At 64.3% G+C, this 110,706-nt stretch carries 117 protein-coding genes and 3 tRNA genes (1 of these 120 running past the window's edge); 59 read left to right on the top strand and 61 right to left on the bottom strand.

All coding sequences use genetic code 11. The features are described from left to right. Positions 1-70: 70 nt before the first annotated feature. From ACSU1L_RS12070 to ACSU1L_RS12060, 3 genes are read left to right on the top strand one after another with little or no spacing between them, the layout of a single operon-like run. Entirely contained in the window at positions 71-502 is a 432-nt protein-coding gene (locus ACSU1L_RS12070; RefSeq protein ID WP_438254981.1) for an Lrp/AsnC family transcriptional regulator, read from the top strand. 25 nt (positions 503-527) lie between these two features. Beyond that, a complete protein-coding gene (locus ACSU1L_RS12065; protein WP_439255960.1) occupies positions 528-1,148 on the top strand; it encodes a DUF4166 domain-containing protein in 621 nt (206 codons plus the stop codon). Next, entirely contained in the window at positions 1,145-2,119 is a 975-nt protein-coding gene (locus ACSU1L_RS12060) for an epimerase (RefSeq protein WP_439255959.1), read from the top strand. Before ACSU1L_RS12065 ends, ACSU1L_RS12060 begins: the two co-directional genes overlap by 4 nt. Here the strand turns inward: ACSU1L_RS12060 and ACSU1L_RS12055 are convergent. Further along, entirely contained in the window at positions 2,116-2,490 is a 375-nt protein-coding gene (locus ACSU1L_RS12055; protein ID WP_439255958.1) for a PLD nuclease N-terminal domain-containing protein, read from the bottom strand. The genes ACSU1L_RS12060 and ACSU1L_RS12055 overlap by 4 nt on opposite strands. Positions 2,491-2,571: 81 nt before the next feature. On the opposite strand from ACSU1L_RS12055, the gene ACSU1L_RS12050 reads away from it, so the two are divergent. Both ACSU1L_RS12050 and ACSU1L_RS12045 read left to right on the top strand, forming a co-directional pair. Further along, entirely contained in the window at positions 2,572-3,174 is a 603-nt protein-coding gene (locus tag ACSU1L_RS12050) for a GNAT family N-acetyltransferase (protein WP_439255957.1), read from the top strand. Positions 3,175-3,257: 83 nt separating this feature from the next. After that, the gene (locus ACSU1L_RS12045; protein ID WP_439255956.1) at positions 3,258-3,869 is read left to right on the top strand and encodes a flavodoxin family protein; all 612 of its coding nucleotides are present in this window, start codon (positions 3,258-3,260) and stop codon (positions 3,867-3,869) included. Positions 3,870-3,889: 20 nt separating this feature from the next. Here the strand turns inward: ACSU1L_RS12045 and ACSU1L_RS12040 are convergent, their stop codons facing one another. Together ACSU1L_RS12040 and ACSU1L_RS12035 are read right to left on the bottom strand one after the other, a co-directional pair. Beyond that, positions 3,890-4,096 carry a hypothetical protein gene (locus ACSU1L_RS12040; protein WP_438254972.1) on the bottom strand — a complete coding sequence of 69 codons (207 nt, stop codon included), beginning with the start codon at positions 4,094-4,096 and terminating at the stop codon, positions 3,890-3,892. A gap of 67 nt (positions 4,097-4,163) precedes the next feature. After that, positions 4,164-4,577: a hypothetical protein gene (locus tag ACSU1L_RS12035; protein ID WP_439255955.1), complete on the bottom strand. Its 414-nt coding sequence runs from the start codon at positions 4,575-4,577 to the stop codon at positions 4,164-4,166. A gap of 76 nt (positions 4,578-4,653) precedes the next feature. Between ACSU1L_RS12035 and ACSU1L_RS12030 the strand changes: the two genes are divergently transcribed. The 4 genes from ACSU1L_RS12030 to ACSU1L_RS12015 all read left to right on the top strand — a co-directional run bounded on the left by ACSU1L_RS12030 (position 4,654) and on the right by ACSU1L_RS12015 (position 8,591). After that, complete coding sequence (locus tag ACSU1L_RS12030) at positions 4,654-5,853, top strand: sensor histidine kinase (protein WP_439255954.1); 1,200 nt, start codon at positions 4,654-4,656, stop codon at positions 5,851-5,853. Then, positions 5,850-6,467, top strand: coding sequence for a response regulator (locus ACSU1L_RS12025; RefSeq protein ID WP_439255953.1), 618 nt, complete (start codon positions 5,850-5,852; stop codon positions 6,465-6,467). The genes ACSU1L_RS12030 and ACSU1L_RS12025 overlap by 4 nt, the downstream gene beginning before the upstream one ends. A 132-nt stretch (positions 6,468-6,599) precedes the next feature. Beyond that, entirely contained in the window at positions 6,600-7,286 is a 687-nt protein-coding gene (locus ACSU1L_RS12020) for a DUF4822 domain-containing protein (protein WP_439255952.1), read from the top strand. Between the two features lie 33 nt (positions 7,287-7,319). Beyond that, positions 7,320-8,591 (top strand): ankyrin repeat domain-containing protein, encoded by a 1,272-nt coding sequence (locus ACSU1L_RS12015; protein ID WP_439255951.1) that lies wholly within the window; start codon positions 7,320-7,322, stop codon positions 8,589-8,591. A gap of 42 nt (positions 8,592-8,633) precedes the next feature. Here the strand turns inward: ACSU1L_RS12015 and ACSU1L_RS12010 are convergent, their stop codons facing one another. From ACSU1L_RS12010 to ACSU1L_RS12000, 3 genes are all read right to left on the bottom strand, one after another. Next, the gene (locus ACSU1L_RS12010; protein WP_439255950.1) at positions 8,634-9,842 is read right to left on the bottom strand and encodes a threonine/serine ThrE exporter family protein; all 1,209 of its coding nucleotides are present in this window, start codon (positions 9,840-9,842) and stop codon (positions 8,634-8,636) included. A 137-nt stretch (positions 9,843-9,979) separates the two neighbouring features. Then, positions 9,980-12,154, bottom strand: coding sequence for a YhgE/Pip domain-containing protein (locus tag ACSU1L_RS12005; RefSeq protein ID WP_439255949.1), 2,175 nt, complete (start codon positions 12,152-12,154; stop codon positions 9,980-9,982). Then, positions 12,151-14,322, bottom strand: coding sequence for a YhgE/Pip domain-containing protein (locus ACSU1L_RS12000; protein WP_439255948.1), 2,172 nt, complete (start codon positions 14,320-14,322; stop codon positions 12,151-12,153). The genes ACSU1L_RS12005 and ACSU1L_RS12000 overlap by 4 nt, the downstream gene beginning before the upstream one ends. Positions 14,323-14,540: 218 nt before the next feature. On the opposite strand from ACSU1L_RS12000, the gene ACSU1L_RS11995 reads away from it, so the two are divergent. Further along, the gene (locus ACSU1L_RS11995) at positions 14,541-15,506 is read left to right on the top strand and encodes a hypothetical protein (RefSeq protein ID WP_439255947.1); all 966 of its coding nucleotides are present in this window, start codon (positions 14,541-14,543) and stop codon (positions 15,504-15,506) included. A 101-nt stretch (positions 15,507-15,607) separates the two neighbouring features. On the opposite strand, the gene ACSU1L_RS11990 is transcribed toward ACSU1L_RS11995, so the two are convergent. The 3 genes from ACSU1L_RS11990 to ACSU1L_RS11980 all read right to left on the bottom strand — a co-directional run bounded on the left by ACSU1L_RS11990 (position 15,608) and on the right by ACSU1L_RS11980 (position 18,995). Next, positions 15,608-16,690, bottom strand: a complete 1,083-nt coding sequence (locus ACSU1L_RS11990) for a linear amide C-N hydrolase (RefSeq protein WP_439255946.1) — start codon at positions 16,688-16,690, stop codon at positions 15,608-15,610. Between the two features lie 119 nt (positions 16,691-16,809). After that, the gene (locus ACSU1L_RS11985; RefSeq protein ID WP_438254957.1) at positions 16,810-17,520 is read right to left on the bottom strand and encodes a hypothetical protein; all 711 of its coding nucleotides are present in this window, start codon (positions 17,518-17,520) and stop codon (positions 16,810-16,812) included. A 74-nt stretch (positions 17,521-17,594) separates the two neighbouring features. Further along, positions 17,595-18,995 carry a glutamate decarboxylase gene (locus ACSU1L_RS11980; protein WP_439255945.1) on the bottom strand — a complete coding sequence of 467 codons (1,401 nt, stop codon included), beginning with the start codon at positions 18,993-18,995 and terminating at the stop codon, positions 17,595-17,597. A gap of 329 nt (positions 18,996-19,324) precedes the next feature. Between ACSU1L_RS11980 and ACSU1L_RS11975 the strand changes: the two genes are divergently transcribed. Next, a complete protein-coding gene (locus ACSU1L_RS11975) occupies positions 19,325-20,536 on the top strand; it encodes a carbamoyl-phosphate synthase large subunit (protein WP_439255944.1) in 1,212 nt (403 codons plus the stop codon). A 51-nt stretch (positions 20,537-20,587) separates the two neighbouring features. Here ACSU1L_RS11975 and ACSU1L_RS11970 read toward each other — a convergent pair whose 3' ends face one another. Both ACSU1L_RS11970 and ACSU1L_RS11965 read right to left on the bottom strand, forming a co-directional pair. Beyond that, positions 20,588-21,811, bottom strand: a complete 1,224-nt coding sequence (locus tag ACSU1L_RS11970; RefSeq protein ID WP_439255943.1) for an alpha/beta fold hydrolase — start codon at positions 21,809-21,811, stop codon at positions 20,588-20,590. A gap of 1 nt (position 21,812) precedes the next feature. After that, positions 21,813-22,841 (bottom strand): FUSC family protein, encoded by a 1,029-nt coding sequence (locus ACSU1L_RS11965; RefSeq protein ID WP_439255942.1) that lies wholly within the window; start codon positions 22,839-22,841, stop codon positions 21,813-21,815. Positions 22,842-23,098: 257 nt separating this feature from the next. On the opposite strand from ACSU1L_RS11965, the gene ACSU1L_RS11960 reads away from it, so the two are divergent. Next, the gene (locus tag ACSU1L_RS11960) at positions 23,099-24,097 is read left to right on the top strand and encodes a magnesium and cobalt transport protein CorA (protein WP_439255941.1); all 999 of its coding nucleotides are present in this window, start codon (positions 23,099-23,101) and stop codon (positions 24,095-24,097) included. A 168-nt stretch (positions 24,098-24,265) separates the two neighbouring features. Here ACSU1L_RS11960 and nrdF read toward each other — a convergent pair whose 3' ends face one another. From nrdF to nrdH, 4 genes are all read right to left on the bottom strand, one after another. After that, positions 24,266-25,246 carry a class 1b ribonucleoside-diphosphate reductase subunit beta gene (gene nrdF / locus ACSU1L_RS11955; RefSeq protein WP_438254947.1) on the bottom strand — a complete coding sequence of 327 codons (981 nt, stop codon included), beginning with the start codon at positions 25,244-25,246 and terminating at the stop codon, positions 24,266-24,268. A gap of 41 nt (positions 25,247-25,287) precedes the next feature. Then, a complete protein-coding gene (nrdE, locus tag ACSU1L_RS11950) occupies positions 25,288-27,474 on the bottom strand; it encodes a class 1b ribonucleoside-diphosphate reductase subunit alpha (protein ID WP_439255940.1) in 2,187 nt (728 codons plus the stop codon). After that, positions 27,432-27,890 (bottom strand): class Ib ribonucleoside-diphosphate reductase assembly flavoprotein NrdI, encoded by a 459-nt coding sequence (gene nrdI, locus ACSU1L_RS11945; RefSeq protein WP_438254945.1) that lies wholly within the window; start codon positions 27,888-27,890, stop codon positions 27,432-27,434. Before nrdI ends, nrdE begins: the two co-directional genes overlap by 43 nt. Positions 27,891-27,952: 62 nt before the next feature. Next, positions 27,953-28,186, bottom strand: coding sequence for a glutaredoxin-like protein NrdH (nrdH, locus tag ACSU1L_RS11940; RefSeq protein WP_438254944.1), 234 nt, complete (start codon positions 28,184-28,186; stop codon positions 27,953-27,955). A gap of 365 nt (positions 28,187-28,551) precedes the next feature. Between nrdH and ACSU1L_RS11935 the strand changes: the two genes are divergently transcribed. From ACSU1L_RS11935 to ACSU1L_RS11920, 4 genes are read left to right on the top strand one after another with little or no spacing between them, the layout of a single operon-like run. Further along, on the top strand, positions 28,552-29,763 hold the full coding sequence (locus ACSU1L_RS11935; protein WP_439255939.1) for an MFS transporter: 1,212 nt from the start codon (positions 28,552-28,554) through the stop codon (positions 29,761-29,763). Further along, positions 29,760-30,659: a sugar kinase gene (locus ACSU1L_RS11930; RefSeq protein WP_439255938.1), complete on the top strand. Its 900-nt coding sequence runs from the start codon at positions 29,760-29,762 to the stop codon at positions 30,657-30,659. The genes ACSU1L_RS11935 and ACSU1L_RS11930 overlap by 4 nt, the downstream gene beginning before the upstream one ends. Positions 30,660-30,663: 4 nt before the next feature. After that, positions 30,664-31,422: an alpha/beta fold hydrolase gene (locus ACSU1L_RS11925; protein ID WP_439255937.1), complete on the top strand. Its 759-nt coding sequence runs from the start codon at positions 30,664-30,666 to the stop codon at positions 31,420-31,422. 29 nt (positions 31,423-31,451) lie between these two features. Beyond that, entirely contained in the window at positions 31,452-32,612 is a 1,161-nt protein-coding gene (locus ACSU1L_RS11920) for an acyl-CoA dehydrogenase family protein (RefSeq protein WP_439255936.1), read from the top strand. A 1-nt stretch (position 32,613) separates the two neighbouring features. Here ACSU1L_RS11920 and ACSU1L_RS11915 read toward each other — a convergent pair whose 3' ends face one another. Beyond that, positions 32,614-32,886 carry a metal-sensitive transcriptional regulator gene (locus ACSU1L_RS11915; protein WP_438254938.1) on the bottom strand — a complete coding sequence of 91 codons (273 nt, stop codon included), beginning with the start codon at positions 32,884-32,886 and terminating at the stop codon, positions 32,614-32,616. A gap of 79 nt (positions 32,887-32,965) precedes the next feature. Between ACSU1L_RS11915 and ACSU1L_RS11910 the strand changes: the two genes are divergently transcribed. Then, positions 32,966-34,243, top strand: coding sequence for a DUF445 domain-containing protein (locus ACSU1L_RS11910; RefSeq protein ID WP_439255935.1), 1,278 nt, complete (start codon positions 32,966-32,968; stop codon positions 34,241-34,243). A gap of 1 nt (position 34,244) precedes the next feature. Further along, positions 34,245-35,147, top strand: coding sequence for an arginase family protein (locus ACSU1L_RS11905; protein WP_439255934.1), 903 nt, complete (start codon positions 34,245-34,247; stop codon positions 35,145-35,147). A gap of 109 nt (positions 35,148-35,256) precedes the next feature. Here ACSU1L_RS11905 and hutI read toward each other — a convergent pair whose 3' ends face one another. From hutI to hutH, 3 genes are all read right to left on the bottom strand, one after another. Further along, positions 35,257-36,426, bottom strand: a complete 1,170-nt coding sequence (hutI, locus tag ACSU1L_RS11900; protein ID WP_439255933.1) for an imidazolonepropionase — start codon at positions 36,424-36,426, stop codon at positions 35,257-35,259. Between the two features lie 110 nt (positions 36,427-36,536). Beyond that, the gene (hutU, locus tag ACSU1L_RS11895) at positions 36,537-38,201 is read right to left on the bottom strand and encodes a urocanate hydratase (RefSeq protein WP_439255932.1); all 1,665 of its coding nucleotides are present in this window, start codon (positions 38,199-38,201) and stop codon (positions 36,537-36,539) included. Further along, complete coding sequence (hutH, locus tag ACSU1L_RS11890) at positions 38,194-39,750, bottom strand: histidine ammonia-lyase (RefSeq protein ID WP_439255931.1); 1,557 nt, start codon at positions 39,748-39,750, stop codon at positions 38,194-38,196. Before hutH ends, hutU begins: the two co-directional genes overlap by 8 nt. 52 nt (positions 39,751-39,802) lie before the next feature. Between hutH and ACSU1L_RS11885 the strand changes: the two genes are divergently transcribed. Beyond that, positions 39,803-40,579: an IclR family transcriptional regulator gene (locus tag ACSU1L_RS11885; RefSeq protein ID WP_439255930.1), complete on the top strand. Its 777-nt coding sequence runs from the start codon at positions 39,803-39,805 to the stop codon at positions 40,577-40,579. A gap of 139 nt (positions 40,580-40,718) precedes the next feature. On the opposite strand, the gene ACSU1L_RS11880 is transcribed toward ACSU1L_RS11885, so the two are convergent. After that, positions 40,719-40,853 carry a hypothetical protein gene (locus tag ACSU1L_RS11880; protein WP_438254930.1) on the bottom strand — a complete coding sequence of 45 codons (135 nt, stop codon included), beginning with the start codon at positions 40,851-40,853 and terminating at the stop codon, positions 40,719-40,721. A 145-nt stretch (positions 40,854-40,998) separates the two neighbouring features. Here ACSU1L_RS11880 and ACSU1L_RS11875 point away from each other — a divergent pair, with 145 nt between their 5' ends. The 3 genes from ACSU1L_RS11875 to ACSU1L_RS11865 are packed head-to-tail and all read left to right on the top strand — an operon-like array spanning position 40,999 to position 42,829. Continuing rightward, a complete protein-coding gene (locus tag ACSU1L_RS11875) occupies positions 40,999-41,919 on the top strand; it encodes an AEC family transporter (RefSeq protein ID WP_439255929.1) in 921 nt (306 codons plus the stop codon). A gap of 27 nt (positions 41,920-41,946) precedes the next feature. Further along, a complete protein-coding gene (locus ACSU1L_RS11870; protein WP_439255928.1) occupies positions 41,947-42,477 on the top strand; it encodes a metallophosphoesterase in 531 nt (176 codons plus the stop codon). After that, a complete protein-coding gene (locus ACSU1L_RS11865) occupies positions 42,443-42,829 on the top strand; it encodes a hypothetical protein (protein ID WP_439255927.1) in 387 nt (128 codons plus the stop codon). Before ACSU1L_RS11870 ends, ACSU1L_RS11865 begins: the two co-directional genes overlap by 35 nt. Before the next feature lie 62 nt (positions 42,830-42,891). On the opposite strand, the gene ACSU1L_RS11860 is transcribed toward ACSU1L_RS11865, so the two are convergent. The 4 genes from ACSU1L_RS11860 to galU form a co-directional block, all read right to left on the bottom strand. Next, positions 42,892-42,964, bottom strand: a tRNA-Ala gene (locus ACSU1L_RS11860). A 54-nt stretch (positions 42,965-43,018) separates the two neighbouring features. Further along, positions 43,019-43,870, bottom strand: coding sequence for a hypothetical protein (locus tag ACSU1L_RS11855; protein WP_438254926.1), 852 nt, complete (start codon positions 43,868-43,870; stop codon positions 43,019-43,021). Between the two features lie 75 nt (positions 43,871-43,945). Further along, positions 43,946-44,575, bottom strand: coding sequence for a GNAT family N-acetyltransferase (locus ACSU1L_RS11850; RefSeq protein ID WP_438254925.1), 630 nt, complete (start codon positions 44,573-44,575; stop codon positions 43,946-43,948). 21 nt (positions 44,576-44,596) lie between these two features. Then, positions 44,597-45,484 carry a UTP--glucose-1-phosphate uridylyltransferase GalU gene (galU, locus tag ACSU1L_RS11845; RefSeq protein ID WP_438254923.1) on the bottom strand — a complete coding sequence of 296 codons (888 nt, stop codon included), beginning with the start codon at positions 45,482-45,484 and terminating at the stop codon, positions 44,597-44,599. Positions 45,485-45,535: 51 nt separating this feature from the next. Here galU and ACSU1L_RS11840 point away from each other — a divergent pair, with 51 nt between their 5' ends. From ACSU1L_RS11840 to mscL, 3 genes are read left to right on the top strand one after another with little or no spacing between them, the layout of a single operon-like run. Then, positions 45,536-46,132 (top strand): 5-formyltetrahydrofolate cyclo-ligase, encoded by a 597-nt coding sequence (locus tag ACSU1L_RS11840; RefSeq protein WP_439255926.1) that lies wholly within the window; start codon positions 45,536-45,538, stop codon positions 46,130-46,132. A 16-nt stretch (positions 46,133-46,148) separates the two neighbouring features. After that, complete coding sequence (locus tag ACSU1L_RS11835) at positions 46,149-46,421, top strand: FmdB family zinc ribbon protein (RefSeq protein WP_438254921.1); 273 nt, start codon at positions 46,149-46,151, stop codon at positions 46,419-46,421. A 26-nt stretch (positions 46,422-46,447) separates the two neighbouring features. Beyond that, a complete protein-coding gene (gene mscL / locus ACSU1L_RS11830) occupies positions 46,448-46,855 on the top strand; it encodes a large conductance mechanosensitive channel protein MscL (RefSeq protein WP_438255232.1) in 408 nt (135 codons plus the stop codon). 70 nt (positions 46,856-46,925) lie between these two features. Here the strand turns inward: mscL and ACSU1L_RS11825 are convergent, their stop codons facing one another. Both ACSU1L_RS11825 and ACSU1L_RS11820 read right to left on the bottom strand, forming a co-directional pair. Continuing rightward, positions 46,926-47,126 (bottom strand): hypothetical protein, encoded by a 201-nt coding sequence (locus ACSU1L_RS11825; protein ID WP_438254920.1) that lies wholly within the window; start codon positions 47,124-47,126, stop codon positions 46,926-46,928. After that, complete coding sequence (locus ACSU1L_RS11820) at positions 47,119-50,784, bottom strand: AAA family ATPase (protein ID WP_439256077.1); 3,666 nt, start codon at positions 50,782-50,784, stop codon at positions 47,119-47,121. Before ACSU1L_RS11820 ends, ACSU1L_RS11825 begins: the two co-directional genes overlap by 8 nt. A gap of 196 nt (positions 50,785-50,980) precedes the next feature. Between ACSU1L_RS11820 and ACSU1L_RS11815 the strand changes: the two genes are divergently transcribed. From ACSU1L_RS11815 to ACSU1L_RS11805, 3 genes are all read left to right on the top strand, one after another. Continuing rightward, entirely contained in the window at positions 50,981-51,493 is a 513-nt protein-coding gene (locus tag ACSU1L_RS11815; protein WP_438254918.1) for a methylated-DNA--[protein]-cysteine S-methyltransferase, read from the top strand. A gap of 74 nt (positions 51,494-51,567) precedes the next feature. Beyond that, a complete protein-coding gene (locus ACSU1L_RS11810) occupies positions 51,568-52,425 on the top strand; it encodes a LuxR C-terminal-related transcriptional regulator (RefSeq protein WP_439255925.1) in 858 nt (285 codons plus the stop codon). Positions 52,426-52,507: 82 nt separating this feature from the next. Beyond that, the gene (locus ACSU1L_RS11805; RefSeq protein WP_439255924.1) at positions 52,508-52,846 is read left to right on the top strand and encodes a histone-like nucleoid-structuring protein Lsr2; all 339 of its coding nucleotides are present in this window, start codon (positions 52,508-52,510) and stop codon (positions 52,844-52,846) included. Here ACSU1L_RS11805 and ACSU1L_RS11800 read toward each other — a convergent pair whose 3' ends face one another. Beyond that, positions 52,847-53,425 carry a MarR family winged helix-turn-helix transcriptional regulator gene (locus ACSU1L_RS11800; protein ID WP_439256076.1) on the bottom strand — a complete coding sequence of 193 codons (579 nt, stop codon included), beginning with the start codon at positions 53,423-53,425 and terminating at the stop codon, positions 52,847-52,849. 153 nt (positions 53,426-53,578) lie between these two features. On the opposite strand from ACSU1L_RS11800, the gene ACSU1L_RS11795 reads away from it, so the two are divergent. Then, positions 53,579-55,762, top strand: coding sequence for an MMPL family transporter (locus tag ACSU1L_RS11795; protein WP_439255923.1), 2,184 nt, complete (start codon positions 53,579-53,581; stop codon positions 55,760-55,762). 2 nt (positions 55,763-55,764) lie between these two features. Here ACSU1L_RS11795 and ACSU1L_RS11790 read toward each other — a convergent pair whose 3' ends face one another. Beyond that, a complete protein-coding gene (locus ACSU1L_RS11790; protein ID WP_439255922.1) occupies positions 55,765-56,145 on the bottom strand; it encodes a hypothetical protein in 381 nt (126 codons plus the stop codon). A gap of 112 nt (positions 56,146-56,257) precedes the next feature. Between ACSU1L_RS11790 and ACSU1L_RS11785 the strand changes: the two genes are divergently transcribed. Together ACSU1L_RS11785 and ACSU1L_RS11780 are read left to right on the top strand one after the other, a co-directional pair. Next, positions 56,258-56,467: a hypothetical protein gene (locus tag ACSU1L_RS11785; protein WP_438254913.1), complete on the top strand. Its 210-nt coding sequence runs from the start codon at positions 56,258-56,260 to the stop codon at positions 56,465-56,467. Beyond that, positions 56,464-56,700 carry a hypothetical protein gene (locus tag ACSU1L_RS11780; RefSeq protein ID WP_438254912.1) on the top strand — a complete coding sequence of 79 codons (237 nt, stop codon included), beginning with the start codon at positions 56,464-56,466 and terminating at the stop codon, positions 56,698-56,700. The genes ACSU1L_RS11785 and ACSU1L_RS11780 overlap by 4 nt, the downstream gene beginning before the upstream one ends. Here ACSU1L_RS11780 and ACSU1L_RS11775 read toward each other — a convergent pair. Further along, positions 56,690-57,007, bottom strand: a complete 318-nt coding sequence (locus ACSU1L_RS11775; RefSeq protein ID WP_438254910.1) for a DUF7882 family protein — start codon at positions 57,005-57,007, stop codon at positions 56,690-56,692. The genes ACSU1L_RS11780 and ACSU1L_RS11775 overlap by 11 nt on opposite strands. Positions 57,008-57,101: 94 nt before the next feature. Next, positions 57,102-58,100, bottom strand: coding sequence for a YihY/virulence factor BrkB family protein (locus ACSU1L_RS11770; RefSeq protein ID WP_439255921.1), 999 nt, complete (start codon positions 58,098-58,100; stop codon positions 57,102-57,104). Between the two features lie 171 nt (positions 58,101-58,271). Between ACSU1L_RS11770 and ACSU1L_RS11765 the strand changes: the two genes are divergently transcribed. Beyond that, positions 58,272-58,496, top strand: coding sequence for a hypothetical protein (locus ACSU1L_RS11765; protein ID WP_439255920.1), 225 nt, complete (start codon positions 58,272-58,274; stop codon positions 58,494-58,496). A gap of 19 nt (positions 58,497-58,515) precedes the next feature. Here ACSU1L_RS11765 and ACSU1L_RS11760 read toward each other — a convergent pair whose 3' ends face one another. The 5 genes from ACSU1L_RS11760 to ACSU1L_RS11740 all read right to left on the bottom strand — a co-directional run bounded on the left by ACSU1L_RS11760 (position 58,516) and on the right by ACSU1L_RS11740 (position 61,686). Then, positions 58,516-58,725: a hypothetical protein gene (locus tag ACSU1L_RS11760; RefSeq protein WP_439255919.1), complete on the bottom strand. Its 210-nt coding sequence runs from the start codon at positions 58,723-58,725 to the stop codon at positions 58,516-58,518. Between the two features lie 258 nt (positions 58,726-58,983). Next, positions 58,984-59,058, bottom strand: a tRNA-Arg gene (locus ACSU1L_RS11755). 46 nt (positions 59,059-59,104) lie between these two features. Beyond that, a complete protein-coding gene (locus tag ACSU1L_RS11750) occupies positions 59,105-59,602 on the bottom strand; it encodes an HNH endonuclease (RefSeq protein WP_439256075.1) in 498 nt (165 codons plus the stop codon). 328 nt (positions 59,603-59,930) lie between these two features. Then, positions 59,931-60,812 carry a M23 family metallopeptidase gene (locus ACSU1L_RS11745; protein WP_438254903.1) on the bottom strand — a complete coding sequence of 294 codons (882 nt, stop codon included), beginning with the start codon at positions 60,810-60,812 and terminating at the stop codon, positions 59,931-59,933. Between the two features lie 172 nt (positions 60,813-60,984). Further along, complete coding sequence (locus ACSU1L_RS11740) at positions 60,985-61,686, bottom strand: iron dependent repressor, metal binding and dimerization domain protein (RefSeq protein WP_438254902.1); 702 nt, start codon at positions 61,684-61,686, stop codon at positions 60,985-60,987. A gap of 103 nt (positions 61,687-61,789) precedes the next feature. Here ACSU1L_RS11740 and serC point away from each other — a divergent pair, with 103 nt between their 5' ends. Then, positions 61,790-62,902 carry a phosphoserine transaminase gene (gene serC, locus ACSU1L_RS11735; protein WP_439255918.1) on the top strand — a complete coding sequence of 371 codons (1,113 nt, stop codon included), beginning with the start codon at positions 61,790-61,792 and terminating at the stop codon, positions 62,900-62,902. Positions 62,903-62,923: 21 nt separating this feature from the next. Here serC and ACSU1L_RS11730 read toward each other — a convergent pair whose 3' ends face one another. Both ACSU1L_RS11730 and ACSU1L_RS11725 read right to left on the bottom strand, forming a co-directional pair. Next, the gene (locus tag ACSU1L_RS11730; protein ID WP_439255917.1) at positions 62,924-63,499 is read right to left on the bottom strand and encodes a DUF3027 domain-containing protein; all 576 of its coding nucleotides are present in this window, start codon (positions 63,497-63,499) and stop codon (positions 62,924-62,926) included. Continuing rightward, a complete protein-coding gene (locus ACSU1L_RS11725; protein WP_438254898.1) occupies positions 63,483-63,863 on the bottom strand; it encodes a cold-shock protein in 381 nt (126 codons plus the stop codon). The genes ACSU1L_RS11730 and ACSU1L_RS11725 overlap by 17 nt, the downstream gene beginning before the upstream one ends. A gap of 94 nt (positions 63,864-63,957) precedes the next feature. On the opposite strand from ACSU1L_RS11725, the gene ACSU1L_RS11720 reads away from it, so the two are divergent. The 3 genes from ACSU1L_RS11720 to ACSU1L_RS11710 are packed head-to-tail and all read left to right on the top strand — an operon-like array spanning position 63,958 to position 67,625. After that, complete coding sequence (locus ACSU1L_RS11720; RefSeq protein WP_438254897.1) at positions 63,958-64,233, top strand: multidrug ABC transporter ATPase; 276 nt, start codon at positions 63,958-63,960, stop codon at positions 64,231-64,233. 2 nt (positions 64,234-64,235) lie between these two features. Continuing rightward, complete coding sequence (locus tag ACSU1L_RS11715) at positions 64,236-65,954, top strand: helicase-associated domain-containing protein (RefSeq protein ID WP_439255916.1); 1,719 nt, start codon at positions 64,236-64,238, stop codon at positions 65,952-65,954. A gap of 27 nt (positions 65,955-65,981) precedes the next feature. Continuing rightward, complete coding sequence (locus tag ACSU1L_RS11710) at positions 65,982-67,625, top strand: DNA repair helicase XPB (protein ID WP_438254893.1); 1,644 nt, start codon at positions 65,982-65,984, stop codon at positions 67,623-67,625. A gap of 154 nt (positions 67,626-67,779) precedes the next feature. Here the strand turns inward: ACSU1L_RS11710 and ACSU1L_RS11705 are convergent, their stop codons facing one another. Beyond that, on the bottom strand, positions 67,780-67,986 hold the full coding sequence (locus ACSU1L_RS11705; RefSeq protein ID WP_439255915.1) for a hypothetical protein: 207 nt from the start codon (positions 67,984-67,986) through the stop codon (positions 67,780-67,782). Between the two features lie 130 nt (positions 67,987-68,116). Here ACSU1L_RS11705 and ACSU1L_RS11700 point away from each other — a divergent pair, with 130 nt between their 5' ends. From ACSU1L_RS11700 to ACSU1L_RS11680, 5 genes are all read left to right on the top strand, one after another. After that, the gene (locus tag ACSU1L_RS11700) at positions 68,117-69,265 is read left to right on the top strand and encodes a sensor histidine kinase (RefSeq protein WP_438254892.1); all 1,149 of its coding nucleotides are present in this window, start codon (positions 68,117-68,119) and stop codon (positions 69,263-69,265) included. Then, positions 69,253-69,948, top strand: coding sequence for a response regulator (locus ACSU1L_RS11695; RefSeq protein WP_439255914.1), 696 nt, complete (start codon positions 69,253-69,255; stop codon positions 69,946-69,948). Before ACSU1L_RS11700 ends, ACSU1L_RS11695 begins: the two co-directional genes overlap by 13 nt. An 18-nt stretch (positions 69,949-69,966) precedes the next feature. Beyond that, positions 69,967-70,653: a response regulator transcription factor gene (locus tag ACSU1L_RS11690; RefSeq protein WP_438254889.1), complete on the top strand. Its 687-nt coding sequence runs from the start codon at positions 69,967-69,969 to the stop codon at positions 70,651-70,653. 18 nt (positions 70,654-70,671) lie between these two features. Further along, entirely contained in the window at positions 70,672-72,384 is a 1,713-nt protein-coding gene (locus ACSU1L_RS11685) for a sensor histidine kinase (RefSeq protein ID WP_438254887.1), read from the top strand. 126 nt (positions 72,385-72,510) lie between these two features. Further along, entirely contained in the window at positions 72,511-72,798 is a 288-nt protein-coding gene (locus ACSU1L_RS11680; protein WP_438254886.1) for a WXG100 family type VII secretion target, read from the top strand. Between the two features lie 99 nt (positions 72,799-72,897). Here ACSU1L_RS11680 and groL read toward each other — a convergent pair whose 3' ends face one another. The 4 genes from groL to ACSU1L_RS11660 all read right to left on the bottom strand — a co-directional run bounded on the left by groL (position 72,898) and on the right by ACSU1L_RS11660 (position 76,520). Further along, positions 72,898-74,517, bottom strand: coding sequence for a chaperonin GroEL (gene groL / locus ACSU1L_RS11675; RefSeq protein WP_438254885.1), 1,620 nt, complete (start codon positions 74,515-74,517; stop codon positions 72,898-72,900). A gap of 109 nt (positions 74,518-74,626) precedes the next feature. Next, positions 74,627-75,202, bottom strand: a complete 576-nt coding sequence (locus ACSU1L_RS11670) for a LytR C-terminal domain-containing protein (RefSeq protein WP_439255913.1) — start codon at positions 75,200-75,202, stop codon at positions 74,627-74,629. 58 nt (positions 75,203-75,260) lie between these two features. Beyond that, on the bottom strand, positions 75,261-75,518 hold the full coding sequence (locus tag ACSU1L_RS11665; RefSeq protein WP_438254883.1) for a DUF3263 domain-containing protein: 258 nt from the start codon (positions 75,516-75,518) through the stop codon (positions 75,261-75,263). A gap of 9 nt (positions 75,519-75,527) precedes the next feature. Beyond that, the gene (locus ACSU1L_RS11660; protein WP_439255912.1) at positions 75,528-76,520 is read right to left on the bottom strand and encodes a DUF2332 family protein; all 993 of its coding nucleotides are present in this window, start codon (positions 76,518-76,520) and stop codon (positions 75,528-75,530) included. Positions 76,521-76,595: 75 nt separating this feature from the next. Here ACSU1L_RS11660 and msrB point away from each other — a divergent pair, with 75 nt between their 5' ends. Together msrB and ACSU1L_RS11650 are read left to right on the top strand one after the other, a co-directional pair. Continuing rightward, on the top strand, positions 76,596-77,006 hold the full coding sequence (msrB, locus tag ACSU1L_RS11655) for a peptide-methionine (R)-S-oxide reductase MsrB (protein WP_439255911.1): 411 nt from the start codon (positions 76,596-76,598) through the stop codon (positions 77,004-77,006). Continuing rightward, positions 77,003-77,560, top strand: coding sequence for a nitroreductase family protein (locus ACSU1L_RS11650; RefSeq protein WP_439255910.1), 558 nt, complete (start codon positions 77,003-77,005; stop codon positions 77,558-77,560). Before msrB ends, ACSU1L_RS11650 begins: the two co-directional genes overlap by 4 nt. Before the next feature lie 24 nt (positions 77,561-77,584). Here ACSU1L_RS11650 and ACSU1L_RS11645 read toward each other — a convergent pair whose 3' ends face one another. Then, positions 77,585-78,526, bottom strand: a complete 942-nt coding sequence (locus ACSU1L_RS11645) for a DMT family transporter (protein WP_439255909.1) — start codon at positions 78,524-78,526, stop codon at positions 77,585-77,587. Positions 78,527-78,582: 56 nt separating this feature from the next. Between ACSU1L_RS11645 and ACSU1L_RS11640 the strand changes: the two genes are divergently transcribed. Further along, positions 78,583-79,239: an SOS response-associated peptidase family protein gene (locus ACSU1L_RS11640; protein ID WP_439255908.1), complete on the top strand. Its 657-nt coding sequence runs from the start codon at positions 78,583-78,585 to the stop codon at positions 79,237-79,239. An 11-nt stretch (positions 79,240-79,250) separates the two neighbouring features. Here ACSU1L_RS11640 and ACSU1L_RS11635 read toward each other — a convergent pair whose 3' ends face one another. After that, positions 79,251-79,973, bottom strand: coding sequence for a tyrosine-protein phosphatase (locus tag ACSU1L_RS11635; protein ID WP_439255907.1), 723 nt, complete (start codon positions 79,971-79,973; stop codon positions 79,251-79,253). A gap of 61 nt (positions 79,974-80,034) precedes the next feature. Between ACSU1L_RS11635 and ACSU1L_RS11630 the strand changes: the two genes are divergently transcribed. Further along, on the top strand, positions 80,035-80,334 hold the full coding sequence (locus ACSU1L_RS11630; RefSeq protein WP_439255906.1) for a hypothetical protein: 300 nt from the start codon (positions 80,035-80,037) through the stop codon (positions 80,332-80,334). A gap of 1 nt (position 80,335) precedes the next feature. On the opposite strand, the gene ACSU1L_RS11625 is transcribed toward ACSU1L_RS11630, so the two are convergent. Together ACSU1L_RS11625 and ACSU1L_RS11620 are read right to left on the bottom strand one after the other, a co-directional pair. Beyond that, the gene (locus ACSU1L_RS11625; protein ID WP_439255905.1) at positions 80,336-80,902 is read right to left on the bottom strand and encodes a hypothetical protein; all 567 of its coding nucleotides are present in this window, start codon (positions 80,900-80,902) and stop codon (positions 80,336-80,338) included. 141 nt (positions 80,903-81,043) lie between these two features. Next, a tRNA-Thr gene (locus tag ACSU1L_RS11620) sits at positions 81,044-81,119 on the bottom strand. A gap of 96 nt (positions 81,120-81,215) precedes the next feature. On the opposite strand from ACSU1L_RS11620, the gene ACSU1L_RS11615 reads away from it, so the two are divergent. Further along, positions 81,216-81,926: an AAA family ATPase gene (locus ACSU1L_RS11615; RefSeq protein ID WP_439255904.1), complete on the top strand. Its 711-nt coding sequence runs from the start codon at positions 81,216-81,218 to the stop codon at positions 81,924-81,926. A 28-nt stretch (positions 81,927-81,954) separates the two neighbouring features. On the opposite strand, the gene ACSU1L_RS11610 is transcribed toward ACSU1L_RS11615, so the two are convergent. After that, the gene (locus ACSU1L_RS11610) at positions 81,955-82,911 is read right to left on the bottom strand and encodes a thioredoxin domain-containing protein (RefSeq protein ID WP_439255903.1); all 957 of its coding nucleotides are present in this window, start codon (positions 82,909-82,911) and stop codon (positions 81,955-81,957) included. 214 nt (positions 82,912-83,125) lie between these two features. Here ACSU1L_RS11610 and ACSU1L_RS11605 point away from each other — a divergent pair, with 214 nt between their 5' ends. Together ACSU1L_RS11605 and ACSU1L_RS11600 are read left to right on the top strand one after the other, a co-directional pair. Further along, complete coding sequence (locus ACSU1L_RS11605; protein WP_438254869.1) at positions 83,126-84,232, top strand: ABC transporter ATP-binding protein; 1,107 nt, start codon at positions 83,126-83,128, stop codon at positions 84,230-84,232. A 67-nt stretch (positions 84,233-84,299) separates the two neighbouring features. Continuing rightward, complete coding sequence (locus ACSU1L_RS11600; protein ID WP_438254868.1) at positions 84,300-85,601, top strand: DUF4032 domain-containing protein; 1,302 nt, start codon at positions 84,300-84,302, stop codon at positions 85,599-85,601. A 103-nt stretch (positions 85,602-85,704) separates the two neighbouring features. Here ACSU1L_RS11600 and ACSU1L_RS11595 read toward each other — a convergent pair whose 3' ends face one another. The 5 genes from ACSU1L_RS11595 to ACSU1L_RS11575 form a co-directional block, all read right to left on the bottom strand. Continuing rightward, on the bottom strand, positions 85,705-86,343 hold the full coding sequence (locus ACSU1L_RS11595; protein WP_439255902.1) for an NAD(P)-dependent oxidoreductase: 639 nt from the start codon (positions 86,341-86,343) through the stop codon (positions 85,705-85,707). Positions 86,344-86,394: 51 nt separating this feature from the next. Continuing rightward, positions 86,395-87,423, bottom strand: coding sequence for a 23S rRNA (guanosine(2251)-2'-O)-methyltransferase RlmB (gene rlmB, locus ACSU1L_RS11590; RefSeq protein WP_438255456.1), 1,029 nt, complete (start codon positions 87,421-87,423; stop codon positions 86,395-86,397). Then, positions 87,416-88,819 carry a cysteine--tRNA ligase gene (cysS, locus tag ACSU1L_RS11585; protein WP_439255901.1) on the bottom strand — a complete coding sequence of 468 codons (1,404 nt, stop codon included), beginning with the start codon at positions 88,817-88,819 and terminating at the stop codon, positions 87,416-87,418. The genes rlmB and cysS overlap by 8 nt, the downstream gene beginning before the upstream one ends. A gap of 35 nt (positions 88,820-88,854) precedes the next feature. After that, positions 88,855-90,054 (bottom strand): 2-C-methyl-D-erythritol 4-phosphate cytidylyltransferase, encoded by a 1,200-nt coding sequence (ispD, locus tag ACSU1L_RS11580; protein WP_439255900.1) that lies wholly within the window; start codon positions 90,052-90,054, stop codon positions 88,855-88,857. Positions 90,055-90,175: 121 nt separating this feature from the next. After that, complete coding sequence (locus ACSU1L_RS11575; RefSeq protein ID WP_438255459.1) at positions 90,176-90,658, bottom strand: CarD family transcriptional regulator; 483 nt, start codon at positions 90,656-90,658, stop codon at positions 90,176-90,178. 135 nt (positions 90,659-90,793) lie between these two features. Between ACSU1L_RS11575 and ACSU1L_RS11570 the strand changes: the two genes are divergently transcribed. Further along, entirely contained in the window at positions 90,794-91,270 is a 477-nt protein-coding gene (locus tag ACSU1L_RS11570; RefSeq protein WP_438255460.1) for a DNA modification methylase, read from the top strand. Positions 91,271-91,334: 64 nt separating this feature from the next. Here ACSU1L_RS11570 and ACSU1L_RS11565 read toward each other — a convergent pair whose 3' ends face one another. Both ACSU1L_RS11565 and ACSU1L_RS11560 read right to left on the bottom strand, forming a co-directional pair. After that, entirely contained in the window at positions 91,335-92,018 is a 684-nt protein-coding gene (locus ACSU1L_RS11565; RefSeq protein ID WP_438255461.1) for a response regulator, read from the bottom strand. Further along, a complete protein-coding gene (locus tag ACSU1L_RS11560; RefSeq protein WP_438255462.1) occupies positions 92,015-93,241 on the bottom strand; it encodes a sensor histidine kinase in 1,227 nt (408 codons plus the stop codon). The genes ACSU1L_RS11565 and ACSU1L_RS11560 overlap by 4 nt, the downstream gene beginning before the upstream one ends. Positions 93,242-93,430: 189 nt before the next feature. Between ACSU1L_RS11560 and phoU the strand changes: the two genes are divergently transcribed. Further along, positions 93,431-94,144 carry a phosphate signaling complex protein PhoU gene (phoU, locus tag ACSU1L_RS11555; protein WP_438255463.1) on the top strand — a complete coding sequence of 238 codons (714 nt, stop codon included), beginning with the start codon at positions 93,431-93,433 and terminating at the stop codon, positions 94,142-94,144. Positions 94,145-94,216: 72 nt separating this feature from the next. Here the strand turns inward: phoU and ACSU1L_RS11550 are convergent, their stop codons facing one another. Continuing rightward, the gene (locus ACSU1L_RS11550) at positions 94,217-94,966 is read right to left on the bottom strand and encodes a phosphoglyceromutase (protein ID WP_438255464.1); all 750 of its coding nucleotides are present in this window, start codon (positions 94,964-94,966) and stop codon (positions 94,217-94,219) included. A gap of 47 nt (positions 94,967-95,013) precedes the next feature. Here ACSU1L_RS11550 and ACSU1L_RS11545 point away from each other — a divergent pair, with 47 nt between their 5' ends. Then, entirely contained in the window at positions 95,014-95,841 is an 828-nt protein-coding gene (locus ACSU1L_RS11545; protein WP_439255899.1) for a class I SAM-dependent methyltransferase, read from the top strand. Between the two features lie 42 nt (positions 95,842-95,883). Here the strand turns inward: ACSU1L_RS11545 and ACSU1L_RS11540 are convergent, their stop codons facing one another. From ACSU1L_RS11540 to ACSU1L_RS11525, 4 genes are all read right to left on the bottom strand, one after another. Beyond that, positions 95,884-96,822, bottom strand: a complete 939-nt coding sequence (locus tag ACSU1L_RS11540) for a hypothetical protein (RefSeq protein ID WP_439255898.1) — start codon at positions 96,820-96,822, stop codon at positions 95,884-95,886. 24 nt (positions 96,823-96,846) lie between these two features. Then, positions 96,847-97,983, bottom strand: coding sequence for a CAF17-like 4Fe-4S cluster assembly/insertion protein YgfZ (gene ygfZ / locus ACSU1L_RS11535; RefSeq protein ID WP_439255897.1), 1,137 nt, complete (start codon positions 97,981-97,983; stop codon positions 96,847-96,849). Further along, positions 97,980-98,582: an FABP family protein gene (locus ACSU1L_RS11530; protein ID WP_439255896.1), complete on the bottom strand. Its 603-nt coding sequence runs from the start codon at positions 98,580-98,582 to the stop codon at positions 97,980-97,982. Before ACSU1L_RS11530 ends, ygfZ begins: the two co-directional genes overlap by 4 nt. Positions 98,583-98,751: 169 nt before the next feature. After that, positions 98,752-99,042: a hypothetical protein gene (locus tag ACSU1L_RS11525; RefSeq protein ID WP_438255469.1), complete on the bottom strand. Its 291-nt coding sequence runs from the start codon at positions 99,040-99,042 to the stop codon at positions 98,752-98,754. Positions 99,043-99,173: 131 nt separating this feature from the next. Here ACSU1L_RS11525 and ACSU1L_RS11520 point away from each other — a divergent pair, with 131 nt between their 5' ends. From ACSU1L_RS11520 to ACSU1L_RS11485, 8 genes are all read left to right on the top strand, one after another. Next, a complete protein-coding gene (locus ACSU1L_RS11520; protein ID WP_438255470.1) occupies positions 99,174-99,860 on the top strand; it encodes a winged helix-turn-helix transcriptional regulator in 687 nt (228 codons plus the stop codon). A 52-nt stretch (positions 99,861-99,912) separates the two neighbouring features. Next, positions 99,913-102,078: an RNA degradosome polyphosphate kinase gene (locus ACSU1L_RS11515; RefSeq protein WP_439255895.1), complete on the top strand. Its 2,166-nt coding sequence runs from the start codon at positions 99,913-99,915 to the stop codon at positions 102,076-102,078. Continuing rightward, positions 102,075-103,052, top strand: coding sequence for an NUDIX hydrolase (locus ACSU1L_RS11510; RefSeq protein ID WP_439255894.1), 978 nt, complete (start codon positions 102,075-102,077; stop codon positions 103,050-103,052). Before ACSU1L_RS11515 ends, ACSU1L_RS11510 begins: the two co-directional genes overlap by 4 nt. Before the next feature lie 118 nt (positions 103,053-103,170). Continuing rightward, positions 103,171-104,283, top strand: coding sequence for a phosphate ABC transporter substrate-binding protein PstS (locus tag ACSU1L_RS11505; protein ID WP_438255473.1), 1,113 nt, complete (start codon positions 103,171-103,173; stop codon positions 104,281-104,283). A gap of 116 nt (positions 104,284-104,399) precedes the next feature. Next, the gene (gene pstC / locus ACSU1L_RS11500) at positions 104,400-105,371 is read left to right on the top strand and encodes a phosphate ABC transporter permease subunit PstC (protein WP_438255474.1); all 972 of its coding nucleotides are present in this window, start codon (positions 104,400-104,402) and stop codon (positions 105,369-105,371) included. A 1-nt stretch (position 105,372) separates the two neighbouring features. Beyond that, positions 105,373-106,473: a phosphate ABC transporter permease PstA gene (gene pstA, locus ACSU1L_RS11495; protein WP_439255893.1), complete on the top strand. Its 1,101-nt coding sequence runs from the start codon at positions 105,373-105,375 to the stop codon at positions 106,471-106,473. 33 nt (positions 106,474-106,506) lie between these two features. Beyond that, positions 106,507-107,286, top strand: a complete 780-nt coding sequence (pstB, locus tag ACSU1L_RS11490) for a phosphate ABC transporter ATP-binding protein PstB (RefSeq protein ID WP_439255892.1) — start codon at positions 106,507-106,509, stop codon at positions 107,284-107,286. Positions 107,287-107,512: 226 nt separating this feature from the next. Continuing rightward, positions 107,513-108,418: a type IV toxin-antitoxin system AbiEi family antitoxin domain-containing protein gene (locus ACSU1L_RS11485; RefSeq protein ID WP_439255891.1), complete on the top strand. Its 906-nt coding sequence runs from the start codon at positions 107,513-107,515 to the stop codon at positions 108,416-108,418. Between the two features lie 198 nt (positions 108,419-108,616). Here ACSU1L_RS11485 and ACSU1L_RS11480 read toward each other — a convergent pair whose 3' ends face one another. Continuing rightward, entirely contained in the window at positions 108,617-110,314 is a 1,698-nt protein-coding gene (locus tag ACSU1L_RS11480; RefSeq protein WP_439255890.1) for a long-chain-fatty-acid--CoA ligase, read from the bottom strand. A gap of 31 nt (positions 110,315-110,345) precedes the next feature. Next, positions 110,346-110,706: the end of an aminodeoxychorismate lyase gene (locus ACSU1L_RS11475; RefSeq protein WP_439255889.1), read on the bottom strand. The gene runs 524 nt beyond the window's last position; the window shows 361 of its 885 coding nt (coding positions 525-885); its start codon lies off the right edge, out of view — the gene reads right to left on this strand; it ends in the stop codon at positions 110,346-110,348.

Raw genomic sequence — 110,706 nt, 5'->3', positions numbered from 1 at the left:
CAATGCGCACATTGCCGAGCGGATCATCAGAACATGCGCATTCTGGTCAGTATCGCTTTACGATGTGTACATGAAACACCTCGATGACCTCGACCGCCGGCTGCTGGCGGCACTGCGCCAGGATGGTCGGGCATCCAGTGCGGCCCTGGCGCGAATGCTGGATGTCTCACGCGCGACCGTGTCGGCCCGCATCGACCGGCTGCAGGAGAACGGCACGATCATCGGCTTCACAGCGCGTGTGCGCGATGAAGCCGATCCGCTGACGATCCACGCCATTGCGCTCATCGAGGTCGAGGGGCGCACCACCGACACGGTCATTCGGCGCCTGCGCGGCATCCCCGAGATCATCGCCCTGCACAGCACCAACGGCGGGTGGGATTTGGTCGCCCAGCTGCGCATGGAAACCCTCGGTGACTTCGACCGGTTGCTCGGGCTGATCCGCTCGATCGAGGGCGTGCAGAACTCGCAGACGAGCCTGCTGCTGTCCAGTGTGCTGCGCTGAGCACTCCGGCGGATAGGCTCAGAGCGTGCGCCACGTCTCGCAATCGCCCTACGCCGAGATACTCGGCGATCGCCTGGATCAGCTACATCCGCACCTGCGTGAATACTTCTCGTCGCTGCCCGAGGGACACATCGGTATCGGCGAAGGCACCTTCAGCCGAGTCGGCACACCGCGACGGTGGCTGTGGCCGCTGCTGCGCCCGCTGCACGAGCGCAGTGTGATCTACGCCGGGTGGCAGCTGAGCGTTCCCTTCCGCGTCACCAACCGCTTAATCGACGGCCGCGTGGTCAGCGAGCGAGAATTTCTCCTCCCCGGTCAGGGGTGGACGATGCGTGACGCGGTATCGGTGAATCCGCATGGACGACTCGTTGACGAGCTCGGCGAATCCGGCGTCGTGGCGGCGAGCTTCGCGGTCGACGTGCGCGATGGTGCACTGCGGATGCGCAGCCACACGGTCGGCATCCGGTGGGGATCGCTGCGGGTCAGGCTTCCGCGGTTCCTCTCCCCCGTCGTCGATCTCACCGAGAGCTTCGACGAGGTGATCGGCCGGCAGCGCATCCTGGTCACGATGGAGCTTCCCCTCGTGGGCCGTATCTACGAGTACGCCGGCGACTTCAGCTATCGCATCGAGGAGGAGAAGCCGTGAGCGCAGGCGAAGTGGCGACCGGCCGCGTGGTGATCGGCGGGTCGTCCGGGTTCATGGGACAGCACCTGCAGCAGAAATACCGGGCAGAGGGGCGTGAGGTCGTCACGATCTCGCGTTCGAGTGCGGATCTGCGCTGGGGCGACCAGAACGGCATCGACCAGGCAGTCGATGGCGCGACTCTCGTGATCGGGCTTGCCGGAAAAAGCGTGAACTGCCGGTACACGCCAGAGAATCGGGCTGAAATCTTCCGCTCCCGCCTCGACACGACGGCATCGCTCAGCGCCGCGATCACCAGGGCGTCAGCACCGCCGGCGTTGTGGGTGAATTCATCCACCGCGACGATCTACCGGCATGCCGAAGACCGCCCGATGACCGAATCAGATGGAGAGATCGGCACCGGATTCTCGGTCGAGGTCGCCCGGGCATGGGAGCGGGCGCTGTTCGCCGATGACCTGCCGCAGACTCGTCGGGTTGCCCTGCGCAGCACCATCGTGCTCGGGCACGGCGGTGTGCTCGGACCGCTGAAGAACCTGGCACGGATCGGGCTCGGTGGTGCACAGCACGACGGCTGGTGGCCGGTTTCGAAGTCTCGACGCGCGGCGGGGACGGGTCATTTTCCCGGAGCTAAACGCGGCGCGCAGCGGTTCAGTTGGGTGCACATCGACGACATCGACCGCATCATCGACTTCGTCGAGCAGCATCCGGAAATCGATGGTCCGGTGAATGCTGCCGCACCCTTCCCCGTTGATAACACCACGTTCATGGCGACGGTGCGGCGGGTTCTCGGTGCGAAGTTCGGCCCGCCGATGCCGCGATGGATGCTGGAGCTCGGTGCCATCGGCATCCGCACGGAGACGGAGCTCATTCTCAAGAGCCGGTGGGTGCTTCCAGAGAAACTGTCCGCGGCCGGGTTCGAGTTCGCGTATCCGACGATGGAACCAGCAGTGCGGGAGTCTTTCGAGCGCGCTTAGTCTGCGTCGCCCTGCTCGCGGCGCTTCTCGATCGCCTGGCGCAGGCGCCACTCCTCGATCTCACGGTCGAGGTCTTCGATCTGCTGTTCAGTGGTTCGAGCGGCGGATGTCTGCGTCCACGTCTGCTGGATCGGCGGTTGCGCCGTCGTGCGCGGTGCGCGTTGGGGCATCTTCGGCAGTGAGACACCGCCCTCGCCGGGCTCGCGCCCGAGGGCGAACCAGAGAACGCTGCCGACCAGCGGCAGCAGGATGACGATGATCAGCCACACCATCTTCGGCAGGTACTTCACCTGCGAGTCATCACGAGTGATGATGCTGATCAACGCACCGACCATTAGCGCGAAGGTGAGAATCATGAGAATGAACGGCATGGCTTTAGGGTAGCGAGTCGGCCGAGACGTTGCTCGCGCTCGTCCGGCGCGATGGCAGACCAGCCGCTGATTTAATGAGGTATGGCTTTTCGCACCGACCCTGCACCGCTCACGCTGACCGGCTCGCTGGTCGAGCTGCGTCCCCTCGACCGGGCGCATCACGATGGGCTGGTGGATGCCGTCCGCGAGGACGACCTCTGGCAGACCGCCTGGTACACCTCAGTCCCCTCGCCGGACGGCGTCGCAGCGGAGATCGAACGCCGGCTCGGCCTCTCCGAGAAGGGCGAGATGGTGCCGTTCACCGCGTTTGATGCGGCCGGACGCGTGATCGGGATGACGACGTACTACGACATGGCGGCGGATGTTCCCCGGTTGCACATCGGGTACACCTGGAACCGTCCTTCCGCGCACGGCACCGGCACCAATGCCGAGTCGAAGCTTTTGCTGCTGACGCATGCCTTCGAGACGCTCGGCGTGTTCCGGGCGGGGTTCACAACACAATGGGTGAACTTCCAGTCGCGTGCAGCCATCGAACGGCTCGGTGCGAAGCAGGACGGCGTGATGCGCGCGATCTCGCGTTACCGAAACGGCGCGCTGCGCGACAGCGTGGAGTTCTCGATCCTGGAACCGGAGTGGCCGGCGGTCAAGGCGAACCTCGAAGCGCGGCTCGCAAAGCGGCGCTGAGACTGATCAGAGCGACGCTAGCGAGTTCTGCCCCGCGGCGAAACCCCCTCCTGGGTGGGACGAACGGTGGCTAGCCTGCGGTCATGGATACTCAATTGACCGCACTGATGATCAACTGCACGCTCAAGCCGTCGCCCGCCGATTCCAGCTCGGACGTTCTCGGCGGACAGATCCTCGCCTCGCTTGCTGCGCACGGCGTCTCTCCCGCCAGCATCCGCGCGGTGGATCATCTGATCCTCCCCGGTGTGCAGACGGATATGGGCGAGCGAGACCAGTGGCCATCGCTACGCGAGCAGATCCTGCGCGCAGACATTCTTGTTTTCGTCACCCCGACCTGGCTCGGACAGCACTCCAGTGTCGCTCAGCGCGTGCTGGAGAGGCTCGACGCCGAACTCAGCGAAACCGACGAAGAAGGTCGGCCGACCATGTTCAACAAGGTCGCGATCGCCGGGATCGTCGGAAATGAGGACGGGGCTCATCACATCGCAGCGGTCCTGTTCCAGGCGCTGAACGACGTCGGATTCACCGTGGCAGCACAGGGATCGGTGTATTGGAACGGGGAGGCGATGCAGGCTGTGGACTACAAGGATCTCGACGAGGTGCCGGAGAAGGTCGCACAAACGACCGCTACTGCGACGGCGAACGCCGTGCACATCGCTGAACTGTTGCGTGAGCGCAGCTACTCAGCAGCCTGACCGCTCACGCCGTGCGGCGCTCACTGAGCGCCGGGACCGCCATCCCAGTTGTTGGCGCGACGCGTGGCACTGCCGGGCTGCCGCATGATCCAGGCGAGCGACAGGCAGAACGCCACGAGGCCCGCGCAGAAGACAAGCGCCTCGAAGCCAGCGACCTCGAAGGACTTACCCATCAGGATGATTCCGCCGAGGAATAGGACGACGTAGACGATAAAGCTGAAGATCACGATTGCCTCCTGTTGTGACTGCCTTCTCCAGGATACCCGGCGCCGCGACGGTCGCAGACGCCCCGCATCACGAGCATCTGCGTCGGGCTCGAATCGGCGGCGAGGAGGTGCCCCACAGCGCCCATACGACAAGCACCGGCTGGAGCAGCAAGCGTGCGAATCGTCGACGATCAGTGTCCAGCAGAGGCGCGGATCGACCGGTGCGCCACTGGTGCACGTTCCCCGGGAACACAGCGACGAAGAAAGCGGCGACCGCCCATCCGATACGTTTGCGCTCCTTCGGAAGCGCGACAAGTGCCACAGAGAGCATCACCTCGACGGCGCCGGATGCGACCACGATCGCGTCCTTGTCCAGGTGAGACAACCGTGTCGCCCAGTCCGGCACGGTGATGCGGAAACCGCGCCGCCCCCAGCTCAGGTGACCGAGCCCCGCGGCGGCGAGCAGAACGGCGAGGGCCCAACGAGAGACGGTACGCGGCATCCTGTGCTCCTGTCGAACGTGACGTGCTCAGCGTACCGGCCGCGGGTGCAGGAGAGCTGTCTCGTAGTCTGATCTCATGGAAGCTTCGCGCCGTCAGCGCTTGAGCGCGATGGATCGCGTCGTCGATATCGGATTCGCCATCCTGCTCGTCGTATGCGGGATGCGGTATTTCAGCAGGCATCCGCTTGAGGGCGTCGGCTTTGCCGCGCTTATCCTCGCGATCGGAGCGGGTGTGAGCTACGCGATCGCGGTGATCGGCCGCCGCAGCCTCGATTCTGCTGCGCATGCTGCGGGACTGGACGCGGTCGGATCTAGACAGGCGATAGGACTCCTCATCGCTACGGGTTTCTGGCTGCCTCTCGCCGTGCTCGCTCCGTCCTTCGGATGGTGCGGTTTCGCGCTCTTCTTCGCGGTGCACAGAGTGATTCGCGGCCGCCTCGCGATCATCATCTCCGCTGCCATCGTCGTGGCCGTGAGCGTGGGGCTCTTCCTCATGTCGAATGGGGACGACCTCGGGTTGGTACTGGGTCCGTTCTTCGGCGGCGTCGTGCTCACCTACGCTTACACCGCGCTCGATCGTGCGCTGGACGCGCAACGAACGCTCATCGCGGAACTGGTCGATACACGTGAACAACTTGCACGTTCTGAGCGAGATGCCGGAGCGCTGGCGGAACGTGAACGCGTGGCCAGCGAACTGCACGACACAGTGGTGCAGCGAACAGCGACGGCTCTTCTCATGCTCGAATCAGATGACCTGCGTGGTGAGCAATCCACTGCAGTCGGGAAAGCGCGTGAAGCGCTGCGCGACGGCCTCATGCAAACACGGCAGCTTCTTCACGGGCTCGCTGACCCGCGGGAGAGCGGCGTCTCCCTCGCGATCGCGCTTCAGGCGCAGGCACGGGCCGCGGGCGCAGAGTTCGTCGTCGTCGGGGACGAGCGCGCGGTCTCCGATACGATTTCTCACGCACTCCAGCGCGTCGTTCAGGAAGCTCTGGTCAACGCTCACAAGCACGCTCAGGCAACGTGGACACGCGTCACCCTCACCTTCTTCGACTCAGAGATCGGTGTGGACGTGGCCGATGACGGGATCGGGCTCGCCGCCGCTGCACACGACTCGACGATGATCGATTCCGGTTCCGGTGGCTTCGGCATTCGAGCGATGACGTGGCGCGTCGAGAACCTGGGCGGAATGCTGACCGTCGAGTCATACGCGGGCGAAGGAGCGACCGTGTCCGCGATCGTGCCGGATGCCGCGCAGGAAGAGAGCAGATCATGATCCGGATTCTGCTGCTGGATGACCACCCTGTCCTGCGGCACGGCGTGAGGTCATTGCTGGACACTCAGAACGATTTCGAGGTCGTCGCCGATGTGGGCTCTGCTGCGGAGGCAACCGCGGCAGCTCAGGGAATCGATGTCGCGCTCGTCGATCTCGACCTCGGCGACGATGTCCCAGACGGAATCGAAGCGATCCGCGAGATCCGCCGGGCGAGCCCGACCACGAGCGTGCTGGTGTTCACTGCCTACGACTCCGACGCAGATATCGTGCGAGCGCTGGATGCCGGGGCTGCGGGTTACCTCGTCAAGGACAGCAGACCCGCGGAACTGTTTCAAGCGATCCGCGCGGCCGCGGATAGAAAGATTCGCCCGCACGGCGCGATCAGCGCACAGGCTCTCGAACGCATTGATCGACCGGGGGCGCTCACGCTGCGCGAGCTCGAAGTTCTCACCCTGGCTGCCGACGGACTCTCCAACCGTGACCTGGCGCGAGCGCTGCACGTCAGCGAGGCGACGATCAAGACTCACCTGCATCACGCCTTCACCAAACTTGGCGCGGATAATCGTCAGGCAGCGATTGCCATCGCGGTCAAACGCGGGTTCATCCGAATCTGAAGCATTCAGGTTCCTATCAGGCAGGTTCAACTGATCGATTGATGTGCCGGTTTTCTCGAATTCCTAACGTGGAATGTGTTCGCTTCGACTACTTGAGTCGGAGTTTCACACTCACTTCAGGGAGAAGAAGACTTGACGAAGAATCGCATCGTGCCGACACGCCGCACCATGATCACCGCGTCGGTGGTCACCGCTGTAGCTATCAGCCTCGCCCCGACCGCAAGCGCATTCGCCGCTGAAACCACGGCCGCCCCCGTCTCAAGTATTTCTGCTGCGGTTGCCACGCCGTCAGATGTACTGGCAGGCACACCGTGGGAGACCACAGGCGCTGTGGACCAGGACGAAAACAACGTCCCGCTGACAGACGAGAACGTCGCCAACTTCGTCGGCTGGGCCTACTACAACACCGACGGCACATTCACGATGTACAACCTGGACGACACCCCGAAGATGCAGGGTGACTGGACCGTATCGGCCGACGGCTCAGAACGTATCCTCCTCGCGAAGGACACCAACGGCGACGTGCTCTTCGAGCGCGCAGTGCCAATCACCGAACTCACCCCCGAAGAGTTCACCTACCGCGTCATCCCCGACGAGGCCAACCCCGAGGTCTACTACGACATCATCCACACTCCCACTGACCACGCCGAGCCCGCAGCCACCGCCCCGGATGACAGCGAAGCCGCGTCTGACGACGAAGATCTGGCCGAGACGGGCAATGCGGGCCCGATCGTTGCACTCGCTGCCGGATTGGTCGCACTGGTCGGCGGTGTCGCAATCTACGTAACCCGCCGGATGCGCCCGAGCAACCAAGCCTGACCCGCCTGCCCACCTCTCCGAAAGGTCACCATCATGAGACCGCGATCGATTTTTCTCGCCGCCGCTCTGTCTACGGCTCTCCTCCTCGCAGGATGCACCGCGACAGAGCAGGCGCCGAGCACAAGCACGACACCCCATCCGGAGGCGTCCGCAGAGGCTCTCGAACAGGAGGAACTGAACATGAACCTGATCGCGGCGGCCTGGGCCAACGATCTCGAGACATCCGCGCAGCTCATCGCAGCGGGCGCCGATGTCAATGCCAAGGATTCAACCACTCAAAGCGCGTACCTGATCGCCACGAGCGAGGGGTACCTTCCGCTACTGGAGCTCACTCTCCAGAACGGAGCCGACGTCGCAAGCCTTGATTCCTGGCACGGCACCGGCCTCATCAGAGCGAGCGAACGGGGCCATGCCGACGTCGTGGGACGCTTGATACAGGCGGGGATCGACACTGACCATGTCAACAATCTCGGTTGGGTGGCGCTGCACGAGGCGCTGGTCTTCGCGAAGCCCGAACAAGTCGAAGCCTACGTAGACACCGTGCGCGTGCTCGTGGCAGGAGGAGCCGACGTGACTATTTCATCTGAACGCGACGGGATGAGCCCCGCGCAGCTCGCCGAAAAGCACTCTCTGACGCCTCAGTCCGAGTTGCTGCGCGCTGCTGCTGCCGACGACGCTGCCACGGCCGGTGACGGTGACGGTGACGGTGACGGTGAAGCCGACCAGCGGCTTCTCACGGCCGCGCAGGCAGGCGATGCTGATGCGGCAGCGCTCGCGCTGCGCGCCGGAGCAAATCTGGAGACACGAAATGATCTCGAACAGACTCCCCTTCTCCTGGCATCCACTTATGATCACGTCGAGGTTGCTCGTCTGCTCGTCGCCCTCGGCGCCGACGTTGATGCCCTCGATCATCAGCACGACACCCCTTGGCTCGTCACAGGAGTAACAGGCAGCGTCGCGATGCTCGAAGCCCTTCTTCCCGCGGATCCGGACATGTCGATTCCCAATCGGTTCGGGGGCCTCTCCCCGATCCCGGCTGGCGAACGCGGGCATGCGGATTACATCAAACGGGTCGTGAGCACAGGCGTGGACCTGGACCATGTGAACAACCTCGGCTGGACGGCGCTCTTGGAAACGGTCATCTTCGGAGACGGCTCCACGCGTTACCAGGACATCGTCGCCACGCTCATCGACGCTGGCGCAGATGTCACCATCGCAGACAAGAACGGTGTCACGCCTCTCGAGCACGCTCAGTCTCGCGGATTCGGAGAAATCGCGGCCGCATTAGAGAAGGCTTCTCGCTGACGGGCACAGGGCTCGCCCTGGCAGCACCGCTGGTACCGCCGCTCAGCGTATGCGACCGCCATGCCACGCGCGTGCGACAGCACCGGTGTCGCGGCTGATACCCGTGCCGATGACCATGCCGATCGCAATCGCGAAGATACCGCCGATGGTCTGCAGTAGGGCGTTTCCGCCACCGGCAGTTCCCACCACTGTCTCGGTCAGACCGATGAAGCCCAGAGTGCCGGGCACCATCATCCAATAGGCGCACGTGAGCATCACCGCGGGTTGCGGAGCGCGAGGAATATGCGAGGCGAGATAGATGGCAGGCACCGCGATGAGAGCCCCCACGAGCCCGGACAGCGTTGCGCCGAGGAGCAGGTGTCCGAGCAGCTGTCCGGCGTAAGCAACGCTCAATGCGAACAGAATCCAGATCAGGGAGCCTTTGGGCGCAACGGAATAGAGATAGTAGCCAACCGCCACGAACACGATGCCCACCCACGGAGCCCAGGCACCGAGACGATCTCCCGTGGCAGTGTGCGGGGTCGCGATGCCCGTGACGACAATGCCCATGTAGAGCCCGAAGGCCAGCAGCGAGAGAGTCGCGAAACCGTAGAGCAGACGGCTCGCGCCGGCGATGATCTGACCGTTCGTGAGTTCGACAGTGGCGATCGTGAGGGTCAGCCCCGGAAGCATGCTGGCGATGGCAGGCGTGACGAGGCTGAGCATGCTCTGACTCGCCAGCTCCGGAGCGATCAGTCCGGCGATCGCCGTTGCGATGAAAGCAGCCACGACCGGGAGCACGAGCGCGAGCGTGCGCACCCGTGAACCCAGCAGCACGAGCAGCCCGACGAGCAGCCCGAGCGCCGCATATATGGGCAACGCCGGCAGCGTGGGGCTCAGCACGAGGCCGAATCCGACGGTCAGTAGGACGTGACCGCTCAAGGATGCCCAGAAGCCGAATCGTGGCGGAGTTCTGATGATCTGCGCTACCTCTTCCGACACGGCCGCTGGCGCGAGTTGGGTTTCGGCCGCCCGGTGCATGAGTCGTTCGATTGCATCGACCTGGTCGAGGCGCAACGCGGGCTGATCGGCGTCGAACACCGATGTGTTCGCCGGCACGGTCAGCGGATCCTCGATCAACACGAGGGTAGGAAGGGTGATGATGCGCAGTTCAGAATTTCCATAAGTGCCGGCCAATGAGCGAAGTGATGCTGCCACCTCATTGGTGGGCTGCGACCCGGCCAGCAGCATGCGTCCGAGCATGCCGAGCATGTCGACCAGCTGCGCACCATGCGCATTGGTCGGTGGTGCGGAGTCCTCCTTCTTGAGGACAGACAGCGCACGTTGCAGGCGCGTTCGGCGAAGGTTCAGAACTATCCTCCCGGTCGTGGATGGTGACGACTTCGATCTCACATGAGTTTCGTCGACTGCAGCATGCCCTCCATCTTCGCGTTGATGCCGATGAGCGGCTTGCGCAGCGCCAAGCCCAGAAGCAGCATCGGCACGATGAACGCGAGCAGCAGACCCAGTGAGATCCAGTAGTCCGCGTGGTAGATGCCGGCAAGCGCGGCCCGGAAGGCGTCGATGGCATGCGTGGCTGGCAGGAACGGACTGATGTTCTGGAACCATTGCGGTAGCAGGACGAGCGGATACGCACCTCCGGCACCTGCAACCTGGATGACCAGCAGAAAGACGGCTAGCGCCTTTCCTGCATCGCTGAACGACACCACGAGCGTATAGATGATGAAGGTGAAGACGAGCGAGGTCACCCAGCCGAGCAGGAGGAACAAGAACGGATGCACGGGTTGCAGCCCTACGATCAGAATGTTCCCGAGGAACACCAGGGTGCTCTGAGCCAACCCGAGCAGCGCGAAAAGACCGTAGCGACCGAGGAACCGCTGATGAAGCTTCAGCTCGGGCCCGCCGTCGAAGGGCCGTGCGGGCGGGTTGACGCGCAAGGTCACGCAGATCAGCAACGCGCCGACCCAGAGCGAAAGGGTCGAGTACAGCGGTGCCATCCCGGCCCCGAAGCTCACCACCGGGAACAGCGGAATCCGATCGAGTCCGATGGGCTGGGACAGCGCAGTGGCCAGCACTGACGGGTTCGAGCCGATGATCTTGCTGATCTCACCGAAGTCGCCGGAGTCGACTGCTGTGGACAGCAGGCCAGCGACCCGCTCAACCTCCACTGCGGTATCACCCAAGGTTGTGGCGAGTTCGCCATTCTGAGCTACGGCATTGTCGAGCATGCTGGTGACGCCGTTTGCTGTGTTGCCGAGGCCCGCGACGCTGCCGGCGACGCCCCCGAGCCCGATACTGACCGCGTTGAGTGTTGTTGCGAGCTCATCAAGCGTTGGCTTGAGGTTGTTCGTGAACACGGCCCCGGCGTTATCGAGTGAAGCCTGCGCAGCCACGATCCGTCCATCGATATCGGCACGGAACCCCTGCACATCGTTGTTGCCCTGAGCCACGCCGTCCGCCGTCTCCTGAAGGCGAGATTGCAGAGCCTGCTCCCCGGCGATCGCAGCGTCAAGATCTGCCACGACGGCATCGAGCGCGGGGCGCTCTTCGTCGGACAGCGTCGGCGCTACGTCGTTGATGAGTCGCTCTCGCAGCTGCACATGCCGATCGATGAGGTCGCCAATGTCGGTGACCATCACCCCGATCAGCTCGACGCTGGACGCGGCATCGGAATCGAGGCCAGAGAACACTCGATCGACTTCGCCGGAGAAACGGCCGAGCTGAGCCGAGCTGGCTTCGAAGGCCGCAGTCAGCACATCGGACGCGTGAATGACCGCAGCATCCGCATCCTGCGCGGCGGCGAGACCTTCCTGGATCTTTCCCGTCGCGGTAGAGAACTCGGATTCGACGGCTCCGAACAGGCTGGAGCTACTACTGACCAGCGGGATGCTCGCTTGGAGGATCCCCGTGAACATCGTGGCAGTGCCCGATGCTGCACGCAGCTGCGCTGCCACGTCGCTGATGTGCGCCTCGATGCGAACGAATGTTGCCTGAGAGTCACTACTGCCCAGGTTCTTCGCGATCGACGAAACGAGGCTCAAAGCGATGTCGCTGAGCTCGTTCATGAACTCGGAGTTGATCTTCGCAGAAAGGTCGTCGGCGCCTTCGCTGGTGATGAGGGGTGCCAACGGATTCGATTTGTCGTTGGTGTAGTAATTGATCTTGGTCTGCTGGGAACCGGCCGTATAGAAGGTGAGCATGCGCTCGCTGAAGTCTTCCGGCAACACCATCGCGGCGTAGTACTCACCGGACTCTGTGCCGGCGATCGCATCTTCCTTGGTTGTGATGACCCAGTCGAGCTGGTCGTTCGCACGAAGCGCTGACTCGACCAAGCTCGCGATGTTCAGGTGGATCGGGATCAGCGGGCTGGTGTAGCCCTTGTCCACGCTCGCCACAGCGACCTTGAGGTTCTTGGTGTTGTTGAAAGGCTCCCAGCTGCCGATCACGTTGAACCAGGTGAACGCGGAGGGAATGACAACGAGTCCGCACAACACAATGACCGCCATCACATTGCTTGTCACGCGACGCAGGTCCGATCGGAACTGCTGCACGATTCCCCTCATCGCTTGGACTCCAGTTCCGCCAGCTCTTCACGCAATTTCTCTTCGGGCATGTCCCCCACCTCCGCGGAAAGGCGCAGGCTGTAGCGGATGTACTCCAGTGCGACCAACGCGACGAAAACTATGATGAGCCACAGAATCCACAGACCCACGAATTCGATCTTCGTGCTCGGGAAGACTATTGCGCACACGGCCAGCACCAACACACCGATCAGCCCAACGACGACGATCCCGCTACGGAACCCTCGGTATGACCGCGCGAACGGCAGGGCACGTTTCTTGAGGCTCTCCTTGTATCTGGCGCGATTGGCCAGGGCACGCAGCACGTGATTGAGCCGGTAGCCGCGGCCGGTAGGAGCACCGTCCTCGCTGGTGAACAGCTCCGTTTCGCGGACCTGGCTCGTGAACAGCCGCGTGACGTTGGCGACGTGTCGTCGAAGCACCAGCCCGAGGAAGAAGGACAGTACAACGAAAATTGCCAGCATCCCGAGGTAGCGCCAATAAGCGAACCCAGCGAAACCGCTGATCACCTCACGCATTGCGTCGATCCCGTATGTGAAAGGGAAGAAGGGGTACAGCGATTGGAAGAACTCCGGCATGAGCTGGATCGGATAGATTCCAGAAGCTCCCGGGATCTGCATGATCACGAGAACGACAGCGAGCCCCTTGCCGACGTACCCGAATGTCACAGACAGTGCGTAGATGACGCTGAGATAGGCCAGTCCGATCAGTATCGGCGTGACGACGAATGCGAACACGTTGACGTGTTGCACCCCGATTATCAGGTTGCCGATGCTGAGGACGATCGCCTGCATCACAGCGATGCACGCGAACAATGACCAGCGACCGAGGTACTTCTGACGTTCCGTGACGTCGGCGATATCTTCATCGTCAACATCAAGCTTCAAGATCACGACGAGCACGAAAGCGCCGATCCACAGCGACAGGTTGATGAACAGAGCTCCCATCAGTGATCCGTATGCCGGGGTCGGGAAGATGGTGTGCTGATCCACTTGCACGGGCGTCGCCATGAACTCAGCAATCTGCTCGGCATTCAGATGAGTGAGGGCCTCAAGATCTTGGAAGAGGGCCACCCCTCCCAGCGTCTGCAGATCAGAGACCGCGACGCCCATATCCGCTTCCACTGCAGCGAGGTTGCCATCGAGACTGCTCAGCGCGCTCGATGTCTGCTCGAGCTGGTGGTCAAGGCCTCCCAGCAGAACCGACGACTCCCCCAGAATGACACGCTGCGCGTCCACCGCCGCTAAGAGCGCACTGCTCGCCGCGCTCACGCGTCCGACGGCGCCCAAAGCACCTGAGGCTGCCTCGCCCACTTCTGCGGAGCCGATCACATGACCAGTTGTCGCCTCTCCGGCGAGTTGAAGCAACTCCGTCTGGGCGCGTTCCGCGAGTGCGCTGACGTCGGTGAGCGTCGTCTGAGCATCTGCGAGGGCAACGTCGATGTCGCCCAAGACCACTTCGCTGCTTTGCAATCCCGCCCGTGCATCGGTGATATCACCGGCGAGCACGCTCAGGCTGGCACGAGTCTGCCCAATGGCCTCCGCTACTCGCTGCAAGTCGCTGACGACTTGGGCCTCGGCGGCCAGCAGGTCATCTTCGGCTGCGACGCCACCCTTCTGGATCGCCGTCGCGACAGCATCCGCGACCTGTTGGGTGAACGAGTCAGTGATCTGCGTCTGCAACGTTGTTGCCCCGGTGTCCGTGATCTCCGGCGTGACTCCGTTCTCTTTCTCGTTGACGTAGTAGAGCAACTTGGGTTTGGTGAAATCCCCCGAAGTTATGCTCAGCAGATCCTTCGAGAAGTTCTCTGGAACGACGAACATGGCAAAGCTCTCGCCGCTGCGCACGGATTCCATGCCGGCGTCCTCTGAGAGGAAATGCCAGCCGAGATCGTCGTTGTCTTTGAGCTTTGCGACGAGCTGATCGCCGACATTCACCTCGCCCGTGAGCGAGTTGGATGCCCCAGCATCGAGGTTGACGACCGCGATGCTCAAGTTCTTCGTGTTGTCGAACGGGTTCCAGAACGCCGTGATGTTGAACCATGCATACAACGCGGGCGTGATGAGGGCACCACCGATGATCACAAGTGCCAGCGGCACACGAACGAGCCGTTTGATATCCCGTTTCAGAACCCGCCAGACATTGCGCATTCGTTCGCCCCTCACGACACCTGATCAGTCCTACACCGTCGGACGCGACGCCTCCGACGGTCAATCCATAGCTCCGATGTGCCCTACCCTAGCGGCAGGCGAGCGCCGCGATGCGCACCCCTCAGAAATGTGCGAGATGCCGGCCTGGTCGGTGTTGCGCGTGCCCGGTGGATAGACTGAGGCCCGATTGCGACCGCCCGGCAGTGAGAGGCCCTCCGTTGTCACACACCACAATGCACATCCTCGGCATCAGCCTTGCCGTGCTTTCCGCCGCAGCGTTGTCGTTCGGAAACCTCTGGCAGGCCAGGGGCATCGCGGTCGCCACCGCAAGCAAAGGCGACGGCAAGCTCTTCATCACGATGGTCAAGACGCCGATCTGGTTGCTGGGCACCGCGTTCTACGGGATCGCAATACTGCTGCAGGTGGCCAGCCTCGCCTTCGCTCCCCTGATGCTCGTGCAGCCCGTCGGCGTGCTGGCTCTCGTATTCGCGGTCTTCCTCGGCGCGAAGATGTCCGGCAAGATGCCCACTCGCGGGATCTACCGATCGATTCTGCTGTGTTTGGTCGGCGTCATCGCATACGTGATCATCGCAGCGCAGGTGAGCAAGCAGAAGGCGATCACGGACGCGGAGCTCATCGGGGTGCTGGTCGCGCTCTGCACCGGTCTCGTCCTCGCGGCCGCCGCCTGGCTGCTCAGCCGCGGCAGATCGAAGCTCGCCCCCATCGTCTACGTCCTCTTCGGCGGGCTCTTCTCGGCGTTCGTCGCAGCGCTCGGCAAAACGGTGCTCCTGCGCGTGCAGGGACTGTTCGCCGGGCATCCGTTCACGCTTGACTCCGAAGGCATCCTGACCCTCGCGTGCGTGCTCGGCATCGGTGTGGCCTCGGCTCTCTCGATCTACTTCGTCCAGACGGCGTACACGTGCAATCCGTCGGATGTGGTCGTCGCCGGCACAACGGTAATCGACCCTGCGATCTCAGTGTTCATCGGAATCGTCATCTTGCACGAGGCTGCGGGCGCATCTGTCTGGTCGCTGCTCGCGATCGGCGGTGCAGGTATCGTCGCCACGATCGGCGTCTTCAAGCTTGCCCAGGCCGAAAAGCTCGAAGAGGCTTCTGATGCGGACGTCTCCCAGACGCGAGATGCTGACGACGCAGACGCGCCCAGCGACCTTCCCGAACGGTGACCACGGAACCCCTGCGGCCGCTCATCAGCCTGTGAACACGAAAGGGGACCGGCCCTTCTCGGACCGGCCCCCTCTCTTCGTATGCTCGCTGGCAGAGAGCGTCAGCTGGCCTTCGCCAACTTCAGAGCCTTGAAGCCCTTGGCAAGCTGAGCGAACTCATCCTGCTTGCGCGCGACGAACTCAAGCGCCTCACGCCCGGTGTCCACAAGGCCGAGACCGAGGTCGTCGACTGCCTCGAACTTGTGGCTGCAGTCCCCCGCGAGACCGCCTTCGAGCGAGAGCTTTCCGATCAGATCCAGCTTGAGGATCTCCGTTCCCTCGTTGAAGCTCATCTTCTCGAAGTCGAGCCACACGATGTTGGGGCGCGTCGTCGATTCGAATGCATAGCGCTTGTTAGTCATATCCGCGACAACCTGCCAGATCGTCTGCGATGCATCCGGTTTCCCGGGCTCCGGAGTCCGGAACGGCTGCGCAGCATTGCGGATGATGCTGAACATCGCCGCCATCGCCTGCAGCTCGGTCTTCGGCTGCACCTGGTGCTCGATGTAATAGGAGGCACGAGCGAAGCGGTCCGACGCAAGCGTCGACCCGGGAAGCGGCTTGTCGCCGCCGAGGCCATCGATCTCCTTGACCAGCTCGAGCTGCTTGTCGAAGGTCGGAGAGTTTGTCATGACCTTGTAGTCACGGTTGTGGTAAACCGTCGCCGACCCCTGGGTGTACTCGATGATCGCGGAGTCACCGGTGGCATCGTTGATCGCGAGGTGCAACGTCGGGACGAGATGTCCAGTCGGATCGAACAGCTGCGCGATGCGTACATCGCTGCTCTTCGTCCATTCAACGGCTTCGGCGACCGTGGCGAAGTTGTCGAGGTAGTACTGCAGCCAGATCGACTGGCTGAGCTGAACATCAGAGTCCTCGGGCTTGCCGTAATTCGACTCCGCGAGCCACAGGATGTGTCCTGCGAGGCCCTCTTCGTTCATGCCATCAGTAGCGATCAGGTCGAACGCCGTCGCGATGACGCTGCCGTACTTCGCCTTCCATGTGAGCTTGCCGTTAGCGCCATCCTTGCGTTCGATACCGCGGGGCATTTTCCACAGGTTGGTAAGCAAATCCATGTGGAAATCCATGTTTCGGCCGACGATTACCGCGCCGTTTGCGTCGGGCCAGAGTACTCGTGTGCACATTGGGTTGGTTCCCTTTCTTTGCATGCACTCCTGGAGTGCGTTACACCGGTATCGAGGTGATCCGATGAGAATAGGTGCTCAGCATCCTCCAACGGATACGGAGAGAACGAGCCGAACTTTCATCGCTTCGCCGGCTTCTTGAGCGGCACCGTCGCAGAATCGAATCGCACGGTGTTCCAGGGCATCTTCGGCAGCGCGATGACGGAAGCTCCGACAAAGCAGAGCGCGCCGATGAACGTGCCCCAGTTGGCGACGTTCGCGTCTTTACTGCCGCCGTCGTCCGTCACGAAGGCGCCGATCGCGGAGACGCCGAACGCGATGCATCCCGCCATGTTGACGTGGGCTGCCCACCAGGCGGGCTTGGTCAGGCCCCACAGCGTGTCTTGCTCGCGATAAAAGGCTATATAGACGAAGAAAGCGCTGATGAGGAAGGCTGCCGAGCCACCGGCATCGGGATTCCACACGAAGTGCTTCTCCACGGCGACGGATTTCGCGGTGAGTGCCGTCGTCGTACTCACATTGAAAAGGATCGTGCCGAAACTCTGCGTCGCCGCAGCCAACCACTCGGCACGGAACGCTTTCGCCTGACCTTTATGGACACGGACCGTCGCGTCACCACTGAGAACCAGCTGGAAAAGTCCGGCTGTGGTGAAGAACCACGCGCCGATGAAACAGACCCAGTTGGTGAATGCGACGTCACCGAATCCCCAGATCGAGGCCGCCGATCCGAGAGCGAACAGCGAGCCTCCAATAATGAAGTACACGCTCTGCTTTGTGAGACTCGGCGTGAGAAAGGGCGCGCGGAGGTCGGCGCTCGGCTTCGATGTCATCGCGGATTCCGTTCGGTTACAGTCGGCTGAGTTCGGTGGTGGGTGCCGCCATTCAGCGGCACCCACCTCAACGGTCAGTGCGCGAAGCTCTGCTTCTTCGCTTCACGCGGGAGCGGCGTGGACAGGCCCTCCAGGTACGAGACCTCTTCCTTGATCGCGGTGAGCAACGTGCCCGCAAGATCCTTGCTCAGGTCGGAACGCACGACGATGCGCTGCACGATCATGTCGCTCATGTTGTCCGGCATCGGGTACGCGGGGACGAGCCAACCACGCATGCGGAGTCGATCGGCGAGGTCATACAGGTCCCAGTTGCGGTCTTCCGCAGTGAGCCGCCATGCGAACACGGGGATGGTGTCCCCCTTGCTGACGAGTTCGAAGTTCTCCATCTTGGCGATCTCTGACGACAAGTAGGTCGCCACGTCGATCGAGCCCTGCTGGATCGCCGTGTAGCCCTCGCGGCCCAAACGCAGGAACTGGTAGTACTGGAGCAGCACCTGCGAGCCGGGGCGCGAGAAGTTCAACGCGAGCGTCGGCATGTCGCCGCCGAGGTAGCTGACGTGGAAGATGAGGCTCTCCGGGCAGACCGCCTTGTTTCGCCAGACAACCCAACCGACGCCCGGGTAGACGAGACCGTACTTGTGACCCGAAGTGCTGATCGAGTTGACGCGGTCGATCCGGAAGTCCCACTCAAGGTCCGGCTGGCAGAACGGTGCGATCATTGCACCGGAGGCACCGTCCACGTGGATCTTCACGTCGACGCCCGTGTTCGCTTGAATCTCATCGAGCTTCGCAGCGATCTCCTTGACCGGCTCATAAAGCCCCGTGTAGGTCTGACCGAGGATGGCGACGACACCGATGGTGTTCTCATCGACATACTTCTCCAGCTCGAAGCCGTCCAGCACGAGGTGCTCCTCGCTCACCGGAACGTAACGAGCCTCGACATCCCAGTAGTTGCAGAACTTCTCCCACACGACCTGCACACCGGACGAGAGCACGAGGTTCGGCTTCTCCGTTGACTTGCCTTCCGCCTTGCGACTCTCCTGCCACAGACGCTTCAGCGCGAGACCGCCGAGCATGCAGGCCTCAGAGGAACCGATCGTGGAGGTACCGATGGTGTCGTCTGCGTCCGGCACGCTCCACAGGTCGGCGAGAATCCTCCAGCAGCGGTCTTCGATCTCCGCAGTTGCGGGGTATTCGTCCTTGTCGATCATGTTCTTATCGGCAGCTTCGAGGTGCAGCTTCTGCGCGTTCTCATCCATCCAGGTGGAGACGAACGTGGCGAGGTTGAGCCTGGAGTTGCCGTCGAGCATGGCGGTGTCGTGCACGATCTGGTATGCGGTGTCCGAAGCCATCATGCCTTCGGGCATCTTGAACTTCGGAAGCGTCGAGGCTTCGCCCGGGCGGGTGAAAACTGGGGCAAGCTCAAGCGCTGCATCGGAGCTCTGCTCGGACGCGATACGGAAACGTTCTGACATGGATCGTCCTCTCGGATGTGAAAGATGGAAATACAGTCGTCCGCACTTGGTGCGGATCAGCGCGATCGGCATCCGCCTCAGAAACGGACTCGTTCGACTACTCGGCAGCCGCAACGAAGCCTGATCCGGTTCGCTGCACCCGCATGGAAAATGGGCGACAATACGCGCCGCTTCTCGTTTCACCCCCCTGTGCAACCTCAGTTACCGGTCACCATAGCAGTGCCGCACGACCAAGGGATATCGCGTCGGCCGGGCGTGTACGTCGGCGGCTCGCCGATCCGATAGTCTCAGCGTGAAATGTTCATGCTGCCCCTTTGAGAGGACGCTCGATGCGCATCCTGGTCACCAGTTCACGTAATACGTTCGCCTTAGATCTCATCCGAAAGCTCGGCAGCGCCGGCAATTATGTTGTCGCCGCTGACACTTTCGCAGGCGCGATGGGAAGCCACTCCCGGTTCCTCGCCGCACACGAGGTGACGGCGTCACCACGGTTCGAGACTGATCAGTTCATCGCGGATGTGAACCGGATCGTCGCCGCGCACCAGATCGACACGATCATTCCCACCTTCGAGGAAGCCTTCTACCTCGCAGCCCGGGTCGCGGACCTCTCCGAAGGCGTCCGCCTCTTCACCGGCAGCTTCAGTGCGCTCGCGCAGCTTCACGACAAGGGCAGTTTCCAGCGCCTCGTGGAGCGGGCGGGAGTGCCCATTCCCGAAACAGTCGTCGTCTCCGATGAGGAAGAGCTCCACGAGGCGATCGCCCGCTTCCCCCAGTTCTTCGCGCGCGCCGTCTACTCGCGAGGCGGTGTGGGACTGCTGACGAACACCGGCCCCCTCGCGGGGAAAATGGCCGTCGAAGACTGCCACCCGACCCCCGAGCAGCCCTGGCTGGTCCAGCCGTTCACAGACGGGCCCATGATCTGCACGTACAGCGTGATCGTGAACGGTCGGGTCACCGCGCAGTGCACGTACAGTGCGCCGGAACAGTGGGCGCACAGCACAGGCATCGCGTTCCTGGCCGAAGACAGCACGAAGACGCTCGAGTACACGCAGAAACTCGTTGACGAGCTCGACCCGACCTTCACCGGCCAGCTCTCATTCGACTTCGTCAACCACCATGGCGAGCTCTACGCGATCGAGTGCAACCCGCGTCCGACGAACGGCGTGATTCTTCTTGAGACCGCAGAGTTCCTGAAGGCATTCAGCGGCGAGGTCGACGAGCCCATTCTCGTTCACCCGGGCGTGGAGCGCCAGGTCCGTCTCGCGGTGTTCGCCGACTCGTTCGCGGAACCGGTCAAGCACCTGAAGACTTCGCTGCACGACCTGCTGCACGTGCACGACATCGGGCACGGATGGCACGACTCCCTCGCAATGATGTGGGGACCGGCTGCGCTCGTCCACGGCGCCAAGCTCGCCGACGGACATCGTGAGGAACTGCTCAAGGCGATGGGCGCGGACATCGTGTGGAACGGTGAGCCGATCGCTGGCATGACCGACGAAGACGCCGCGGCGCTGATGAACGTACACGCGCAGCGCGTCTGACGCTCGCGAAAGCACAGGCCAACGGTTACGGTAACCCGTTGGCCTGTGCGCCTAGCTCTTGCCGCCAATCACCGCCGCGAGCACACCGGGTGCGCGTGCGGCAATGCCCTTGCGAGGCAAGCGGTCCAGTTGTGCAACGATTCCAGGCAATCCATTCTGTTTGCCACGGACAAGCCAGTCGAGCGCGTTCAAGAGTGCAACGGGATGGGTGTCCAGCGCGCTGTGCCCGTTCTCGATCGGCACGGTGATCGTCTGGGGTGCCGCCACCACTACACGCGCTGCGATCGCGGGGGGTGTGCGCAGGTCCCGGGAACCGGTCAACACCACCAGCGGCCAGTCGAAGCGTTGCACGCCGGTGATCAGGTCGAACGGCTCCCTCTCGAACGCAGGGAACTGCGAAGCGAGCGGGGCGTATGTCAGCGCCGGATCGAGCGGCAGCCCGTCGCTCTGTCCCCCATAACCAAGTTCGCGAAAGCCGATCGTTCCGGCAAGATCGAACTCGTAGATACCGGGGAAGCGGATGAGCGAAGAATCCCGCGTGGCGTATGACTCCAGCATCCGCCATGCCCAGCTGCGCTGCCAGCGCAGCCGATGACGAAGCAACGGGATCAAGAGCGCGTCTCCGCCCAGCTCATATGCGGCACGCGCTACGTCCAGCAGTATGCGCTGACTGATCCCGGCCTCGGCAAGGCGCCGAACGAGACGCGCTGATTCGCCGTGCGCATCCCACAGCACCCCGCGTACGGCGGCTCGTTCGATGTCGATGTCACCTGCGGACTGGAGAGCTGAGTCAAGAAGCATCCCTGCGACGCGATCAGGGTACGCGACTCCGAAGCTCGAGGCGAGGTAGCTGCCGTATGACGATCCGACGATGTGCGCCTGTTGAACCTTTTCGTGATCGAGAACTGCCGCGATATCACCGAGCACGTCAGTAATCTGCATGCTCGAGCGAGGGAGGTCTCTTCCGGACACGTCTTTCCGTGACAGCCCTATCCCGCGGTGCTCCACCATGATCAGGTCGAGCCCCCGCCGGGATGCCAGGCTACGCAGTGCCCGATAGGGCAAGACCGATCCCAGCCCCGGTCCGCCCGGGATCACGACCGCGGGCGGCCGCTGTCCGACCGGCCCGGTGCGGACATAGGCGAGGTCGAATGCCGGCGCGTCAGCGGTGGCGGGACGGCGCACGAACCGCACGCCCGACGTGCGTTTGGCGATCGCCAGCAGCACTCGATCCAGCGGTCCTCTCTGCTGCGCGGCTTCAGCTGAGCGTGTCATCTCACTGGCGTTCCGAGGATCTGAGACCGGCGCGGCCATATCCGAGGAAGTTCACCAGCAGCGCGGCAACCACCGAGAGTCCGGCGCCCACGATGGTGAAACCGAACCGTTCCGCATCGAGCAACAAGGTGCTTACGTCCGACGTGTCCATAAGTACGACGGTGACTGTGAGGAAGAATGCGTATTGCCAGTACGGCTTCTTCAGGAGCATGAACAACAAGCACAGCCAGAGCGCCGGTATCGCCAGGTAGATCAGCACCCCATCGGGTACACCGAGAAGCGAAATCAGCGAGACCACCACGAACCCGGCGAGTGTGCCCAGCACCCGGCCCCACGTCTTCGCGCGCGAATAGAGCTGCTGCGGATCAGCGAGCACGTAAAGCGTGAGTGTGATCCAGACCCAATGCGTCTTGACATCGGTGGTGGTCCCGATAATCATCACCGCCGCAGAGAACAGTCCGAGAATCGCACCGTAGATCAGTGGAATACGGAGATTGTGCACTTCCAACGGCTTCAGCGCGCGCTTGCCTACGGCCAGGTGCAGAACCAGAATCGTCCAGAACCCGACGGCGATCATGACGACGATCACGCCGATAATGTACGTGGCATCGATGACGGCGGGATTGTTGAAGAGCGCCGGAGGCTTGAGCATGAAATAGGGCGTGAGTATCGGCAGCTGCAGCACGATTTTGCCAACGCCTCGACTGGCCGCGAAGCCATATGCCAGCCCCAGCAGTAGCAAGATCAGGGCGAGCGCCCATGTCTGTCCGTGCAGCAGGACCGAGACCACGCCGAGTACCGCCAGGGAGGCCACGATCGCCGCCCCACCCCGTGGGCCACCGCTGATCCACCCGAAGGACGCTGCGAGAACCCCGTAGAACGCGACCTCGCTGATGCCGGGCACCCAGTTCGAGGCGATCAGCACGGGCGCGGCGATGATCACCAGACCGACGAGCAGCTTCAGAGCGAGGCCGACGATGCGCCTTCGACCTGCCGCTGCGGGCGAGGCCTCCACTGTGGAACCTTGCATGCTCACTCCCTCTGCGCTTGCACCGAGGTTACCGTGCCGAGCTCGCCCACCGCACCCGCCGCGCTCGGATAGGCTCAGCGTGACGCGCCGGACGACCTGCGGGCAACGGAGCGCCGCAGAGAATTCACGTCTTGAGGGGGGCACCCGTGCGAAGAGTGTGGCCGAATGACTTCGGGTTCGGAGGGCTTTTTCATCGTCAGCCAGTTGAACAGAGTTCTGACACCGCCTATCTGAGCGGCAAACTGGCCAGATATGTCGTGGATGGTCTTCCCGCGCCCGTTCCCGAGGGGGTGTCGGTGGCAGAGGCCACCGCGTTCGCTCGTGACAACTCAGGTCATATGGCGATGTTCCTGTACGCGAATCCCCGTGCTGATCAGGTCAACGAACTCGCAGAAGCGTGGGATCTTCACCCGGTGCTGATCGAGGATCTCATCAATGCGGGACAAAGACCCAAGCTCGAGCGCTACGGCGAAACACTCTTCCTCGTCGCGCGGGCAGCGAGATATGTTGACAAGACCGAGGAAGTGGACTTCGGGGAGTTTCACGTCCTCTTGCGTCCGGGTGCGGTTGCAGTGATCTGTCAGGATGACCGGTGGATCAGCGCCCCAGCGACCGCCACCGTTGACGAGGACAACGTCGACTTCGGCGATCGGGAACGTGCCTTGCTCGCCGATCAGACACTACTCAGAATGGGGCCGATCGCAGTCGTTTATATGCTCCTCGACACGATCGTCAACGGGTACGGACCGGTCCTTCGCGGCATTGCGCACGATAAAGAAGAGATCGAACGACAGGTATTCAGCGGCGATATCTCCGTTGCCGAGCGCATCTATCGGCTGAGCCGGGAAGTAATAGAGATTCAACAGGCAATCACCTCGATGACGGATGCCGTCGACATGCTGCGATCGGGTACGGATAAGCAGGCAATCTCACAAGAGTTGCTCATGCGCTTGGATGCGGTAGCCGATGATCTCACGCAAGCAGCCGCGAAGACGGCGATGCTTCGAGATGCGCTCACACAGATCCTGAGTGTGAATGCGACGCTGGTGAACCAGCGGCAGAACGAAGACATGAAGAGGATCTCCGGGTGGGCCGCGATTCTCTTCGCACCATCCTTGATCGGTGGGGTCTATGGCATGAACTTTGAGATCATGCCCGAACTGAGCTGGGGGCTCGGGTATCTCTTCGCTCTGGGGCTGATGCTCGCGCTCGCCGTTATGCTCTACCTCGTCTTCAAACGCAGTAAATGGATCTGAGGAGTCGAATGTCGCGTGGAGTACGCGTGAACTCGCCAACCTGGCGGCAACGACGGCAAACATCATCCGGCACTTTCACCCACAGAATCTGAAAAAGCCCGAACCCGCGAGATTTCGCGGATCCGGGCCTCTGACCAGGCTTTTCAGCCGGGGCTCTTCAAGAAACTTCTAGAAGTCCCAGTCGTCGTCTTCTGTCGCCTCGGCCTTGCCGATGACGTACGACGAACCCGATCCGCTGAAAAAGTCGTGGTTCTCATCCGAGTTCGGAGACAGCGCCGACAGGATCGCCGGGTTTACGTTCGTCACCTCGGAGGGGAACATTGCCTCATAGCCGAGATTCATCAGAGCCTTATTGGCGTTGTAGTTCAGGAACTTCTTCACGTCCTCGGTCAAGCCGACGCCGTCATAGAGATCCTGTGTGTACTGCACCTCGTTCTCGTAGAGCTCGTAGAGCAGGTTGAAGGTGTAATCCTTCAACTCGTCGCGACGCTCCTGGGTCTCCTTCTCGAGGCCCTTTTGATACTTGTAGCCGATGTAGTACCCGTGCACAGCCTCGTCGCGGATGATGAGGCGGATGAGGTCGGCCGTGTTCGTCAGCTTCGCCTTGGAAGACCAGTAGATCGGCAGGTAGAAACCCGAGTAGAACAGGAACGACTCGAGAAGCGTCGAGGCGATCTTGCGCTTGAGCGGGTCATCGCCCCGGTAGTAGTCGGTGATGATCTGAGCCTTCTTCTGAAGGTTCTGATTCTCCACCGACCAACGGAATGCCTCGTCGATCTCCTTCGTCGAGCACAGCGTCGAGAAGATCGACGAGTAGCTCTTCGCGTGCACCGACTCCATGAAGGCGATGTTGGTGTAAACGGCTTCCTCATGCGGGGTAATCGCATCCGGGATCAGCGATACCGCGCCGACCGTGCCCTGGATCGTATCGAGCAGGGTCAGTCCGGTGAAGACGCGCATCGTCATCAGCTGTTCCTCGGGTGTCAGCGTGTTCCACGACTGGATGTCGTTCGACAGCGGCACCTTTTCGGGCAGCCAGAAGTTGTTCACCAGGCGGTTCCAGACCTCGAGGTCCTTGTCGTCCTCAATGCGGTTCCAGTTGATCGCCTGCACGTGGTCGACCAGCGCGAGCTTCGGTGAGGGGGTCATCGTCTATCTCTCAATCTCAGAAAAATACCTGGTCAGAAGCATCACAACATGCAGCTGACGCACTCGTCCATGTTCGTACCCTCGAGCGCCATCTGGCGAAGACGGATGTAGTAGATCGTCTTGATGCCCTTGCGCCATGCGTAGATCTGCGCCTTGTTGATGTCGCGCGTGGTGGCGGTGTCCTTGAAGAACAGGGTCAGCGACAGACCCTGGTCGACGTGCTGAGTGGCGGCGGCGTAGGTGTCGATGACCTTCTCGTAGCCGATCTCATAGGCGTCCTGGTAGTACTCCAGGTTGTCGTTCGTCATGAACGGCGCCGGGTAGTAGACGCGTCCGAGCTTGCCTTCCTTGCGGATCTCGACCTTGGATGCGATCGGGTGGATCGACGACGTCGAGTTGTTGATGTACGAGATCGAGCCGGTCGGCGGAACAGCCTGCAGGTTCTGGTTGTAGATACCGTGCTTCTGGATGGAATCCTTCAGCCCAGCCCAGTCTTCCTGCGTCGGGATGTGCTGGCCTGCAAAGAGCTCCTTGACCTTCTCGGTCTCAGGCTCCCAGGCACGCTCGGTGTACTTGTCGAAGAACTCACCCGACGCGTATGTCGAGTCTTCGAACCCGTCAAAGGCCACACCGCGCTCCTTCGCGAGCAGGTTCGACGCGCGCAGCGCGTGGAACAGCACCGTGTAGAAGTAGATGTTCGTGAAGTCGATGCCCTCTTCGGAGCCGTAGTGCACGTGCTCGCGAGCCAGGTAACCGTGCAGGTTCATCTGGCCGAGGCCGATGGCGTGCGAGCGGTCGTTGCCGTCTTCGATGGAGCGCACCGAGGAGATGTGGCTCTGGTTACTCACCGCGGTCAGGCCGCGAATTGCCGTCTCGACCGTCTTGCCCAGGTCACCGGCATCCATCGCCAGCGCGATGTTCATCGAGCCGAGGTTGCACGAGATGTCCTTGCCGATCTGGTCGTACGAGAGGTCCTCGTTGTACGTGGTCGGCGTGTTCACCTGCAGGATCTCACTGCACAGGTTCGACATGTTGATGCGGCCCTTGATCGGGTTCGCGTCGTTCACCGTGTCCTCGAACATGATGTACGGGTAGCCCGACTCGAACTGGATCTCGGCGATGGTCTGGAAGAACTCGCGCGCGTTGATCTTCGTCTTCTTGATACGCGGGTCGTTGACCATCTCGCGGTACTTCTCGGTGACCGAGATGTCGCCGAACGGCACGCCGTAGACCTTCTCGACGTCGTACGGCGAGAACAGGTACATGTCCTCGCCGTTCTTGGCGAGCTCGAACGTGATGTCGGGAACGACAACGCCCAGAGACAGCGTCTTGATGCGAATCTTCTCGTCAGCGTTCTCACGCTTGGTGTCGAGGAAGCGCATGATGTCGGGGTGATGCGCGTTGAGGTAGACGGCACCTGCACCCTGACGGGCGCCGAGCTGGTTGGCGTAGCTGAAGCTGTCTTCGAGAAGCTTCATGACGGGGATGATGCCCGAGGACTGGTTCTCGATCTGCTTGATCGGCGCACCGGCCTCGCGGATGTTCGACAGGAGCAACGCCACGCCGCCGCCGCGCTTGGACAGCTGCAACGACGAGTTGATGCCTCGGGAGATCGACTCCATGTTGTCTTCGATGCGCAGCAGGAAGCAACTAACGAGCTCGCCGCGCTGCGCCTTGCCCGAGTTCAGGAACGTCGGGGTCGCCGGCTGGAAGCGGCCGGAGATGATCTCTTCGACGAGGTCGAGTGCGACCTGCTCATCGCCGTCGGCAAGGCCGAGAGCGGTCATCACGACGCGGTCTTCGAAACGCTCAAGGTAGCGCTTGCCGTCGAAGGTCTTCAGCGTGTAGCTCGTGTAGTACTTAAAGGCACCCAGGAAGGTCTCGAAACGGAACTTCTTCCCATAGGCGAAGTCGTTGAGCTTCTGGATGAACTCCATCGAGTACTTCTCGATGAGAGCACCCTCGTAGTACTCCTTCTCAACGAGATAGTCCAGGCGCTCCTTGAGCGAGTGGAAGAACACCGTGTTCTGGTTCACGTGCTGCAGGAAGTACTCCTGCGCGGCCCGCTTGTCGGCATCGAACTGGATCTTGCCGTTCGCGTCGTACAGGTTCAGCATCGCGTTGAGCGAGTGATAGTCAAGACCCTCGAAAGCAGGGTTGGCCTTGAACGCCACCTGGTCGTTCGTCACTGCACGCTCTGCATGCTCGTCGATTGCAATGCCCACCATCGCTCCAATCCGTCGCTCACGCGATCAACATCATCCTGTGTGCCGAATACTTCGAGCCGATACAAGTGCGGCACCTGGCACTTGCGGCTGATGATCTCTCCAGCGAGGCAGAATGCATCGCCAAAGTTGGTATTTCCCGCGGCGATCACTCCGCGAATGTGACGCCGGTTTCGCTCGTCGTTGAGGAATCGGATCACTTGTTTGGGCACTGCGCCCTTTTCCACGTCGCGTCCCTGTCCCCCGCCATACGTGGGCGTGACAAGGACGAACGGTTCATCGATGAGCAGGGGATCTTCGTTGCGATACAGCGGAATGCGCTCCGCTCGCAGACCAAGCTTCTCGACGAACCGGGCAGTGTTGCCGGACACGCTGGAGAAATAGACAAGGAGTGGCGCAGCCGTTGCGACGACTGTCATGACTCACCCCGTTTCTTTCGATCCTGAGCTTGTTCTGTGGCCCTGCTCGCGACCAGAAGCGCTTACGCCAAGCGAGAAGCGAGCTCGCTGATCTTGTCGGGACGGAAGCCCGACCAGTGGTCCTCGTCCGTGACGACGACAGGTGCCTGCATGTAACCCAAAGCCTTGACCTGCTCGAGCGCCGCAGCATCTTCAGAGAGGTCGTGAATCTCGTACTCGAGGCCCTGTGCATCCAGCGCGCGATAGGTCGCATTGCACTGAACGCAAGACGGCTTGGTGTAGACCGTGATCGACATTTCTTTCCCCTCAAATCTAGGTTTTCCGGCAGACCCCCGCCGGGACTTCAATACTACATATAGGTACGGACATTGAGAGCGACCACAAGGTCTAGTAGTTACATCCGTGTAGTTTTCCACCGCTCTCCACTGGTACAACACAGGTTGTCCACCGTTTCATCCACAGATCGCCATCTATTTTTCAGCCCCGCGAAGCGCATGATCTCGCGGCTCCCGGGCCCCGGTCTCGGATCCATCCACAGGGGGCACCTTACGAGCGGGTTCAGACATTCAATGTTCTGTGGAAAAGTCCTCTCCGGCGTGTCGCGGCGTGTTGTTCCGAGTCGCGCTCGAGGGTGTTCATCGGCCGCGAGTATCGTTGCCTCGTGGCGGGATATCGGGACCTTCTTCGCACCCCTGGCGTGGGGCGCATGATCATTGCTCAGCTGACGGCGCGCTTCCCCAGCGGAATGACATCGCTGGCGATCCTGCTGCACGTCGAACAGCAGACTGGATCGTACGGCGCAGCCGGCCTGGTACTTGCTGCGACCTCAGTCGGCCAGGCAGCAGCCGGGCCCGTCACCAGCCGGTGGATGGGCGTGTGGGGCATGCGCCGCGTGCTCACCCTCACCGCCGCCGTATGCACCCTCGCCGTGCTGGCCCTGGGATTGCTGCCGCTGAGCCTGCCCGGATACATGGTCTGCGGCCTGATCGCCGGCCTGTCCACCCCGCCGGTCCAGTCCGCAGTGCGCACGATCTACCCCAAGCTCGTCAACTCATCCCAGCTGACGCCGCTGTTCTCACTCGATGCCTCTCTGCAGGAGATCATCTGGATCATCGCCCCGGTCGTCATCACACTGGTCTCCACCCAGATCGGTACGACCACCGGGCTCATGCTGGTGGCAATCATCCTCGTGCTGGGCTGCGGCTGGTTCATCTCTTCACCGGAAGTCGGACGCGTACGTATCCCGCGCAGTCGCCGCGCATTCGGTCGCGTGCTGCTGCGCCCACCGGTGGCATTGGCGACCGTCCTCGGATTCCTCGTCGTCGGCGCATGTTCCGCGGTCGAGGTGGGCGTCGTCGCCACGTTCGACCACGGCAACCTCAACGCCGGCCTGGTGCTGGCGGTGTTCGCCGCGGGAAGCCTCGCCGGTGGCTTGTCGTTCGGTCACATCCCGATCGGCCCCTGGGCGATGGCCCGGCGACTGATCATCGTCGCCGTCGGCCTCGGCTTGACTATGGTGATGCTCAATGTTTACTGGCTCGGAGGCGCGCTGTTCCTCGCGGGCCTCGGCGTCGCCCCGGCGTTCGCCGTGATGTTCGCCATCACCACGGCAAGCGTCAAATTCAGCGAGACTGCCGAGGCGTTCGGCTGGGCCGGCACCGGACAGCTCATCGGCGCCGCCGCAGGATCGGCGATCGCCGGTTTCCTCGTAGACGGCACGGGAGGCGCAACAGGCGCCTATCTCGCCGCCGCGCTGTTCGCTATCGTCGGTCTCATCGTCTCGGTGGCGTTCGTCCGCGCACTCCCTGATCTGCGCCACCGCGATCCCAGTCCCATTCCTGACACCGAACCTGTGGCGGTCGTATCCTCATGAATTCCTCTCCCCTTCCCGAGATCGTCTGCGTCGGCGAGACGATGGCGCTGATCACACCGGTGGATGCTGCGCTCTCCCACGCCCACGAGGCGAGCATCGGCCTCGCCGGAGCGGAGTCGAACGTCGCAGCGGGACTCGTCGCGGCCGGACGGCGAGCGGCGTGGGCCTCCCGGCTCGGCGCTGATCCGCTCGGCGCGCGCATCGGCTCGGAACTGGAACGACGCGGCATCGATCTGTGGATCGAGAACGATCCGGATGCCCCGACCGGCGTCATGTTCAAAGACCCCGGCGCCGAGGGCTCCGCTGTCTACTATTACCGCCGCGGCTCGGCAGCATCCGCAATGATGCCCGGATTTCTGTCGGCAGAGCGACTCGCCGGCATCCGGTTCGTGCATACCACGGGCATCACGCCGGCACTCTCCGAGACCTGCCGCCAGATGGTCGATCAGCTGTTCATCGACGCGCGTGCCGCTGGGGCACGCGTCTCGTTCGACGTGAACGATCGCCGCGCACTGTGGTCGATGGAGGATGCCGCCGCCACCCTCGCACGCCTGGCCAATGCCGCCGACATCACCTTCGTCGGCCGCGATGAGGCCGAGCGCATCTGGGGAACGGCAACTACCGCTGAGATCCGCGCTTACCTCCCGGGCTGCGCGGTGCTCATCGTAAAAGACGGCGACATCGGCGCTACCGCGTTCGACGGCGACGCCGATCCCGTTTTCGTGGCGGCACCGACGGTCGACGTGGTCGAGCCCGTCGGCGCGGGCGATGCCTTCGCCGCAGGCTTCCTCGCCGCAACCGTGGAGGGACTCCCTCTCACCGAATGCCTCCAAGCCGGTCATATCGCCGCGGAACGCGTGCTCACCATCGCCGCAGACATGCCGCCCATAGGCTGAAGATATGCCCGCCCCCGTTCAGCTGCCCCGAATCTCGTGGGGATCATCGGATGCCGCCCACGAGGCGCTTCTCGTGCACGGACTCGGCTCATCTGCCGCGCTGATGTGGCGGGTAGGCGCAGCGCTCGCCGACGCCGGTTGGCATGCCGTCGCTGTCGATCTTCGCGGCCACGGCGACGCTCCACGAGCTCTGGACTACACGATCCCCGCCTACGCCGCTGACCTCGGTGCCACCCTGCCCGGTCGAGGCGGCGCCTGGGATGCCGTGATCGGACACTCGCTCGGCGGCGCATCCAGCACAGTTGCGGCAGCATCCGATCCCTCGTGGACGAACAGGCTCATCCTCATCGACCCGGCCATCCTCGTTGAAGGCCGTGACGAGACCATCATCCGGCGCAGCCAGGAGCGGGCGTTCGCAGACAACCGCACCGAGGTCGTGCAAGAGGAGCATCCGCACTGGCATCCGCAGGAGATCGAACTCAAAGTCGACGCCGTCAACCGGGCGAGCCGCTGGGCGGTTGAGCAGACCAGTGCACAGAACACGCCCTGGGATGTGCGGGCGGATGCTGCGCGCCTGACGATCCCCACGCACATCATCGGCGCCGACCCGAAGATCTACAGTCTGTTCACCGGTGCCACCGCCGAATCGGTACTCACCGCCAACGCGAAGATCTCGATGTCGGTTGTCACCGGCGCGGGGCACTCCCCGCACCGCGACAAGCCCGACGACACCATCCACCAGATCCTGGAGGCACTCGCATGACACGTACTGAGCGACCGAAGGGAGTCGAAGTGACCTTCGATCCCGCAACCCACCTGCCCGACGATCTGCTCGAGCGCATCCGTGAGCGGGCGCCGATCCACGACCGCCACAACACTTTTCCGGAACAGGACCTCGAGGAACTTCGCGATGCCGGGTATCTGAAGATCCTCGTCCCCACCGAGTGCGGCGGCGCAGGGCTCGGTCTCGAGCAGGCGGCAGTTCTGCAGCAGCGACTCGCGACCGCATCGCCGGCCACCGCGCTGGCCATCAACATGCACCTCGTCTGGACCGGCGTCGCGAAGGTTTTCAGCGACCGCAGCATCACCGGGATGGAGTTCGTCCAGGACGGAGCAGCCCGCGGCGAGGTGTTCGCCTTCGGGATCAGCGAGGGGGGAAACGACCTGGTGCTGTTCGGCAGTGACACCGACGCCGCGCCGCAGCCGGACGGCGGCTTCGCCTTCACCGGCACCAAGATCTTCACTTCACTCGCGCCGGTGTGGACGAAGCTCGGTCTGCACGGCCTCGATACGACGTCACCGGATGCTCCGAAGCTCGTGTTCGCATTCATCGACCGCACCGATGCGGTCACCACCAAAGATGACTGGGACACCCTGGGCATGCGCGGCACGCAGAGCAGAACCACAGTCCTCGATGGCGCGCTCGCCCGCCCGGAGCACGTGGTTCGCCGCATCGATCCGGGGCCAGGCCCCGACCCGATCATCTTCGGGATCTTCAGCGTGTTCGAACTGCTGCTCGCGTCGGTCTACACCGGCATCGCCCGGCGCGCATTGGATCTTGCTGTCGCCACCGTGCAGAAGCGCACGTCGAAGAAGACCGGGCTGACCTACAGCCAGGATCCCGACATCCGCTGGCGCATCGCCGAGATGAGCCTCGCCTACGACGCTCTCCCGCCGCAGATCACTGCCCTTTCTCGCGACGTCGACGAACAGGCAGACCACGGCGCCCGCTGGTTCACCCTGTTGTCGGGCGTCAAGCACCGCGCTGTGACGATGGCGAAGAGCGTGGTCGATGAAGCGATCCTGACCGCGGGCGGCGGGTCATACTTCTCATCGAACGAGCTCTCCCGCCTCTACCGGGACGTGTTGGCCGGCATGTTCCATCCGTCCGACCCGGAGTCGGCGCACTCCACCGCAGCGAGCGCCCTATTGGGCCCGCCTACCGTTCCCTGAGCTACTTCCGCTCGAAGTCGAACGCCTTCAACAGCTCACCGACGGCCTGCTCACGCTCATCGCCGCCCTCCTCGAACATATGCGTCACGTGGGTGCGCAGATGATTCTCGAGCAGGAGACGGTTGAGGGATTCCAGTGACTTCTGGATTGCGCGGGACTGCGTGATGATATCCATGCAGTACTCCTCGCTTTCGATCATCCTGGCGACTCCGCGCAGCTGCCCTTCGAGGATGCTGGTGCGGTGCAGAGCGCGCTTCTTGATGTCTTCGATCACCTCTTGAGGGTACCCTTCGACAGGCAATTGCGGGCCTGCCGAAGGACTCAGCGGCCGAGCGCGTGCGAGGATGACAACCATGCCGCGCACTCCGATGGCCCTCCTCTCTCCTGCCGACCAGGAGCGCCTGCGGGCGCTGCGCCGAATGAAGGCGATCGCGGTCGGCGCGCTGGTGTTCATGGCGGTCGTGTTCGTAATCGCGTTCTGGCTGCAGAGCCGGCATCCGTGGTTGGGATATGTCCGTGCCGCAGCCGAAGGCGGCATGGTCGGTGCCCTCGCCGACTGGTTCGCCGTCACGGCGCTGTTTCGGAAACCGCTGGGCCTGCCGATTCCGCACACCGCGATCATTCCGAACCGCAAGGACGAGATCGGGCGCACCCTGGGCGAGTTCGTCGAGACGAACTTCCTCGCCGCTGATGTGGTGCGCACGAAGCTCGCCAGCACAGCCATCGCCCGGCGCGCCGGAGAGTGGCTGCGCGAGGAGGCGCACGCTGAGCGGGTTGCAGCCGAAGGTGCGACGATCGCGACTGCCGTCCTCAACGCGCTCAGCGACGATGACGTCCGCGACCTCATCACCGACCTTGCCCGCGAGCATCTGGTCGATCCGGAATGGGGCCCACCCGCCGGCGCCTGGCTCGAGAAGATCGTCGAAGCAGATGCCCACCATGGCGCCGTAGACCTCGCGGCAGACAGCATCTCGACATGGCTGGATTCCAACGCCGAATCATTCACCGGCCTCGTCTCGCGGCGGCTGCCATCGTGGGTGCCGCGCCTCGCGCACCGCTTCGTCGACGACACGGTTTATCACGAGGCAGTCAAGTTCGTTCATGCTGTGCAGGCAGACCCGCAGCATCCGGCCCGCCTGGCGATCGACGGCTATCTCGGTCGCCTCGCCGACAACCTGCAGACCGATCCCGCCACCCGCGCGAAGTTGGAGAATGCGAAGGCATCGCTGTTCGACAGCCCCCGCGTGGGTGCGCTGGCAGCGGATGCCTGGAACACCGCGAAGGCAGGCTTGCTGAAGTCTCTCGCGGATCCGGCGAGCGGTCTGCGTGCACGCGCGGCGCAGGCCGTGCAGGAGGTTGGCGAGCGGCTGACGACGGATGCTGCGCTGCAGAAGCGCGTGGATACCTGGGTCTCCGACGCCGCAGTGTTCCTCGTTGACCGGTACCGGCACGACATCGCCTCGATCATCACCGACACCGTCGAGCGCTGGGATCCGGCCGAGACGACGGAGAAGATCGAGCTCATGGTCGGCCGGGACCTGCAGTACATCCGGTTGAACGGCACGGTCGTCGGAGCCCTCGCGGGGCTGGCGATCTTCACCATCGCCCACGCTGTGATTCCAGGAGTCTGACATGGCACTTTCCTACGACGCGCTCTGGCCCCGGGCCGGCGGCTGGCCCTCCTTCGACGGTGCGGCAGACGCTGTGCTCCTGGGCGTTCCCACCTGGCGGACATCGCTGTCCCCCACCGGCGCGCATGCCACGCCCGGCGCGATCCGCGAAGCGCTGCAACGGTACAGCGCAACGCTCATGGGACCACCCGCCGTGGATCTGAACGCCGCATTGCGAATCGCCGATGCCGGCGACATCGATGAGCCGGACGGCGACAGCGGCATCGCCTCGGTCATCGCCCGCATGCAGGAGTTGGCGCCGGCTTTCGTCATCGCACTCGGCGGCGATAACTCGTTGACCTATCCGGTCGCGCAGGGCGCTGGGGCCGACGGCCTCATCACATTCGATGCGCACTTCGATCTGCGCGACGGCGTCTCCAATGGGTCACCGGTGCGCCGCCTCATCGAGGATGCACCGGACGGTGCTCGCATCGATCCGACGCGGATCGTGCAGATCGGCATCGCCGATTTCGCGAACTCGGCAGCCTACGCGCGCAGGGCTGAGGCCTGGGGCATCCGGGTCATCACTGTTGACGAGGTGCGGCGTCGCGGCATCGATACCGTCGTCGACGAGGCATTGTCTATCGCTGGAGCGGGCTCTCGGTCACGCATCCACCTCGACATCGATGTGGACGTCTGCGACCGCGCTGTCGCCCCCGGCTGCCCGGCGAGTGTCCCGGGCGGCCTGGCCGCGTGGGAGCTGCGAGCGCTCAGCCGGGCGGTCGCCGTCGATCATCGTGTGGTCAGCGCCGACATCGCTGAGGTTGACGCGACCGCCGATGCCGACGATGCTCGGACCGTGCGTCTCGCCGCCCTGTGCGTGCTGGAACTGTTGGCAGGTCTCGCCGCGCGGCGTGCGGTGTAGCGTTCGCCACTTCTGCGTTCACACCTTCTGCGTGCACAACTCCTGAAGAATGGCCGGAGATGTCGGATCTCGGCCAGTTTTCCCCCTTGCTGGCGTCGTTCTTCAGGAGTTATGAACGGTCGAAGACCCGCACACCGTCCTTCCACACCGTCCGGACCAGCGGGACACCGGGCCGGTACGAGAGGTGCAAATGACTCGGAGCTTCAAGCAGCACCAGGTCGGCACGGGCACCGGGGACGATGATGCCGATGTCATCCCGGCGCAGCGCCCGGGCGCCTCCCGCGGTTGCCGCCCAGAGCGCTTCCATCGGTGTCATCCCCATCTCACGCACAGCGAGGGCGATGCACAGCGGCATCGATGAGGTGAAGCTCGAGCCGGGGTTCGTGTCGCACGCGATCGCGACGGTGACGCCGGCATCAATGAGGCGCCGGGCGTCGGGATACGGCTGACGGGTCGAGAATTCCACACCGGGCAACAGCGTCAGCACCGTGTCGGAACCAGCCAGCGCCGCGACGTCCTCATCGGTCAGATACGTGCCGTGATCGATGGATGCTGCGCCGAGTTCGACTGCAAGGCGTACTCCGCCGCCCGGTCCGAGCTGGCTGGCGTGCACCCGCGGCATCAGGCCACGAGCTATTCCGGCTTCGAGCACGCGGCGGGACTGAGCAACGGTGAAAGCACCCGTCTCGCAGAACACGTCGATCCATTTCGCGTAGGGGGCACAGGCATCCAGCATCGGCCCGACGACGAGGTCTACGTAGTCATCCGGCCGATCGGCGTACTCGGAAGGAACCACATGCGCGCCGAGGAATGTCACCTCGTCGGTGACCTTCGCGGCGATGCGCACCAGCCGCTCTTCGGTGCCGACGTCGAGCCCGTAGCCGCTTTTGATCTCGACGGTGGTGGTACCCTGTGTACGCATCTCATCAATGAATCCCCGCAACCGCGCGCGCAGCGCATCGTCACTGGCCGCGCGCGTAGCGGCAACGGTGGATCGGATGCCGCCGGCGGAATACTTCTCCCCCGCCATCCGCGCCTCGAACTCGGCAGCGCGATCGCCGGCGAACACGATGTGACTGTGGCTGTCGACGAATCCCGGAATGATCGCGCGTCCCCCAGCATCCACCACCTCCATTTCCTGCCCATGAGTGGTGGGGGCGGATGCTGCTGGCCCGACCCATGCGATGCGCCCGTCCTCGATGAGCACCGCCGCGTCACGCAGAATCCCCGCGTCGGCGTTCGTCACCAGCTCCCCAATGTTCGAGATCAAGGTGCGCATCATCTACCTCTTATCAGTCATCGAGTGGGCGTTGGTGGCTCGAAAATCCCGCAAAACCGAGCCACGAGCGCCCACTCGCAAGTGGTGGGGTGGGGGTGGGGGGTGGGGGGTCATGGCATCGGGAGCTTTAGGCCGCGAGTGCGGGCAACCTCGCGGGCACGTTCGTATCCGGCATCGGCGTGGCGCATCACGCCCGTTCCCGGGTCGTTGGTGAGTACGCGCTCGAGCTTCTCTGCGGCGAGCGCAGTGCCGTCGGCGACACATACCTGTCCGGCATGGATGCTCCGCCCGATTCCGACGCCTCCGCCATGGTGCAGCGAGACCCACGACGCGCCGGATGCCGTGTTCAGCAGTGCATTCAGCATCGGCCAGTCCGCAATCGCATCCGAACCGTCAGCCATGGCTTCTGTCTCCCGGTACGGCGAGGCAACGGAACCGGCATCCAGGTGGTCCCGACCGATGACAATCGGTGCCTTCAGTTCGCCGGACGCCACCATCTCATTGAACTTCAGCCCCGCGAGGTGCCGTTCCTTGTACCCGAGCCAGCAGATCCGCGCCGGAAGGCCCTCGAACTGCACCTTCTGGGCCGCCTGATCCAGCCAGCGGTGCAGCGCCGCATCCTCGGGGAACAGTTCTCGCACCGCACGGTCGGTTGCGGCGATATCGGCCGGGTCCCCCGACAGCGCCACCCATCGGAACGGCCCCTTGCCCTCGGCGAACAGCGGACGGATGTACGCCGGCACGAATCCGGGGAATGCGAAGGCCCGCTCGAACCCGCCGAGTTCAGCCTCTCGACGAATGGAGTTGCCGTAGTCGAACACGGCCGCCCCGGCATCCTGGAATCCCACCATCGCGGCGACATGCGTTGCCATCGACTCGCGCGCGCGGCGTGTGAACTCCTCAGGATCGTGCTCCGCCTCGGCCTTCCACTGCCCCACCGGCATCCCCACCGGAAGGTAGGCGAGCGGATCATGCGCACTGGTCTGGTCGGTGACGATATCGATCGGGATGCCACGACGCAGCAGTTCCGGGAAGACCTCGGCCGCGTTACCGACGATCCCGATCGAGAGCGCCTTACCGGCATCCTTCGCGGCAAGCGCACGCGCGACAGCGTGATCGAGGTCGACGGTGTACTCGTCGAGGTAGCGACGCTCGACACGACGGGCGAGGCGCGTCTCGTCGACATCGACGATGAGCACCGCTCCCCCATTCATCGTGACGGCCAGCGGCTGAGCGCCGCCCATCCCGCCGGCACCGGCGGTGAGCGTCAACGTCCCCGCCAGTGAGTCCTGGCCCAGCGATCGCGCCACCGCCGCAAATGTCTCGTAGGTGCCCTGCAGAATGCCCTGTGTGCCGATGTAGATCCACGACCCCGCCGTCATCTGTCCGTACATGGTCAGCCCGAGCGCCTCGAGTCGGCGGAACTCCGGCCACGTCGCCCAGTCGCCCACGAGGTTCGAGTTCGCGATCAGTACGCGCGGCGCCCACTCGTGCGTGCGGAAGACTCCGACCGGCTTCCCCGACTGCACCAGCAGGGTCTCATCGGGCTCGAGCTCATCGAGCGTGCGGATGATCGCGTCATACGCTTCCCAGCTGCGCGCCGCTCGGCCCGTACCGCCGTAGACGACGAGTTCTTCGGGGTGCTCGGCGACGTCCGGGTCGAGGTTGTTCATGAGCATGCGCTTGGCCGCCTCCGCACCCCAGCTCTGAGCGGTGCGTTCGTTGCCACGAGCGGCATGGATGCCCCTATGAGACAGCGGGGTTTTGTCAGACATCGGCGTTCTCCTTCGCGGTGCGGGCAACGGCGCCCGATCGGACGAGCTCAGTGACCGCTTCTATCTCGGGCGAGAGGAAGCGATCAGGGCCAGGGCCCTCGACGACTGTGCGGACGAGGTCGCGGACGGCTCCGGTGGCGGGTCCAGACGAAAGCGGCGCACGAAGGTCGAGAGCGCGAGCGCCCGTGAGCACCTCGATCGCGAGCACCCGTGTCAGCCCGTCGATCGCTCGACGGAGTTTGCGGGCCGCAGACCATCCCATCGAGACGTGGTCCTCTTGCATTGCGGATGACGGTATCGAATCGACGGATGCTGGAGCGGCAAGGCGCTTCAGCTCAGAGACGATCCCCGCTGCGGCATACTGCGCGATCATGAGCCCGGAGTCCACGCCGACTTCATGTGCGAGGAACGGCGGCAGGCCGCGGTTGCGGGCGGGATCCAGCGCGCGGTCGGTACGGCGCTCGGAGACGCTGGCGATATCGGCCACCGAGATCGCCAGGAAGTCGAGGACGGCCGCGACCGGAGCCCCGTGGAAGTTGCCATTCGATTCGATGCGTCCGTCCACGGTGATGACGGGGTTGTCGATCACGCTCGCCAGTTCCCGCGAGGCGATGGTGGCGGCGTGTGCCATCGTGTCACGCATCACCCCGTGTACCTGGGGTGAGCAGCGCAGCGAGTACGCGTCCTGCACTCGGCCGTCTTCCGGGCCCCTGTGGCTAGCGAGAATGGGCGAGTTCGCCAGAAACATACGCAGGTTCACCGCCGATTGTGCCTGCCCGACCTGCGGGCGCAGCGCCATCAGATCAGCGGCGAACACGGCATCCGTGCCCAATTGGCTCTCGATCGACATCGCCGCCGCCAGGTCTGCGGTGGTGACGAGGGTTTCGAGGTCGTGCAGGGCGAGCAGCAGCATCCCGAGCATGCCGTCCGTACCGTTGATGAGGGCGAGCCCCTCCTTCTCCACGAGGACGAGCGGTTCGATTTCTGCGGTCGCGAGCGCCTCTGATGCGGGCTGGAGGATGTCATCAACGCGCACCTTCCCCTCGCCCATCGCTGCCAGTGCAATGTGCGCCAGCGGCGCGAGATCGCCAGAACAGCCCAGCGAGCCGTATTCCCTGACGACAGGGGTGACACCTGCGTTCAGCATGGCGGCGTAGGTTTCAGCGACGACGGGACGTACGCCGGTGCGACCGGATGCCAGGGTCTGCAGCCGCAGCAGCTGCAGGGCCCGCACGACCTCGGCCTCAACCTCGGACCCCGTTCCGGCAGCGTGTGAGCGGATGAGACTGGCCTGCAGTTGGTGCCGGCGCTCCGGCGCGATGAACGTCGTCGCGAGCGCACCGAAGCCGGTAGACACTCCGTAGTGCGGATCCGGGTCTACCGCGAGCGCGTCGACGATGCCGCGGGTCTCGGCGATCTGGTCGAGTGCGGCGTCATCGAGCACGATCTGCGCACCGTAGCGAGCGATCGCCACGACGTCGGCCGGGCTCAGGACGTCGGCGCCGACGCGCACGGCGTCGTCCGCGTGGGTGTGGGGGAACTCTGCCATGTCTTGATTCCACACCCTGGCAGTGGCGACGAACAGGGGCGCGTGACATCCTTTGTCTGTGATACCAGACAATAGGAGCGGCACGCAGGTTCCTGCTGCCGACCAGACCCTGCGCATTCTGCGGTATCTGGCCGGGCGCCCCGCCTCCGTCGCGGCATCCGCGATCGCTCGCGAGCTTGCCCTTCCCCGCTCGACTGTGCACCATCTGCTCAATACGCTCGCCGCGCACGGGTTCGTGCTGCACCTGCGCGAGGAACGACGATGGGCGCTGGGCATCGCGGCATCCGAGCTCGCCGGCGGATTCGCCCGCCAGCAGCCACTGGCCCGGCTCGGTCGACCTCTGGTCGCGGCTCTCGCCGACCGGCTGGGACAGAGTGCGCATCTGGCTGTGTTGAGCGGCAGCGATGTCGTCTACATCGTCGAAGAGCGTGCCCCCCGGCGTCCGGCACTGGTCTCCGATGTGGGTGTGCGGCTGCCAGCGCACCTGACCGCGACCGGACGTGCGATGCTTGCGGCCCTTCCCCGTGAGCAAGTGCGGGCGCTGTATCCGAACGCCGGAGTGTTCTCCACCCGCACCGACCGTGGCCCTTCGACGCCCCGGGCGCTTCGTGAATTGCTGCGCAGCATCCGCGCCGCCGGTTTCGCGTCGGAGGACAGCGAAGTGACGGAGGGCATGCGCTCGGTGGGTGTTGCGGTGCAAGACGCATCAGGATGGCCGCTGGCCGCCGTCGCGGTCACATGGGCGAGCGATACCGGTCCCGCAGAATCCGATGCGGCAAGCGCGGTCATCCAGACGGCGGCAGATCTCCAGCGGAGACTGCGCCACTGATCTGTCGCAGAACTGAGACAGTGCTGCAGCGGCGCGCATGCTGGCGCGCGCACAGATCGCACTGCGCTGACAAAATGCGGAGGGAGCCGCAGGCGTACTCGCCCGCGACCCCCTCCGAGGAGCCGGATCTCTCCGTAGATCAGCCGGCCGCACCCTTGCGGGGCTTGAGGAAGCTCTCCGGCTCCTGCTTTTCGCGCTTGGCCGCGCGCTTCTCCTTCGGCGACAGCTTGGCTGCCTTCTTTCCTGCTCGTGTAGTGGGCGTCTTTCCAGCCATCGGGACTCGCTTCCCCTTTCGGGCGGTTGGGCGGGTGTCATCACTGACCATAGCCAGTCCTGCAGGTAAGTCAAATTTCCCGATGAGAAGGAAAAAACGTGCTCGCAAAACCGGCGCGCTCATTCGGAGCCACTACGCTCAGAACGTGCTCGATACACTCACCGGCTTCGCCGTTGTCGCAGTCGCGATCGCCGTCGGGTACATCCTCGGCCGCATCGATCTGCTCGGCCCGCACGCACGTCACGTGCTCAGCCGGCTGACGTTCTTCGTCCTGTCGCCATTCCTGCTGTTCACGGTGCTCTCTCAAGCCGACGCATCCATGCTCTTCTCCGCGCTGCTGCCGGCGTCCGCGGTCGCGGCCGTTGCTGTGATCGCTCTGCACACGCTCGTCGCCAGGCTCGTCTGGAAGCGGAACGTCGGCGAGACGCTGATCGGCGCCCTGGCTGCCGGCCAGGTCAACTCGAACAACATCGGCATTCCCCTCTCGCTCTACCTGCTCGGAAGCGCTGCCTATCCCGCGCCGGTGATCCTCATGCAGCTCCTGGTTTTCACCCCGATCTCGCTGACCATTCTCGACACCATCACGGGTGGTCGAACCTCCCCCATCCGCACCGTCGTGCGCACGGTGACGAATCCGATCATCCTCGGCTCCGTGCTGGGAACTCTCGTCTCCGTGATCGGTATCGATCTGCCGCCGATCGTGATGGAACCGGCAACGCTCCTGGCCAACGCCTGCGTTCCCGTACTGCTGATCAGCTACGGCATCTCCTTGCACGGGCAGAAGGTTCTGGGCACCGCAGGCCACCGCCGTGATGTGCTGCTGGCCAGCACTCTGAAGCTGCTGGTGATGCCACTGATCGCCTGGGTGGTCGCACAGTTCCTGTTCGGCCTGTCGACCCACGAGGTGCTCATCATCGTCGTGCTCGCAGCTCTTCCCACCGCGCAGAACGTCTTCAACTATTCACAGCGCTACGATATCGCCGAGCCGATATCCCGCGACACGGTGTTCATCACCACGGTCGGCTGTGTGCCGGTACTGCTCATCGCAACACTGCTGCTGGGCTGACTGGCGCACTTCTGGCAGAGTGTCGCCATGAGCAGTCTGCGCATCCTGCATCTCAGCGACACCCATTTCGCCGGCGACGGCGGCCGCCACTACGGCGTGGTTGACACCCGTGAACATCTGCAGCGGGCTTTGTCGCACGTAGGTCATCTGCTGTTCGATCTCGTGGTCATCTCGGGAGACGTGAGCGACGACGGCTCCGAAGAGTCGTACCGGCAAGTTCACGATGCGGTGCTCCCCTGGGCTCTGGCGCGAGGTGCGCGCCTCGTATTCGCGATGGGAAACCATGATCGTCGGGACACGTTTCGTGCGGTCCTCGGTGGCGGACAGCCGGATGCCGGTGAGCAGGAGCTCGCAGGCATCGACCTCGATCGTCCGGTGGCTTCAACCGCCGAGAGCAGTGGATGGCGTGTGATCGTGTTGGACAGTTCGGTGCCGGGCGCAGGCTACGGGCGGGTGGATGCCCCCCCAGCAGCAGTTCCTGCGCGACGCCCTGTCCACGCCCGCCCAGCACGGCACAGTCGTGGTGATCCATCATCCGCCGGTTCGTGCGCACACTGACCTGCTGCAGGCTCTCGCGCTCGACGAGAAAGACGCCCAGTCCCTCATCGACATCACGCGCGACACGGATGTGCGCGTCATCCTCTCCGGCCACTACCACGCGCCAATCGTCGAATTCGTCGACGGCGTTCCCGTAGTCGTCACCGCAGGGGTGGCGAACGTCTCCCGCACTTTCGCCGACGCTGCCGAGGAGTCGGCGATCGATGCCTTCGGCGGCGCGTTGGTCGAGATCGATGGCGCACGCGTCCGAGTAGTGCCGTTCCTCGAACGCCTGACGCCCGATGACGAAGTCTTCCACTTCGATGCCCAGGCCGTCGAGCAGATCATTCAGGATGCCGGGCGGCCGCACTGACACCGGAAAGCGAAGAAGCCCCGCCTGTCGGCGGGGCTTCTTCTTACTGTCTCAACACAGTGTGGACCTAAGGGGATTCGAACCCCTGACCTCCTCGATGCGAACGAGGCGCGCTACCAACTGCGCCATAGGCCCAAGAACCTCAGCTAGATTATCACGCCGGAAACAGGGGCAGCGACGAGGGCGCGATCACCCGACAGCGCGGCGGGTGAGCAACTGGCGCACGTGTTCTTCGATCTCCGCGTCATCCACAAAACCCATCTGCGCGTATGGCGAGGCTTGGGCGGCAGGAAGAGCAACCGGTGCCGGCGGCCCCATCTGCTCGGCGCGCTCACGCAGGCGCGCGACGCGTTCGGCACGACGCAGCTCCTGGGTGGCTTCGATCTCGGCCCGCGCGGTATGGGTGAGCGAACCGCTCACCGAGGCCATCGGCGCAGGCAGCGGCCGTGGCGTCCACGTTGCACGCCCTTGGTCATGCAGCGGCGGCGAGACGCGCGGTGCAGTGTCGGTGGCGACGCTGCGCACCGGAAGGCGATCGATGCGACGTGCCACAGCTGTCATCTTCTGCAGTGTGACCGCGGCCACCAGAGCGAGTGCTCCACCGAGCCAGATCATCAGCTGCGCGCCGCCGGTGACGACCTGCCAGATTCCGAGCCCTGCCAGCACAAGACCGGCCAGCAGCAGCACGGTCGCCGTCATCCGCACTGTGCGGCGGGCACGGGCCTGACGAACAATGGGATCCGCTCGAGCGGCAGCAAGCTCGGCGCGCAGACGCACGAGCTCTCCAGCTTCTTTCTCGGACTGCAGCCGTCTTGCCAGCTTCTGCTGGGCGAGCGCAGTGCGGGCGTTGAGTTCGAGGTGCACCTCGCCGGGTGTCTCACTCGTCTCCGCCAGCACACGCAGTGCCTGATTCAGTCGCACCGCGTTTCTTTCTGACGAGTTGTACTGGTACCTGCCGCGCCAGGAGGGCAAAAGGTACAGCATCCAGAGCAACACCGACACAAGGACGATGACGCCCCCGCTCAGTACTGGCCCGTTCATAGGGACAACGGTATGCGACCGTGACCGGCCTTCGCCTCACCGGCGTCGCGTGTCGTTCCCGGGATTTCAGAAAACTCAGATCGAAAGACGATCAGACGGCGGAATGCTGGCAGCTTCCTGCGGCGCTTCGCCACTGATCCAACGACGCAGGACGCCCTGGGGCACATCTTCGCGAGTCAACGCGAAGGCGTAGTGGTCACGCCAATCGCCGTCGATGTGAATGTACCGACGCCGTAATCCCTCGTACCGGAATCCGAGTTTCTGCACCACCCGCAGACTCGCGATGTTCTCCGGGCGAATGCAGATCTCCATCCGATGCAGCCCGAACTCGTTGAAGCACGCATCCGTCGCCAGGGCCACCGCTGTCGGGGTGATGCCGCGACCGGCGAAACGCTCACTCACCCAGTAGCCGATGGTCGCCGAGCACAGCGAACCCCGGGCGACGCCCCAGACATTCAGTTGCCCGGCGATCTCACCGTCGTATTCCATGACGAAGGGATACCCGGCACCGTCGCGGTACTGCTGCAGCAGGCGCCTGATCCCGAAGCGCATATCGAACGACGCGACACCGTTGGGAATCGTCGCTTCCCACTGCTGCAACCAAGTGCGGTTCTGCAGCAACTCGCGTTGCAGCACACGTGCATCACGCGTGCGGACGAGCCGCAACTCGATCGGCCCGTGACGACGCCCCGGCAACAGATCCATCCGACCCTCGAGACTGAACGCCTACAGGCGTTCGCCGAACGCCTTCAACCACGGACGAAGGTCTGGTCCGAGGTCTTCACGGTCAGCAGCGAGCTGAACGATCGCCTTGATGTAGTCGACGCGGTCTCCGGTGTCATAGCGGCGTCCGCGGAAGACCACACCCACAACACCGGGGCCGTTCTCGTCTGCGGCCAGCTCCTGCAGAGCATCCGTCAGCTGGATCTCGCCGCCCTTGCCGGGCTTCGTGCGCTCGAGAATCGGGAACACGGATGCCGGCAGCACGTAGCGACCGATCACGGCCAGGTTAGAGGGAGCTTCTTCTTTGGACGGCTTCTCCACCAGTCCGGTGACACGAACGACATCATCCGAATCGGTGGGCTGGGCAGCGGCCGCGCCGTACATGTGGATGTGGTCGGGATCGACCTCCATCAAAGCGACCACTGCTGCGCCGGTGCGCTCGTGCTCCGCCATCATCGTCGTGATCAGCTCGTCGCGCTCATCAATAAGGTCATCGCCGAGCATGACCACGAACGGACTGTCACCGACGTGGGTCTTGGCGCGCAGCACTGCGTGCCCCAGCCCCTTCGGCTCGCCCTGGCGAAGGTAGTGAATGTCAGCGAGGTCACTGGACTTCATAACGTGCTTCAGGCGATCGAGGTCGCCCTTCTCCGTGAGCCTGACCTCGAGCTCCGGGACAGAGTCGAAGTGGTCGGAGATGGCGTTCTTGTTGCGTCCGATGATGACGAGGATGTCATCGATGCCCGCGGCCGCTGCTTCTTCCACCACGTACTGGATGGCCGGCTTGTCGACTACCGGGAGCATCTCCTTCGGCATGGCCTTGGTGGCAGGCAGGAATCGCGTGCCGAGACCCGCCGCCGGAATGACTGCCTTCATTGACTGTTTTCCCATTTGGCCAGCTTAGCGGCGAGGCGCACCCTGCCCGACACGTAGACTCGAAACATGTCGACAGACATCGAACAGCAAAAGCGGGCACTGCGTGCAGAATTGCGCGAGCGCCGGCAGCTGCTTTCTGACTCGCAGCGCGAAGCCGCGGCATCCGGCATCGCCGAACAGCTCGACATCCTTGTGAACACGCGCAATGCGCAGTCGATCTCATGCTTCCTGTCCACGACCACAGAACCCGGCACCCGGGACTTCGTCACCGCCGCTGTCAAGCGCGGCATGCGGGTACTTCTCCCCATCACACGCGCCGACGGATTGCTGGATTGGGCCGTGGCAGACGACTCGCCACAGGTCGCCGAGGGCCTGTTCGGTTTGCCCGAGCCGCAGGGTGAAGTGCTCGGTCCGATCGCTGTCAACGACGTCGACCTCATGATCATCCCCGCCGCAGCGATCGACTCCACCGGCACACGGCTCGGCTGGGGACGCGGTTATTTCGACAAGACCATCGGGTCCATGGAGAAATGCCCTCCGGTGTACGCCGTGATCTATGATTCCGAGATACTCGACTCCCTCCCGCGGGAGATGCACGATCAGCCGGTTGACGGCATCGTGACTCCTTCCCGCATCCTCACCCTGTCGCCAGCGCGACACTGAACCACCTGAAACGAACATGCCTACCTACGCCTACGCCTGCACCGCGTGCAGCCACGCTTTCGACGCCGTCCAGAGCTTTTCCGACGATGCCCTCACCATCTGCCCTGAATGCGGCGGCGCCCTGCGCAAGCAGTACGGGTCGATCGGGGTGACGTTCAACGGTTCCGGTTTCTATCGGACGGATTCCCGGAGTGGCTCTGGTGCAAAGCCGAATGGTTCGGCATCATCGAAATCGGAGTCGCCGACGAGTTCCACTCCGGCGCCTGCGTCGGCTCCTGCCTCAGCCTGAGGCAGCATCGATAGATGGGGGTTCCCATGTTTCAGGGATTCAAAGAATTCATCACCAAGGGCAATGTCATCGACCTTGCCGTCGCGGTCGTCATCGGCGGGGCGTTCACAGCCATTGTCAACGCGGTGGTGTCGAGCATCATCAACCCGATCGTCGCTCTGTTCTACCAGCCCGACGCTTCCGGCAACATCGGCCCGACACTCACCGGAATCTACGGCCAGCAGGTGACCTTCCCGCTGGGAGACCTCATCAGCGCGATCATCAGCTTCCTCGCTGTCGCGCTCGTCGTCTACTTCGTTTTCGTTGTGCCGATGAACAAGTACAACGAACGCAAGGCCGCACGGAACCCTGCGGTCGAGGAGGACACCCTGCCGACCGAGCAGGACCTGCTCATCGAGATCCGTGATCTTCTCCGCAAGGACAGCATCCGCTGAACGCAGGACCACAGCGTCAGGCCCTCATCTCCTTCGGGAGGTGGGGGCCTTTCCGTATCGTGGGGGGTCTTCAGTAGTGCGGCGGAACGTCGCCGAGCATCCGGTCATCATTAGGACCGCGGCCGGTGATCTTCTCTTTGGCCGGCGCTTTATGCGTGACCACGTCCGGAGAGGTGTCGGTGCCGGCCACTGCCGTCAGTCGCGCACGACGACTCCCCGTCACTCGGACGATCCGCTGACGCGGACTCTCCTCAGGGTTGTGCTCACCCATCGAGATCGGGGAGGTTGATCGGCTGCGTGTCGGTTTCGACCTTCGCAGCATCCGCCGCGATGTCGAGCACAGCTGCGATTCGGGATGCCGCGGTGACCGGGTCGCTGTACAGATCAAAGGCGTGCACGCGTACGTAGTGCCAGCCGAGTCGGCGCAGCACGTGCGGGCGCAGTCGCAGGGTCTCACGCAGCGAGTCACCCAGTGTCTCGGGGTCGCTCTCGATCACAACAGCCTTGCCGTTGTACTGCGCCACCAACGGCAGCAGGCCGCGATAGTCGACATCGACGGATGCCCCGAGGCGCCGCAGTTCGCGGGCCAGCGCCAGCGTCAGCGGATCGGCGAGGTCTTCCAACCGTGATTCGCGGCTGCGTGAGGCCAGTCCACCAAGAATCGACATCAGCGTGGATGCCCCGTGCATGAGGCGTCCGTCATCGAATGCCGACGGGCGAATGGACGACACCAGAACCATCGAGCGCCGGGCCCTGGTCATGCTGACTGTCAGCAGCCGCTCACCGTCCGGTGTGGACAGGTCTCCGAAATCGCTGAGCACGCGGCCGTGCTTGGTGAGTCCATACCCCAACGAGAAGATCACACGATCGCGGCTCTCCGCCACTGACTCCTCGAGCGTGAGTACCGCGAACGGCTCTGCCGTGTAGCGTCCGACGAAATCGGCAACATCGGAGCGGCCGGCGAACGCCGACGTCACCGCTGCACGGATGCGCTCGGCGTGCTTCGCGCTGGCGGTGATCACCATGAGCGACTCGGTCGGACGGTGCACTGCATGCTCGACCACCAGCGTGACGACGCGCGACACCTCAGCGTTCGGGCTCTCCACGGCCCCGGAGATCGGGTCGGGTGCTCCGACTCCGCCCTCGACGTAGTCGACTGTGAGGCTGCCCCGACCGAGGTATGAGCCGGCCCAGGGCAGTGAGACGATCTCGCCGCCGTAGAAGGCGTCGTTGATCAGTTCGGCAAGGTCTTCTCCGCCAGCGCGGTAACTGCGCGTCAACGTCATCACCGGGAGCAGTTCGGCGAGGCGCTCGAACACACTGACCTCGTCGAACGGCACCTCCGCTTCCCATTCGGTATCGGGGTCCACTGCCATCGTGAACGGCGTCGGGCGCTGCGTCACCGGGTCGCCGAACGCGACGACCTGGCGTGCCCGGCGGATCGCGGGGGCGGCCTCAGCCAGGTTGATGGCGGCAGCGTCGGCCAGCAGCACGGTGTCGAACTCCACAGAGTCGGGGATCTCCGGCACCTGATACGGCGAGGAGAGCCAGGCCGGTGCGAGCACGCTCATCAGGGTCGGCGCCGCCGACACGATCTCCGCTGTCGACGGGGTGCCCTGCGTCAACGCACGACGGAGGTTCTGCGACTCAGTGGGCTCATCGACAATGGCGATGCGCCACTGGTTGGCGAGCTGCCATGCGAGCAGGGGCCCACCCATCGCCGCATGTGCTTCGTCTACGAGGCGGAAGTCTCGTTCGAGTCGATCAACGACTGCGGTGTTCGCTCCGAGCAGTGCCCGGTTGTCTTGCAGTGCACGCTCCAGCAGCGATTGCCACCAGGCGAACTCCAGCTCTTCGGCGACCTGTTCTTCAGACACGTGGCGCACCGAGAGTTCTGCCAGCAGCGGCTCGAGTCCCAGCGTTGCGAGCTTGTCGCGGATAGTCGCACGCTCGACCAGGTTGTCGAATACATCCGAGCGGGCAGCGAGCCCGGCAAGCGTGCGCTGAACCCGTTCGATCGGGAGGGTGGCCAGCGGCTCGCGCCGTCCGAGTGCAGCGTCGAGCTCTGCGAGCTCGGCACTCACCCGCCGCCAGGATCCGAGCACGTCAGACAGCCCGAGCGGAATTTCGGGCGCAGCACCGGCATCGACGTAATGCTGCCACTGGGTGCGCTGCTGCTGGATGCGCAACAGCGCCTCGTGCATTTCCGGGATGTGCACGCCGGGCCGTACATACTCTCGGGCGAGGCGACGCAGGCGTCGGCGGTTCGCTCCGGACAGCTTCGGGGCATCGCGGCGGGAGCCATGCGCCTGGATCAGCTCGCCCAGCGGGCGTTCGAAAACAGTCGGGCTGAAGCGGTCGAGCGAGTCCCGGATGCCCTCCAGGAGGCTCAGATACTCCCCCAGCTCGTCAATCGTGGTGAACGGACGCATGCGCGTCTGCGAGATGAGCTCGAAACCTCGCTCCAGCAGTGCTGGAACGCTTGACGCGTGCAGCCGACCGGCAAGCTCGTGTGCGGCGCGTGCTGACTCGGTACTCGTGAAGCTGACGCCGTACCAGGGCGAATCATCCGGTCCGAAACGGAATTCACCGAGGCGCGCGGCCTGCACGAGCGCGGCGGCGGCGTCACTGCGGTCTCCCGACAGCCGGCGCAGCGTCTCAGTGCTCAGTCGCGCAGTCGTCGACGGCGGCACCGGCAGCAGGGCCAGGCGCGTGAGGTTTCGGGTGGCATCCAGCACGGATGCTTCAAGTCCGGCGATCGGCGCCGTCAGCGCCTTACGGTAATCGAGCAGCACGGCGCGAAGGCGCACGAGTGCATCATCGACATCGCTGACTTTGGGAGCGGTCGCCTTCTCGTTGCGCCCGATCGCGCGGACGAGATCACGACGGATGCTGGCGGGCGAGACCGCGAGGCTGTCCAAACCGATTCCCGCCAATCGGTGGCGCACACCATCGAGCGTGGAGCGCCGAGCAGACACGACGAGCACACGCTTGCCGGCCCGCACCAGTTCACCCAGGGCGTTGATGACGGTCTGCGTTCCGCCGGTTCCCGGAAGGGTCGAGACGACGAGCGAGTGGCCCGCGGTGATGCGTGCCAACACCGACTCCTGCTCGGCGTCGGCATCGAGCAGGAGCGTGTCGGATGCTGGTGCGCGCTCATCCGGGCTGGTGCTTCGCGGCGCGGGACGGGCAGCGGTGACCTGCTCACGATCGTCGACGTGCCCGGCGAGGGCGTTCAGTAGTTGGTGATCGAGGCTAGTGCTGTCGCGCGACATCGATGAGGCAATGTCGGCGAAGGTCGATACGACCAGGCGCGGCAGCACCGTGAAGGTATCGATCGATTGGGTGGCTGCGCGCAGATGATCGATGACCGGCTGCGGTTTGAAGATGCCACTGTCGTAGGCGAGGGCAGCCAGTGCCTCCGCGTCGATGGTGATCCCGAAGTGCTCGCGCGCAACGCTCACCAGTTCCGGGTTGACGGTGAAGGATCCCTGCAGCTTCAGCTCGAAATCAGCATGGTGCCGCCGGATCGCAAGCGGACGCAGCAGCACGGGAGCGGCGAAGTCGGCTCCGCCGATGCGCCACCCGGCCAGCCCCACGGCCAGATGCACGGCGTCGACGCCGCGCACGGTGCGCAATTCCGTGTGCTTCGCGGTGATCCGCTCCGCAGCCAATCGCGCAGTTCGCAGCCCGACCTCGTCACGGAAGAGGTTGGACAGCAGCGTCGATTTTCCGGTGATGAACTGCGGCAGGCTCCCCGGATGAGCCTTGGAGATATCGATCCCACCCTCGACGGTGTCGCGGTACGTGATCAGGGGTGAGGGGCCACCAAGGTCAGCGGCCTCGGCGCGAAGCCGAGTGCGTTCGGCGTCGGCAACGTGAGCGAGCGCGATGGCGGTGTGGTCATCATGCTGACCGTCAAGCGTCATCGCGGCATCCGCAGCCTTATCTTCACGTCGCCACACATAGAACACACTAAGCTCCGCAGGTGCGCGATCCCTGTATCCCCGGCGGGTTTCCTCGGATTGAGCCACTTTTTCTCCACCGATCATGCCCTTTCCCAGGTTCTCCCCCATCCGCGCGATCAGCACCTCAAAAGTTCGGTCTGCACGTCAGGATGGGGTGATGACATTCCGCTACGACTTCGCACCCACGCCCTTCGGCGATGCGCTGGTGGTCTTCTCCGACGAGGGGATCGTGCGCTTCGACCTCTCAGAATCAGCAGACCCTTCCGTTCCCTGGCTGCTGGAGAGCATCTCCGCGCGCCTTCGCAGTGTGCCCGTGGCAGATCCGGGTGCGGCCGACGAACTCGCTCATCTGCTCGATGACTACTTCGCCGGCTCCCCCGTGCGCTTTGATGAGCTTGTACGGCTCGATTGGCGCCTGGTGAACGGTTTCCACCTGTCTGCCCTGCAGACGATCAACACAATCGAATGGGGCGAGACGATGAGCTACGGCGAAGTCGCCGCCCTCGCCGGCAGCCCCGGTGCCGCCCGCGCAGTCGGAACGGCGTGTCGATTGACGCCCTTCTCCGTCCTCGTTCCGGTGCACCGGGTCGTGCGCTCTGATGGCACGCCGGGGCAGTACGGTGCTCATCCCGAACACAAGCGCTACCTGCTTGATCTCGAGAAGCAGTGAGGCGATACCCGGCGAATGGTAGGGTCGACGCTACGAAACGGGGAACAGCGATGTCTCCCGAAAGCAGGCAGTCGATGAACACCACGATCACACTCGATCCCGATACCGACCTCGTCGCTCAAGCAGTGCGAGAGCTCTCTGCGCGCACCCGGTTCCCGGTCGCGTTCGGTGGCCTGATCGAAGACGGCATCGTCTCGGTGACCAGCATCGTCGGAAACCGCACGCACAGCCTGGAAGGCCTGAAGGTGCGTCCCGAACGCGGCCTCGGCGGACGGGCAATGACCGAGTTGCGACCGCGAATGACCAACGACTACGGAGCGTCGCTGCACATCACCCACGATTACGACGGTTTCGTGCTCGGCGAAGGATTGCGAACACTGCTGGCGCTTCCGATCATTGTCAACGGTCGCTCACGCGGGGTCCTCTACGCCGGGGCATGGAGCGAATCGCCGATCGGCGGTGTCACCACCGCACCGGCGATGACAATCGCTGATTCCGTGGCATCCGAACTGCGAATCCGCGACGAGGTGGACCGACGCGTGGAGTCGATGAACCTGTCGACGTCAGCCTTCACCACCTCCGATCGAGAACAGCTGCGCGAAAGTTTTGCCGAACTGCGCAGCATCGCCGGAGAAGTCGATGAACCGGCGCTGCGCGAGCGTCTTTCCCGGCTCGAGAATCAGCTCCTCGCGGTCGCCGGTGAGCAGGCGCCTGCGACGACCGGCGCGATCCCCACGGTTCGCCTGTCTCCACGCGAGACCGACGTGCTCGCCTGCGCGGCGTTGGGATGCACGAACGCCGAGATCGCCGCGCAACTCGGATTGCGGGCGGGCACGGTAAAGGCCTATCTGAGCACAGCGATGTCGAAATTGGATGCCTCCACCAGGCACTCCGCCGTTACTCGAGCGCGCCGCGCCGGGCTTCTGCCGTAACCACGCTGTTTACCGCGCACCGATTGTCCTCGACAATTGCCTCATCAGTGACAAGTGAATTGTTTACACGTAAGCTGGCGAAATGGCTCGACGTATTGTGCACCAGTTGGTTGACGACATCGATGGAACGGTACTCGGAATCGGTGAGGGCGAGACCGTGCATTTCTCTCTCAATGGCACCGCTTACGAGATCGACCTGACATCAGCGAATGCTGAGGAATTCCGCGAAGCAATGGCGCCTTATGTCTCCGCGGCGCGACGCTCATCAGCATCTGCCTCGCGTGGGACGACCCGCAAGCGCGCGACGAGCTCGCCGGAAAGCGCCCTGATCCGGGAATGGGCACGCGCTAATGGGCACGCCGTTTCGGAGCGTGGCCGTATTCCTGCAACGGTGGCTGAGGCGTACCGCGCAGCGCACTGATCATTCCTCGCGAGCCCACAGTTCGTCTGTGATCGCAATTTCGCGAGTCATATCTTCGAGAAAGCGAATCACCACTTCTCGCTCATCGGAATTCAGCCGCGCCCCGGAATAGAAGCGCTTCGCCTGCTGGCGCCCGACCGTCTCCATTGCCGCCTCATACGTTTCGGGGGTAATCGTGATGGCCAGCGCTCGACGGTCGGTCGGGTGCGGCGATCGCACGATGTGTGCCCCCTTCTCGAGCCGGTCGAGCAACTTCGTCGTAGACGCGCTGGAAATGTTCAGGTGCTGGGCGATAGCCCCGGGCGTGGCGATTGTGCCGCGGTTGCTGCACACGATCAAGAAGTGCAGAGCGCGCATATCGGTCTCGTTCAGCTTCATGTAGCGACGAGACGCTTCGGAGAGGCGCTGCTCCGCTTCGCGCAGCGCACCCAGCGCAGCCATGACACGTGTGACTTGAGCGACCTCTTCAGCCGCCATCCCCGAACGATCCACAAGAGTTCCGCGCGGATCACTCGCATCGACGTCGTAGATCGGCGGTGACGTCTCCAGGTGTGCGGCGTCGGGCCCCGGGGAGATCATCTTCACCTGCATCCTCCGGCCGCGAACCGTGCGCCGGCATTTTGCATCACTCTACACATGATGATTAGATGCTAGCGTTATTACTTGCTTGGCTAACGAAATCGATGACGTGGCCGTTCCGCCGCTTGCGCCATCTTGCTGAAGGGCTTCTCCATGACTTCTCCGGATTCTCTCCGAAGCGACACCCCGCGACGACGTGTGCGGCGGCGCTCCTGGCTGCGCGTGCTCCTGCCCGCCATGCTGATCATCGCCTGGCTTGCCGGAGCAGGGCTGGGCGGGCCGCTGTTCGGCAAGGTGGGCGAGGTGTCATCGAACGATCAGACGAGTTATCTGCCGTCATCGGCGGATGCAACCCAGGTGCAAAACCTCCTCGGCGAGTTCAACGACTCAGACGCGATCCCCGCGATCGTCGTCTTCGTCGGTGACGGTGAACTCGAAGAGAATCAGCTCACCGCGATTGCGGATGCTGTCGCCGCGGCGCCCGACATCGAGGGCGTGGCCGCTGAGGTCTCCCCCGCTATCCCCTCCGAAGATGGCCGTGCAGTTCAGGCATTCGTCCCGATCTCCAGCGACGCCGACCTCGGCGATGCGGTCGCGGCGCTCGGAGACGAGCTTCGCAGCCAGGCGCCCGATGGGGTCGTCGTCTACGTGACCGGTCCTGCAGGATTCTCCGCCGACCTAGTCGCCGGCTTCGCCGGAATCGACGGCCTGCTGCTGGGTGTCGCGCTGCTCGCCGTGCTCGTCATCCTCATCCTCGTTTACCGGTCATTCCTGCTTCCCGTGGTCGTCCTATCGACGAGTCTGTTCGCCCTGTGCGTCGCGCTGCTGGTTGTCTGGTGGCTGGCCAAATGGGAGATTCTGCTGCTGAGCGGGCAGACCCAGGGAATTCTGTTCATCCTTGTCATCGGCGCGGCGACGGACTATGCGCTCCTGTTCGTCGCCCGGTTCCGAGAAGAGCTGCGCAGCACCCAGGACAAGGGCGTTGCAACGATGGCTGCGTGGAAGGCATCGCTGGAGCCGATCGCGGCATCCGGTGGAACAGTGATCGCCGGGCTGCTGTGCCTGCTCCTGAGCGATCTGAAATCGAACAGCACGCTGGGCCCGGTGGCCGCGATCGGCATTCTGTTCGCCATGCTCTCAGCCCTCACTTTGCTGCCGGCACTGCTGTTCACGTTCGGTCGCGCGGTGTTCTGGCCCCGGCGCCCGGCGTTCGAGCCGGACGTTGTCGCGGCTGAGACCGGCGTGGCGACGAAGGGTCTGTGGGCGTGGTTGGCGCGCGGCATCCAGCGCCGCCCGCGCCTGATCTGGATCGTGACGACCCTCGTGCTCGTCGCGGGTGCGGCAGGGTTCACTCAGTTCAATGCGTCGGGCATCCCGCAGTCGGACCTGGTGCTGGGCGCTTCTGAGGCGCGCGATGGTCAGGTGGCGCTCGGCGAGCACTTCCCCGGCGGATCCGGAAGCCCCGTGTACGTCGTTGTGGCCGAGGACGCACTGCAGGACGCTGCCGATGTTCTCCTGGCCAACAGCGGCATCGACTCCGTCGCTGTGTCTGCCGCAGACTCGCCCAGTGGTACTGCGGGCGTGGATGCTGATGGCATCACGGCGTTCGGCCCTCCGGGATCGCCTGCCCCCGAGCCGACGGTGGTCGATGGTGATGTGATGTTGCAGGGCACGCTGACCGACGCCGCCGATTCCGATGCTGCTGCTGAGACGGTTCGCGAGCTGCGCGGCGAGCTGGCTGACCTCGATGCCCTCGTGGGCGGCGTGACGGCGACCTCTGTCGATACGAATGATGCCTCAATCCACGACCGCAACCTGATCATTCCGATCGTGCTCGTCGTCATCCTCGTCATCCTGATGCTGCTGCTGCGCTCGGTGCTCGCACCCGTGCTGCTGATCCTGACCACGGTGCTTTCGTTCGGTACAGCGATGGGCGTGTCAGCGCTGGTATTCAACGGTGTCTTCGACTTCCCGGGCGCTGACCCGGCCGTGCCACTGTACGGATTCGTGTTCCTCGTGGCGCTCGGCATCGATTACAACATCTTCCTGATGACGCGCGTTCGTGAGGAATCGATCAAGCACGGCACCCGCGAGGGGGTGTTGCGCGGACTCTCGGTCACCGGCGGCGTGATCACCTCAGCGGGCCTCGTGCTGGCTGCGACCTTCGCCGCACTGTCGGTGATTCCGATCCTGTTCCTGGTGCAACTGGCATTCATCGTCGCCTTCGGTGTGCTGCTGGACACCTTCGTCGTGCGATCGCTGCTGGTGCCCGCGCTCTCCTACGACATCGGCCGCTCGATCTGGTGGCCGTCGAAGCTGGGCCGCGGCAAGCGCTGAGCTCAGGTGAAGGCGGGGATCATCGACACGACGAGCCCGATGATCCCCACACCGGCGAAAACGATGCCGAGGGTTGCCAAGAGCCGGCGCAGCATCGGAGCGGACATCCGCACATGACCGGGGCTTCGCACGCTGACGAATCCCTCGTGCCATCCGTCGGCGACGTTCTCGCGCTGAGTGAGGGGGCGTTCGCGGAAGTCGCCTCCGGCAAACCAGCGGGCGATCGCTTCCCCATCACGTTCGATGACGGCGATGTCGACCGGTTCCCAGCGCCCTTCGGCGAGCGCGATCATGCCAGCGACGATGAGGAGCGGGATGCCGGCGCCGAGACCGATCCAAGACAGCACCTCGCCGACGGCTGCAAGGGCGTCCAGTGGGCTCACCTGTTCATCGTAGAAGACACGGCGGCCTAGTCCGGCATCGGGGATCAGTCAAGAGGGTCGTGAACGCTGTTCGGTGGACGTAAGGTCGCGGACACCAGCGAAAGGAACTCTCATGTCCAACCCTCCCTTCCCCCCTCTGCCCCTACCCGATGACGATCGCATCACTGACGAAGGCGTAGCCGAACCCGGTGTCGACGACATGGCGACAATCGAGCACGATGGCAAACGCGTCGTCGATCCTGACATCGATCCCGCCCAGGTTGACAGCGCCGCAGCAGATCGAATGGCATCTGGCGCACCGACAGAAGAAGGTGACCTGTGAGCGGCATCGAAGACCAAGGAATGCGCCCTCCTGGCGTCGAGCAGGCACCCGTGGAAGAGTCCGAAGATGCGGCAGAGCACACAGAGACCGGGCAGGTCCCGGCCGGTCGGGCCGGTGCCGATTCCGGCTCAGCGGACAGGGTGCGCATCGATCCGGATGATGAGGCCGAGATCCCCGACGCATCGCGAATGAATGACGCCCCGGGAGTCGGACCTCGACCGCCTAAGCCGTAGTTGTTGCTTCGATGTGCTCATCGATGAGCGTGATGCCACCCGTGGAGTGAGCAGAATTCGCCAAGTCCTCCACCCATTTCCGACTGATGTCCGACGGCTCGACGGAGTCGAACACGAACCGGAGTGGAATCGAGGGGTGTAGCCAGATCGTGCTGCGACCGCTTACTTCCCCTTCGGGGTGACGCCACGAGAGCGTGAAACTCTCGCTGCGACGCAACTTGGTGGCCACGACGATCTTCAGGTGCGCGAGCGCACGATCTTCGATATTGATGGGCTCATTCGAGTCACCGTAATAAAGACTTCCCATGAGCGTCCTGGCCTTTCATCACGCGCAGCTGAACTGCCGACCGTGCGGGGTCGCGCGTCACCATTGAATCTAGCCTCTCCGGGTCGCCGTGTCCTCATCGGCGAATGTCGCGCGCCGCGGCTGCCTCTTTTCGATCGCGGCGCACGCTCTTCGCGATCCGCGTCGCGTCTCTGAGCGGTACCTGCACCTGCGTCTCGGCGTGGATGCCCGCTTGCAATTGCCGCACACGCTCCACTTCCGCATCGAACTCCGCGCCCAGAAGCAGGGCCATATTCGCGATCCACAGCCAGAGCGCGATGATGATGACACCGGCGAAGGCACCGTAAATGCGATCGTAATCGGCGATGGTCGATACGTAGAGGCGGAAGCCGAGCGACGCCAGCACGAGAGCCACAAGCGCAATGGCGGCGCCGAGACTCATCCACCGGAACCGCGCCGGCCGTAAGTTCGGTGCGAAGTAGTACAGGAAAGCCAGCACGAAAACGACGACGATGGCCAGAAGCGGCCAGCGCACGATACGCCAGACGAACAGCGCCGTTTCGCCCAGACCGATCGCACCACCGATCGCTTCCGCGATACCGCCGGACACGGCCAGAAGCGCGGCGATGGCCGCAACACAAACGATGATCACCAGTGCGATCAGGAGCTGCCCGATTTTCAACTTCGCGGCTGTGCGCCCCTCAGCGACCCCGTAGATGCGATTCATGCCCCGCCCCAGCGCTGCAACGTAGCGCGCGACAGCCCACAACGTCAGTGCGAGGCCGAGCACGAGCACGATGCCCGACAGACGCGCATCAGCGATCTGACCGATCACGTCGCGAATCGCTTCCGTCGAGGCATCCGGAACCAGGGATTGCGCAACCGCGCTGATGATTTGGGCTGTTTCCTCCCCACGCCCGAGCAGGCTCACCACGGAGAACGCGACCATCGCAGCCGGCACCAGGGCGAGCACTGCGTAGAACGTCAAACTCGCGGCGACGTCAGGACACTCATCTGTACCGAAGGCACGAAAGGTACGCCGGACAGCGAGCTTCCATGAGCGGCGTTCGATCTGCGCGGGTGACCCTGGTTTTTCGGAGCGATTCAACGGCATGACAGGCTCTCCTTTTGTTATCAGGATGGCAGTCCGGATCCGTTTCGCTTACTCCCTTGACACTCCACGCGCTCTCGCCGTAACGAACTCGGTCATCGATTCTCGTTTGTCAACCCGGTTCGACCCGGGCGCCTGGTGCGCGAGGGTTGACGGATACCCAGAGGAGAGAATATGAGCAACTCAGATCAGCCCACCGCAGACCGCCCGGATGAGCCGGACACTCCCGACGAAGAGGAGATGCCCTCCACAGAAGACCTCCAGGAGCCGAGCACGGAGAAAGAGCCGGGCGAGGAGCCCAAGGCGCCAGAGAGGACCGACCCCGAGCCGAGCCATGAGGCCGTCGGCATCGGGATCATCGGACGCCCTCAGGTTGAGCCGGAGTCTTCCGATTCCTGACCCAGCAATGATGGTCGAATCAGCGTGCGGACATCCGGCGAATCACCGATGCATAGGAGTCAAGCGCATCGAAGATGCCCTGATGCTGCCAGACACGACCGCGGCTCTTCCCCGCGGTCTCGGTGAGCACCGCCCGCTCAGTGAGCGAATCGAGCGCGCGGAGCGCGGTCATCTCACCGAAGCCAAGCGTGTTCTTGAGGTACTTGAGATTCACCGCGGGCTGGCCCACCAAGTTGCTGGTACCCAGCTTCCGCTGCGCGTGATGATCGAACTCGAGATGACCAGCGACCAGGTCACCGCATCAATGCGAACGAGACTGCCGGCAGCTGTGGCCAATGAACGATGCTACCCACACATATCGCTATACGTGTTAGTAATGCTCGTCGTTGTAGCCGACCTTCCTCAGGAGCGCCAGTGCGGCATTCGAATCAGGAACGTCCACTCCGCCCGGACCGGCACAAATAGCATTCGATCAGGACGTTACGTTTGGTGCCCCTGGAGGGACTCGAACCCCCAACCCTTTCCTTAGGACGGAACTGCTCTTCCATTGAGCTACAGAGGCTGACCAGACCAGTCTAACCATTCGCGCCAGCGCTGTTCCTCGCGCCCTACGCCGCCAAAGCCAAATACGGCTCCCAGCATGGGTCACTGCGCTCGGTGCCGCGGACAGTCCATGCTGTCCCCCGCGGCGGACGCGGATTGAACCGCAGTTGCCAGTGCATCTCCTGCGGGGTGCGATTGCTTTTGACGTTGTTGCAGCGCAGGCAGCAGGCGACAAGGTTCTCCCATGAATCCGCCCCGCCGCGAGAACGTGGAAGCACGTGATCGATCGTGGATGCCGCGCCCCCGCAGTAACTGCATCGATGGTTGTCCCGTCGCAGAACACCGCGCCTGGTCACCGGAGCGCGCCGGCTCATCGGAATGCGCACATAGCGGGAGAGGATGATGACGGCCGGTCGATCATAGGCACCCTGGGCAGCCCAGACGGGATCGTCTTCGACCCGCTCGACGACAGTGGCTTTCTCATTCATCACAAGCACCAGCGCTCGTTTGAAGGAGACCACCGCAAGCGGTTCATATCCGGCGTTAAGAACAAGTGTGCGCATTGTCATCCTCTCGATCCGCCGGGACGGCTTCCCGGCACTCTCGACTCACACGACGCCACATGGACGACAGAGGAAAGTACGCAGGAACCAAAAAAGGCGCCGTCTTTACAGACAGCGCCTTTCGCACACGACAAGCTCAGTGCATCCCTGCGGGCAATGCCGAAGAACGTAACGACCGAGTGCATCCATGGTGCGGATGCTCGGTATTCGTTCCATCGGCTTTCTCCCATCCGTGCGACGACGGGTACAGGCTAACCCATCGTGCCGACAGATGACGAAACAGCAGGTGAACAATTCGGCGCGTGTCGCGCCCGAACAGCAGAGAGGATCAGCCGGCGTTAGCGCGCAGCCACGCGATCGGCTCCATCAGCCCACCGTTGACGCGCACTTCGAAGTGCAGGTGGTTCGCGGTGGAACGACCGGTGCTACCGACGAAGCCGATGAGCTGACCGGCTGCGACATACTGACCGACCTGGACCTGACGCGAACCGTAGACCATGTGACCGTAAACGCTCGAGGCGACCTGACCACCGATGACGTGATCGATCATGACGGCGACACCGTAGCCACCGATGCTCTCCGCGGATGCGCGAACCGTTCCGGCCGCGGTGGCGTAGATAGGGGTGCCCTGTGGTGCGAGCATGTCGGCGCCCTGGTGCGCACCGCCGACGGTGCGACTGACGTTGTACGAGCCCTGCGGAAGCGGATAGCGAACTTCGCCAGAACCGGGTGAGACCAGTTCGTAGTTTCCCGTGTTGATACTGACGCCCGGTGAAGCGACGGATGCCGCGGCAGCGGCAGCGGCGGCCCGTGCAGCAGCGGCCTCTTCAGCCTTCTTCTTCTCGATCTCCTCAGGAGTCGTCGCCGCGTATGTACCGCGATCCAGCGGCGACGCCGTCGCCTCGGATGCGACAACCAGCGACTGAGCGTCATCGAATGCAACCTGCTGCAGAGTTGCCGGAGCATCCGCAGAGGGAGTCGATGAGGCAGCGAATGAGGGAAGAGCGATGCCGGCAACCAGAACACCTACTGCTCCGAAGATCGCCATCGATCGCATCGGCTTAACCATCTTGCGAGCCGCGTCGCGGGTGACCACAGTGCGGGGTCGCTTGGCGGCCTTCTCAGTCGTGTTCGTAGTGGGTTCGATATCTAGGGCCAAAAGGTGATCCTCCTGCGCCTCGACGCTCGGGTTGCGCTGGCTCGTCGGCACTCTGCTTCTCGTGGCACTTGCTCGGGGCACTTGGTGCGATCTGTCCGAGAAGATGACGAGCCGGTGAGGCAATCTTCTCGGTTCTGCCGCCAACGGGCTTCTTCTTTGGCGACCTGTCCGAGGTTACCGGATGATAACGATTCTGTCACCCTGGGAACCTGACAATCCCCCGTCAGGCCGGTTCGCCCACGAGGAAGATGTGTGAAGCCAGTTCAACCGGCAGCTCCAGGCTCTCTTCATTGCCGTCCATCTCGATGAGCACATAGCCCTCGTTATAACGGTAGTTTCCATGAGCGCCAGGCACGACTCCTGCGTCGCGCAACTGCTCGAGCAGCTCGGGATCAACCTGGGCAGGCTCGGCGAGACGACGAACTGTTCCCTCGGTCGACTCACCCGCAGCATTGAGCTTTGCGACCAGCCCGATCACGCCTTCGTCAAACACTCGCGCAGGCGCGCCGCCGAGCTGATCGAGTCCGGGGATCGGATTGCCGTACGGCGACTCGGTCGGGTGTCCGAGCAGTTCGATGAGGCGCCGCTCGACCTGTTCGCTCATCACGTGCTCCCAGCGGCAGGCCTCGTCATGAACGTAGGCCCAGTCGAGTCCGATCACATCGGACAGCAGCCGCTCCGCAAGGCGGTGCTTGCGCATGACGTTGACGGCCTTGCGCCGACCGGCCTCGGTCAGTTGGAGCGTGCGATCGTCGGACACGATGACGAGCCCGTCACGTTCCATGCGCCCGATGGTCTGCGACACCGTCGGACCGGAATGACCGAGTCGTTCGGAGATGCGCGCGCGCAGGGGAACAATGTTCTCCTCCTCGAGTTCGAGGATGGTGCGGAGATACATCTCCGTGGTGTCGATCAAGTCTGCCATCTGGCCCTCCGGGTCTTCTTAGGTAAGCCTACATTCCCGGCCGGACATCGGCGTCGAGTCACACGTGAAGGTCGTCGGTCCGACACGGCCCTAGAATCGACCCATGGCGATCGAGATTCCCCGTGACCTTCTGCCCGTTGATGGCCGCTTCGGCTGCGGCCCGTCCAAGGTGCGCCCAGCGCAACTTGAGGCGCTCGTCACCGCCGGTGCGAGCATCCTGGGCACATCTCACCGTCAGGCACCGGTGAAGAACCTTGTCGGCAGCGTCCGCGAACAGTTCGCCAGCCTGTTCCGTCTTCCTGATGGCTACGAGATCCTGATCGGCAATGGCGGATCGACGGCGTTCTGGGATGCTGCCGCCTTCGGCCTCATCGAGCGTCGCAGCCAGAACCTCACCTTCGGTGAGTTCGGAGGCAAATTCGCCAAGGCTGCAGCTGCCCCGTGGCTGCAGGCACCTGACGTGCGTAGCGCCGAGCCTGGCTCGCTCATCGCTCCCGAAGCGGCCGACGGCATCGATGTGTACGCCTGGCCGCACAACGAGACCTCGACCGGCGTCGCAGCACCCGTCGAGCGCGTAGCCGCCGATGGAGCGCTGACCGTGATCGATGCAACCAGCGCCGCCGGCGGCATCGACTTCGACCTCGCCCAGGCCGATGTCTACTACTTCGCCCCGCAGAAGAACCTCGGATCCGACGGAGGCATCTGGTTCGCCGCGGTGTCACCTGCTGCAATCGAGCGGATCGAGCGGATCGCGGCATCCGACCGTTACATCCCCGAGTTCCTGAGCCTGAAGAACGCCGTCGACAACTCGCGGTTGAATCAGACGCTGAACACGCCCGCCCTCACGACACTGCACCTGCTGGATTCCCAGCTGAAGTGGATCAACGACAACGGCGGTCTCGCCTGGGCCGGCGCACGCACGGCTGAGTCGTCGCAGGCGCTGTACGAGTGGGCAGAGGCATCGGCTGTGGCGACGCCTTTCGTAACGCGCCCGGAGCACCGCTCCCCCGTTGTCGTCACCATCGACTTCGACGAGAGCATCGACGCGGCGGCCATTGCCAAGACTCTGCGCGCGAACGGCATCGTCGACACCGAGCCGTACCGCAAGCTCGGCCGCAACCAGCTGCGCGTCGCGACCTTCGTCTCGATCGAGCCGGATGACGTGCGCCAGCTGACGCGTTCGATCGACTACGTCCTCGCGAACCTCGGGGCGTAAGCCGGACGGTCCGACGGAGGACTACTCCTCTTCGTCGGACTCCGATACGTCCGCGTGGGTTACTGAATCGTCGAGCTCGTCGATGTCGACGCCGTCGAGGTCACCGGCGTGCAGCACGCGCGACTCCGTCACGTCATCATCGTCGTCGTCGTCATCGTCGTCGTCGTCGAGATCGTCGTCGTCGTCGTCGTCGAGATCGTCGTCGTCGCCGTCGTCATCGGATGCTTCGACTGTCCCGGCCTCCGCGGCCTCAGCCGCAGCCTGCTCGGCGAGCTCTACCTGGTGTGCGCGATACTCGGCGAGGCGCTCGGCCCACGGCACCCATTCCGGGGCCAGCAGTGCGCCGTCGTTGGGCAGCAACTCCAACTCGAGCACGGTGGGCTCAGCATCCTCAACGCGGGCGAGCGTGACAGTCCAGTACCACCCCGGGTAACCGGACAGACGGTTCTCGAAACGCAACGACACCGATCCGTCGTCCTCAAGCAGGTAGCCCGCGGGCGGACCGACAGTCGAGGCAGGGGTGATCTCGTGCAACGCCGCGAGCGCGACATCGTGCGCGCCGATCAGGCGAGCATCCGGCTCAGGCGTCGAGGTCATCAGCGACCTTACGCAGAACTGCCGCGATCTTGCGGCTCTGACCGTTCGCTGGATAGCGCCCACGGCGCAGATCGCTGCCGATCCCATCGAGGAGCTTCACCAGATCCTCGACGATGATGGCCATGTCATCAGCGGGCTTACGCTTCGCCTTTGCCAGCGAGACCGGAGCCTCGAGAATCCGCACCGAAAGCGCCTGCAGACCGCGTTTGCCGTCGGCGACGCCGAACTCTACGCGGGCACCTGCCTTCACTGTGGCGTCTGTGGGCAGGGCGGATGCGTGCAGAAAGACATCCTGACCGTCATCGCTGGCGATGAAGCCGAATCCCTTTTCGTCGTCGTAGAACCTGACCTTGCCGGTGGGCATGGAAGAACCTCGCTGTGTGATGGTACTGAAGCAGCCGTGCACATGCGCGACCACCGATCAGCTTACCGCTGTTCCAGGGGCTAGGCTGAGAGGGATGAGCACGCAGAATTCTGGATCAGAGGTTCCCGTCCGCAGGGTCGATCGCATCCTCGCTTACACGGCGCTGACACTGGCTGCGCTCTCCGTCATCTGCTTCTTCGCCATCATCATCGGCAGCGCCGCAGGACTCGATCAGCACGCCTTCAACGCGGGTGCTTGGCCACTGGTCGCCGCGGTTCCGCTGTACGGGCTGCCGATCGCATTCGTGCTGATCATCGCGCTGCTGATCATGAGCTTTATACGGAAGGGACGCGCCGCCAAGCGCTCCTGACCATGAGCACGCACGCACGTCCGCTTGCTGTATGGCTGGCTGCTGCGCCCGATGCACAACTCGCCGCACTTTTGCGCGCGCGTGGCGTGCGTGCTGAGGTCGACTGGCTCGACTTCTTCGATGCTGCTGAAGCACTGCTGGATGCAGCATCCATCGATCGAATACTGACGCAGCTGACTCTCCCCGAAGCGACGGCACTTCGTCGTGCGGTGGATGGGCACGATGCCGGTGATCAGACTGAAGCGCTGCTCGCTCTGGCACTGTTGCGCGATGACGGTACCCCGCCGCCGCCGGTCGCCGAGGCCGTCTCCGCACGCCCTGAGCCGCAGCAATCACCGCAAACGATCCGGCCCGCCCTCTCGTCCGCCGACGCGCAAGCTCATGCGGCAGAGCGGGCGTTCACCAGCGTCGCAGCCCTCGCCGACGTGCTGCTGCTCGCCAGGGAGGCGCCGCTGGCACTGCTGACCAATGGGAATCTTGCCGCAGGCGAAAAACGGCGCATGGCCGAGGCCGGGATGCCCAGCGAAACGGCCGACGACCTCATCGCGATCGCCGGTGTTGCCGGTCTCGTCACCACGGATGCTCGTCAGGTGCGACTGACAGCCGAGGGCGAGAGCTGGCTGGTGCTGGCGGCATCCGAACGGTGGGCACAACTGGCCGAATCGTTCCGTGTCGCTCTTCCCCGTGGCCTTCGCACTCCGTCCGGCGGGTGGCTGCCGGTGCCGACGTGGCCTCACCAGCATCCCTGGGATTCATCGTGGAACGACCGCAGCACCCAGCTTCGTCGACGCGCGCACCTGCTCGGCCTGATCGCTGATGACGGCAGCGAGCCGGCGTGGGTGCTTCCGCTGCGCGATGGCGAGAGCGCGGATGCGACGGCGCTGCAGGCGATGCTGCCCGACGAAGTCGACCGCATCTTCTTGCAGAACGATCTCTCAGCGATCGCTCCCGGCCCACTCGTCCCCGCCCTGGATGTTCGACTGCGCGGCATTGCCACGCGCGAGTCGGCAGCACAGGCATCCTCGTACCGATTCACCGTCGAATCGATCTCGCGTGCGATCGCTGCCGGTGAGACGACATCGTCGATCCTTGAGTTCCTCGACGCGCTGTCGCTGACCGGCATCCCGCAGCCGCTCGAGTATCTCGTTACCCAGACCGCGCAGCGTCATGGCTTGGTTCGCGTCTTCACGGATGATGACACCGGCCGCACCCGCGTCGTCAGCTCGGATGCGACGATGCTCGACGCCCTGGGCGTTGACCAGGCACTACGGCCGATCGGACTGACTCGGGATGCCGAGGGCCTGAGCTCTCGCGTCAGCCGCGACACGGTCTACTGGGCTCTGACGGATGCTCGATACCCGACGACGATCGTCGGGTCGGACGGACTGCCGCAGATTGTGGAACGTAACCCTGCTCCGCCGCGAGCGGATGCCACTCCAGAGACGTATGCTGCGCTGATCACCCGGCTACGCGCCCAGCAGGGGCCGGACGCTGATGCCGCTTGGCTTGACCGCGAGCTGGAAGCGGCAGTGCGCGCCAAGGCCCTGCTGCTGATCGAGATCATGATGCCGGACGGCTCCATCCGCGAAATGCAGCTGGAGGCGAATGGCCTGGGTGGCGGGCGTCTGCGCGGACGCGACCGGGCAGCAGATGTCGAACGCACACTTCCGGTCAAAAGCATCCGCTCCGCGCGCGTCGTCGCCGCAGACACGGCCTCGTGACACCGCAGCGCGGTAGACTGGCCTGCTATGTCTGATGGCCCACTGATCGTCCAGAGCGATCGCACCGTCCTGCTCGAAGTCGCGCACGCAGACGCCGAGAGCGCCCGCCACGAGCTGGCGATCTTCGCCGAGCTGGAGCGCGCTCCCGAGCACATCCACACCTACCGGATCACTCGTCTGGGACTGTGGAATGCGCGGGCAGCCGGCCACACCGCAGAAGAGATGATGGAGACGCTGGAGCGCTGGTCGCGCTTCCCCGTACCGCCATCCGTGGCCGTCGACCTCCGCGAGACGGTGAACCGGTACGGACGTCTCGTGATCGAGCGCGACGACGAGGGTACTCTCCTGCTGCGATCGACGGATCCGGCCGTGCTCACGCAGGTCGCCGGCAACAAGCGCATCCAGCCGCTTCTGATCGGCCACCCGACCCCTGACACCTTCATCGTGGACGCCTGGGCGCGCGGTCAGATCAAGCAGGAGCTGCTCAAGATCGGCTGGCCGGCTGAGGATCTCGCCGGTTACACGCCGGGCACCCCGCATGAGATCGAGCTCGCCGAGGACGGCTGGCAGATTCGCCCTTACCAGCAGGATGCTGTGGATGCCTTCGCCAAGGACGGCTCCGGCGTCGTTGTGCTCCCCTGTGGAGCGGGTAAGACCATCGTCGGTGCGGGAGCGATGGCGACGACCAAGACGACCACACTGATCCTGGTCACGAACACGGTTTCGGCACGCCAGTGGCGCGATGAGCTCCTCAAGCGCACATCCCTCACGCCCGAGGAGATCGGCGAGTACTCCGGGCAGGTCAAAGAGGTCAAACCGGTCACGATCGCCACGTATCAGATCCTCACGGCGAAGCGGAAGGGGCAGTACGCGCACCTGTCACTTCTCGACGAGCTGGACTGGGGCCTCATCATCTACGACGAGGTGCATCTGCTCCCGGCTCCGGTGTTCAAGCTCACCGCCGATCTGCAGGCCCGCCGCCGCATCGGGCTCACCGCCACGCTCGTACGAGAAGACGGTCGCGAAGGCGATGTCTTCAGTCTGATCGGACCGAAGCGTTTTGACGCACCCTGGAAGCAGATTGAAGCGCAGGGATTCATCTCCCCGGCTGCCTGCTACGAAGTGCGGGTGGATCTTCCGCCGGATGACCGGATGGAGTACGCGGCCGCAACGGATGAGGATCGCTACCGGCTCGCAGCCTCTGCGCCGGCGAAGATCGACGCGGTTCGCGAGCTGATCGCCAAGCACCCCGGCGAGCGCATTCTCGTGATCGGCCAGTATCTCGACCAGCTCGACACGCTCTCTGATGCGCTGAACGCCCCGCAGATCACCGGGGCGACCCCGGTCGATGACCGCGAGAAGCTGTACCAGCAGTTCCGTACGGGCGAGATCTCACTGTTGGTGGTATCCAAGGTCGCGAACTTCTCGATCGATCTGCCTGAGGCCTCGGTCGCGATCCAGGTCTCGGGATCGTTCGGCTCCCGCCAGGAAGAGGCTCAGCGTCTCGGACGCCTGCTGCGCCCGAAGCAGTCCGGTCACACCGCGAGCTTCTACACGCTCATCGCCCGCGACACCGTCGACCAGGATTACGCGCAGAATCGCCAGCGCTTCCTTGCCGAGCAGGGCTACAGCTACACGATCCTCGACGCAGACGCGCTGGAAGCGGCTTAGCCGGTCACTCCGTATCGTCGGCTGACGCCGGCGCTGTACCGCAGCGCCAGCACGGGCTGACGCGATCGTCCAGCATCGCCCCGCACTCCGGGCACACCTGTGCGAGCCAGCAGGCGGAGTCACCGCCCGTCTCCTCCTCGATCATGCCGTCAGGCTACTCCGCCATCGCAGCCGGCGCTGTGCGGGCGAGCCTTCGCACGCGCGCCCAGCGATCAGCAAGAAGCGCATACACGATCATCGTAATCACGGATGCGATGAGGTCGACGGGGGCTCCCTCCGACGCTGAGCCCGCCCCAGATGTCGTAACCGTGACGAGTGCAGGCAGCATCAGGATCAACGGCACCATCAGAGCGACGAACAACCAGGGTTGATATGTCGATCTTCGTCCCACCACCGCGGCATCCGCATCGACCGAAAGAGCGGGCGGTGACCGCCATCGGTCATCCTTTCGGTCGATACGTCGCCTCGCACCAGCCCCCTAGTCTTAATACGTGGCCTCTCGTTCGTCTTCTGCACGCGGGCGCTGGTGGAGCGGCTTCTGGCGCTGGGCCTGCGCTGCATTCATCGGAATGCTGGTCTTCGTCGGCGGCTACGGAATCGAATTGGAACCCGTCGATCCAAACGGCCAGGAACTGGCGGCGATCGGCGCCCGCATGCTGATCGATGTGGCCCTCGGCATCGTCGTGCTCGGCCTGTACGCATTCCGCCGCCGTGCCCCGCGGGTCATTCCCGCAGTGGGAATCGCGTTGACCGCGTTCTCCTGGCTGGGTGCTGGCGCTGCCGCTGCCCTCCTCGTATTCGTCTCCGCCCGCAGGCGTCCGTCGGAAATCATCGTCGCCGCGACGCTGTACACCGCGGTGAACTGCATCGACATCACGGTGCACCCGTTCGATGACGGCACACCGTGGTGGCTGGTGCTCATCATCGGTGGAATCCTCACGGGTGCATTGGTCCTGCTCGGCCTTCTGATCGGCGCACGACGGCAACTGGATGAGGCGGCCGACGCCGCGCACACAGCGCAGGTACAGCAGGCGCGCACCCAAGAGCGCTCGCGTATCGCTCGCGAGATGCACGATGTGCTGGGACACCGATTGTCGCTCATCGCCGTGCACGCCGGTGCGCTCGAGTATCGCCGGGATCTTTCTCCACAGCAGTCTGCGGAGGCGGCCGGGGTGATCCGCGAGAACTCCCACCGGGCTCTGGAGGAACTGCGTGATGTGCTCGGGGTTCTTCACGACGAAGTTCCGGGTGACACGGAGCGCGCTCCGCAGCCGGTTGCTGCCGATATCCATACGCTGATCGCCGATGCGCGCGCGGCAGGAAGCCCGATCGTGATCAGTGCGCTGGAGACCGACGCCGTGCCGGCAGAGCTCGGCCGTCATCTGTTCCGGATCGTGCAGGAGATGCTCACCAATGCTCGCAAGCACGCTCCTGGCGAGCGCGTCTTCCTCCAGCTGACCTCGGATGCCGTCACCGGTGTGCGTCTGTCCGCTCAGAACCATGTGGGCGCGCCCGTCGCCCCGCCCGGTTTCGGACTCACCGGCGTCGCGGAACGCGTCCGTCTGGCCGGCGGCGAGCTCATCATCGACGACACGGACGGATGCTTTCGAGTCGAGGTGGTACTGCCATGGCCGAGTTGAGCGTCCTGCTCGTCGATGACGAACAGCTCGTGCGCACGGGCCTTCGCCTGCTGCTGGATGGCAGCGATCGTATCCGTATCGCCGGTGAAGCAGCCGACGGCGAAGCAGCGATCGAGGCGACGCTTCGGCTGCGACCCGATGTGGTGCTGATGGACATCCGGATGCCTCGGCTCGACGGCATCCGCGCGACAGCACGCATCCTCGCCGAGCGACCCGATGCGCGCATCGTCATGCTGACGACATTCGACGCCGACGCCGAAGTGCTCAGTGCACTGGAGAGCGGTGCGATGGGCTTCCTGCTCAAGGACACACCGCCGGCGGAGCTGATCGCGGCGTTGCATCAGGTCGCAGACGATCGGATGATGCTCTCCCCTTCAGTCACTCGCCAGCTGGTAGTCGCCGCCACCGACAGTCGGGGCGCCGATCGGCGCCGACTCGCGAACGCCCGGCTCAGTTCACTCACCACCCGTGAACGGGAGGTCGCAGGCGCGGTCGCACGCGGTCTGAGCAACGCCGAGATCGCTCGTGAGCTGTTCCTCAGCCTCGCGACCGTGAAGACCCATGTGGGCCGGATTATGGACAAGCTTCCGGCGGCTAATCGCGTGCAGATCGCCGTCTGTGTGCACGAAGCTGGGGATGACAAATCGGGCGCTCCGCAAGATAACCAGCCACTACATCACTGAAGTCACCATAATGGGGTCATGACTGATGCGCGCATTCTGGTGGTCGACGACGAGCCGAACATCCGCGACCTGCTGTCCACAGGCTTAAGCTTCGCCGGATTCCAGGTGAGGACGGTGGCAAACGGTGCGGCCACGATCTCGGCTGTCCTCGAAGAGGAGCCGGACCTCATCATCCTCGATGTCATGCTCCCGGATATGAACGGGTTCAGCGTGACCAAGCGCCTGCGCGGAGCAGGATTCACCGCACCGATCCTGTTCCTCACTGCGAAGGACGATACGCAGGACAAGATCGAAGGGTTGAACGCCGGCGGTGACGACTACGTCACCAAGCCCTTCGCGCTCGATGAGATCGTCGCCCGCGCACAGGCGATTCTGCGCCGCACCATGCAGGCGGATGAGGAGTCGATCATTCGTGCGGGTGAGCTGTCAATGGACCAGGACACCCACGATGTCTTCGTCGGCAAGGAGCCGATCGAGCTGAGCCCCACCGAGTTCAAGCTGTTGCGCTACCTCATGCTGAACCCGAACCGCGTGCTGTCGAAGGCTCAGATCCTCGACCACGTGTGGGAGTACGACTTCAACGGCGATGCCGGCATCGTTGAAAGCTACATCTCTTATCTGCGCCGCAAGATCGATCCGCTCACCGAAGAATCTGTTATCCAGACCAAGCGCGGCTTCGGCTACATGCTGAAGGTGGGCAAGTAGTCCGCGAGGAGAACCCGCATGGGCACTCAGCCTGACGCGATCACCGGATGGTGGCGGCGCATCAGCCTCCGCGCGAAGGTCACCGGCGTCACCGTTGCTGTCCTTGCGCTCGGATTGCTGGTTGCCGGCATCGGCACCGTGCCGCTGTTGCGCAATTCGCTGGTCCACAACATCGAGACGCAACTGCCGTCTCTGGTGACCAGCGATCTGACCAGCCGGTGGTTCCACCTTCAGGCTGTCGGCGGAGAGCTGCAGGTGAGTGACGCCGAGACCGCACCACGTTCGTCCGATTACGTCTTCGCCGTCTACGCAGCCGACGGCACACAGCTGGCACAGGCGCCCCGCTTGTCTGACCCCGAAGCACAACCACTGTTTCCCGAGACCTTCACGCTGGAGCAGGCATACGCGCTCGAGGGCGAGATCATCACGCTGGAGAGTGCGGACGGCAGCGTGTTCCGCGCATCCGTCGCCGGGCGCGGCGGCCCCGGCGCCACGCTGTACGTGCAATATGTGGCTTTGCCGCTGGCAGAAGCGGATGCCATCATCGGGCAGTACTTCGCCGTTTACACCACCGTCGCGCTCGTCACGACGCTGATCGCCGCGCTCCTGATCCGCGGCCTCGTCACGTTGACGTTCCGCCGGCTGGGGCAGGTGGAGTCCACCGCAATGCTGATCGCCTCTGGCGACTTCAGCCAGCGCCTTACCGATCTGGAGCCGTCCACCGAGGTCGGCCGGCTCAACTTCGCGATCAATACGATGCTCGAGCGCATTGATCAGTCCATCGCTCAGCGTGACCGCACCGTGCGTCATATGCGCCGTTTCATCGGCGACGCCAGTCATGAGCTGCGCACTCCGCTGGTGAGCGTGCGCGGCTACGCCGAGCTGTACCGCATGGGAGCGATTCGCGGCGACGAGGACACTGCTCGGGCGATGGAGCGCATCGAGAAGGAGGCGATCCGGATGGGCGTGCTCGTCGAGGATCTGCTCGCCCTCGCGCGCCTGGACGAAGAACCCGAACTGCAGATCGTGGCGCTGGATCTGCGGCCGGTGGCCCGCGACGCAGCCCTCGATCTACGTGCTGCCGCCCCGAGACGGACGATCACCGTCATCGACAAGACTCTGGATGCTGTCGCCACCACGCCGATCCGCATCCCCCCCTCCTCCCCGCAGACGAGCAGCACTCCGGCAGCCCGAGCCCGGGCCAGCGCGCTCGCTCGACTGCGCCGGAAGCCTCGCAACTCCGGGCCGGCGATGCCCGAGATCGACTTCACGGAAGCCGAAGACATCCCGGTGCGGACACCGCCGATCGTTTTGGGCGAAGAGAACAAGATCCGTCAGGTCATCGCGAATCTACTGGGCAACGCGCGCCGGTTCTCGGCAGAAGATAGCCCGATTGAGCTCGTCGTCGATTCGGATCGTTTAGCTGGTACTGCAAGCATCGCGATCGTCGATCATGGTGAGGGCATCCCCCCGCAGATCCGCGAGCAGATCTTCGAGCGCTTCTGGCGCGCCGATACCTCCCGCGCCAGGGAGACCGGCGGCTCGGGCCTCGGCTTGGCGATCGTGTCGTCGATCGTGGCGGCGCTGCACGGCAGCGTGCGCGTCGACGAGACCCCCCAGGGCGGCGCTACCTTCACCGTGACGTTCCCGCTCGCTTCGGCGCAGGCGACGCCGGAGCACCTACTGGCAGACACGCAACCGCTGGAGCGTTTGGACCTCGACCAGCTCTGAGCCGGGCAGCAGGGACTCTTTCTGCACAGCTGCGGGATCTCGGCGGTCATCCACCGAACACGGGTTCCGCGCTCCTGCGCCGTCCCGCTCTCTCGTAGCGTATGAGCTCCGACGAGAGGAGTTCCCATGTCCGTATACACCGTTGACACTGAGGCCGTCTTTGCCGCCAACGCGGCAGCACGAGCCACGATGGAGCGACTGCGCAGCGAGTCGCTCGCATTGAAAGCGCAGCTCACCCAGTTGCAGTCGTCCTGGACCGGCGCCGCATCGGTCGCGTTCCAAGGATGCAGCGATCAGTGGAGTGCCGCGCAGATGCACGTCGAGCAGGTGCTGGATTCGATTGGAGTGGCACTGGGCTCTGCGGCAACGCAGTACTCCGATGCCGATCAGTACTCGGCAAGCCTGTTCCGCTGACCCTTCGACGCAACGCAGAAGCGCCCCGGCCGAGGCCGGGGCGCTTNCCCCCCCCCCCCCCCCCCCCCCCCCCCCCCGCTTCTGTCTGTGCGTGTGGACTTAGAAGTCCATGCCACCCGTCGGGTCGCCAGCAGGAGCGGCGGCCTTCTCGGGCTTGTCAGCGACAACGACCTCAGTGGTGAGGAAGAGGCCGGCGATCGAGGCTGCGTTCTGCAGCGCCGAGCGCGTCACCTTGGCGGGGTCGATGATGCCAGCGGCGAACATCTCCACGTACTCACCGGTTGCGGCGTTGAGGCCGTGACCGCTGGGCAGCTCGGAGACCTTGTGCGACACGACACCGGGCTCGAGACCGGCGTTGAGCGCGATCTGCTTGAGCGGAGCCGAGATGGCCACGCGCACGATGTTCGCGCCCGTTGCCTCGTCACCGGTGAGCTCGAGAGTGTCGAGCGCCTTGGTGCCGGCCTGGATGAGCGCGACGCCACCACCGGGGACGATGCCCTCTTCGACGGCTGCCTTCGCGTTACGAACGGCGTCCTCGATGCGGTGCTTGCGCTCCTTGAGCTCGACCTCGGTTGCTGCTCCGGCCTTGATGACCGCAACGCCACCAGCAAGCTTCGCAAGACGCTCCTGGAGCTTCTCACGGTCGTAGTCGCTGTCGGTGTTCTCGATCTCGCGGCGGATCTGGGTCACGCGACCCTCGATCTGCTCGGTCTCGCCAGCACCCTCGACGATGGTGGTCTCGTCCTTGGTGATGATGACCTTGCGGGCACGACCCAGGAGGTCGAGCGTGGTGTTCTCGAGCTTGAGGCCGACCTCTTCGGTGATGACCTGTCCACCGGTGAGGATCGCGATGTCCTGCAGCTGAGCCTTGCGACGGTCGCCGAAGCCGGGAGCCTTGACGGCAGCCGACTTGAAGATGCCGCGGATCTTGTTCAGCACCAGAGTCGCGAGGGCTTCACCCTCGACGTCCTCAGCGATGATGACGAGCTCCTTGCCGTCCTGGATCACCTTGTCGACGATCGGGAGAAGATCCTTGATGTTCGAGATCTTCGAGTTCGCGATGAGGATGTACGGCTCCTCGAACACGGCTTCCTGGCGGTCTGCATCCGTCACGAAGTACGGGTTCAGGTAGCCCTTGTCGAAGCGCATGCCCTCGGTGAGCTCAAGCTCGGTGCCGAAGGTCTGCGACTCCTCAACGGTGACGACACCTTCCTTGCCGACCTTGTCGATGGCCTCGGCGATGAGTTCGCCGATCTCGGTGTCAGCAGCAGAGATCGAAGCGGTAGCCGCGATCTGCTCCTTGGAGTCGATCTCCTTGGCGCTGGCGAGCAGCTCCGCGGTGATCGCCGCAACAGCCTTCTCGATGCCGCGCTTGAGCGAGATCGGGTCTGCACCGGCTGCGACGTTGCGCAGGCCTTCGCGGACAAGTGCCTGAGCGAGGACAGTCGCGGTGGTGGTTCCGTCACCTGCGACGTCGTCGGTCTTCTTGGCGACCTCCTTGACGAGCTCCGCGCCGATCTTCTCGTACGGGTCGTCCAGCTCGATCTCCTTGGCGATCGACACACCGTCGTTCGTGATCGTGGGGGCGCCCCACTTCTTCTCGAGAACAACGTTGCGACCGCGCGGGCCGAGGGTCACCTTGACAGCGTCGGCGAGGATGTTCAGGCCGCGCTCGAGACCGCGACGGGCCTCCTCATCGAAAGCGATGATCTTTGCCATGAGTTTTGTCGTCCCTCCTGGACGTAGACGTTCTGGTTAGCACTCACAGTGCGAGAGTGCTAACGCCCATTCTGGCACTCGACCCCATCGAGTGCAAGCCACGGGACGTCTATTCTGCGGGAGTCTCCGCAGACTCGGGAGCGGCGGCCGTACGGTCGAGGCCGATGACGACAACGAGTTGCTTCTGCTCCGGGTCATTCGGGTCCGCGTAAAAATCGCTCTGTTCGACCTGAGCCCCGCCGATGAGATCGGCCAGGCCGATTGCAGCGAGCTCATCCGCAGTCGATGCGTAGTAAATCGTCGTGTCCGCGAACTCCGGAGATTCGGCTAGTCCGGTAGTCACGCCGTCGGCGGTCCAACCCGCGTTGAGCAGCGTGTCACGCAGCTGCACATCGAGGCCCTCCTCCGATGTGGCATTGAGCACGATCACCGAATACGTCGTATCAACGACACCCTGTACCTCGGGCGCGGACGGTCCGGGAGTATCCGCGTCCGGGAACAGCGCGATGCGGCCCATCATCACGAGGGCGACGAAGATGCCTACCACGATGATCACGAGGGCGGCAACGAGCGACCACAGCAGCACGACCCAGCCGTTCATTCCGGGGGCTTCGGCGCGATGAGCTCCTACGCGTCCAGAGGAACGGGGAACATCATCGAAGCGATCTTTGACGAGCTGAGTCACTCGTCGATGTTATCGGGCACGGCCTTGGAATCCACTCTCAATGCCGTTCGGCGACGCTTCAGCCGGCGAATCCACGCATTCGCGACACCCGCTGGTCTGCTTTTTTCTCGCGCAGCCGACGCAAACGCCGCACGAGCAGCGGGTCATGATCGAGCGCCTGCTCGGTATCGATCAGGCGTCCGAGCAATTGGTAGTAGCGTGCCGGGCTCATACCGAGCTTTGCGCGGATCGCTTCTTCCTTCGCTCCGCCGTGCCGCGGCCACGCCGACTCCAGCGCGAGGATCGCACGATCGCGATCGGTGAGGTCTCCGAGCATGCGTCCAGGCTAGGCGCGGTGCGCCCCGAACGCGGCACGCCACTCCCACCAGCGCCCCAATGGGTCGGCTGCGCCGCGCACCTGCCCGTCCAGCGCGACGACGAATCCCGGCCAGTCGTCGGCGTCGACGGCCGGATTCCAGGCGTCGTGCAGCGCCGGGGCATCGATCGTGATCCACCGGGCCGGAAGCTGCTGCAGCTGAGCGATCAGCGCCTGCCGCGCCTGCCTCGGGATGTGCACAAGCACGCCCGGCGTGGTGATCACCAGCGTCGCTTCGGCAGGTGCGGATGCGGCGAGCGCAGCGACCTCGTCGACGGCATCCCCCGCCACCAGCAGGGGCGGATCCGCTGCCACGATGTCGAGAGCGGCGACGATGCGCTCCTGACGTCCGGTTTCGCCCGGCCAGACGAGAGCCTGCAACCAGGCGCGGTCGCGTTCCTCTCGTGCGTCGAGCGGAACGAGGTCGATTCCGGCCCGCCAGACGATCTGCGGCATCCGCATCGCTGGCATGCGTCCGCGCACCTGACTGGTGAGGATGACCTCGGAGGCCCCGTCTGCAGGGTCGAGCGCTGCTTGTACGTGTCCGGCGGCATCGAGGAAACGATACGAGTAGCGATCGGGGTACAGGCAGAGACCGGCGGATGCCCCGATCTCCAACAGCGCGATCGGCCCCGCGATCTCGGAGAGCACGGGCAACAGCGGCGCCAGGCGCAGTGGTTCGTTGGTCTGCACCCGTCGCGCGGCGCATTCGGCGACGACCTCGTCGGCGTGCGTGAGCAGAAACTCCCGCCACTGGTCGAATCCGTCGAGTTTCACCCCGAGCATCCGGGTCACGGCGAATACCAGCGGCGGTTGCCGGTGCGTCTCCGGGATGCGCGCGAGCACTGCTTGAACCTCGGCGTCGCCGGCGACCCCGGCCGCCCACTGCTCGTACAGCGCGGAGCGGCCCGGCGCTTCATCACGGGCGAAGCGGTCGTAGCGTTCGCGCACAGCATCCGTCATCTGTCCATTCTCGCGTGCCGGAGCGGCCCCGATCGGCCTCGTGAGGGGGACAATGGAGAGGAACCAGGAGGACTGATGGACTACAGCGTGAAGAAGACGGATGCCGAGTGGCGCGAGCAGCTCGGCGATGAGGAGTTCTCGGTATTGCGCAAAGCCGCGACCGAGCGCGCGTGGACCGGCGAGCTGCTCGATGAGGAGCGCTCCGGGCTGTACACCTGCGGCGCTTGTGATGCGGAACTGTTCAAGAGCGGTACGAAGTTCGATTCCGGATGCGGGTGGCCGAGCTTCTACGAATCGATCCGCCCGGATGCCGTGCAGCTGATCGAAGACAACACGCTGGGCATGCAGCGCACCGAAGTACGCTGCGCCGCCTGCGGCTCGCACCTCGGGCATGTGTTCCCGGACGGATTCGGCACGCCCACCGGCGACCGTTACTGCATGAACTCGCTGGCGCTAAACTTTTCTCCCGAAGCTCCCCAGGCGTGAGCGCACTCGAGGCGGCGCTGGCGCGTCAGTCTTGGTCGAAAGTCACCGAAGAGGCGCCGACCAGGCAAGAGTTGCTGGCGCTGATTGCCGCAGCAGGGCGCGTCGCTGATCATTCCGCGTTGCAGCCGTGGCGGCTGATCGAGCTGCGCGGTGACGACCGGTTGGCGCTGGGCGCAGCGATCGCGAAAGCGCAGGGTGACACGAAACCGTCAACCAAACCACTGCGGGCGTCGTTGCTGATTGCGGTCGTGGCGAGCTTCCGCAAGAGCGACAAGGTGCCGCACTGGGAACAGGAAGCAGTCGCTTCAGGAGTCGCGCATACTCTCAGCCTGCTGCTGGATGAAGCCGGGTGGGGCGTCATCTGGCGCACTGGCGGACACACGCGTTCGAAGCCGGTCGCGAAGGTTCACGGTTTGAAGAAGAACGAACAGCTGCTGGGCTGGCTGTACGTCGGCGGCAAACCCGCGGGCAAGTCTCCGGGGCGCCGCAAGAGCGTCGACGCGTCCGCGCTCCTCACCGAGATCCCCCGCCCCGCTTCAACCTCCGGTCGTTGAGCGGCGAAGCGCGAGAAACAACGCTCACCGTTTTCTGCGCCACGGCACGGCGACCACGACGGATGCCACCGCAACCAGAACCATCGTCACCAGCTGCCATAATGCCGGCCCCGCGGTGGTCGGCCAGAGCAGGTCGATCACGACCGAGGTGACGAGCTGACCGAGGACGGCTCCGAGACCGAGCAGCAGCACACCGGTGTGCGCGACGATCACAGCTCCCAGCAGGATGTACACGAACCCGAGCAACCCGCCGACGTACAGCCACGGTTCGCTGGGCAGAGCAGCCGGCATCCCGCGCACCAGAATGCTGATCCCCGCGGCCACGCACAGCACCAGGGTTCCGGTGATGAAGCTCATCAGGGTTGCCGTCATCGGAGACTGGATCTGCCGTGCGAGGCGTCCGTTCGTCGCCACCTGCCACGCGATACCGATGCCGGCGGCAAGAGGCAGCAGAAGCAACCACAGCGGCGTGCGGGCCAGCACGTCTCCGCTGAGCGAGATGCCGACGGCGACCAGCGCCAGCGCGCCACCAAGCACCCGTCCCGGGGTGACGGCGACCACTCCGGATGGTCCGAAGCCGATACGATCCAACACCAGACCGTTCATGGTCTGCCCGGCGACGACTCCGACGGTGAACAGCGACACACCGAGGACACCGGCTGTCACGCCCTGTGTTGAGACGGTGAGTGCGCCGCAGGCGCCGCCCAGTAGCATCCATGCCGGAATCGAACGCGAGCGAACGCCTCGCCACAGCCGAGCGACGCTCGCCCGGGAGCGCGGCGCTGTCGCGGTAATGACGATGAGGACGACGAGTCCGACGCTGAACGAGATGAGACCGGCGATGATCCCATCATCAATCCGCGCACCCAGCACACCGTTCACCCGGGCCTGAATCGCGGTCATCGCACCGATGGAAGCTGCGCCTGCGAGGGCAATGGGGGCAGGGAGCGCCCGCGTCTCAGTCACCCGAGCACACTACCCGAGTCGCAGCGAATGTCCGTGGGCGGGACTACTCTTGCCGCATGTGCGCGAGTTATGGGTTGGATCCGCGGTTCACCGACGCTGAGCTGCTGGCCGAGGCCGACGCCGACATCCTCGACGGTCTGCGTGTCTGGGCTGAGCGCAACGCCGGTGAGACGGTGCGTCCGACCGGCAAGAATCTGCGCAATTTGAATCCGCTGATCGTGCCGCGCGATGGAGACGCAGCGTGGGAAGCATCTTGGTGGGGGTATCTTGTCCGCGGTGAACCGGCGAAGTTCCCGTCCATCAACACGCGATCCGAACGGCTGCAAGAGCGGCCCGGCGGGTTGAAGGGCCGCGGAATCGTGCCAATGAGCAGCTGGTTCGAGATGCACAAGCCCGACCGCGTCTGGCAAGAGTTCGCCCTCGACAACGACGCCCTGTTCGGGGTGGCCGCCGTCACGCAGCCCGGCCGCACCGCCGATGGTGAAGAATTCACCTGCTATTCGATCGTGATGCGTCCGGCCGCTGATCATCTTGCCGAAGTGCACGACCGGATGCCTGTACTCATCCCGACCGCGTTCGCGCACGACTGGCTGCACGCCGACGGCGGTCGCGAGATCATCGATGAGGCACTCCTCGCAGCGGCATCCCTCGATGAGCGGGTGACGGTCACTCCACGTAAGAGCGACAAGGGCGCAGCCAACCGGCTGTTCTGAAGGCGGGAGCCTCAGGCCGCGGGCAGCAGCGCGCGCTTCAACTGCTCGCGCACGCCAGCATCGGCACCGGCCTCGTCGAGGTACCCGAGCACACTGCCGAACTCGCTGTCGATCCACTCCAGCACCCCGCTGAGCAGCGTCGGCGGTGAACCAGCGAGAACCTCGACGAGCTGATCCGTCACCGGCACGCGAAAGCGTCGTATCTTTCGCAGCATCCGCTCTGTCCACTCCCCCGAAAGATTCGCCGCTGTCGCGGCATAATCGGCGAGGATCACGTCTCGATCGATCCCGATCGCCGTCAGGGCGAGGGCTGCGACCAGACCGGTGCGATCCTTGCCGGCTGTGCAGTGCACGAGGGTCGCGCCGTCAGCCGCGGCGATGGTGCGCAGCACTCGGCCGAAATCGTTCTGGTGCCGGGCGAGCACGACTTCGTAGACCTCGCGCAGCGTCACCGTCTTCGGGTCGACATTCGGCGGCGCACCATCCATAGGAACGGAGAGATAATCCACGCCAGTGCCGCGCAGACGATCGCGCCCACCGATTCGCCGGTCGAACCCTGAGCGCAGGTCGATGACCTGCCGGATGCCGAACTCCCGCAGCGTGCTTCGTCCGACGCGGGTGAGACGGTGAAGCGCATCCGAGCGGTACAGCACTCCCGGCTTCAGCACCCCAGGAGCAACCTCGCGGAAGTTGAACGTGCCCGGCACATTGAGCCGTGTGATCCCGACATCCATGCGGCCATGCTAGCCGCGCCCACGCACCCGTCGGCTAGCGTGGGGCTCTGGAGGATGAGACATGACCGATGAGAAGCCGCGTCCGCGCGCTCTGCGCGACGGCACCGTCGAACCGCGATTCGCTGCCCGCTATGCCACCATCGACGAAGTCGCAGCGCTCATGGGCGTGACGCCGGTGTCGTTGCGCCAGACGATGCGCCGACGCGATTCCGGTGAAGCATCCGCGGCGAGCGATGCGTTCATCGATCCGATCGGCAATGTCTCCGGCTATTTGTGGGACCGCGACGATCTCACACCCGAGGCGATCGAAGCCTGGCACAACCGTCCGCGGCGTGGGCGCAAGCCCGGTACCGGCAGCTGACTCAGCAGGTGACCTTCAGCGTTGCGGTGGGAAGCTGCGTGCCAGCCTGATCCCACGCTCCGCCCACGACGATCAGGTCGGTGTCGCTGAAGTCAGCGACCACGATATGACCTGCGACGGTCCCCATCGCGACGAATTCATCGGTGCTCTGCAACTTGGCCGTCGCCCCGAAGTCGATGCGTGCTTCGCCGTGCGGGAGGTCGGTGAGTGCACCGAAGTCGCCATTCAGATACCCGACTTGCTCTCCTGCATCGTCGTATGCCATGCCGTGAAACAGGGCGTCCTCGGTTCCGCTGAGTGAGCAGAACTCCAGCTGAGCGGAATACGAAGTGTCGCCGTAGCTCAGTACGGCTTCGCCCTGAGCGCTGGATGCTCCCGCTTCGTCCTCGTCGCTTGCGGTGGACGCACCCGCTTCGTTCTCGTCGCTTGCGGTGGTGGTGTCTGACTGTGCGCCGGCGCCCGACGATGCCGGTTCATTGCTGGCCGGTGAACCACAACCGGCAAGGAGCAGTGCGGCAATTCCAGTGACGATGACTGTGGACAGGGAAGTGACTGTGTTGCGCGGCATCTTGATCCAGTTCCAATCACGAGGCCACCAGGACACGGACGTGCGATGGCAAACTGTGGCTCACGGTAGCAGGGTTCCTCACCCGCGGCGGGCAGAGCAACAGCACACGATGCTGATAAACCATTGGACCAGGTGTTTACATGGAGCCGACTGCGAGGTTCGAACTCGCGACATCCTGTTTACAAGACAGGTGCTCTACCAGCTGAGCTAAGTCGGCATGCGGCACCGGAAACGATCCCGCACTACAAATTCTATGACACCAAACCTCAACAGTTGACCGCGCGATGTCTGAGACGCACTGCACACTGGAGATGTGATTCAGCGACTACCGATCCGCCGCGTCGAGATGCACCCTCTCGCACCGGCCCCTCAAGACGAATGGCCAGCGACGTTGCCTCCGGTGAGGCAGGTGCTGCAGAACGGATGGGAGCTCGGCCCGGTCACGGTTCTGACCGGCGAGAACGGCAGCGGCAAATCGACACTGGTCGAAGCCATCGCCATCGCCTACGGATTGAATCCTGAGGGCGGCTCGACGGGCGCCATGCACACCACCCGGTCGACTGAATCGAATCTCAGCGAGCACTTGCAGCTGGTCCGCGCCGGCGGAGCACCGAAGAAGGGCTTCTTCCTGCGCGCGGAGAGCATGCACGGTTTCTACACCTACCTCCAAGAAGTCGGGTTCGGTGGCGATCGCTTGCATGCCCGCAGTCACGGAGAGTCGTTCCTAGACCTTGTCGCCGAACGCGAGCACATCACGGGCCTGTGGATGCTGGACGAGCCCGAATCCGCGCTCTCCGTCTCCGGATGCCTCGCATTGATCGGGCAGTTGCGTGACTTCGTCGCTCGTGGCTCGCAAGTCATCCTGTCCACGCACTCGCCGATCCTCGCAGCATTTCCCGGCGCAGACTGCTACGAGCTCGGCGACTGGGGAATGCGCCGCTCAGAGTACGACGACCTCGACCTGGTGCGAACCTGGCGCGGGTTCCTCGATTCACCCGAGCGCTATCTGCGCCACCTCGACTGATCGATCCAGATCCAGTCGGTGATCGAGATTACTTGGCCGGAGTCTCTTCCGCAGCCGGTGTCTCGACTGGTTCTTCCGTGGTCGACGGCGAAGGTGTCGGCGTCGCATCCGAATCGGCTGCGACCGTGATCATGAACTGCGAGAACTCGGCCGGATCCTTCAGCGAACCGACGTACGCTTCGCCGTTGACGACGACCATCGGGGCGCTGGTGAGCACCAGGTCGTCAGACCCGGCGAGGGGTCCCGCCAACGCACGAGACGTTGCTTCCTTTGCCCAGGAGACGTAGTCCGCATCTTCGATGCAGTTGCGCACAGCCTTCGGGTTGTCCGCGCCGACGGCGACTGCCAGATCGGCGAGCTCGACATCGGTTGAACCGTTGCTGTCGACCTCAGGCTGATCGATGAGCAACTCGTGGTTGAAAGCGTAGAACTGCGCGCTGGAGTGCGTAGCAACGCAGGCCGCCGCTGCCGCTGAGCGCAGCGAATACTTCGTGCCGTTCGAGCTGGCGGTGAGCATCGACACCGGGTGATACGTCACCGTGGCGACACCCTCGTTGATCCATCCAGCAAGCTGCCGGGCATTGGCGCGCTCGAACTCGCCGGACCCGGGAGACAGATAGTCGACGTAGATGTGCACATCAACCGCGGCCAGCGAAGCACTCGGCTCCGGCGTGGCCTGTTCCGTGGGCTCGGCCGACGGGTCACTAGGCACAGGCTCGGTCGCCGACTCGATGACGTTCTGCACGACGATGCCGTCGCTCGTCATACCCTTGGGGCTCATCGTCGGCTTCGAGATCGTCGAAGTGACGGCCATGGTCACCGCCGTGCCGATGGCACCGACGGCGACGATCGCGACCGCACCGATGATGATCCGTCGCATGATGCGAGCCCTCGACTGCTGGGCATGCACCTGCTGAGCCTTCTCCCGAACCGCCTCACGAGAATTGCGAGGGGTAGGGACATTCGGCGTTTCGTCGCTCGACATCGTTCCTCTTGAAAGTCTGGTGGGGACGGGATCCCCGACGCCCGCTTCTCTAAGCAGGACCGTCTTCGATGTTAACCAGCCAGGCTGGGAAACACCCAGGTACGCCCATCCGTGACATACTGAGTTCGGCCCGATGACGGGCCACGGTGGGCATTTCCACCGCATCCATCACAACGGATCGTCCGGCACGTACCTGCCGGTGAAGGAGAAAACAATGGCATCCGTAACTTTCGATGACGCCACGCGACTGTACCCCGGCGGCACCCGCCCGGCAGTTGACAAGCTCAACCTTGAGGTTGCAGACGGCGAATTCCTCGTCCTCGTCGGCCCTTCCGGCTGCGGTAAGTCCACCTCGCTGCGTATGCTCGCCGGCCTCGAAGAGGTCAACGACGGCCGCATCCTCATCGGCGACCGCGACGTCACCGACGTGCCGCCGAAGGACCGTGACATCGCCATGGTCTTCCAGAACTACGCGCTGTACCCGCACATGACCGTCGCCGAGAACATGGGCTTCGCGCTCAAGATCGCCGGCGTTGGCAAGGAAGAGCGCGCCTCCCGCGTTCTGGAAGCAGCCAAGCTCCTCGACCTCGAGGAGTACCTGACCCGCAAGCCGAAGGCGCTCTCCGGTGGTCAGCGTCAGCGCGTCGCCATGGGCCGTGCGATCGTCCGCCAGCCGCAGGTGTTCCTCATGGACGAGCCGCTGTCGAACCTTGACGCCAAGCTGCGCGTGCAGACCCGTACGCAGATCGCTTCGCTCCAGCGCCGCCTCGGCGTCACCACGGTCTACGTCACCCACGACCAGACCGAGGCTCTCACCATGGGCGACCGCATCGCGGTGCTCAAGGATGGTCTGCTGCAGCAGGTCGGCACGCCTCGCGACCTGTACGAGAAGCCCGAGAACCTCTTCGTCGCCGGCTTCATCGGTTCGCCGGCGATGAACCTGTTCCCCGCCGACCTCGCCGAGGGTGGCGTGCGGTTCGGTACCGAGGTTGTTCCGCTCGACCGCGACACCGTCGGCCGTGCGAACGGCAGCCAGGTCACGGTCGGTGTCCGCCCCGAGGACATCGTCGTCGGCCCCGCCGACGGCAAGGGCCTCTCGGTCACGATCGACCTCGTCGAGGAGCTCGGCGCTGACGGCTACCTCTACGGTCACGCAGACGTCAACGGCAAGCGTGCCGACCTCGTCGCTCGCGTCGACGGACGTAACCACCCGAACGCCGGCGAGACGGTCACGCTCGCGGCAACCGCCGGTCACGTGCACGCATTCGACCTCGAGTCTGGTCTGCGCCTGAACGACAAGCCGGTCATCTCGGCCTCGTAAGTTCGTTACACACGCGGCGCGGGCTACCTTCGGGTCGCCCGCGCCGCGTCGTTTCTCCGGGAGAACCATGCAGGACGCACTGCGCATCACCGCCAGCAAGATCAACCCCGAGTTGCTCGCGCTGCCCTGGTCGACAACGCTCGCCAAATGGCCCTCCGAGCGGATCGTCTCGCTCCCCAAGGGTCTGTCGCGTCATCTTGTGCGCTTCGCTGATCTGTCCGGTCGTGTCGTGGCGATCAAGGAGACCACCGCGCAGATGGCACAGCGCGAGTACGACATGCTCGGCAACCTCGCCCGCCTGGACGTGCCGTGTGTCGACCGTGTCGCCGTGATCGCCGGTCGATCGGATGCCGCGGGCGATCCGCTTCCGGCCGCCCTCGTCACCGCGCACCTGCGCTTCTCCATGCCGTACCGCGCGCTGTTCACTCGCGTGCTGCGGCCCGACACTGCCACCCGATTGGTGGATGCGCTCGCGCTGCTGCTGGTGCGGCTGCACAACGTCGGCTTCTACTGGGGCGATGTGTCGCTGTCCAATACGCTCTTTCGCCGCGACGCCGGCGCCTTCGCCGCCTACCTCGTGGATGCGGAGACCGGCGAACTGCATGAGGAAGGCCTCACCGAAGGCCAGCGCCTGTACGACCTCGACCTTGCGCGTACCAACATCGCCGGCGAGATCATGGACCTTGCGGCCGGTGGGCGGCTCGAGCATGGTGTGGATGCTGTCGCCATCGCCGATGGCATCGTGTCGTCGTATCACTCGCTGTGGGCCGCCCTCACCGCCGAGGAGTCGTTCTCCGCTAACGAGACCTGGCGTATCACCGAGCGGGTCGAGCGCCTCAACGCCCTGGGCTTCGATATCGACGAGATGTCGATGTTGACGACGGCAGACGGCACGGTGGTCGAGATCCAGCCGAAGGTGGTGGATGCCGGGCACCATCAGCGCCGCCTCATCCGTCTCACCGGTCTCGATGTCGAGGAGAACCAGGCGCGTCGTCTACTGAACGACCTGGACGAATTCCGCGCACGCTCGAAGAAGGAGTGGGTCGATGAGGAGATGTTCGCCCACGAATGGCTCACGCGTGTGTTCGAGCCCGTGGTCCGAGCCATCCCCTACGATCTGCGTGCGAAGCTCGAGCCTGCCGAGGTATTCCACCAGGTGCTGGAGCACCGCTGGTATCTCTCGCAGGCGAGCGGCCGTTCGGTTCCGCTCGCTGAGGTGCTGACCTCGTACATCAACGAGGTGCTGCGGCACCGCCGCGACGAAGCGACGATCATGGGCCCGCCGACCGAGACCATGTCACTCCCCGTCGTCACCGGCACCATGCTGCTGCCCGATGACGACGAGGTCGACTGGCGAGACCTGGTCTAAGCCCCCCCCCCGGTCTAGAGCCCCTCCCGTTCATTGCGAGTGGGCAGCTGTGGCTCGAAATTCGCAGAAAATCGAGCCACAATTACCCACTCGAACGCGGTTTTCAGTACCCGACGGCGAAGTTCTCGCGGTGGTGCTTCGGGTTTTCGATCTCGTCGACGAATGCCACCCCGAGGTCGCGGCCAGAGATGAAGGACTCCCCCGCCTCATCGGTCACGAGCACCGGGCCGCCGTCGCGGTAACTCCCGGTGCGCTCCCCCGGATTCCAGACGCCGAAGCCGCCGGCGGGGTGCACGAAGAACCAGTCCTTGCCGCTGGCATCCGCTTGAAGATCCTCGAGCACGCCAATCGCCTCGAAGGCCTCCGCCTTGAATTCTTCGGGGAAGCCAGAGTCGATGACGCGTGCACCACCGGGCGCCACCAGGCTTCCGCCCGCTCCGCCGACCACACCGAGCCGTACGCTGTCCGGCAGCGCCGCGAACAGCTCAGCGGTTGCCTGACGAACTTTACCGACCATGTCCCCGCGCGGCGAAAGCGCTTGGACGACCACATCGACCTCACCGATCTGCGTCATGAGCGTCGGAACATCAAGGATCGTGCCCTCGAGATATGTCGCGCCCTCCACGCGCTCAGCCGGGGCCGAACGCGCCACCGAGACGACCGAATGACCGCGCGACACCGCCTCAGCGACGATATTCGATCCGGCGTAGCCGGTTCCTCCGATGACAGCGATGCGGGCCATGTGTTCTCCTTCTGAGCGGATGCTTCATGGACAGCATCCGCCGTCGAAGGTTTATTCCGCGGCCTGCTGCGCTCGCGCAGTGGCGACCTGGTACAGCGCCACCGATGCGGCGATACCGGCGTTCAGCGACTCGGTGGCAGCCGAGATCGGGATGGAGATGATCTGATCGCAGTTCTCGGTGACGAGCCGCGACAGTCCCTTGCCCTCTGAGCCGACGACGATGACCACCGGGCGATCAGCAAGCTGGAGCGCCGGCAACGAGACGTCGCCGCCACCGTCCAGTCCGATGACGAAAACGCCCTGTTTCTTGAATTCCTTCAGCTGCGTGGTGAGATTCGTCGCCATGGCGACGGGGAGGCGTGCTGCAGCCCCTGCACTCGTCTTCCATGCCGCCGAGTTCACTCCGGCGGAGCGGCGCTGCGGCAGGATGATGCCATGGCCGCCGAAGGCAGCCGTGGAGCGGATGATCGCTCCGAGGTTGCGCGGGTCGGTGATGCCATCCAGCGCGACGAACAGCGGGAGCTCCCCCCGGTCGATGACCTTCTCGAGCAGATCCTGCGGGTGCGCGTATTCGTACGGCGGCACCTTGATGGCGACACCCTGGTGCACGCCGTCGAAGCCGGCCATCCGGTCAAGCTCCTGACGGGTGACCTCCATCACGGGGATACCGCGGTTCGTGGCGATCGACAGCATCTCCTTGACACGGTCATCCATCTCGACGCGCTGGGCGATGTAGAACGCCGTCGCCGGGATCTTCGCCCGCAGAGCCTCGAGGACGGAGTTACGACCGGTCACATTCTCGGTGTCATCGCCGGACTTCGCCTTGGATGAGCGGTTCGGGTTACTTCCCGATGCCGGGCGTCCGCCCCGTGCAGCACCCGCTGCGGGACGAGCCTTGCCGCCGGCCGCTGCAAAACGCTCATTGGCCGCCTTGCGCTTGCCGGCGACGTGCCAGGCGCGGTCCTCGGCCTTCGGCGTCGGTCCACGTCCCTCAAGCGACTTGCGCCCGAGTCCGCCGGTGCCCTTGGGAGCACCCTTCTTCTTGCTGTTGCCCGCTCCGGGGCGAGGTGGCTTAGCCATCAATACTCCAATGAGTTCCGGCCGGAGTGTCCTCCAGCGTGATTCCTGCGGCCGCGATCGCGTCTCGAATGCGATCCGCCGCCGCCCAGTCTTTGTCGGCTCGTGCCTGAGCCCGTTGTGTGATCATCGCCTGCACGAGGGCGTCGAGAGCGGATGCCTCGGCTCCTCCTGCGGCGGCTTCAATTGCGCCGTCGAATCCGAGCACCTCGAGCATTGCGGCGAGCGCTGCAGCTGCCTGAACGGCTGCAGCGGTGTCACCGGCGTCCAGCGCCGAATTTCCGGCCCGTACCGCCTCATGCACGGCGGCAAGCGCCTGCGGCACGCCGAGATCATCGTCCATCGCCATGGCGAAAGCCTCCGGAAGCGTCCCTGGAACCAACACGGCAGGATCGGCATCCGCTGCCCGAAGCACACGCTGACGGAACATCTGGATGCGTCCGAGGGCAGCTTCTGCCTCGGCGTACGACGAAGCCGTCAGATCAAGGCTCGACCGGTAATGCGCGGCGGCGAGGGCGTACCGGATCACGAGCGGGTCATGCTCAGCGAGCACGTCAGCCGCGAGGGTGAAGTTCCCCAGCGACTTCGACATCTTCTGACCGCCGACGGTGACCAGCCCATTGTGCAGCCAGTAGCTCGCGAATTCTTCGCCGGCGGCAGTCGACTGCGCCAGTTCGTTCTCGTGATGCGGGAAGCGCAGGTCGAGACCGCCGCCGTGGATGTCGAAGGCGGATCCGAGGTAGCGCTTCGCCATGGCCGAGCACTCGATGTGCCAGCCCGGGCGGCCGGCTCCCCAGGGCGACTGCCAGGTCGCATCAGTAGGCTCGCCGGGCTTCGAGCCCTTCCACAGGGCGAAGTCCTGCGGGTTGCGCTTGCCGCGCGGGTCCGCGTCTTCGGCGGCTTCCATGGCATCGATCGTTTGATGCGTCAGTGCACCGTAGGCACTCCATGAGCGCACATCGAAGTAGACGTCACCGGAGCCATCCGGCGCCGGGTAGGCGTGGCCTCGCTCGATGAGCGTCGTGATGAGTTCCTGCATCTGCGGAATGGATGCTGTTGCCCGAGGCTCGTACGTCGGCGCAAGAATGCCGATACCGGCATAGGCCGCCGTGAACTCCTGCTCCATCCGGTACGCCAGCGCCCACCACGGTTCAGCATCCGTTGCGTTGACGAGAACTTTGTCGTCGATGTCGGTGACGTTGCGAACGAAGGTGACCCGGCCGTACTTGCGCACGAGCCAGCGACGAAGAATGTCAAAACTCAGTGCTGCGCGGACATGCCCGATGTGTGGCCCCGACTGCACCGTGGGTCCGCAGACGTACATCGTGATGTTCTCGGGGTCGAGCGGCACGAAGTCGCGCAGCTGCTGAGCGCGGGTGTCGTAAAGGCGGAGGGTCACTGCTCTAGCGTACCGGGGCGCCGCTGAGCAATTACCTATCGGATCGGATGCACCGAGGCGATTGCTGTTGCCGCGATGCCTTCGCCGCGACCGGTGAACCCGAGTCCGTCGGTCGTCGTCGCCGAAACGGAAACCGGCACGCCCCCCAACGCGGCAGACAGCACGGCCTCGGCTTCTGCCCGTCGAGCACTAAACCGCGGCCGATTCGCCTGGAACTGCACGGAAACGTTGCCGATCGCATATCCCTCTTCAGCAAGGATCTCGCGGGTGCGCGCGAGGAACACGTCACCGTGTGCTCCGGCGTACTCCGGATGCGCGGTGCCGAAGTGCTGTCCGATGTCGCCGAGCCCGGCAGCTCCGAGCAGGGCGTCAACGATCGCGTGAGCGACGGCGTCACCGTCGGAGTGCCCGGACAGCGCCTGCTCCCCCGGCCACTGAAGGCCGGCTAGCCACAGATCGCCTTCGCCGCCGAAGGCATGCACGTCGGTGCCGATGCCCACGCGGGGAATCGTCGGCACCGCGCTGAAGGAATCGCGTGTGCCGCCAAGCAGGTGCCGCGCGCGGTCCAGATCGTCCGGAGTGGTGATCTTGAATGCCAGCGGCGACCCGGGGACGTGCCGCACCGGGTGCCCGGCAGCAGCGAACAGCGCCGCATCGTCGGTGTACTCGGCACCGGATGCGAGCGCAGCAGCGTATGCGCCGGCCAGCAGCTCGCGCGGAAAACCCTGCGGGGTCTGCGCCGCGGCGAGCTCAGAGCGGTCCACCGCAGCCACGATGCTCTCAGCATCCACTCGTTTGATGGTGTCGATCACGGCAAGTACCGGGATGACACCCGAGGCGTCTGTGACCGCTTGCGCGACAGCGTCGATCTGCGATGACGGGGTCAGCGCCCGTGCCGCATCGTGCACGAGCACGGTGGTGATGTCGCCCCACAGCGCGCGGAGACCAGCAGCGACCGATTGCTGGCGGGTCTCGCCGCCGACAACGACCCGGCCGAGGTCTCGCCGGTCGCCGGCGGCCTCGATCAGTACGGTCTCGGCATCACCGGCGCGCTCGGCGGGCGCGACGACGATCACCTGCGCGGGGCCCGCGGCAAACACGCCGTCGAGCGCGTGGCGCAGAACGGATCGCTCATCGATGCCGACGAACGCTTTGGGCGCGCCGGCACCCAGCCGCGAACCAGAACCAGCTGCGACCACGATGATCGCGGTCGTTGGCACAGGAAGGAGAGTCACCATCCCAGGCTACCGCCGCCCGAGAGCCGCCTGAGAGCCGCCCGAGAAAGGAACTGCGGCATGAGAAACGTCGAAGAACGATGTTTCTCATGCCGCAGGATGTTTCTCGCGACGCTGCTACTTAGGAGGCAAGAACCTCGTCAAGAATGACGCCGGCCTTGTCTTCGTCGCACTTCTCAGCGAGCGCAAGCTCGGAGATAAGAATCTGACGCGCCTTCGCAAGCATGCGCTTCTCACCAGCGGACAGGCCGCGGTCCTGATCGCGGCGCCACAGGTCGCGGACGACCTCGCTGACCTTGATCACATCGCCAGAGGCGAGCTTCTCAAGGTTCGCCTTGTATCGGCGAGACCAGTTGGTCGGCTCTTCCGTGAACGGCGCACGAAGTACCTCGAACACCTGGTCGAGCCCCTCCTGGCCGATGACATCGCGAACGCCGACCAAATCGACGTTCTCGGCGGGTACCTCGATGATCAAGTCACCCTGGGTGACGTTGAGCTTCAAATACTTCTTCGTCTCGCCCTTAATGACGCGATCCTTGACCTCGATGATCGTCGCAGCCCCATGGTGCGGATAGACGACAGTTTCGCCAACCTCAAAAAGCATAAAATCGTGTCCTTTCGGCAACCTCCAGAATACCACAGGCGACATGCGCTAAGGTTTGCCCCCGCACGGTTCCCGAGCTACCTCTCCGATACCCATACAATGGATACGGATATCCCAAAGTCTTCAGGAGGACTCGTGAAAACGCGCCTTGTAGTGTCAGCCGCCCTCAGCGCCCTTGTTCTTCTCGGCGCGACGGGATGCACCTTCATCACGCCGCAGGCGACATCTATCGATCCGTACAACGTGTCTGACGGTGTCGGCGTTCCTGACTCCGATGGTCCGCTGCAGATCCGCAACGCGATGGTCATCGCCACCGACGACGGATCCACCGGAAACCTCATCGCAGCGATCGTCAACGACACCGAAGACAACGCGACTCTCACGGTCGAGATCGAAGGCCTCGAGCCGCTGTCGGTCCGCGTCGAAGCCGGCGACACTGTGAGCCTGGGCGCGAACGCCGACCCGCTGCGCATCGACGGCCTCGACACGAAGCCCGGCGCCACGGTCGAGATGTACTTCCAGTCCGGTGACGCCACCGGCGCTACCGCTGAGGTTCCCGTCCTCGACGGCACCACGCCTTACTACGCAGACTTGGTTCCGCAGGAGGACTGATCCGCTCCTGCTGAACACAGAAGAGGCCGACACCCGATGGGTGCCGGCCTCTTCTGCGTTCGGCTCAGCCTTCGAAGCGGTAGCCCAGTCCGCGAACGGTCACGAGCATGACCGGCTCACTCGGACTCTCTTCGATGCGCGAGCGGATGCGCTTGATGTGCACGTCAAGCGTCTTCGTGTCGCCGAAGTAGTCGCTGCCCCACACCCGATCGATCAGCTGACCGCGCGTGAGCACACGTCCGGAGTTGCGCATGAGGAGCTCGAGCAGCTCGAACTCCTTCAGCGGCATATTGATCTCCTCGCCTGCGACGGTGACCGTGTGCCGGTCGATGTCCAAAGCGACACGGCCGCCCTCGAGAACCCGTTCGTCGACGTCGCTGTCCGCCTGCACCGCCCGGCGCAGCACTGCACGCATGCGCGCAAGTAGCTCCCGCGAGGAGTACGGCTTGGTGATGTAGTCATCGGCTCCGAGCTCCAGCCCGACGACGATATCCACTTCGGAATCCTTCGCGGTGAGCATGATGATCGGCACCGCAGATGTGGACCGGATCTGACGGCACACTTCGGTGCCGGGCATCCCGGGAAGCATGAGGTCGAGCAGGACTACGTCGGCGCCTCGCTCACCGAACGCGGCAAGTGCTCCGGGTCCGTCTTCGGCGATGTCCACCTCGTATCCCTCTCGGCGCAACAGGTAGGCGAGCGGGTCGGCGAGATCGGGTTCGTCCTCGACGATCAGGATGCGGGTCATGCAGTCTCTCCGTTTCGGACGCGCACGGGTACGGCCTGCTTGGCCGCCTTGCGTACGCGCTTCTTCTTGGTATTGCGGTCGTCGGTGTCCCCCAGCGCCGGGGCTTCGACGCGCGGCAGCGCCATGGTGAACGTAGAACCGCGACCTGGGCGGGACCACAGCCGCACTTCACCGCCGTGTCGCTGGGTGGCGTGCTTCACGATCGACAGGCCGAGTCCCGTTCCGCCGGTCCGGCGCGAGCGGGCTTCATCCGCGCGGTAGAACCGCTCGAAGATGCGCTCCCGGTCGGACTCGGTGATTCCGATTCCCTGGTCCGAGACGGCAATCTCGACCACGTCGCCCTCGATGCGCACACCGATGCCCACGCGTGATTCCTTGGGCGAGTACACGATGGCGTTCGCTATGAGATTACTCACCGCCTCGATGAGGATCTGCGCGTCACCGCGGACGTACGCGCCGCGGTCACCGCCGCGCAGAAGTTCTACCCCGGCCGAATCTGCCTGCACGATGTGCGCCTCGATCGAGGAGGTGATGACCTCATCGAGGGCAACCGGGCTGAAGTCGGTGATCCCATCAGCTGCCTGCAATCGCGACAGGCTCATGATGCGCCCGGTGAGCTGGCCGAGACGGGCCGCTTCGGCTGAGATACGCGAGGCGAAAATGCGCACCTGCGCGGGATCATCGGCTGCCGATTCGATGGCCTCGGCGAGCAGACTCACCGCACCCACCGGAGTCTTCAGCTCATGACTGGTGTTGGCAACGAAGTCGCGGCGCACCTGATCCAGTCGCTCCTGCTCGGTGACGTCCCGGATGATGAGGAGGGTCAAGCGTGACCCGAGAGCGCTCGCCCGTGCAGACACCAGGCGCGGATCCAGGCTGACACCAGGCCGCGTGATGCGCATCGTCTCGGTATCGGTTGCACCGGTGGTGCGCACCGTGCGCACCAACTGTCGCAGCTCCAGGTTGTCGAGGGTCGCTCCGACGTCGATGCCGAACCGTGCGGCGGCCTGAGAGCTGCCGAGGACGAGTCCGGAAGCGTCGATGATGCAGGCGGCATCATCCATACTCTCCAGCACCTCGGCTGCACCATGGGGAACATCCCCTGAGGCTTCCTGAGCCACTCTGGCGCGGACGCGATACGCCCACACGATCAGCACCGACAGGCCCACACCGATGGCGAGGCCCACAGCGAGTGCGAGCAGCGCAATCTGCGGGGTGGTCATACTTACAGCGTAGGCGCCATTCACCTCCGCTTCGGCGGGTTTCCGCGGCAGATCAACGAACGGAGAACTAGTATTCACCTATCGGGCACCATTCGTTAACCTTCAACGAAGACAATCGCTGAGGGCCGTTGCACGTCTTTCCACGGCCGCCGGACCCGCCCGAGTTCCGAATGAAAGGTTGCGCCGCACATGCGCGAAGTCTTCCACCAGTCCCTTGAGGATCTGCAGTCCCGTCTCGTGGAGATCGCCGACCTCGTCACGGTCTCCATCGATAAGGCCACCCGCGCCTTTGCCACCAGCGATGTCTCGCTCGCAGAAGAGGTGATCGCCGACGACCCGATGATCGATGAGCTCGCGGTCAAGCTCGATGAGTTGGCGATCGAGATCCTCGCCCGCCAGCAGCCGGTCGCCCGCGACCTGCGCATCGTCGTGTTCGCGCTGCGCGTCAGCGCCTCCCTGGAGCGCATGGGCGATATGTCTGAGCACATCGCCCAGCTCGCCCGCCTGCGCTTCCCTGAGCGTGCCATCCCCAAGGGGCTCAAGAGCACCTTCACGAAGATGGGCGAGAAGGACGTCGAGGTCGCGCGCACCCTGTCAGAGCTGCTGCGTACGCAGGATCTGCGTCTGGCCGACGACATCCGCAATGCCGATGATGAGGTCGATGAGCTCCACGCTCGCGTGTTCGAAAAGGTGCTCAGCGACAATTGGAAGGGTGAGGCCGGCGCAACAGTCGACGCCACCCTCGCCAGCCGTTACCACGAGCGCTTCGCCGACCACGCCGTCGCCATCGCGAAGAAGGTCGTTTACCTTGCCACCGGCGACTGGGCCGTCGACGAAGAAGACATCGCCCTCGCCGCGGCCGAGATCGCATCCGAGGACACCGGAAGCAGTGGCCTCGCCTGATCTTCCCCGCACGATAGCCGAAACCCCGGGTTCCTCACGAAGGAATCCGGGGTTTCGGCGTAGAACGGTGGGTTACTTCTTACCCTGCGAAGCCACAGCAGCGGCACCGGCAGCGGCGGCTTCGGGGTCGAGGTAACGGCCAGGACCGGTGGGGACGTTGTTCTCGTCGAGTTCGTAGACCAGCGGGATGCCGGTGGGGATGTTCAGCTCGGCGATGTCCTCGTCACTGATGCCATCGAGGTGCTTGACAAGCCCGCGCAGCGAATTGCCGTGCGCCACGACGAGCACAGTCTTGCCCGCCTCGAGGTCAGGAACGATCGAGCTCTCCCAGTAGGGCAGCATCCGGTCGATGACGATCTTGAGCGACTCGGTGCGGGGCACCTCGCCGTCGATGTCGGCGTAGCGCGGGTCGTTCACCTGGCTGAACTCGCTGGCGTCGTCGAGCAGGGGCGGCGGCACATCGAAGGAGCGACGCCACAGCTGGAACTGCTCCGGGCCGAACTCCTCCAGCGTCTGTGCCTTATCCTTGCCCTGCAGCGCACCGTAGTGACGCTCGTTGAGGCGCCAGGAGCGGGTCAGCGGGATCCACAGCCGGTCAGCTGCGTCCAGCGCGATGTTCGCCGTCTGGATGGCGCGGCTGAGCAGCGAGGTGTGCAGCACATCGGGCAGCAGGCCGGATTCGGCGAGGAGCTCACCGCCGCGGCGCGCCTCGTTCTTTCCCTTTTCGGTGAGGCGGACATCCACCCAGCCGGTGAAGAGGTTCAGTTCGTTCCACTCGCTCTGGCCGTGGCGGAGCAGGATGAGGGTGCGCGTCGCAGTCATGCCTCCAGTCTATCGAGCACCCTCGCCGCCGATGCCAGAATGGTCGTATGGCGTCATCTCCTCTCGGACACCCAACCAGGGGAACGACGGGGACCAACCGACTCCGCCGCAACGACCGCTGGATCGCGGCATCCGACGCTTTCCGACGGGCCAGCGACCCGCTCGTCATCGACCTCGGCTACGGCGCCAGCGGCGTGACGGCGTTCGAACTGGCCACCCGACTGGCGAAGGTGCGACCCGACGCCGAGGTCATCGGTTTCGAACTCGATCCCGAGCGGGTGGCCACCGCGCGCCGCCAGCTCGAGGACGTCCGCGCCGGACGGACCACGTTCGCCCCCGATCTGCGTGTCTCGTTCGCGCGCGGCGGCTTCGAGGTGCCGCTTGCCGCCGGACGCCGCCCCGCGGCGATCAGGGCGATGAACGTGCTGCGCCAGTACGACGAGTCGGACGTCGCACAAGCGTGGCGTTCGATGACCGCACGTCTAGCCCCCGACGGGATGCTGTTCGAGGGCACCTGCGATGAGATCGGCCGGATCTCCAGCTGGGCCGATGTCTCGCCCACGGGCACCCCGGTACGATTCACGATCTCACTGCGGCTGGCTGAGCTGGAGCATCCCGGGATCGTCGCGGAGCGGCTCCCGAAAGCGCTGATTCATCGCAACATCCCCGGTGAGCGCATCCATGACCTGCTGGTCGATCTGGATCGCGAGTGGGAACGGGCGGCCGCGCTGTCGACGTTCGGTTCGACCCAGCGTTTCCTGGCCGCGGTGAAGGCTCTGAAGGATCAGGGCTGGCCGGTACTGGGCGACCGTACCCGTTGGCGCCTGGGCGAGCTCACCGTGCCGTGGAGTGCCGTGGCACCCGCCGCTCATTGAGCTGGCCGAGATGCCCGGCCACCCGCGAGAACTTACCGCCTGTCAGCCCCAGCGCTCGGTGAGCCAGGCGACACCGGCGAGTGCCTCGCTGCGCTGGAATGCACGCAGCGTCGGCATGCTCGGCGGCGCAGGCAGACGGGCCTGATCGAACCAGCGGCCGACGATGCCGGCGAGCATCGCATCAACCTGGGCGTCGGTGGTCTCGGCGAAGAGCGGATGCGTGCGCAGCAGTTCCTCCGCATCGATCGGCTCACCGCGCAGACGCGCGTCGAGCAGATAGGGGACGCCGTCCACCCAGCGGGCGCCCACAGCAGCCCACGGCCAGTCAATGAGCCACGCCCGTCCACTCGGATCGATGATCACGTTGTCGGCGCGCACGTCGAGATGCAGCAGATGCTCGCCATCGACCGCCTCGCACACTCCGGATGCCGCGTCAGCCAGCCTGTCGAACGATGCGACGACCCAGTTCGGCAGATCAGCGCCCGTGCTGTCTGCCGCCAGAGCCTTCCAGCTGTCGCGCTCCGAGACGAACTCGTCCGCGGCTCGAGGGAGGGCTTCCAGTGCAGTGCCGGTGACGACCGGCAGCGTGGCGAAGGCGTCAAGGATGGCGACGAGGTCGCGCCCGTCAGCGGGCTCACCCGGATGACGTCCGTCGATGTCTTCGATGATGAGGCCGATCGTGTCATCATCACGCCAGGATCCCAGCAGGCGTGGCGCGTCGACGGTTGCCGGAAGAGCCGCCATCACGACGAGCTCGCGCGCGTGCAGTTCGAATGCGCCGGGGTTGTGGTCGCGCTGGATCGCCTTGACAAACGCTCGGCGTCCGTTCGCCGCGACCAGACGATCAGCGCTGCCCGGAGAGAATCCACCCGCCTGGCTGGTCGCCGAGCTGATCGGTGCGCCGAGGATGCGCTCGCTCTCGGCTCGCAGGCCTGCGGGGAGGTCTTCCCATCTCGTCCGGGTCTTCACATCATCGAGCATCCGACAACGCTATCGCGGCGGGGACTATGCCTTACGCGGGTCCTGGCCCTCAGGGCGGCGGGACAGTCGCGTCAATCGCGGCACATCAGCGGTCGCTCCGGCGTCTGCGGGAACGATGACCTGCTGCGCGGCAGCGATGTCGGTGCCATCGGAGTGCACGACGAGATCTCCGGCCGGCGCACGACGCGACAGGATCGCCAGCGCGATCGGGCCGTCCTCGTAATGACGGGCGGCCGAGGTGATCTGGCCGACCTCCTTGCCGTCTGCGAGAACGGATGCCCCGGGCTCGGGCAGCACGTCATCGCTGCCATCCAACTGCAGCGCTGCGAGGCGACGCGGCGGATGCCCGAGGTTGTGTACCTTCGCGACCGTCTCCTGCCCGCGGTAGCAGCCCTTGTTCATGTGCACGGCGCTGCGGATCCAATCCGATTCATGCGGGAGTGAGCGCTCATCGACCTCGCTCACCCAGCGCGGGCGCCATGCGGCGATGCGCAGGGCCTCGGCGGCCAAGATCCCTGCGACGCCGATGTCTGCTGCGCGCTGCGCGACGGATGCCGCAGCATCCCCATCAACGATCGCGACGTGCCAGTTGTACTCGGCGGCCGGGTGCGACGTCACGTTCGCATACTGGTGACCGCCAGCCTGCACCGCCGTCCACGGGTCGCTCCACAGCAGCGATAGGCCGTTCGGCGCCAGGGCGATCTCACGCAATGCGCTCTCGGCGTCGCCGCCGCCGAAGAAGCCCAGCAGACCGAGTTCCGGACGCAGCGTCACGGTCACGCGCGAGCGGAACACCATGCGTCCCAGCCAGGCCGCCAGCGGCTCAGCATCCGCAGCATCCGCGATCAACCACACGGACGTGCCATCCTCGAGAACGCCGGCGGCGTGCTCGACTCGGCCCTGCGGGTCGAGCACCAGCAGCTCCGTGCTCTCACCGGGTGCAAGGCGCGCAACCGACTGTGTGGTGATGGAATCCAACCAGCTGAGCCGGTCCTCACCCGCGACCTCGATCACGGTGCGATCGCCGAGCGGTGCGACGGCCGAACCGCTGACCAGCCGGCGCTGCTCGCGCATCGGGTCGCCGAAGTGCATGATGACGCCGCCGGATTCGACCGCACCAGCAAGCCCGGCAAACGCCGTGGTCAACGCAGCGGCGCTCATACCCGCGCCAGACGTGCCGAAGCGTGCGAACTCATCTCAGCGCCGAGCGCCGCGATGTCCCAGGCCCAGAGCAGATGCCCCTCGACCAGGCCGTACATGCGGCTGGCGGCGTTATAGGCCTTGCCACCGGCACCACGGATGACCGCATCGGTTCCGATGTCAATGCGCGGGCCGTTGGCCTCGCCGAGATAGAGCTCGAGAGTGCCATCGGAGTGCGCGATCGACACTTCCAACGGGAATCCGCCGGATTCCAGACGCAGCTCCTCGACGTCGTGAACCGTGCGCACGGCTGCGGCGGCGCTCGGTGGCAGCAGTGCGGGACCGGCATCCGCCGCGGTCGCCGGACGCGCCAGACGCCAGAATCCGCTCTCAGCGACGAGTGGGACCGCGGCTTCAGCGCCGTCGGTGTTCATCGAAGCGGTGGCCGCATAGTTCAGGTACCCGACTCCGTCATGGCTGAAACTCACCCGATGGGTGAACTCGCCCTGGAATCGGTGGTCGCCCGCGGTGTACTCGATGACTCCGGTGCCCTCCCAGACCCCGATGAGCCAGCTCAGCGGGGCGAGGTCTGCCGGAAGATCAGCGGGAAGCTCGAGCACGGAATCCTCGGTCAGCGCTGGCCGCGGAAGAGGTTGCGTAGCACGACGCCTGCGACGAAGACGATCGCGAGACTCGCAAGGCCCAGCAGACCGATGAAGAAGAGTTCAAGAGCGACGAGATCCATAGCCCCACTCTACCCCCGCTGCCACGGATGAAGACGAAGCTGTGTTACGCAGGCACGAGGGCGGCGAGCGCGAAGCCTGCCGACACCACACCCAGAAGCAGCAGCGCGCCGGTCACACTCACCGCGAGCCGGAAGATGAAGCCCTTCGCCTGGCCGTACCAGAGCTGCACGGCGAATGACAGCAGAATCGAGCCGCCGAAGGCGACGAGCAACCATTGCACCTGCCAGATCTCCGGCACGAAGATGCCGATGGCGATGGCAGCGGCAAGCGCGATAGCCCAGACGATGAGCACACCGCTGAGCGGGCTGCGTGGCGCGAGAGCGGGTTCCGACATGAGTCCATTGTTACGCATTCGACGCACATTGCTCTTCTCTGCGTGCGAAGGCGCAAGCTCGGTCGGTATTATTGGCGCACGGTATTGACTGCCGTACTGGGCGTCGCACACGTCGTCCGAGAGGAAAGTGCGTGGCCCTGATCCTGATTCTGTCGTCGGCTCCTCCTGCGGAGCACGCTCTGCCCGCCCTGGAGCTGCTCGGCCATCAGGTGCGCCAGATCCCGGCAGAACCCGCGCAGCTGGTGACCGCTCCGGACAGTGACGTCGTGATCGTGGATGCCCGTAATGACCTGGTGGGCGCGAAATCGCTGTGCAAGCTTCTGCGCACAACGGGCCAGGATGCGCCGCTGTTGCTCGTGGTCACCGAGGGTGGGCTGAGCGCCGTCTCCGGGGACTGGGGCATTGATGACGTCCTGCTCACCGGTGCCGGTCCCGCCGAGATCGATGCGCGCATCAGGCTCGCTCTGGCCCGCAGCACGGTGACGGCTGAATCAAGTCGGGTGCAGGCATCCGGCATCACGATCGACGAGCAGTCGTACGCGGCGAAGCTCCGCGGCAAACCGCTGGATCTGACATACAAGGAGTTTCAGCTGCTGCACTTCCTGGCCACCCACCCCGCACGGGTCTTCACTCGTGAGCAGCTACTCAGCGAGGTATGGGGATACGACTACTTCGGCGGTACCCGCACGGTCGACGTGCACGTCCGGCGCCTGCGCGCCAAACTCGGCGACCAGGAGCAGATCATCGGCACTGTGCGCAACGTCGGCTACCGCTTCAATGTGTACGACGAAGACCAACTGACCGCCACGTCACGGTAAGACACCGGATTCGTTCACACCTAAGCCACGTCTCGATGCCAAGATATACAGCATGATCGATCCAGCTCTCGCAGACGCCGGCCTGGGTGACGCCGAGGACGATGACTTCGACGCCATCGAATCTCCGGACTCCCAGTTACCCGACCATCGCTTCCACGACCGAGAGATCAGCTGGCTCGCGTTCAACCAGCGCGTGCTCGAACTGGCGGAGGATACGAGCCTTCCCGAGCTGGAACGATCGAACTTCCTGGCGATCTTCGCGAGCAACCTCGATGAGTTCTTCATGGTGCGCGTCGCCGGGCTCAAACGCCGTATCGTCACTGGCCTCGCGGTGCCCTCCAATGTCGGCCGCTCCCCCTCTGACGTTCTCGCAGACATTTCCCGCGACGCCCATGCGCTGCAGCTGCGCCATGCCGCCGCGTGGATCGATCTGGTGCGCCCGGCGCTCGCGGATGCCGGAATCGAGATCACCGAGTGGGACGAACTCGTCGACTCGGAGCGCGAAGCTCTGACCGAGTACTTCCAGCTGCAGGTCTTTCCCGTTCTCATGCCGCTCGCCGTGGATCCGGCGCACCCCTTCCCGTACATTTCGGGACTGTCGTTGAACCTCGCCATTCGCATTCGCAATGCCCGCACCGGCCGGCAGGAATTCGCGCGTCTGAAGGTACCGCCGATGCTGCCGCGGTTCGTCGAGGTTCCGGGCACGGGTGAGATCAAGCGGTTCCTGCGTCTGGAAGAGCTGATCGCCAATCACCTGGGCGATCTGTTCCCCGGCATGGAAGTACTCGATCATCACGCGTTCCGACTCACCCGGAACGAGGATGTCGAGATCGAGGAGGATGAGAGCGAGAACCTCATCCAGGCGCTCGAAGCTGAGCTGCTGCGTCGCCGCTTCGGGCCGCCGATCCGTCTCGAGATCAACGATGACATGGATGATCTCACCCTGGATCTGCTCATCAAAGAGCTCGACATCACTGAGCAGGAGGTCTACCGACTTCCCGGCCCGCTTGACCTCCGCGGACTGTTCTCACTGTCCAGGGTCGACCGCCCTGATCTGCGGTACCCGCCACATCTGCCGACGACGGCGGTGGCGTTCCAGCCGGCTGGTTCCGCCACCCGCGCCGATATCTTCGCCGCGATCGGCAAGGCGGATGTGCTCGTGCATCACCCCTACGAGTCCTTCGCCACCAGTGTGCAGGCGTTCCTCGAGCAAGCAGCTCGCGACCCGCATGTCCTCGCCATCAAGCAGACTCTGTACCGCACCTCCGGTGACAGCCCTGTTGTGCAGGCGCTCATCGATGCGGCTGAGGCGGGAAAGTCTGTGCTCGCCCTCGTCGAGGTGAAGGCTCGCTTCGATGAGGCCAACAACATCGTCTGGGCCCGCAAGCTCGAAAAGGCCGGCGTCCACGTCGTCTACGGCCTGGTGGGGCTGAAGACGCACTGCAAGCTCGCCCTCGTCATCCGTGAGGAAGAGGGCAAACTTCGCCACTACTCGCACGTCGGCACCGGAAACTACAATCCGAAGACCAGCCGCGTCTATGAGGACTTCGGCCTGTTCACCGCTGACGCACAGGTCGGCAAGGACCTCACCAGACTGTTCAATGAGCTCAGCGGCTACGCGATCGAGAAGAAGTTCAAGCGCCTGCTCGTCGCCCCGCTGCACCTGCGCAAGGGACTGCTGCGCCAAATCAACAACGAGCGCACGAATGCCCTCGAGGGTCGCCCGGCGCACATCCGCATCAAGGTGAACTCGCTCGTCGACGAAGAGATCATCGACGCGCTCTACCGCGCCAGCCAGGCCGGGGTGAAAGTCGACATCTGGGTGCGCGGCATCTGCAGCATCAAGGTCGACCTGCCCGGAACCAGTGACAACATCACCGTGCGCAGCATCCTGGGCAGATATCTCGAGCACTCGCGAATCTTCGCGTTCGAGAACGGTGGCGACCCGCAGGTGCACATCGGCAGCGCCGACATGATGCACCGCAACCTCGATCGACGAGTTGAGGCGCTGGTGCGCGTGACCGATCCCGCCCATATCAAGGAACTGCTCACCTTCTTCGATCTGGCAATGGATGACGGCACCAGCTCGTGGCATCTCGGAGCCGAGGGCACGTGGGAGCGGCACGCCGTCGACGCCGAGGGCAACCCGCTGGTCGACCTGCAAGATAAGACCATGAACCAGGTTCGACGCCGTCGGCGTCCGCGTTCGGTTCGATGACGTTGCGATCGGCTGAGGGAGCGACCGAGATCGTGCAAGACGACAAGGCTGTGTACGCGGCAGGCGCCGTGGTCTGGCGGCTGGTGGACGGCAAACTCCGCGTGCTGCTCATCCACCGCACGAAGTATCGGGATGTGACCCTTCCCAAGGGGAAGGTCGATCCCGGCGAGATGCTCGCCCAGACGGCGGTGCGCGAGGTCTTCGAGGAGACCGGCATCCGCGTCGCCCTCGGCGTCCCCGTCGGGGTGAGCAGGTACTTCATGCGACCCAAGCGGCAGAAAGTCGTGCACTACTGGGCTGCTGAGGCCACCGAGGAGGCCATCCGCAACTCGGCCTTCGTCCCGAACCACGAGATCTCGGGTCTGGAATGGGTCAGTGTGAAGAAGGCCCGAAAGTGCCTGAGCTACCCCGTGGATCTGGAAATCCTGGATGGGTTCGAAAAACTCGTCGATGACGGCATCCTGCGCACCTTTCCGATCATCGCGCTGCGTCACGCGAAAGCTGTCGGACGCTCCGATTGGGAGATGTCGGATGCTTCGCGGGTGCTGACCGAGCGCGGCAAGAAGCAGGCCGCCGCCATCGTCGCACCGCTCCTCGCTTTCGGGGTCCGCAAGATCATCACCAGTGACGCCGTCCGGTGCGTGCAGACGATCACGCCGCTGGCGAAGGCGCTCGATCGCAAGCCCGTGCAGACCGAGCTCATCAGCCAGGATGCCTGGGAAGACGGGCGTTCGGACGCACGGATGGTGATCGGCAAACGCGTGCGCACCGGCAAACCCGCGGTGCTGTGCAGTCACGGCCCGGTACTCCCCGACATCTTCAGCGAACTCGCCCTGGCCACCGGCACCATGCCGGGGTCGTACCTGGGCAGCGCTTCCGCGCTCGAAGTGGCGGCTTTCTCGGTCGCACATCTGTCGGCGACCAACCCCGGCTCGGGGATCATCTCGATCGAGACGCACGTCCCGAAAGTCTGACGCTTCGCCAGTCGTTCACCTTCTGTTTACCTCCGCGGGACAGTCTCGTTAACTGTCGCACTTAGCGTCACTGTGTGCCCTGCACCGGGCCCAACCATCCACGATCGAAGGATCCACAGTGAAGATCTCCCGAATCGCACGAATCGGCGCCGTCGGCGCCGTGGCCGCTCTCGCTCTCGCCGGCTGCGCCGCGAACGAAGCCCCTGCAGGCGAATCATCCGATGCACCCGCCGAGACCGGCGCAACCGCACTCTCCGGCACCATCGACGCCACCGGCGCTTCCTCGCAGGCAGCAGCCCAGGAAGCCTGGGTCGCCGCGTTCCAGACCGCCAACGTTGAGGTCACCGTCAACTACGAGCCCACTGGCTCGGGCACCGGCCGCGAGAACTTCCTCGAGGGTGGCAGCAGCTTCATCGGCTCCGACCGTGCGTTCAACGCTGAGGAGATCGCCGCCGGCGGCTTCGGCGCCTGCACCACGGACGACATCGTCGAAATCCCCGTCTACATCTCGCCGGTCGCCGTCGCGTTCAACCTCGAGGGCGTCGACACGCTGAACCTGGACGCCGCCACCATCGCGAGCATCTTCGGCGGCACCATCACCAACTGGAACGACTCCGCGATCGCGACGCTCAACCCCGACGCCACGCTCCCCGACCTGGCCATCTCGCCGGTTCACCGCTCCGACCCTTCGGGCACGCAGGAGACCTTCACCAACTACCTCGCGGCGACCGCTCCCGACATCTGGACCTACGAGGTTTCCGACGAGTGGCCGATCGAGGGCGGCGAGGCCGCACAGGGCACCTCCGGCGTCGTTCAGGCCATCACGGCCGGCAACGGTGCGATCGGCTTTGCTGACGCTTCCCAGGTCGGCGACCTCGGCCAGGTGCACGTCGGCGTCAACGGCGAGTACATCGCGTACTCGGCGGAGGCCGCATCGCAGCTCGTCGAGGGCGCAGAGCTCGAAGAGGGCCGCGGGGCCGGCGACCTTGCGTTCGCTGTTGACCCTGCTGCTGCAGCAGACGGTGCTTACCCGATCGCCCTGGTCAGCTACCTGATCGGCTGCGAGCAGTACGAGGACGCGAACGTCGCTGAGCTCGTCAAGTCGTACTTCACCTACATCGCCAGCCCCGAGGGCCAGGATGCCGCCGCAGACAACGCCGGCAACGCCCCCATCTCGGACGGCCTGCGCGACAAGGTCCTCGCTGCGATCGACCTCATCCAGGTCGGCTGATAACGCCCTGATGGCATACAGCTGACGTCGATGCCCTCGCACCCAGACTAGGGTGCGGGGGCATCGACGAGCACGCTACGATTCACTCCGACTCCTCCGCCCGAAACAGGGAGACCATGAGCACGACCGAGCAGGTAAAGACCGCGCGCACCGATCCGCCGGCCACGATCAAAGCCAAGCAGCGCCTCGGCGACCGGGTATTCTCCGGAACCGCGCTGGGCGCCGGGGTCATCATCCTCATCGTCCTGGCCGCTGTTGCGACGTTCCTCATCATCCAGAGCATCCCCGCGTTTCAGGCCGACACCAGCGATAACCACATCCTCAAGGGTGAGTCGTTCTGGACATACGTCTGGCCGCTGGTCTTCGGCACGCTCTGGGCCGCGTTCATGGCGCTGGTCATCGCAGCTCCGATCTCCATCGGCATCGCGCTGTTCATCTCCCACTACGCACCCCGCAAGCTCGCCTCGCTGCTGGGCTACATCATCGATCTGCTCGCCGCGGTCCCCTCGGTCGTCTTCGGCCTGTGGGGCGGCCTCGTGCTCGCCCCGATGCTCCAGCCGATCTATGCGTGGCTGAGCGAGAACGCGAGCTGGATCCCGTTCTTCCAAGGCCAGGTCTCCTCGACCGGAAAGACCATCCTGACGGCAGCTCTCGTGCTCGCCGTGATGTGCATCCCGATCATGACCGCGATCTGCCGTGAAGTCTTCCTGCAGACGCCCACCCTCCACGAAGAGGCGGCGCTCGCGCTCGGCGCAACGCGCTGGGAGATGGTGCGGATGGCTGTGCTGCCATTCGCTCGCGGCGGCATGGTCTCGGCCGCGATGCTCGCTCTCGGCCGCGCACTCGGCGAGACGATGGCCGTGACGATGGTGCTCTCACCGTCCGCCGTCATCAGCTTCCTGGTGATCACCGCCACCAACCCGACGCCGATCCCCGCGAACATCGCCCTCGCTTTTCCGGAAGCGCACGGCACCGGCGTCAACACACTGGTCGCAACCGGCCTCATCCTCTTCGTCGTGACCTTCGCGGTCAATGCGCTGGCACGCTGGATCGTCGCCCGCCGCGCCGAGTTCTCGGGAGCGAACTGATATGACCATCACCGTCGAGCCCGACGTCTCACCCGCCAGCGCCCCCAACGTCTCGCTCACATCGGGCAGGCTCCCGAAGTGGGCACCCTGGGCACTGCTGCTGCTGTCGTGGGTCATCTCGTTCGCTGTGTTCGGCGTTACGAGCATCGGTGAGGATCTCGCCGACTTCAACATCGTGGGCGCATCGATCATCGGCATCCTGATCTACATGGTGCTGATCACGGTGCTGTCGATGATCGTGGAAAGCCGCCGCAAGGCGGTCGACCGGCTGATGACGGCACTCGTGGCAACAGCATTCCTGATCGCCCTGATGCCCCTGGTCTCACTACTGTGGACCGTGGTCTCCAACGGCCTCAACCGCTTCGACGCCGAGTTCTTCTCCTTCTCGATGCGCAATGTCGTCGGTGACGGCGGCGGCATCGTGCACGCTATCTGGGGCACGCTGCTGATCACGCTCACCGCCGCCGTGATCTCGGTGCCCATCGGGCTGATGACGTCGATCTACCTGGTCGAGTACGGCCGCGGAAAGCTCGCGAAGGGCATCACGTTCTTCGTCGATGTGATGACCGGAATCCCCTCGATCGTCGCCGGTCTGTTTATCTACGCGGTCTTCTCATTGATCTTCCGGCCCGGCATCTCGATGGGCATCATGGGTGCACTGTCGCTGGCAGTTCTCATGACCCCGGTGGTCGTTCGAGGCAGCGAAGAACTGCTGAAGATCGTTCCGAACGAGCTGCGCGAGGCCGCCTACGCGCTCGGTGTGCCGAAGTGGCTGACGATCCTCAAGGTGGTGCTGCCCACCTCGATCGCGGGCATCATGACCTCGATCACCCTCGCCATCGCTCGCGTGATCGGTGAGACCGCACCGCTGCTGCTGACCGCCGGATTCACGATGAGTATGAATACGAACATCTTCAACGGGCAGATGATGACTCTGCCTGTGTTCGCCTACAACCAGTACATGAACCAGGGCACGAACCCGGATGCTGCTCTCGACCGAGCATGGGCTTCTGCTCTCACCCTGATCCTGATCGTCATGGTCCTGAACCTGCTCGCGCGCCTGATCGCGAAGTGGTTCGCCCCGAAGACATCCGGCCGCTGAGCCGCACCCGATCCGTTCGTAAGGAAACCACACGTGTCCAAGAGCATCGAAGTCAACGACCTCAACGTCTACTACGGCGACTTCCTCGCCGTGGAGGGCGTCTCTCTCGAGATCCAGCCGCGCAGTGTCACAGCGTTCATCGGGCCGTCCGGTTGCGGCAAGTCCACGTTCCTGCGCACCCTGAACCGCATGCACGAAGTCATCCCGGGCGCTCGCGTGCAGGGTGAAGTGCTGCTCGATGGCAAGGACCTGTATGGTCCTGGCGTCGACCCGGTGCTCGTACGCCGCCAGGTGGGCATGGTGTTCCAGCGCCCGAACCCGTTCCCGACGATGTCGATCAAGGAGAACGTGCTGGCCGGCGTGAAGCTGAACAACACCCGGATGACGAAGAGCGATCAGGACGCACTGGTCGAAAGTGCGCTGACCGGCGCGAACCTCTGGAACGAGGTCAAGGACCGGCTCGACCGCCCCGGTTCCGGCCTGTCCGGCGGCCAGCAGCAGCGTCTGTGCATCGCCCGTGCGATCGCGGTTGAGCCCGAGGTCATCCTCATGGACGAGCCCTGCTCAGCTCTGGACCCGATCTCGACCTATGCGATCGAGGAACTGATCGGCGAGCTGAAGAACCAGTACACCGTCGTCATCGTCACGCACAACATGCAGCAGGCGTCCCGCGTCTCGGACAAGACCGCGTTCTTCAACATCGCCGGTACCGGCAAGCCCGGCAAGCTCATCGAGTACGGCGACACCACCTCGATCTTCACCACCCCAACCGTGCAGGCCACTGAGGACTACGTCTCCGGCCGGTTCGGGTAGTCGGTCGGTTCCCGGTCGGTACCCGCCCCTGTCCCGAATCCCAGAGGCCTCGGGTTCGCCTCGGCGTGCCGCGCCCCGTCGGAGCCGCGACACGCCGTACAAGCACGCAACCGTCTGCGATTCGGCACCGCCGACACGTTCTGCACATCTTTAGGAACGGCCGAGTTTTCCACGAATCGTGGGTTCTGAGGGTTCGGCTGTGACCTGACGAGCGGATGCTCGGACGATGTCCTTCGTCCTTGCATCCGCTGCCCTCGCTGTCTACGGCCCGATCGTCCGCACACACGAACTGCGTGCTCACGGCGTGACGAAACGGGAGATCTCTCGGGCTCGCGCCGCCGGCGAGATCATTCGCATCCGGCAAGGACTGTATGCGGCTCATGACACCTCGGAGGAGCTTCTGCATGCCGCATGGCACGGCGGTACACCGTCCTGCCTGGTCGCCGGACGGATGCACGGTTTGTGGATCTTCGACGAGCGAGAGCCGTGCGCTGCTGTCTCGTCGCCGCGCCACGTGTGGATCGGTCACGCGGGGCAACGTCATCCATGCTTTGGCGATGGGTGTGATGAATCACTCATCTGGCACTGGGACGACGGCGATGCCGCGCCTGGGGATCTTCCTCCTGTTGCGAATGTGCTTCTGCAGATCGCGGTGTGCGCAGACGACGAGACTTTCTTCGCAGCGCTGGAGTCTGCTCTGCGCAAGGCGCTGATCCCGCCGAGCGGTATGACCTGGCTGAGTGCGCGCCTTCCGAGTGAGCTGCGTTGGATGCTCGGCTTCGCGCGCGCAGATGCCGACAGCGGTCTCGAGTCTCTGATCAGGCTCCGCCTGCATCTTCTCGGGATATCGGTGCGCACGCAGGTGTCCATCGAAGGCGTCGGCGAAGTGGATTTCGTCATCGGCGATCGACTGATCGTGGAGGCTGACGGAAAGGAGAACCACGACGATGATCCATCAGCCACGGCCGCGCGAACCTCGCGTCGCCATAAAGACCTTGTGCGCGACGCGAAGGCTGCTGCACTCGGCTATGAGACCCTGCGGTTCGACTACGCCTTGATCGTGCATGACTGGCCGACGGTGGCTGCGGCGATCATCGCGAAGGTGCAGGCGGGCGCTCATCTCCGAGGGTGATCGGCATACGGTGCGCCGAATCCCGAGGGTGATCGGCGCCCGGTGCACCGAATCCCAGACGCGCCGTTGCACACGCGGCGTGTCAGGCGCCAATCCCCCGCCGACACGCCGAGGCCGACCGGAGGCGTCTGGGATTCGGCACCCGCGGATCAGCCGTGCGGCGAGGCCGCCGGTCGGGTCGGGTCGGCCCGGGTCGGGCTATGCCGAGAGCATCCGGTCTCGAACCTGACGCCGCAGCACCTTGCCGATGAGTGACCGAGGCAGATCATCGACAGCGGTGATTCGCCGGGGCACCTTGTAGGACGCGAGTCGGGTGCGGCAGAAGTCCCGCAGTGCGCCTGCATCGAGGACCGCTCCCTCACGAAGCACGACGGCCGCCACGACGTCTTCACTGCCGTTCGATCGCGGGACCCCAACGACGGCTGCGGAGACGACGTCTGGATGCGCCTCAAGAGCCTGCTCGACTTCGGTGGGCGATACGTTGAAGCCGCCGGTGATGATGAGCTCCTTGAGCCGATCGACGATCGTCACGAAACCGTCTGCAGAGACCTCAGCGATGTCGCCCGTTCGCAGCCATCCGTCAGCGAGCAGCACGGCTGCCGTGTCGCCAGGGCGCCGCCAATAACCTTGGAACACCTGCGGCCCGCGGATGAGGAGTTCGCCTCGTTCTCCGAACGCCAGATCAACAGCGGGATCACTCGGATCGACGACACGAATCTCCGTGCTGGGGAAGGGCACGCCCACGGTGCCGGGCCGTCGAGTGGGACCCATCGGGTTGCCGAGCGCCACCGGTGAGGCCTCCGTCATGCCATACCCCTCGACGAGAAGACCTCCGGTGGCTTCCTCCCAGCGCCGGACCGTCTCGACGGGCAGGCTCATGGCGCCGGAGATCGCGAATCGCACCGTCGAGAGGTCGATGGAGCCGCGGGATGCAGCACGGGCGAGCTGGTCGTAGATCGGTGGCACCGCAGGCAGGAAGGTCGGCGGACTCGTGCGCGCAGCATCCGTCACCAGGTCGAGATCAAAGGTGGGGAACAGCACGAGCTTCGCGCCGATGCTCATAGCGAAGGTGAGACACAACGTCATCCCGTACGCGTGGAACAGCGGCAGTACGCCATAGAACGTCTCCTCACCGTCGACGAGTCCTGGCACCCAGGCGCGGCCCTGCATGGCATTCGCGCGCAGATTCGAGTGTGTGAGGATCGCGCCCTTCGGGTCACCGGTCGTGCCACTCGTGTACTGGAGCAGGGCGACGTCCTCAAGCCGGGGACCGGCAGTGCGCCGCGAGATCCGACGATTGTCGAGCAGTTTCTTCCAGGTGAGCGTCCCCCTCGCCTGGGGCGTTCCGGTCAGCTTGTTGCGCGATTCGCGAGCTTTCCTCAACGGCAGACGCAGAGCCAGCCGCTTTGCGAACGGGAGTGCAGTGGTGATGTCGACGCTGATGATGCGCTCGAGCTTGAGATCCGCGGGAAAGTCGGCGAGCGTGTCGACGCTCTTGTCCCAGACGATCGCGACGCGGGCGCCGTGGTCCTCGAACTGGTGACGCAGTTCACGGGCGGTGTAGAGCGGGTTGTGTTCGATGACGATTGCGCCCAGCCGGAGCGCCGCATAGAAGGCGACGACGTGCTGCGGACAGTTCGGCAGAACCAACGCGACGCGGTCCCCTTGCTTCACGCCCAGGCGCCGCAGCCCTTCTGCAGCTCGCTGGATCTGCTCCCCCAGATCCCGGTAGCTCGTGACGGCACCGAAGAACTCGAGCGCAGGCCGCCGCGCGAACGCCTTGACGCTCGCATCGATCATCTCCGGAAGCGTCTGTGCGGGCACGCCTATCTCAGCGGGAACGCCATCCGCGTATGCCGCAAGCCATGGTCGTGATTCGTAAGTACTGGCAGACATATCTCCATCCTGCCTCGAACGCGGGCCGCTGTCAGTCTCGGGCAGACAGCAAATATCGGTTCATCTCAGCGGTGAATTCGGTGTCGACGGACAGCGCGGTGCCGTCGATGGCCGTGATCGGTACGGCCAGCCGCACACTCGACACCAGCCACGCGGCATCCGCCTGTGCGAGATCGGATGCCGGAATCCGGTCGTACCCCGTTTCGAAGCCGCGTCGGACGAAGAATTCGTAAACGCTCAGCTGTGTGGTGCCGTGCAGGATGCCACCCGCCGGCGCCGGCGTCAAGAAGCGGCCACCGAACCGCAGGATCAGCGACGCGGTGGGAGCTTCGAGCACGAAACCGTCCGTCGACACGAACACCGCATCATCCGCCCCGCGTCTGCGCGCTTCG

Source organism: Microbacterium sp. A94 (assembly GCF_051842855.1).
GTDB lineage: Bacteria > Actinomycetota > Actinomycetes > Actinomycetales > Microbacteriaceae > Microbacterium.
The sequence above is the reverse complement of the archived record's forward strand: the minus strand, read 5'-3'. Positions and strand labels throughout refer to the sequence as shown.

Excerpts from the sequence above, each read along its gene's own strand:
- ACSU1L_RS12015 (WP_439255951.1), top strand. The coding sequence starts at position 7,320 with ATGAGACCGCGATCGATTTTTCTCGCCGCCGCTCTGTCTACGGCTCTC.
- ACSU1L_RS11840 (WP_439255926.1), top strand. The coding sequence starts at position 45,536 with ATGTCGACAGACATCGAACAGCAAAAGCGGGCACTGCGTGCAGAATTG.
- serC (WP_439255918.1), top strand. The coding sequence starts at position 61,790 with ATGGCGATCGAGATTCCCCGTGACCTTCTGCCCGTTGATGGCCGCTTC.
- pstA (WP_439255893.1), top strand. The coding sequence starts at position 105,373 with ATGACCATCACCGTCGAGCCCGACGTCTCACCCGCCAGCGCCCCCAAC.
- ACSU1L_RS11905 (WP_439255934.1), top strand. The coding sequence starts at position 34,245 with ATGGCACTTTCCTACGACGCGCTCTGGCCCCGGGCCGGCGGCTGGCCC.
- ACSU1L_RS11810 (WP_439255925.1), top strand. The coding sequence starts at position 51,568 with ATGAACACCACGATCACACTCGATCCCGATACCGACCTCGTCGCTCAA.
- galU (WP_438254923.1), bottom strand. The coding sequence starts at position 45,484 with ATGGGAAAACAGTCAATGAAGGCAGTCATTCCGGCGGCGGGTCTCGGC.
- ACSU1L_RS11990 (WP_439255946.1), bottom strand. The coding sequence starts at position 16,690 with ATGTGCACACGAGTACTCTGGCCCGACGCAAACGGCGCGGTAATCGTC.
- ACSU1L_RS11980 (WP_439255945.1), bottom strand. The coding sequence starts at position 18,995 with ATGTCAGAACGTTTCCGTATCGCGTCCGAGCAGAGCTCCGATGCAGCG.
- ACSU1L_RS11800 (WP_439256076.1), bottom strand. The coding sequence starts at position 53,425 with ATGATCTCCCCGGGGCCCGACGCCGCACACCTGGAGACGTCACCGCCG.
- ACSU1L_RS11730 (WP_439255917.1), bottom strand. The coding sequence starts at position 63,499 with ATGACCTCGACGCCTGAGCCGGATGCTCGCCTGATCGGCGCGCACGAT.
- ACSU1L_RS11600 (WP_438254868.1), top strand. The coding sequence starts at position 84,300 with ATGCAGGACGCACTGCGCATCACCGCCAGCAAGATCAACCCCGAGTTG.
- ACSU1L_RS11725 (WP_438254898.1), bottom strand. The coding sequence starts at position 63,863 with ATGCCCACCGGCAAGGTCAGGTTCTACGACGACGAAAAGGGATTCGGC.
- ACSU1L_RS11870 (WP_439255928.1), top strand. The coding sequence starts at position 41,947 with ATGAGCAGTCTGCGCATCCTGCATCTCAGCGACACCCATTTCGCCGGC.
- ACSU1L_RS11665 (WP_438254883.1), bottom strand. The coding sequence starts at position 75,518 with ATGCTCGGAGACCTCACCGATCGCGATCGTGCGATCCTCGCGCTGGAG.
- ACSU1L_RS11965 (WP_439255942.1), bottom strand. The coding sequence starts at position 22,841 with ATGCAAGGTTCCACAGTGGAGGCCTCGCCCGCAGCGGCAGGTCGAAGG.
- ACSU1L_RS11775 (WP_438254910.1), bottom strand. The coding sequence starts at position 57,007 with ATGGGAAGTCTTTATTACGGTGACTCGAATGAGCCCATCAATATCGAA.
- ACSU1L_RS11630 (WP_439255906.1), top strand. The coding sequence starts at position 80,035 with ATGACCGATGAGAAGCCGCGTCCGCGCGCTCTGCGCGACGGCACCGTC.
- ACSU1L_RS11525 (WP_438255469.1), bottom strand. The coding sequence starts at position 99,042 with ATGTCGGAACCCGCTCTCGCGCCACGCAGCCCGCTCAGCGGTGTGCTC.
- rlmB (WP_438255456.1), bottom strand. The coding sequence starts at position 87,423 with ATGGCTAAGCCACCTCGCCCCGGAGCGGGCAACAGCAAGAAGAAGGGT.
- nrdF (WP_438254947.1), bottom strand. The coding sequence starts at position 25,246 with ATGACCCCCTCACCGAAGCTCGCGCTGGTCGACCACGTGCAGGCGATC.
- ACSU1L_RS12005 (WP_439255949.1), bottom strand. The coding sequence starts at position 12,154 with ATGAGGGGAATCGTGCAGCAGTTCCGATCGGACCTGCGTCGCGTGACA.
- ACSU1L_RS11510 (WP_439255894.1), top strand. The coding sequence starts at position 102,075 with ATGACGTTGCGATCGGCTGAGGGAGCGACCGAGATCGTGCAAGACGAC.
- ACSU1L_RS11565 (WP_438255461.1), bottom strand. The coding sequence starts at position 92,018 with ATGACCCGCATCCTGATCGTCGAGGACGAACCCGATCTCGCCGACCCG.
- ACSU1L_RS11770 (WP_439255921.1), bottom strand. The coding sequence starts at position 58,100 with ATGCCGTTGAATCGCTCCGAAAAACCAGGGTCACCCGCGCAGATCGAA.
- ACSU1L_RS11785 (WP_438254913.1), top strand. The coding sequence starts at position 56,258 with ATGTCCAACCCTCCCTTCCCCCCTCTGCCCCTACCCGATGACGATCGC.
- phoU (WP_438255463.1), top strand. The coding sequence starts at position 93,431 with ATGCGCGAAGTCTTCCACCAGTCCCTTGAGGATCTGCAGTCCCGTCTC.
- hutU (WP_439255932.1), bottom strand. The coding sequence starts at position 38,201 with ATGTCTGACAAAACCCCGCTGTCTCATAGGGGCATCCATGCCGCTCGT.
- groL (WP_438254885.1), bottom strand. The coding sequence starts at position 74,517 with ATGGCAAAGATCATCGCTTTCGATGAGGAGGCCCGTCGCGGTCTCGAG.
- ACSU1L_RS11740 (WP_438254902.1), bottom strand. The coding sequence starts at position 61,686 with ATGGCAGACTTGATCGACACCACGGAGATGTATCTCCGCACCATCCTC.
- ACSU1L_RS11815 (WP_438254918.1), top strand. The coding sequence starts at position 50,981 with ATGACATTCCGCTACGACTTCGCACCCACGCCCTTCGGCGATGCGCTG.
- ACSU1L_RS11695 (WP_439255914.1), top strand. The coding sequence starts at position 69,253 with ATGGCCGAGTTGAGCGTCCTGCTCGTCGATGACGAACAGCTCGTGCGC.
- ACSU1L_RS11690 (WP_438254889.1), top strand. The coding sequence starts at position 69,967 with ATGACTGATGCGCGCATTCTGGTGGTCGACGACGAGCCGAACATCCGC.
- ACSU1L_RS12010 (WP_439255950.1), bottom strand. The coding sequence starts at position 9,842 with ATGCTCGGCATGCTCGGACGCATGCTGCTGGCCGGGTCGCAGCCCACC.
- ACSU1L_RS11765 (WP_439255920.1), top strand. The coding sequence starts at position 58,272 with ATGAGCAACTCAGATCAGCCCACCGCAGACCGCCCGGATGAGCCGGAC.
- ACSU1L_RS11850 (WP_438254925.1), bottom strand. The coding sequence starts at position 44,575 with ATGGATCTGTTGCCGGGGCGTCGTCACGGGCCGATCGAGTTGCGGCTC.
- nrdE (WP_439255940.1), bottom strand. The coding sequence starts at position 27,474 with ATGGTGGGCATTGCAATCGACGAGCATGCAGAGCGTGCAGTGACGAAC.
- ACSU1L_RS11605 (WP_438254869.1), top strand. The coding sequence starts at position 83,126 with ATGGCATCCGTAACTTTCGATGACGCCACGCGACTGTACCCCGGCGGC.
- ACSU1L_RS11545 (WP_439255899.1), top strand. The coding sequence starts at position 95,014 with ATGGCGTCATCTCCTCTCGGACACCCAACCAGGGGAACGACGGGGACC.
- ACSU1L_RS11595 (WP_439255902.1), bottom strand. The coding sequence starts at position 86,343 with ATGGCCCGCATCGCTGTCATCGGAGGAACCGGCTACGCCGGATCGAAT.
- ACSU1L_RS11485 (WP_439255891.1), top strand. The coding sequence starts at position 107,513 with ATGTCCTTCGTCCTTGCATCCGCTGCCCTCGCTGTCTACGGCCCGATC.
- ACSU1L_RS11925 (WP_439255937.1), top strand. The coding sequence starts at position 30,664 with ATGCCCGCCCCCGTTCAGCTGCCCCGAATCTCGTGGGGATCATCGGAT.
- ACSU1L_RS11575 (WP_438255459.1), bottom strand. The coding sequence starts at position 90,658 with ATGCTTTTTGAGGTTGGCGAAACTGTCGTCTATCCGCACCATGGGGCT.
- ACSU1L_RS12045 (WP_439255956.1), top strand. The coding sequence starts at position 3,258 with ATGGATACTCAATTGACCGCACTGATGATCAACTGCACGCTCAAGCCG.
- ACSU1L_RS11910 (WP_439255935.1), top strand. The coding sequence starts at position 32,966 with ATGCCGCGCACTCCGATGGCCCTCCTCTCTCCTGCCGACCAGGAGCGC.
- ACSU1L_RS11550 (WP_438255464.1), bottom strand. The coding sequence starts at position 94,966 with ATGACTGCGACGCGCACCCTCATCCTGCTCCGCCACGGCCAGAGCGAG.
- hutI (WP_439255933.1), bottom strand. The coding sequence starts at position 36,426 with ATGCGCACCTTGATCTCGAACATTGGGGAGCTGGTGACGAACGCCGAC.
- ACSU1L_RS11820 (WP_439256077.1), bottom strand. The coding sequence starts at position 50,784 with ATGACGCTTGACGGTCAGCATGATGACCACACCGCCATCGCGCTCGCT.
- nrdI (WP_438254945.1), bottom strand. The coding sequence starts at position 27,890 with ATGACAGTCGTCGCAACGGCTGCGCCACTCCTTGTCTATTTCTCCAGC.
- ACSU1L_RS11985 (WP_438254957.1), bottom strand. The coding sequence starts at position 17,520 with ATGACATCGAAGCCGAGCGCCGACCTCCGCGCGCCCTTTCTCACGCCG.
- ACSU1L_RS11680 (WP_438254886.1), top strand. The coding sequence starts at position 72,511 with ATGTCCGTATACACCGTTGACACTGAGGCCGTCTTTGCCGCCAACGCG.
- ACSU1L_RS11975 (WP_439255944.1), top strand. The coding sequence starts at position 19,325 with ATGCGCATCCTGGTCACCAGTTCACGTAATACGTTCGCCTTAGATCTC.
- msrB (WP_439255911.1), top strand. The coding sequence starts at position 76,596 with ATGGACTACAGCGTGAAGAAGACGGATGCCGAGTGGCGCGAGCAGCTC.
- ACSU1L_RS11805 (WP_439255924.1), top strand. The coding sequence starts at position 52,508 with ATGGCTCGACGTATTGTGCACCAGTTGGTTGACGACATCGATGGAACG.
- ACSU1L_RS11855 (WP_438254926.1), bottom strand. The coding sequence starts at position 43,870 with ATGAACGGGCCAGTACTGAGCGGGGGCGTCATCGTCCTTGTGTCGGTG.
- ACSU1L_RS11610 (WP_439255903.1), bottom strand. The coding sequence starts at position 82,911 with ATGTCGAGCGACGAAACGCCGAATGTCCCTACCCCTCGCAATTCTCGT.
- ACSU1L_RS11660 (WP_439255912.1), bottom strand. The coding sequence starts at position 76,520 with ATGACGGATGCTGTGCGCGAACGCTACGACCGCTTCGCCCGTGATGAA.
- ACSU1L_RS11880 (WP_438254930.1), bottom strand. The coding sequence starts at position 40,853 with ATGGCTGGAAAGACGCCCACTACACGAGCAGGAAAGAAGGCAGCCAAG.
- ACSU1L_RS11970 (WP_439255943.1), bottom strand. The coding sequence starts at position 21,811 with ATGACACGCTCAGCTGAAGCCGCGCAGCAGAGAGGACCGCTGGATCGA.
- ACSU1L_RS11515 (WP_439255895.1), top strand. The coding sequence starts at position 99,913 with ATGATCGATCCAGCTCTCGCAGACGCCGGCCTGGGTGACGCCGAGGAC.
- ACSU1L_RS11635 (WP_439255907.1), bottom strand. The coding sequence starts at position 79,973 with ATGGATGTCGGGATCACACGGCTCAATGTGCCGGGCACGTTCAACTTC.
- ACSU1L_RS11640 (WP_439255908.1), top strand. The coding sequence starts at position 78,583 with ATGTGCGCGAGTTATGGGTTGGATCCGCGGTTCACCGACGCTGAGCTG.
- ACSU1L_RS11625 (WP_439255905.1), bottom strand. The coding sequence starts at position 80,902 with ATGCCGCGCAACACAGTCACTTCCCTGTCCACAGTCATCGTCACTGGA.
- ACSU1L_RS11715 (WP_439255916.1), top strand. The coding sequence starts at position 64,236 with ATGAGCACGCACGCACGTCCGCTTGCTGTATGGCTGGCTGCTGCGCCC.
- ACSU1L_RS11685 (WP_438254887.1), top strand. The coding sequence starts at position 70,672 with ATGGGCACTCAGCCTGACGCGATCACCGGATGGTGGCGGCGCATCAGC.
- ACSU1L_RS11835 (WP_438254921.1), top strand. The coding sequence starts at position 46,149 with ATGCCTACCTACGCCTACGCCTGCACCGCGTGCAGCCACGCTTTCGAC.
- ACSU1L_RS11825 (WP_438254920.1), bottom strand. The coding sequence starts at position 47,126 with ATGGGTGAGCACAACCCTGAGGAGAGTCCGCGTCAGCGGATCGTCCGA.
- ACSU1L_RS11710 (WP_438254893.1), top strand. The coding sequence starts at position 65,982 with ATGTCTGATGGCCCACTGATCGTCCAGAGCGATCGCACCGTCCTGCTC.
- ACSU1L_RS12025 (WP_439255953.1), top strand. The coding sequence starts at position 5,850 with ATGATCCGGATTCTGCTGCTGGATGACCACCCTGTCCTGCGGCACGGC.
- pstC (WP_438255474.1), top strand. The coding sequence starts at position 104,400 with ATGAGCACGACCGAGCAGGTAAAGACCGCGCGCACCGATCCGCCGGCC.
- ACSU1L_RS11930 (WP_439255938.1), top strand. The coding sequence starts at position 29,760 with ATGAATTCCTCTCCCCTTCCCGAGATCGTCTGCGTCGGCGAGACGATG.
- ACSU1L_RS12070 (WP_438254981.1), top strand. The coding sequence starts at position 71 with ATGAAACACCTCGATGACCTCGACCGCCGGCTGCTGGCGGCACTGCGC.
- ygfZ (WP_439255897.1), bottom strand. The coding sequence starts at position 97,983 with ATGAGCGCCGCTGCGTTGACCACGGCGTTTGCCGGGCTTGCTGGTGCG.
- hutH (WP_439255931.1), bottom strand. The coding sequence starts at position 39,750 with ATGGCAGAGTTCCCCCACACCCACGCGGACGACGCCGTGCGCGTCGGC.
- ACSU1L_RS12035 (WP_439255955.1), bottom strand. The coding sequence starts at position 4,577 with ATGCCGCGTACCGTCTCTCGTTGGGCCCTCGCCGTTCTGCTCGCCGCC.
- ACSU1L_RS11750 (WP_439256075.1), bottom strand. The coding sequence starts at position 59,602 with ATGCGCACACTTGTTCTTAACGCCGGATATGAACCGCTTGCGGTGGTC.
- ACSU1L_RS12000 (WP_439255948.1), bottom strand. The coding sequence starts at position 14,322 with ATGCGCAATGTCTGGCGGGTTCTGAAACGGGATATCAAACGGCTCGTT.
- ACSU1L_RS11720 (WP_438254897.1), top strand. The coding sequence starts at position 63,958 with ATGAGCACGCAGAATTCTGGATCAGAGGTTCCCGTCCGCAGGGTCGAT.
- ACSU1L_RS11480 (WP_439255890.1), bottom strand. The coding sequence starts at position 110,314 with ATGTCTGCCAGTACTTACGAATCACGACCATGGCTTGCGGCATACGCG.
- nrdH (WP_438254944.1), bottom strand. The coding sequence starts at position 28,186 with ATGTCGATCACGGTCTACACCAAGCCGTCTTGCGTTCAGTGCAATGCG.
- ACSU1L_RS12030 (WP_439255954.1), top strand. The coding sequence starts at position 4,654 with ATGGAAGCTTCGCGCCGTCAGCGCTTGAGCGCGATGGATCGCGTCGTC.
- ACSU1L_RS11560 (WP_438255462.1), bottom strand. The coding sequence starts at position 93,241 with ATGACCACCCCGCAGATTGCGCTGCTCGCACTCGCTGTGGGCCTCGCC.
- ACSU1L_RS11795 (WP_439255923.1), top strand. The coding sequence starts at position 53,579 with ATGACTTCTCCGGATTCTCTCCGAAGCGACACCCCGCGACGACGTGTG.
- ACSU1L_RS11540 (WP_439255898.1), bottom strand. The coding sequence starts at position 96,822 with ATGCTCGATGATGTGAAGACCCGGACGAGATGGGAAGACCTCCCCGCA.
- mscL (WP_438255232.1), top strand. The coding sequence starts at position 46,448 with ATGTTTCAGGGATTCAAAGAATTCATCACCAAGGGCAATGTCATCGAC.
- ACSU1L_RS12050 (WP_439255957.1), top strand. The coding sequence starts at position 2,572 with ATGGCTTTTCGCACCGACCCTGCACCGCTCACGCTGACCGGCTCGCTG.
- ACSU1L_RS12055 (WP_439255958.1), bottom strand. The coding sequence starts at position 2,490 with ATGCCGTTCATTCTCATGATTCTCACCTTCGCGCTAATGGTCGGTGCG.